The 115,343-nt window shown below is 45.7% G+C and carries 94 protein-coding genes, 1 rRNA gene and 1 pseudogene (1 of these 96 running past the window's edge); 84 read left to right on the top strand and 12 right to left on the bottom strand.

What is annotated here, in order from left to right:
* The 44 genes and pseudogenes from ACFRAM_RS14555 to argH form a co-directional block, all read left to right on the top strand.
* Window positions 1-1,365: the final stretch of a stalk domain-containing protein gene (locus ACFRAM_RS14555; protein ID WP_379466456.1), read on the top strand. The gene continues 1,365 nt to the left of window position 1, outside the view; the window shows 1,365 of its 2,730 coding nt (coding positions 1,366-2,730); its start codon lies beyond the left edge, outside the window; the stop codon is at window positions 1,363-1,365.
* Between the two features lie 58 nt (window positions 1,366-1,423).
* The gene (locus ACFRAM_RS14550; RefSeq protein WP_379466455.1) at window positions 1,424-2,584 is read left to right on the top strand and encodes a sensor histidine kinase; all 1,161 of its coding nucleotides are present in this window, start codon (window positions 1,424-1,426) and stop codon (window positions 2,582-2,584) included.
* A 4-nt stretch (window positions 2,585-2,588) separates the two neighbouring features.
* On the top strand, window positions 2,589-3,311 hold the full coding sequence (locus tag ACFRAM_RS14545) for a response regulator transcription factor (RefSeq protein ID WP_281364487.1): 723 nt from the start codon (window positions 2,589-2,591) through the stop codon (window positions 3,309-3,311).
* A 289-nt stretch (window positions 3,312-3,600) separates the two neighbouring features.
* Window positions 3,601-4,044, top strand: coding sequence for a glycosyltransferase family A protein (locus ACFRAM_RS14540; protein ID WP_379466454.1), 444 nt, complete (start codon window positions 3,601-3,603; stop codon window positions 4,042-4,044).
* Between the two features lie 345 nt (window positions 4,045-4,389).
* Complete coding sequence (locus tag ACFRAM_RS14535; RefSeq protein ID WP_379466453.1) at window positions 4,390-6,735, top strand: helicase-related protein; 2,346 nt, start codon at window positions 4,390-4,392, stop codon at window positions 6,733-6,735.
* Entirely contained in the window at window positions 6,732-7,586 is an 855-nt protein-coding gene (locus tag ACFRAM_RS14530) for a ComFC family protein (protein ID WP_379466452.1), read from the top strand. Before ACFRAM_RS14535 ends, ACFRAM_RS14530 begins: the two co-directional genes overlap by 4 nt.
* A gap of 119 nt (window positions 7,587-7,705) precedes the next feature.
* On the top strand, window positions 7,706-8,116 hold the full coding sequence (locus ACFRAM_RS14525; protein ID WP_379466697.1) for a TIGR03826 family flagellar region protein: 411 nt from the start codon (window positions 7,706-7,708) through the stop codon (window positions 8,114-8,116).
* A 101-nt stretch (window positions 8,117-8,217) separates the two neighbouring features.
* Window positions 8,218-8,505 (top strand): flagellar biosynthesis anti-sigma factor FlgM, encoded by a 288-nt coding sequence (gene flgM, locus ACFRAM_RS14520; RefSeq protein ID WP_379466451.1) that lies wholly within the window; start codon window positions 8,218-8,220, stop codon window positions 8,503-8,505.
* Between the two features lie 12 nt (window positions 8,506-8,517).
* Window positions 8,518-9,018, top strand: a complete 501-nt coding sequence (locus ACFRAM_RS14515; RefSeq protein WP_175371476.1) for a flagellar protein FlgN — start codon at window positions 8,518-8,520, stop codon at window positions 9,016-9,018.
* A gap of 17 nt (window positions 9,019-9,035) precedes the next feature.
* A complete protein-coding gene (gene flgK, locus ACFRAM_RS14510; RefSeq protein WP_175371477.1) occupies window positions 9,036-10,592 on the top strand; it encodes a flagellar hook-associated protein FlgK in 1,557 nt (518 codons plus the stop codon).
* A gap of 23 nt (window positions 10,593-10,615) precedes the next feature.
* Window positions 10,616-11,524: a flagellar hook-associated protein FlgL gene (flgL, locus tag ACFRAM_RS14505; RefSeq protein WP_379466450.1), complete on the top strand. Its 909-nt coding sequence runs from the start codon at window positions 10,616-10,618 to the stop codon at window positions 11,522-11,524.
* Between the two features lie 88 nt (window positions 11,525-11,612).
* Entirely contained in the window at window positions 11,613-12,059 is a 447-nt protein-coding gene (locus ACFRAM_RS14500) for a flagellar assembly protein FliW (RefSeq protein WP_379466449.1), read from the top strand.
* Window positions 12,059-12,292, top strand: a complete 234-nt coding sequence (csrA, locus tag ACFRAM_RS14495; protein WP_379466448.1) for a carbon storage regulator CsrA — start codon at window positions 12,059-12,061, stop codon at window positions 12,290-12,292. Before ACFRAM_RS14500 ends, csrA begins: the two co-directional genes overlap by 1 nt.
* Before the next feature lie 242 nt (window positions 12,293-12,534).
* Window positions 12,535-13,305 (top strand): flagellin N-terminal helical domain-containing protein, encoded by a 771-nt coding sequence (locus ACFRAM_RS14490; protein ID WP_379466447.1) that lies wholly within the window; start codon window positions 12,535-12,537, stop codon window positions 13,303-13,305.
* Window positions 13,306-13,463: 158 nt separating this feature from the next.
* Complete coding sequence (locus ACFRAM_RS14485) at window positions 13,464-13,820, top strand: flagellar protein FlaG (RefSeq protein WP_379466446.1); 357 nt, start codon at window positions 13,464-13,466, stop codon at window positions 13,818-13,820.
* Window positions 13,821-13,835: 15 nt separating this feature from the next.
* Window positions 13,836-15,326 (top strand): flagellar filament capping protein FliD, encoded by a 1,491-nt coding sequence (fliD, locus tag ACFRAM_RS14480; protein WP_379466445.1) that lies wholly within the window; start codon window positions 13,836-13,838, stop codon window positions 15,324-15,326.
* Between the two features lie 17 nt (window positions 15,327-15,343).
* Window positions 15,344-15,733, top strand: coding sequence for a flagellar export chaperone FliS (gene fliS, locus ACFRAM_RS14475; protein WP_379466444.1), 390 nt, complete (start codon window positions 15,344-15,346; stop codon window positions 15,731-15,733).
* Window positions 15,730-16,068 (top strand): hypothetical protein, encoded by a 339-nt coding sequence (locus tag ACFRAM_RS14470; protein WP_379466443.1) that lies wholly within the window; start codon window positions 15,730-15,732, stop codon window positions 16,066-16,068. Before fliS ends, ACFRAM_RS14470 begins: the two co-directional genes overlap by 4 nt.
* Window positions 16,056-18,053 (top strand): glycosyltransferase, encoded by a 1,998-nt coding sequence (locus tag ACFRAM_RS14465; protein WP_379466442.1) that lies wholly within the window; start codon window positions 16,056-16,058, stop codon window positions 18,051-18,053. The genes ACFRAM_RS14470 and ACFRAM_RS14465 overlap by 13 nt, the downstream gene beginning before the upstream one ends.
* A 290-nt stretch (window positions 18,054-18,343) precedes the next feature.
* Window positions 18,344-19,183: a LicD family protein gene (locus tag ACFRAM_RS14460; protein ID WP_379466441.1), complete on the top strand. Its 840-nt coding sequence runs from the start codon at window positions 18,344-18,346 to the stop codon at window positions 19,181-19,183.
* Window positions 19,184-19,204: 21 nt separating this feature from the next.
* A pseudogene (locus ACFRAM_RS14455) lies at window positions 19,205-19,594 on the top strand (FAD synthase family protein); the annotation flags it as partial.
* Window positions 19,568-20,557: a Gfo/Idh/MocA family protein gene (locus ACFRAM_RS14450; RefSeq protein WP_379466696.1), complete on the top strand. Its 990-nt coding sequence runs from the start codon at window positions 19,568-19,570 to the stop codon at window positions 20,555-20,557. The pseudogene ACFRAM_RS14455 and the gene ACFRAM_RS14450, both read left to right, overlap by 27 nt.
* A gap of 37 nt (window positions 20,558-20,594) precedes the next feature.
* On the top strand, window positions 20,595-21,599 hold the full coding sequence (locus ACFRAM_RS14445) for a polysaccharide biosynthesis protein (protein WP_379466440.1): 1,005 nt from the start codon (window positions 20,595-20,597) through the stop codon (window positions 21,597-21,599).
* Window positions 21,596-22,447: a dTDP-4-dehydrorhamnose reductase family protein gene (locus ACFRAM_RS14440; protein ID WP_379466439.1), complete on the top strand. Its 852-nt coding sequence runs from the start codon at window positions 21,596-21,598 to the stop codon at window positions 22,445-22,447. The genes ACFRAM_RS14445 and ACFRAM_RS14440 overlap by 4 nt, the downstream gene beginning before the upstream one ends.
* A 12-nt stretch (window positions 22,448-22,459) precedes the next feature.
* On the top strand, window positions 22,460-23,584 hold the full coding sequence (wecB, locus tag ACFRAM_RS14435) for a non-hydrolyzing UDP-N-acetylglucosamine 2-epimerase (RefSeq protein ID WP_379466438.1): 1,125 nt from the start codon (window positions 22,460-22,462) through the stop codon (window positions 23,582-23,584).
* Between the two features lie 29 nt (window positions 23,585-23,613).
* The gene (locus ACFRAM_RS14430; RefSeq protein ID WP_379466437.1) at window positions 23,614-25,278 is read left to right on the top strand and encodes a glycosyltransferase; all 1,665 of its coding nucleotides are present in this window, start codon (window positions 23,614-23,616) and stop codon (window positions 25,276-25,278) included.
* Between the two features lie 110 nt (window positions 25,279-25,388).
* Window positions 25,389-26,612 carry a glycosyltransferase gene (locus ACFRAM_RS14425; RefSeq protein ID WP_379466436.1) on the top strand — a complete coding sequence of 408 codons (1,224 nt, stop codon included), beginning with the start codon at window positions 25,389-25,391 and terminating at the stop codon, window positions 26,610-26,612.
* Window positions 26,613-26,674: 62 nt separating this feature from the next.
* Window positions 26,675-27,745 carry a glycosyltransferase family 2 protein gene (locus tag ACFRAM_RS14420; protein ID WP_379466435.1) on the top strand — a complete coding sequence of 357 codons (1,071 nt, stop codon included), beginning with the start codon at window positions 26,675-26,677 and terminating at the stop codon, window positions 27,743-27,745.
* A gap of 49 nt (window positions 27,746-27,794) precedes the next feature.
* Entirely contained in the window at window positions 27,795-28,895 is a 1,101-nt protein-coding gene (locus ACFRAM_RS14415) for an FkbM family methyltransferase (protein ID WP_379466434.1), read from the top strand.
* A 26-nt stretch (window positions 28,896-28,921) separates the two neighbouring features.
* On the top strand, window positions 28,922-30,385 hold the full coding sequence (locus ACFRAM_RS14410; RefSeq protein WP_379466433.1) for a hypothetical protein: 1,464 nt from the start codon (window positions 28,922-28,924) through the stop codon (window positions 30,383-30,385).
* A gap of 24 nt (window positions 30,386-30,409) precedes the next feature.
* Window positions 30,410-31,471, top strand: a complete 1,062-nt coding sequence (locus ACFRAM_RS14405) for a glycosyltransferase family 2 protein (RefSeq protein ID WP_379466432.1) — start codon at window positions 30,410-30,412, stop codon at window positions 31,469-31,471.
* A gap of 246 nt (window positions 31,472-31,717) precedes the next feature.
* The gene (locus ACFRAM_RS14400) at window positions 31,718-31,915 is read left to right on the top strand and encodes a cold shock domain-containing protein (protein ID WP_019915069.1); all 198 of its coding nucleotides are present in this window, start codon (window positions 31,718-31,720) and stop codon (window positions 31,913-31,915) included.
* A gap of 261 nt (window positions 31,916-32,176) precedes the next feature.
* Window positions 32,177-33,622 (top strand): S-layer homology domain-containing protein, encoded by a 1,446-nt coding sequence (locus tag ACFRAM_RS14395; protein WP_379466431.1) that lies wholly within the window; start codon window positions 32,177-32,179, stop codon window positions 33,620-33,622.
* 255 nt (window positions 33,623-33,877) lie between these two features.
* A complete protein-coding gene (gene hpf, locus ACFRAM_RS14390) occupies window positions 33,878-34,432 on the top strand; it encodes a ribosome hibernation-promoting factor, HPF/YfiA family (protein ID WP_379466430.1) in 555 nt (184 codons plus the stop codon).
* A 279-nt stretch (window positions 34,433-34,711) separates the two neighbouring features.
* Window positions 34,712-37,219 (top strand): preprotein translocase subunit SecA, encoded by a 2,508-nt coding sequence (gene secA, locus ACFRAM_RS14385; RefSeq protein WP_379466429.1) that lies wholly within the window; start codon window positions 34,712-34,714, stop codon window positions 37,217-37,219.
* A gap of 274 nt (window positions 37,220-37,493) precedes the next feature.
* A protein-coding gene (gene prfB, locus ACFRAM_RS14380) for a peptide chain release factor 2 (RefSeq protein WP_139085222.1) occupies window positions 37,494-38,607 on the top strand; the annotation gives its coding sequence in 2 pieces (ribosomal slippage) (window positions 37,494-37,565 and window positions 37,567-38,607; 1,113 coding nt in all).
* Between the two features lie 89 nt (window positions 38,608-38,696).
* Window positions 38,697-39,581: a YitT family protein gene (locus ACFRAM_RS14375; RefSeq protein ID WP_175371508.1), complete on the top strand. Its 885-nt coding sequence runs from the start codon at window positions 38,697-38,699 to the stop codon at window positions 39,579-39,581.
* 192 nt (window positions 39,582-39,773) lie between these two features.
* Window positions 39,774-40,823 (top strand): N-acetyl-gamma-glutamyl-phosphate reductase, encoded by a 1,050-nt coding sequence (gene argC / locus ACFRAM_RS14370; protein ID WP_379466695.1) that lies wholly within the window; start codon window positions 39,774-39,776, stop codon window positions 40,821-40,823.
* Between the two features lie 21 nt (window positions 40,824-40,844).
* A complete protein-coding gene (argJ, locus tag ACFRAM_RS14365) occupies window positions 40,845-42,077 on the top strand; it encodes a bifunctional ornithine acetyltransferase/N-acetylglutamate synthase (protein WP_379466428.1) in 1,233 nt (410 codons plus the stop codon).
* Between the two features lie 45 nt (window positions 42,078-42,122).
* On the top strand, window positions 42,123-42,944 hold the full coding sequence (argB, locus tag ACFRAM_RS14360) for an acetylglutamate kinase (RefSeq protein WP_379466427.1): 822 nt from the start codon (window positions 42,123-42,125) through the stop codon (window positions 42,942-42,944).
* 85 nt (window positions 42,945-43,029) lie between these two features.
* On the top strand, window positions 43,030-44,289 hold the full coding sequence (locus ACFRAM_RS14355; protein ID WP_379466426.1) for an acetylornithine transaminase: 1,260 nt from the start codon (window positions 43,030-43,032) through the stop codon (window positions 44,287-44,289).
* Between the two features lie 3 nt (window positions 44,290-44,292).
* Window positions 44,293-45,261, top strand: coding sequence for an ornithine carbamoyltransferase (argF, locus tag ACFRAM_RS14350; RefSeq protein ID WP_379466425.1), 969 nt, complete (start codon window positions 44,293-44,295; stop codon window positions 45,259-45,261).
* A 288-nt stretch (window positions 45,262-45,549) separates the two neighbouring features.
* A complete protein-coding gene (locus ACFRAM_RS14345) occupies window positions 45,550-46,785 on the top strand; it encodes an argininosuccinate synthase (RefSeq protein WP_066378771.1) in 1,236 nt (411 codons plus the stop codon).
* Between the two features lie 110 nt (window positions 46,786-46,895).
* Window positions 46,896-48,311 carry an argininosuccinate lyase gene (gene argH, locus ACFRAM_RS14340; RefSeq protein ID WP_066378767.1) on the top strand — a complete coding sequence of 472 codons (1,416 nt, stop codon included), beginning with the start codon at window positions 46,896-46,898 and terminating at the stop codon, window positions 48,309-48,311.
* Between the two features lie 118 nt (window positions 48,312-48,429).
* Here argH and ACFRAM_RS14335 read toward each other — a convergent pair whose 3' ends face one another.
* The gene (locus ACFRAM_RS14335; protein ID WP_066378764.1) at window positions 48,430-49,209 is read right to left on the bottom strand and encodes an alpha/beta hydrolase; all 780 of its coding nucleotides are present in this window, start codon (window positions 49,207-49,209) and stop codon (window positions 48,430-48,432) included.
* A gap of 173 nt (window positions 49,210-49,382) precedes the next feature.
* Between ACFRAM_RS14335 and ACFRAM_RS14330 the strand changes: the two genes are divergently transcribed.
* Window positions 49,383-50,006 carry a DL-endopeptidase inhibitor IseA family protein gene (locus ACFRAM_RS14330; RefSeq protein WP_379466424.1) on the top strand — a complete coding sequence of 208 codons (624 nt, stop codon included), beginning with the start codon at window positions 49,383-49,385 and terminating at the stop codon, window positions 50,004-50,006.
* 45 nt (window positions 50,007-50,051) lie between these two features.
* Here the strand turns inward: ACFRAM_RS14330 and ACFRAM_RS14325 are convergent, their stop codons facing one another.
* Together ACFRAM_RS14325 and ACFRAM_RS14320 are read right to left on the bottom strand one after the other, a co-directional pair.
* Entirely contained in the window at window positions 50,052-50,459 is a 408-nt protein-coding gene (locus ACFRAM_RS14325) for a CBS domain-containing protein (RefSeq protein WP_379466423.1), read from the bottom strand.
* Window positions 50,460-50,637: 178 nt separating this feature from the next.
* Window positions 50,638-52,068 carry a VanW family protein gene (locus ACFRAM_RS14320; protein WP_379466422.1) on the bottom strand — a complete coding sequence of 477 codons (1,431 nt, stop codon included), beginning with the start codon at window positions 52,066-52,068 and terminating at the stop codon, window positions 50,638-50,640.
* A gap of 208 nt (window positions 52,069-52,276) precedes the next feature.
* Between ACFRAM_RS14320 and ftsE the strand changes: the two genes are divergently transcribed.
* The 5 genes from ftsE (at window position 52,277) to ACFRAM_RS14295 (ending at window position 58,200) form a co-directional block, all read left to right on the top strand.
* The gene (gene ftsE, locus ACFRAM_RS14315) at window positions 52,277-52,963 is read left to right on the top strand and encodes a cell division ATP-binding protein FtsE (RefSeq protein WP_066378748.1); all 687 of its coding nucleotides are present in this window, start codon (window positions 52,277-52,279) and stop codon (window positions 52,961-52,963) included.
* Window positions 52,953-53,867: a permease-like cell division protein FtsX gene (gene ftsX, locus ACFRAM_RS14310; protein WP_066378746.1), complete on the top strand. Its 915-nt coding sequence runs from the start codon at window positions 52,953-52,955 to the stop codon at window positions 53,865-53,867. Before ftsE ends, ftsX begins: the two co-directional genes overlap by 11 nt.
* Window positions 53,868-53,938: 71 nt before the next feature.
* Complete coding sequence (locus ACFRAM_RS14305; RefSeq protein ID WP_379466421.1) at window positions 53,939-55,222, top strand: murein hydrolase activator EnvC family protein; 1,284 nt, start codon at window positions 53,939-53,941, stop codon at window positions 55,220-55,222.
* Window positions 55,223-55,340: 118 nt separating this feature from the next.
* The gene (locus ACFRAM_RS14300; RefSeq protein ID WP_379466420.1) at window positions 55,341-56,813 is read left to right on the top strand and encodes a S41 family peptidase; all 1,473 of its coding nucleotides are present in this window, start codon (window positions 55,341-55,343) and stop codon (window positions 56,811-56,813) included.
* Between the two features lie 79 nt (window positions 56,814-56,892).
* Window positions 56,893-58,200, top strand: a complete 1,308-nt coding sequence (locus ACFRAM_RS14295; RefSeq protein ID WP_379466419.1) for a PDZ domain-containing protein — start codon at window positions 56,893-56,895, stop codon at window positions 58,198-58,200.
* 626 nt (window positions 58,201-58,826) lie between these two features.
* Here the strand turns inward: ACFRAM_RS14295 and ACFRAM_RS14290 are convergent.
* Window positions 58,827-59,480 (bottom strand): response regulator, encoded by a 654-nt coding sequence (locus tag ACFRAM_RS14290; RefSeq protein ID WP_379466418.1) that lies wholly within the window; start codon window positions 59,478-59,480, stop codon window positions 58,827-58,829.
* Between the two features lie 461 nt (window positions 59,481-59,941).
* The gene (locus ACFRAM_RS14285; protein WP_379466417.1) at window positions 59,942-61,093 is read right to left on the bottom strand and encodes a sensor histidine kinase; all 1,152 of its coding nucleotides are present in this window, start codon (window positions 61,091-61,093) and stop codon (window positions 59,942-59,944) included.
* A 170-nt stretch (window positions 61,094-61,263) separates the two neighbouring features.
* Between ACFRAM_RS14285 and ACFRAM_RS14280 the strand changes: the two genes are divergently transcribed.
* The 7 genes from ACFRAM_RS14280 (at window position 61,264) to ACFRAM_RS14250 (ending at window position 68,977) form a co-directional block, all read left to right on the top strand.
* On the top strand, window positions 61,264-62,199 hold the full coding sequence (locus tag ACFRAM_RS14280; protein ID WP_379466416.1) for an ABC transporter ATP-binding protein: 936 nt from the start codon (window positions 61,264-61,266) through the stop codon (window positions 62,197-62,199).
* A gap of 18 nt (window positions 62,200-62,217) precedes the next feature.
* Window positions 62,218-63,390 carry an ABC transporter permease gene (locus ACFRAM_RS14275; RefSeq protein ID WP_379466415.1) on the top strand — a complete coding sequence of 391 codons (1,173 nt, stop codon included), beginning with the start codon at window positions 62,218-62,220 and terminating at the stop codon, window positions 63,388-63,390.
* The gene (locus ACFRAM_RS14270; RefSeq protein ID WP_379466414.1) at window positions 63,383-64,543 is read left to right on the top strand and encodes an ABC transporter permease; all 1,161 of its coding nucleotides are present in this window, start codon (window positions 63,383-63,385) and stop codon (window positions 64,541-64,543) included. Before ACFRAM_RS14275 ends, ACFRAM_RS14270 begins: the two co-directional genes overlap by 8 nt.
* A 180-nt stretch (window positions 64,544-64,723) precedes the next feature.
* Window positions 64,724-65,131 carry a BlaI/MecI/CopY family transcriptional regulator gene (locus ACFRAM_RS14265; protein WP_379466413.1) on the top strand — a complete coding sequence of 136 codons (408 nt, stop codon included), beginning with the start codon at window positions 64,724-64,726 and terminating at the stop codon, window positions 65,129-65,131.
* The gene (locus tag ACFRAM_RS14260) at window positions 65,128-67,377 is read left to right on the top strand and encodes a M56 family metallopeptidase (RefSeq protein WP_379466412.1); all 2,250 of its coding nucleotides are present in this window, start codon (window positions 65,128-65,130) and stop codon (window positions 67,375-67,377) included. Before ACFRAM_RS14265 ends, ACFRAM_RS14260 begins: the two co-directional genes overlap by 4 nt.
* 190 nt (window positions 67,378-67,567) lie before the next feature.
* Window positions 67,568-68,722 carry a cation:proton antiporter gene (locus ACFRAM_RS14255; RefSeq protein ID WP_379466411.1) on the top strand — a complete coding sequence of 385 codons (1,155 nt, stop codon included), beginning with the start codon at window positions 67,568-67,570 and terminating at the stop codon, window positions 68,720-68,722.
* Window positions 68,723-68,788: 66 nt separating this feature from the next.
* Window positions 68,789-68,977, top strand: coding sequence for a hypothetical protein (locus ACFRAM_RS14250; RefSeq protein ID WP_379466410.1), 189 nt, complete (start codon window positions 68,789-68,791; stop codon window positions 68,975-68,977).
* Window positions 68,978-69,064: 87 nt separating this feature from the next.
* Here ACFRAM_RS14250 and ACFRAM_RS14245 read toward each other — a convergent pair whose 3' ends face one another.
* The 3 genes from ACFRAM_RS14245 to ACFRAM_RS14235 form a co-directional block, all read right to left on the bottom strand.
* Entirely contained in the window at window positions 69,065-70,750 is a 1,686-nt protein-coding gene (locus tag ACFRAM_RS14245; protein ID WP_379466409.1) for a methyl-accepting chemotaxis protein, read from the bottom strand.
* A gap of 269 nt (window positions 70,751-71,019) precedes the next feature.
* Window positions 71,020-71,880 carry a flagellar motor protein MotB gene (locus ACFRAM_RS14240; protein ID WP_379466408.1) on the bottom strand — a complete coding sequence of 287 codons (861 nt, stop codon included), beginning with the start codon at window positions 71,878-71,880 and terminating at the stop codon, window positions 71,020-71,022.
* The gene (locus tag ACFRAM_RS14235) at window positions 71,877-72,665 is read right to left on the bottom strand and encodes a flagellar motor protein (protein WP_379466407.1); all 789 of its coding nucleotides are present in this window, start codon (window positions 72,663-72,665) and stop codon (window positions 71,877-71,879) included. Before ACFRAM_RS14235 ends, ACFRAM_RS14240 begins: the two co-directional genes overlap by 4 nt.
* 177 nt (window positions 72,666-72,842) lie before the next feature.
* Between ACFRAM_RS14235 and uvrB the strand changes: the two genes are divergently transcribed.
* The 5 genes from uvrB (at window position 72,843) to galU (ending at window position 82,338) form a co-directional block, all read left to right on the top strand.
* Entirely contained in the window at window positions 72,843-74,834 is a 1,992-nt protein-coding gene (gene uvrB, locus ACFRAM_RS14230; protein WP_379466406.1) for an excinuclease ABC subunit UvrB, read from the top strand.
* 225 nt (window positions 74,835-75,059) lie between these two features.
* Window positions 75,060-77,933 carry an excinuclease ABC subunit UvrA gene (gene uvrA / locus ACFRAM_RS14225; protein ID WP_379466405.1) on the top strand — a complete coding sequence of 958 codons (2,874 nt, stop codon included), beginning with the start codon at window positions 75,060-75,062 and terminating at the stop codon, window positions 77,931-77,933.
* Between the two features lie 319 nt (window positions 77,934-78,252).
* Window positions 78,253-78,462 carry a DUF2759 family protein gene (locus tag ACFRAM_RS14220; protein WP_066378701.1) on the top strand — a complete coding sequence of 70 codons (210 nt, stop codon included), beginning with the start codon at window positions 78,253-78,255 and terminating at the stop codon, window positions 78,460-78,462.
* A gap of 221 nt (window positions 78,463-78,683) precedes the next feature.
* Window positions 78,684-81,236 carry a U32 family peptidase gene (locus tag ACFRAM_RS14215; RefSeq protein ID WP_379466404.1) on the top strand — a complete coding sequence of 851 codons (2,553 nt, stop codon included), beginning with the start codon at window positions 78,684-78,686 and terminating at the stop codon, window positions 81,234-81,236.
* 214 nt (window positions 81,237-81,450) lie between these two features.
* Window positions 81,451-82,338: a UTP--glucose-1-phosphate uridylyltransferase GalU gene (gene galU / locus ACFRAM_RS14210; protein ID WP_175371538.1), complete on the top strand. Its 888-nt coding sequence runs from the start codon at window positions 81,451-81,453 to the stop codon at window positions 82,336-82,338.
* Between the two features lie 89 nt (window positions 82,339-82,427).
* On the opposite strand, the gene ACFRAM_RS14205 is transcribed toward galU, so the two are convergent.
* The 3 genes from ACFRAM_RS14205 to rfbA form a co-directional block, all read right to left on the bottom strand.
* Window positions 82,428-84,884, bottom strand: a complete 2,457-nt coding sequence (locus ACFRAM_RS14205) for an O-antigen ligase family protein (RefSeq protein WP_379466403.1) — start codon at window positions 84,882-84,884, stop codon at window positions 82,428-82,430.
* A 202-nt stretch (window positions 84,885-85,086) separates the two neighbouring features.
* Window positions 85,087-85,641, bottom strand: a complete 555-nt coding sequence (gene rfbC / locus ACFRAM_RS14200) for a dTDP-4-dehydrorhamnose 3,5-epimerase (protein ID WP_379466402.1) — start codon at window positions 85,639-85,641, stop codon at window positions 85,087-85,089.
* A 21-nt stretch (window positions 85,642-85,662) separates the two neighbouring features.
* The gene (rfbA, locus tag ACFRAM_RS14195) at window positions 85,663-86,541 is read right to left on the bottom strand and encodes a glucose-1-phosphate thymidylyltransferase RfbA (RefSeq protein WP_379466694.1); all 879 of its coding nucleotides are present in this window, start codon (window positions 86,539-86,541) and stop codon (window positions 85,663-85,665) included.
* Window positions 86,542-87,339: 798 nt separating this feature from the next.
* Here rfbA and ACFRAM_RS14190 point away from each other — a divergent pair.
* The 21 genes from ACFRAM_RS14190 (at window position 87,340) to ACFRAM_RS14090 (ending at window position 113,565) form a co-directional block, all read left to right on the top strand.
* Entirely contained in the window at window positions 87,340-88,314 is a 975-nt protein-coding gene (locus ACFRAM_RS14190) for a glycosyltransferase family 2 protein (RefSeq protein WP_379466401.1), read from the top strand.
* Between the two features lie 56 nt (window positions 88,315-88,370).
* Window positions 88,371-89,144 (top strand): ABC transporter permease, encoded by a 774-nt coding sequence (locus tag ACFRAM_RS14185; protein ID WP_379466400.1) that lies wholly within the window; start codon window positions 88,371-88,373, stop codon window positions 89,142-89,144.
* A gap of 9 nt (window positions 89,145-89,153) precedes the next feature.
* On the top strand, window positions 89,154-89,921 hold the full coding sequence (locus tag ACFRAM_RS14180; RefSeq protein ID WP_379466399.1) for an ABC transporter ATP-binding protein: 768 nt from the start codon (window positions 89,154-89,156) through the stop codon (window positions 89,919-89,921).
* A gap of 14 nt (window positions 89,922-89,935) precedes the next feature.
* Window positions 89,936-91,696, top strand: a complete 1,761-nt coding sequence (locus ACFRAM_RS14175; RefSeq protein ID WP_379466398.1) for a glycosyltransferase family 2 protein — start codon at window positions 89,936-89,938, stop codon at window positions 91,694-91,696.
* 12 nt (window positions 91,697-91,708) lie between these two features.
* On the top strand, window positions 91,709-92,764 hold the full coding sequence (locus tag ACFRAM_RS14170; RefSeq protein WP_379466397.1) for an NAD-dependent epimerase/dehydratase family protein: 1,056 nt from the start codon (window positions 91,709-91,711) through the stop codon (window positions 92,762-92,764).
* 22 nt (window positions 92,765-92,786) lie between these two features.
* A complete protein-coding gene (locus ACFRAM_RS14165) occupies window positions 92,787-93,698 on the top strand; it encodes a glycosyltransferase family 2 protein (protein WP_379466396.1) in 912 nt (303 codons plus the stop codon).
* Window positions 93,695-95,530: a methyltransferase domain-containing protein gene (locus ACFRAM_RS14160; protein ID WP_379466395.1), complete on the top strand. Its 1,836-nt coding sequence runs from the start codon at window positions 93,695-93,697 to the stop codon at window positions 95,528-95,530. The genes ACFRAM_RS14165 and ACFRAM_RS14160 overlap by 4 nt, the downstream gene beginning before the upstream one ends.
* An 11-nt stretch (window positions 95,531-95,541) precedes the next feature.
* Window positions 95,542-96,588 carry an acyltransferase family protein gene (locus tag ACFRAM_RS14155; protein ID WP_379466394.1) on the top strand — a complete coding sequence of 349 codons (1,047 nt, stop codon included), beginning with the start codon at window positions 95,542-95,544 and terminating at the stop codon, window positions 96,586-96,588.
* A 173-nt stretch (window positions 96,589-96,761) separates the two neighbouring features.
* Window positions 96,762-97,784 carry a dTDP-glucose 4,6-dehydratase gene (gene rfbB / locus ACFRAM_RS14150; protein WP_175371546.1) on the top strand — a complete coding sequence of 341 codons (1,023 nt, stop codon included), beginning with the start codon at window positions 96,762-96,764 and terminating at the stop codon, window positions 97,782-97,784.
* Between the two features lie 29 nt (window positions 97,785-97,813).
* Complete coding sequence (gene rfbD / locus ACFRAM_RS14145) at window positions 97,814-98,677, top strand: dTDP-4-dehydrorhamnose reductase (RefSeq protein WP_379466393.1); 864 nt, start codon at window positions 97,814-97,816, stop codon at window positions 98,675-98,677.
* 105 nt (window positions 98,678-98,782) lie between these two features.
* The gene (locus ACFRAM_RS14140) at window positions 98,783-99,760 is read left to right on the top strand and encodes a glycosyltransferase family 2 protein (RefSeq protein WP_379466392.1); all 978 of its coding nucleotides are present in this window, start codon (window positions 98,783-98,785) and stop codon (window positions 99,758-99,760) included.
* Between the two features lie 404 nt (window positions 99,761-100,164).
* Window positions 100,165-101,112: a glycosyltransferase family 2 protein gene (locus tag ACFRAM_RS14135; protein WP_379466693.1), complete on the top strand. Its 948-nt coding sequence runs from the start codon at window positions 100,165-100,167 to the stop codon at window positions 101,110-101,112.
* On the top strand, window positions 101,109-102,515 hold the full coding sequence (locus ACFRAM_RS14130) for an undecaprenyl-phosphate glucose phosphotransferase (protein WP_379466391.1): 1,407 nt from the start codon (window positions 101,109-101,111) through the stop codon (window positions 102,513-102,515). The genes ACFRAM_RS14135 and ACFRAM_RS14130 overlap by 4 nt, the downstream gene beginning before the upstream one ends.
* Window positions 102,516-102,621: 106 nt before the next feature.
* The gene (locus tag ACFRAM_RS14125) at window positions 102,622-103,500 is read left to right on the top strand and encodes a phosphatidylinositol-specific phospholipase C/glycerophosphodiester phosphodiesterase family protein (RefSeq protein WP_379466390.1); all 879 of its coding nucleotides are present in this window, start codon (window positions 102,622-102,624) and stop codon (window positions 103,498-103,500) included.
* 154 nt (window positions 103,501-103,654) lie between these two features.
* The gene (gene pcrB, locus ACFRAM_RS14120; protein WP_175371551.1) at window positions 103,655-104,374 is read left to right on the top strand and encodes a heptaprenylglyceryl phosphate synthase; all 720 of its coding nucleotides are present in this window, start codon (window positions 103,655-103,657) and stop codon (window positions 104,372-104,374) included.
* Between the two features lie 63 nt (window positions 104,375-104,437).
* Complete coding sequence (gene pcrA / locus ACFRAM_RS14115; RefSeq protein WP_175371552.1) at window positions 104,438-106,786, top strand: DNA helicase PcrA; 2,349 nt, start codon at window positions 104,438-104,440, stop codon at window positions 106,784-106,786.
* Between the two features lie 75 nt (window positions 106,787-106,861).
* Window positions 106,862-108,874, top strand: coding sequence for an NAD-dependent DNA ligase LigA (ligA, locus tag ACFRAM_RS14110; RefSeq protein ID WP_379466389.1), 2,013 nt, complete (start codon window positions 106,862-106,864; stop codon window positions 108,872-108,874).
* 142 nt (window positions 108,875-109,016) lie between these two features.
* Entirely contained in the window at window positions 109,017-109,724 is a 708-nt protein-coding gene (locus ACFRAM_RS14105) for a response regulator transcription factor (RefSeq protein WP_379466388.1), read from the top strand.
* A 19-nt stretch (window positions 109,725-109,743) separates the two neighbouring features.
* Entirely contained in the window at window positions 109,744-110,853 is a 1,110-nt protein-coding gene (locus tag ACFRAM_RS14100) for a sensor histidine kinase (RefSeq protein ID WP_379466387.1), read from the top strand.
* 124 nt (window positions 110,854-110,977) lie between these two features.
* Window positions 110,978-111,652: a hypothetical protein gene (locus ACFRAM_RS14095; RefSeq protein WP_379466386.1), complete on the top strand. Its 675-nt coding sequence runs from the start codon at window positions 110,978-110,980 to the stop codon at window positions 111,650-111,652.
* 59 nt (window positions 111,653-111,711) lie between these two features.
* Window positions 111,712-113,565, top strand: a complete 1,854-nt coding sequence (locus ACFRAM_RS14090) for a transglycosylase domain-containing protein (RefSeq protein WP_379466385.1) — start codon at window positions 111,712-111,714, stop codon at window positions 113,563-113,565.
* 59 nt (window positions 113,566-113,624) lie between these two features.
* Here the strand turns inward: ACFRAM_RS14090 and ACFRAM_RS14085 are convergent, their stop codons facing one another.
* Window positions 113,625-114,881 carry an MFS transporter gene (locus ACFRAM_RS14085; protein ID WP_379466692.1) on the bottom strand — a complete coding sequence of 419 codons (1,257 nt, stop codon included), beginning with the start codon at window positions 114,879-114,881 and terminating at the stop codon, window positions 113,625-113,627.
* Between the two features lie 401 nt (window positions 114,882-115,282).
* On the opposite strand from ACFRAM_RS14085, the gene ACFRAM_RS14080 reads away from it, so the two are divergent.
* Window positions 115,283-115,343, top strand: a 16S ribosomal RNA gene (locus tag ACFRAM_RS14080); the annotation flags it as partial.

Below are 115,343 nucleotides of genomic sequence, written 5' to 3'. Positions count from 1 at the left end.
ATCGGTCAGAAGGCGACTTACTCTTTGAAGGGTTACGATACTTATTACAACCCGATTGATGTTGCAGCTGGAAATCCTACATGGAAATCCAGTGGTGACAGTGTGACTGTTAAAGCAGGTGAAGTTACAGCTGTGAAGCCGGGAACCGTTACGTTAACAGCAGCCAGCGGTGGAGCAAGTGCAAATACCAAGGTGACAGTACTAGGCGGAAGTGATCTGAACAGCTTAACCATAGGCACCCCTACAGCGCCTCTAACAGCCGGAGCTTCGGTCTCGGTTCCAGTAACAGCTGTTACGAAGAGTGGGGCGTCCGTGGCAGTTCCAGCTTCTGCATTGAAGTGGGAATTTGTTGGTTTCAAAGGCAGTGTACAGGATGGCAAGCTGACGGTAGCCTCTGTGGATGAAGGTGTCACTACCGGTTATGCGATTGCCCGATATGATGGTTTCAGTACCGCAGTTGTACTCTCGAAGGCGGCGGCTACGCCTTGGGAGGATTTTGAGAATGTGAATTATCCAATCGCTTTCACTACTAATGCTACAGGTGTTAAGGGAACAGCAGCCGTTACGGACGGAGGACCTGATCGCGCAGGTTCGAAGGTGTTGTCCATGAGCTATGACATGACTGCCGGCAGCGGTAAAATGTATGCTTACGCCCAGTTTAATGGAACGAATGGCAAAGCAATTCCTGCAACAGCTACCTCGATGTCCGTCGATGTCATGGGTGACAAGAGCCTAAACTGGATGCGGGCAGAAATCGTGGATAATAGCGGTGCAACGGTGTATGTCGATCTGGCTAAGGTGATTGACTGGACAGGATGGAAGAGTCTGAACATCGATCTAACAGGGTCAGGCATCAAGTTCCCGGCGACACTTAAACGCCTTTATGTGGTGAATGTAGAAGAGGGACAGGATGAACGCTCCAAGACAGGAACGGTAGCTTTTGACAACATCACTTTTACGATGCCATCGCTATCGAGTGAGGCAGGTCTTCCGAAAGGAACAGCGTCAATGATTATCGGCTCCAAAACGGTTACTGTGAACGGTCAGAAAAAACCGATAGATGTGGCTCCGATTGTTAAAGACAACAGTACCTATGTGCCGATTCGTTATGTACTAGATGCCTTTGGAGGGACTGCAACATGGGATCCTGTTAGCAAGAGAATTCTCGTACTACGCGGATCGAAGGTACTCGATCTGACGCTGGGCAAGAAGGAATACGTCTTGAACGGAAAACGTCAAAGTGCTGAAGTGGCTCCCTTACTCCTACAAGGCAGGACTTTAGTACCGCTTAGATTGGTTTCTGAACAATTGGGATTAACCGTAAAATGGGAACAGAACACGAAGACCGTAACTATCGAATCGTGATATGTTAATATAAAGGCAAGCCTTTAACAACGATCCGATAGAAATGGGGCAAGCATCCGTGGAACTTCAAGCCGATGCGATAGATCGCGTCATCAAGAACACCATCGACGTGATGGAGAGCAGCAAGTATCAGATATATGAAATCCTGCAGGTAGCGCGTGACGAGCTTGTTGCCCTCACTAAAGAACTGCAGCGTGTGATGGAAGAAACGGATGAAACATTGCAAAAGGTAGACAAGCTGGAACTGCAATACCACCGCTCCCGTATCCGGCTGACGGAAGTCAGCCGTGATTTTGTCCGTTATTCGGAGAAGGATATACGTATTGCCTATGAAAAAGCTACGGAACTTCAGCTTGAGCTGATGATGACACGCGAGCGGGAGGCTTATCTGCGAACCCGCCGTGATGAATTGCAATTGCGCGTCCGCAGTGTCGAAAATTCTGTGGAACGTGCGGAATCGATTGGTTCGCAAATGAGTGTAGTCCTGGAATATTTGTCTGGAGAACTGGGACAAGTGACCCGAATTGTCGAATCGGCGAAGAATCGCCAGATCATTGGACTCAAAATTATTCTGGCCCAGGAAGAGGAACGGAAGAGAATTGCCCGGGAAATTCATGACGGTCCCGCTCAAATGCTGGCGAATCTAGTCCTTAGGACGGAAATTGTTGAAAGAATGCTGGTAAAGCAGGAATTTGGGTTGGTGCAGGACGAAGTATTAGACTTGAAAGGGCAGGTTCGTTACAGCCTGGAGGAAATGCGCAAGGTTATTTTCAACCTTCGTCCGATGGCGCTCGACGATTTAGGACTAATTCCGACATTGCGGAAATATGTGCATGATTTTGAGGAGAAGACGAAGATCCGCACCTCTTTTGAGACTAGAGGCAAGGAGTATCGCCTTTCTTCAGCTATGGAAGCGGCGGTCTATCGCCTTGTCCAGGAAGCACTGTCCAATGCTGCGAAGCATGCCTACCCTAGCTATGTATTGGTGGAGATCACCTATCAGGCACAGTTAATGAAGATTGTGGTAAGAGATAATGGATTGGGGTTCAATGTGCAAAAAATGAAGACAGAACAGGGCAGCCGGGAAAGCTTCGGCTTGCTGGGAATGCGCGAACGCGTGGAGCTTCTGGAAGGAAGAATGGAAATTGAATCAGCCGAGAACCAGGGCACAACAATCGTAATTCACATTCCGACGAATGTGGAGAAGGGAAAGGAGTAATATAATGGAGAACCAGAGCTCTGAAAAAATGGCTATAAAAGTGCTTTTGGCGGATGATCATCAGCTTTTTCGTGAAGGACTCAAAAGGATTTTGAACATGGAGGAAGATATCGAGGTCATTGGAGAATGTGGCGATGGCATTCAGGTCCTGGAATTTTGCAATGTCAACAAGCCGGACATTGTCCTGATGGATATCAATATGCCAGTTGAGAACGGCGTGGAGGCTACGCAAAAGCTCCGGGAGATGTTCCCTGATGTGAAGGTTATTATTTTATCCATTCATGATGATGAGAGCTACGTGTTTGAGACGCTGCGCAAAGGCGCCAACGGGTATTTGTTGAAGGACATGGAAGCAGAATCACTGATCAATGCTATCCGATCGGTATGCGGCGGCCATGCTTTTATCCACCCCAAGGTAACTGGTAAACTGATCAATCAACTTCGTCGTATGACTTATCTGAACGAAACGGGTGCAATGGCAGAGACAACAGTGAAGGAAGCTGGTGTCAAATTCGTTGCCGGGGACAATAATCCGCTGACTCGCCGTGAAGCCGAAGTACTGCGTCTGATGGCAGAAGGAAAGAGCAATAAAATGATCGGTGAATATCTCTTTATCAGTGAGAAAACCGTCAAAAACCATGTCAGCAGTATTCTGCAGAAGATGGAAGTGGATGATCGTACACAAGCTGTAATCAATTCGATCAAATACGGTTGGGTAACCTTGTAAACCATCTAATGTTTTAATAGAGCGTTTTGGAGGATTTACGTATCTGGGACGACGTTACATAGTATTTTAAATGTCCGGTAGTCTGGTGTCAGTATACCAAGGTGATCGGGAGAATAAGAAACTGTTACGCCTGTCTTTGCCCCCTGGTTATTGTCTGCAAAGATGAGGGTATGATGAACCAGGGGGCAGCAGCGTCCGGGAAGCAGGCTTGTAACATGAAAAGATGTGGGCTGTCACCGACCCCTACGTACCGGCATATATTGTCGGTATACAGAGGAGGTGCATCTCCATGGTAGCCCAATTAATATGGATTGCGGCGGTTTATTCATCCGCTGTAGCCCTTGTTCACGTGCTGCATAACCGGGAGAAGTCCCGTAAGGCACGGGAATCCGGAAAGTGGATTCAATATATTCTTATCACCCGAAATCACGAATCTGTGGTGGAATGGTATATTCGATCATTGACGTTTCATGCTTTTCTTACAGGAAAGCCCTTACGAGTACTTGTGATGGACGATAACTCCAGTGATACAACAATGGGGATCGTATCCAGGATGGCCAGGAGCGGCTGCTCCCTAGAATTGGCAACCGCTGTGCCTGCTCTCGGCCAGGAAGAAATGTCGAAATCGCGGGGAATTATTCTGGATTTGCGGTTGTCCGGGCAAACTGTCCGATGGCCTATGATGCAGCTGGATGGAAGTAGGGGATCAAAATCAAAGCATGGCGATATTTAAATAACTATGTAAGCAATGGGTGAAGCACACTCTCCGGTAAATAGGGGAGTGTGCTTTTTTGTATGTCTTGAGAGGTCCAAGAAGAGAAAATGAGTTGGAATGAAGGGGACTTGGAACTGAAAGAGACGAAAGCGTTCGCCTAAAAGATCCCGAAAGAAAACCCCTGTTGTTGCATAGCTAGCCGGATTTCAATTACTAGAGCAACTAACAAGAAGAAATATGGAGACAACAGCGACTGTCAGTCCAACTATTCGACTGAAGTGATGACCAAACCTTATGTTCGAATTTAAGGTTTGTTTTATTTATAGAAGACTACTTCTGAGCTTTAATGAAGGAGGAATTGTGATGAAGGCTGCAACTTATGCTGTGGAGTGTAATGGTACATGGAGGGTGTGGATTTCTCTGGCACCAATTGTGGATTTCTGTTGGTGGGAAGGTCGGGAGGAGAAATTCGGAGGGTGGAGCCATAACCAAGGGGTGGAGCGTTTGGTTCTACTTACGCTCGAAATGCCATTGGGTTGGGCCGTGCTCTTTCGTGACCGATTCCGGTCTGATAAACATATGCATACTTGGAGCAGTATGGAGTGGGGTAAATACATAGAGGATATTCTTCAGGCTGAACTAAAGGCAGAGAGTGACGGTAATGGTAATGTCATAAGGTATTCAGAGTGGCTGTTAACCGGGATTTCGATGTGGAAATGTGAGGGTGATAGATGGAGATTGACGTTCCGTGGTTGCAAAGAGGGAGTTAGTGATGATAACAGAACGGAGGAAGGCCAGACTTTCTTGAGAAGTGAGCAGCGGAAAGCTACCAATGTAACTTCATTCGGAGATGAGAGGACAGAAGTCCTTAACTGGAACAGCAATTTTAGGAATCGGAATGATAGAGAAGAGGAGATTTTCCTTGGAGAAAGGATTGAGAATCTGGCTCTGTTGGCAAGACAAGCAGAACAATTGGTACATGGGGTGTCCGGGCGATCCCTGCTTGAAGCGGAGCTGGAAGCGTTGCTGCTGGATCAAAGCCCGGAATTATGCGTTCCTTGGCGCCGCGCTGCCCAGCTGGCGCATTTGCAAGGGCGGCTGAGTATTGAAGCCGCTGTCGGTATGGGCGAGGACGCGCGTGGCGGAGCCGCGCGTCAAGGGCTGCGCCAGCTCCCGTTGGTCGCTGGCGCCCTGCGTGCGGCTGCTACCTGGCCGCCGCACCTGGGCTTCCGGCGCGGCTTCGCCCCGCGCCGCGCCCTCCCGCGCTGCCGCCGCTGCGGCAGTGCTGTCACTGCCCGCACGCCCTGTGCTGCGTGCGGGCTCTCGGGCTGCGCCTACTGCGAGGCCTGCCTCGCACTTGGGCGCAGCCGGGCTTGTACGCTGCTGCTGCGCAGCGCAGCGACCCCGGCCGTGCAATGCACGGCCAGCTCTGACCCCACCGTGGCGGCACGCCGGTGGGGGCTTAGCGCGGCCCAGGCGGGAGCCGCCGGGGCTGCGTTGGCTTTTCTGGCGGAGCGGCGGCAGCGCTCCGCGGTCCCGAGCCCAGAGCACTCTACAGTCCTGGGCTCCAAACGCCCTGCTGTCCTGGGCTCCAAGCGCCCTGTCGTCCTGGGCTCCAAGCGCCCCGCCGTCCTGGGCTCCGAGCGCCCGGCCATCCTGAGCTCCAAGCGCTCCTCTATCTCGGATTTCAAGCGCCCCACCCTCCCGAGCCCACAGCGCTTCCTGCTCTGGGCAGTGACAGGAGCGGGAAAAACGGAGATGATTTTCCCGCTCCTGGAGGCTGTGCTCGGTGCCGGAGGCCGGGCGCTTGTAGCAACACCGCGGCGCGACGTTGTACTGGAGCTGGCGCCGCGTCTAGGACGGGCTTTCCCCTCGGAGAGCCTCGCTGTGCTGTACGGCGGTAGCGCAGAGCGATGGGTGGGTGCCCGGATGACGTTGGCGACCACCCATCAGCTGCTGCGCTTCTATCACAGCTTCGATCTCGTTATCATAGATGAGCTGGATGCCTATCCCTATCATAACGATCCGATGCTGGCCTATGCGGCAGGGCAGGCATGTAAGCCGGACGGATGTTTCATCTACCTGTCTGCCACGCCGCCGACGGACATGCAGCGTCAAGTCAAATCAGGGAAGCTAGCCCATGCCAGGGTTCCGGTTCGTTTCCACGGGCATCCTTTACCTGTACCACGGCATTTGGCTGCGGACCCGGTGAGAATCTGCCTGAAACGGGGCGCTTTGCCGAAGAAGCTGATTCAAGAACTGCAAATATCGCTGAATCGCAGCGCGCAGATTTTTCTATTTGTATCCCGAATTGCCCACATCGAAGGTTTGCTGGTGCTTCTGCGCCGCCGTTTCCCAAGTGTAGTTATAGAAGGGACTTCCTCTCAGGACGCAGCAAGAGGGGAGAAAGTGATGGCGTTTCGTGACCGTAGTATCTCGCTGCTCGTCACCACAACGATTCTTGAGCGCGGGGTAACCGTGCCGCGGAGCGATGTGTTTATCTTAGATGCGGACAGTTCTCTTTTTGATGAGGCTTCACTTGTTCAAATGGCTGGTCGTGCCGGGCGCTCCAAGGATGATCCAGCGGGGAGAGTCTTCTTCATCTCTCCGCAGTGGAACCGCTCGCAGCACGGGGCCATCGCCCAGATCCGTACTATGAACCGAATTGCTTGTCAAAAAGGTTACATTCGTAAGGAGAGTCTCCAATGAGTATGCTGTCACAATGGTTGAGAAAAGCAGAATTACTGCTGGCGCCTCCTTTAACCAGGTGTCTGATCTGCGGGAAGAACAGTAAGGGATCATCGCCTTTGTCCGAAGTCTGTTCAAACTGCGCTGTCACGATACCGTGGATACAGGTTCCCCGCTGTACCACATGCGGTAGGCATGTAGGCTGCCCGGATTGTACGCGATCTAATGAACCGACTCCACTGATCTGCAACCGTAGTGCCGTGGCTTATAACGAGGTGATGCGTGAATTGATAGGACAATATAAATACAGGGGAAATGAGAGATACACTCTTCTCCTCGGCTTAATGTTAGACAGAGCCTATGGTTTGCTGAAGGCGGAGCAGGAAAGAGAAAGACAGATCCAGTTAAAAGAACAGAAAAGGAACACTCTCTTTTCCTATCTTGGCTATAAAGGAGAAGACAAGTGGCGAGCAGATCTCCTGGTTCCCGTTCCGGTCAGCGGGGCCAGACTCGTTGAGCGGGGTTTTAATCAGGCAGAACGTTTAGGCCATGTGTTGTCCACTCGCAGGGGTATACCACAGCTTGCCTTGCTCCTTCGCACCCATCATACGGGAAAGCAAAGCTTTAAGAGCCGGGCCGAGAGGTTATCAGACATGAAGCATGCCTTTGCCATTGACCCCGGGATGACGGATAGATTCGCTGGCTGGTTACAGACACGACGTAACCCGAATGCTCCTCTGCGCATTATTATAGTAGATGATATTTACACTACAGGAAGTACATTACGCGCCTGTGCTGAGCCCTTACAGCGTCTTGCAGAGGAATGTGGTGTAGCTGCGGAGATTCGCAGTTTGACTCTGGCCCGCTCCTAGGGAACTATTTCTTTGTATATCCATTGCAAGAGATGGACGAATGCTCTTCAATCATGTAATCTAGGAGCATAAGAATTGTAATGTTTGCACAAAATGTATGGGAGGAGCGGCTGCTTGTTATGAATCTCGACAATTGTCCAAGGTGCGGCCGGTTATACGTCAAGAATCTCATGGAATTATGCCAGCCCTGCATCAAGGAACTGGAGCATGAATATGAGATCTGCGTAAATTACTTGCGAGAAAATAGAGGAACCAACATTCAGGAATTGTCCGATGCTACGGGGATTTCCATTAAAGAGATTACCCGCTTTATTCGGGAAGGCCGGATCTCCATAGCTAACGCACCCAATATGATGTATCCATGTGAAGTATGCGGAACTCTGATTCGGGAGGGTCACATGTGTGACAGCTGCCGTAATCGTCTGCGGAAGGATCTATCTAATGCTGCCAAGGAGAGCGCTGCTGCCGATGCCTCCAGTCATACGCACGAGGGTGCATACCGCGCCATAGATAAACTTCGTAACCCTTAATCTGCAAAAAAACGTTTGCAGCTATAAAGAATGTTTCAACAAGCGCCGATAAACTTAGTAAAGATTATCGGCTTTTTTATATTACAAGGAAGGTGGCAGTTATGAAAATTAACGAGACCGGACGAATTAACGCGATTAACCCCTATCAGCGGAGTGCCGAATCGCAAAGGCAGGAACAAATGAAGAAAAATTCGCGCAAGGATGAGGCTACCTTTTCCGATGAAGCCTTGAAGCTCTTGCAGGCTCAGAACAGCGGCAAGACAGATGCTGAACGCGCCGTTAAGATTGAAAGCTTGAAGCAGCAGGTCTCCGCTGGTACTTATCAAGTAGACGCAGCCAAACTCGCAGAGAAACTCGCCCCCTATTTTAAGCAATCCTCCGAGAATTAGGTGAATTCATCCATGGCATTGACAACATTGATCGAACTGCTGGAGCGGCTGGACGAGGTGCATATCCAGATGCTGGATCTGGCCGCTACTAAGAAGCAGGCAATTATGGAGAACAAGATTGAAATGCTGATTCAAATTATTAATAAGGAATCTAAGCAGATGAAAACAATTGAGCAGTTAGAAGAAGAACGTGCGCAAGCGATTCATGCATTTTTGCAGGGTGCAGGCATTCGTTCGAATCTTAAACTCAATCTGTCCGAACTGTCGCGACTTGTGTTCGATCTAGATGACAAGCAAAGGCTGTTACATATTCAGAAGAAACTTGCTGGAACACTTCAGCAGTTGAAAGAAGCCAATGCGCTTAATCAACAATTGATCCAACAATCGCTCTCTTATATTGATTTTTCAATTGAAAGCATGTCCTATTATTCAGAGACCGAAGCAACTTATCATCATCCGGCAGAAAAATCAGGTGGAGTACAGCGCTCCGGACTGTTTGATACCCGTGCCTAATTATGGAGGAATAAAAGATGACCTCGACATTTCATAGTATAGAAACCGCTAAGCGAAGCCTGAACACCCATACAGCTGCACTAAATACAACTGGGCATAACATCTCTAATGCTAACACAGAGGGATATTCCAGACAAATTGTAAAAATGAATGCTTCTCTCCCTATGGAAGCTTATGGTTTTTTACGCACAACTGCAGCCGGACAAATGGGTACAGGTGTTGAATTCAACTCCATTGAGCGTGTAAGACAAAGTTTTTTGGATGATCAGTACCGCAATGAAAACTCTAACCTTGGTAATTGGAACATTCGTCACGATTCTTTACAGAAACTTGAATCTATAATGAATGAGCCTTCGGATACTGGCCTCCGCAAAGTTCTAGATAACTTTTGGAATGCTTGGTCTGACTTGAGTAAGGATCCTGAGAATATTACCAATCGTAAAATTGTAAAAGAGACTACTCAGGCGCTTACAGACGCTATGAACCAGGTTAATACACAATTGGATGCTTTAACTTCAGACCTTACTAGTAACATTACTTTAAAAGTTTCTGAAACCAATTCATTATTGCAGACGGTAGCTGATCTTAATTCTAACATCATCAAGTTGGAAGGATTAGGTCAAAACCCGAATGATTTGCGTGATCAGCGTGATCTAGCCATTGATAAGCTCTCGAAAATCGCCAATGTTCAGGTTAATCAGCTCAGCGATGGGTATCAAGTGACACTGGGTGGCCAGTTAGTCGTCACAGGTAATGAGGTAACTCCTGTGACAGCTGACGGACTGAAAGCAGCCTATGATAGCGGGACGCTATCAGGCGGTGAAGTAGCTGGAATGTTCATGTCTAGAGATAAATATGTTACAGACTATAAGAATCAAATGAACCAGCTGGCTGATTCAATCGCGAACGGGGATGTAGAAGTAGTACTTCCTGCCGGGTCAGTTCTCCCAGAAGGTACGGTTTTGAACGGAGTTACCTATTCTGGCGCCGGCAGAACGCTGGCAAGTGATACTAAGGTGACTGTTAAAGGGATTAACGGACTCCTTCAATTAGGATATACGGTTAGTGGTGCTACCCCTCAGAAGGGATTGCCTCTCTTCACATCTAAGGATGGCGGCCCAATTACTGCAGGGAACATTACATTAAATCCAGATATTCAGAAGGATCCTAATAAAATTTCCACTTCGATGCGAGTTGAGAACCCTGGTGCGCCTAATGAGAAGGTGATCATCGGTAACAACGACATGGCACTAATTATGAGTGGGTTAAAGACGGCCAAGTTTGATTTTGGGACTGCATTGTCTGCACCAGGTACTGTGGATGACTACTTCAGATCGATTGTAGGACAGTTGGGTGTTCAGACCCAGGAAGCGGAGCGTCAAAGCAAAAATGCACAGGAACTAACCGAACAGGTTGAACTGAGCAGACAGTCCGTTAGTGGCGTATCGCTTGATGAAGAAATGTCCGACCTTATAAAGTTTCAACATGCCTATAGTGCAGCATCTCGGTTCATGACTGCCTTTGATGAAATGCTTAATAAGCTAATCAATGGAACTGGTCGGGTAGGTCTCTAATCTAAGTAAAGGAGGTCAATGATATGTCTATACGGGTTACCCAAGGTATGATGAGTATGCAGACACTCAACAATCTAAACAAGAATTATAGTAACATGAGCAATATAGAAAATCAGGTCTCCACTGGTCGCAAAATCAATAAGCCTTCTGATGATCCAGTTGGGGTTACGTATGCTCTTCGCTACAGAGCTGAATTAGCGTCTAATGATCAGTTTAAAACTAATACAGATGCAGCTGTCAGCTGGCTGGATTTTACAGATACAACGATGCAGCAAGCTTCTGAAGTGATGAAACGGTTGAAGGAACTGACCGTACAGGCATCAAGTGAAACGGTGCCTCAGTCCGGGCTGGATGCGATCAAGCTGGAAGTTGAACAATTGAAAGAACAAATGGGTAATATCGGAAATAGTCAAATTCGTGGTAAATATATTTTTAATGGTCAAAATTATGACCAAGCTCCGTATCAGCTGTCCAGCACTGTAACTAACTTTGCGCAGATTGATACAGACCAAGGGGCAGTGAAATATGCTATTGGCGATCAGTCTACCTTTCAAGTAAATACATCCGGGAGCGAGTTTTTCGGTAGCTCAACGGACAGTGATAATACCTTCAAATTGATGGATGATTTGATAACTGCACTTGGAAGCGGGAATTATAGTGGTATAGCTGCCCAATCCGGCAAAATAGAATCTAGAACTGTTAAAATGCAGGCTAGCCTATCAGAAGTAGGTGCGCGAACAAACCGTGTGGAATTAGTCCAAGAGCGCTTAAATGATCAGGAGCTGAATCTGACCACGCAACAATCAAAGACCGAAGATGCGGATATTGCGAGTCTGATGATTAAGGCTACGACCGCACAAACTATATATGAGGCAGCTTTGAAATCATCTGCACAAATTTTACAGCCATCATTGATGGATTTTATGAGATAGGCTTGATTCTTTGAAACCATGATGAGAAGCTATGGACAAGTTAGCAGTCCATAGCTTCTTTTGTTAGTATTCCAAGGAGGAAGAGATTATGTCAGCAGAACAAGCATGTAAGGAAGCCGAGATAGTGACAGACCCTATATATTTATTTCCAAAGGGAATACCAGGTTTTGAAGGACTGCAGGATTTTAGACTGCAGGAACATAACGACATTTTTACTTTATTAACTGCTGTAGATCAGCCGTCAGTTGCCTTTATTACTGTGAACCCATTTGATTTCATTTCTGATTATGAATTTGTACTTCCAGAAGAAGCTATTCAGGATATAGAGGTACAAGACCGTGAGCAGATCATAATACGTTGTATCGTAACCTGGCATAGTGATAAATCAAAGATAACAGTCAATCTTCTGGCTCCTCTTATTTTTAATACCGATACACACAAAGGAAAACAGATTATACTACAGAGCACAGTGTATACAACAAAGTATCCTTTATGGACAGAGATTGCAAAGGGGAATGAAGGCGGTGATTTCTAATGCTGGTACTTACGCGTAAAAAGGGTGAGTCAATTATCATTCAGAATGATATCATTGTTACTGTATTGGCTGTAGAAGGTGATGTCATCAAGATCGGGATCACTGCACCTCGGGAAGTGGATATTTATCGCAAAGAAGTATTCGATGCCATACAACAAAATAATCAAGATGCTGTGATGGACATAGAAGCTATTATGAATGCAATGCTTGACATAGAAAACAATGATAAATAGAAACTAATTCTCGCTATCAATAAGGAAGTAGAACTTATGAACTAGTGAGGATTATTTGTTGCTTAAGGAAATGAGTAAAAAGGGTTATAAAATTAAAAGGAATTATCAGATTTACTCTAAACAAATCTACTTCAATCGTCGATATATAATTTAGAGCGGTAATTCTTCAGGGCGGCCGACCTGTGAAGACGCTAATACCACAAGGACGTGGGAATAAAACCATTTCAGGGAGGAAATATCAAATGATTATCAATCACAATATTCCAGCATTGAACACACACCGTAACATGGGTCTGAACACAACTGCTACAAGCAAAAACATGGAGAAATTGTCTTCCGGTCTGCGCATCAACCGTGCAGCTGACGATGCGGCTGGTTTGTCCATCTCCGAATCCATGCGCGGTCAAATCCGTGGTCTGGAGCAAGCTCAACGTAATGCTCAAGACGGTATCTCGTTCGTACAAACTGCTGAGGGTGCAATGAACGAAGTATCCTCCATGCTGACTCGTATGAAAGAACTGAATGTTCAAAAAGCTAGCGGAACTTACAGCACAACTGATAAAGCAAACATCGATCAAGAGCTGGAGCAACTGGGTGACCAAATCGATGAAATTATGACTAAAACTACATTCAATGGTACTAGCATTACGAAAGGTGCTAATATTACTGTTAATGACAAAGCTACAAGTACAATTAGCATTGGAGCAATCACAACTACTTCTTTCACAGGTCTGGGTAAAGCTACAACCCTTGGTAATGTTGAAAAAGCAATTCAAGCGGTTTCCTCTGAACGGGCTAAGTTGGGTGCTGTGCAAAACCGTCTGGAGTACACTTCTAACAATATCGGTACTACAGTTGAGAACTTGTCTGCTGCAGAATCCCGTATTCGTGATACTGACATGGCAAAAGAGATGGTTGCTCTTTCGAAGAACAACATCTTGCTGCAAGCTTCCCAATCGATGCTTGCTCAAGCAAACTCTGCTCCACAAGGTATCCTGTCTGTACTTCGTTAATCTTAATAATTTCTTTAAAAGAGGCCTTGAAATTCAAGGCCTCTTTTTCTTTTTTCTTCTACTGCTTGACTACATATTCTTTGCGTTTTATCCGATATATAGAATAACGAAGTTGCGTCGACTGGATGAGTGTTCAATATATGTGAGGAGGTAAAATTTTGAGTAACAAAATTATACCGAATAATACTGTCGCAGTATCCGGAAATGTATTTTCAACGAAAAATAGTAGTGAAAAAGAGAACGTAGAAGGGTCTGCTGAAGCAACTATTGAAAATGCCGGCTTGCCAGTAGACAGGGAACAGCTTATTCAGCAGCTAGAGAAAGTTATACGTGCAGTACAAGGACCTGAAAAATCATTTGAAATTTCTATTCATAAACAAACTCATGCAATAATGGTTAAAGTATTTGATAAACAATCCGGTGATTTAATACGAGAGATCCCGCCAGAGAAACTTCTTGATGTTGCTGCAAATATGATGGAGTTAAGTGGACTAATTGTAGATGAAAAGGCATAAAACTAGGAGGTTAATATGAGAATTGGTGGATTAGCTTCAGGTATGGATATTGATTCAACTGTAAAACAGTTAATGAAGGCAGTGCGAGTTCCACTCGATAAGTTGAATCAGCAAAAACAATTGCTGGAATGGAAAAGAGATGGTTATCGGAATGTGAGCACGACATTGGTTGGCTTCAATGAGAAGCTGTCGCTTTATAATAAGACTGACTCTATTGACTCTAAAAAGGCTTCAGTTACAGGAGCTTCCAATGTATTAACGGCTACTGCTACTGGGGCCGCCAATAATTCAGTCCTAAATATTAGTGTTACCAATCTGGCGACAGCTTCATCTGTCGTATCCACGAATGGGAAGGCAAATGCGACAAAAATATCCGATGTTTACTCTGGTGGCGCAGATAGCATCACAATTGGGACAGCGACTATTAGTTTCGAGGCTGATGAGACGATAGACTCACTTGTGAAAAAAATCAATAATAACAAAAATACCGGGGTAACTGCAGTCTATGACTCTGTCTCTGGCAATATGTCTTTTACCAATCGAGAGACTGGCGAGAAAGACATTTCGTTATCAGGAGCCCTATTGACGAGCTTAGGAATGACCAATGTCAAAAAAGGGGAAGACGCGACTGTTATGATTAACGGTCTGAAAACTACACAATCATCAAATAACTTCACCATAAATGGTGTGAATATCTCATTAACAGGCACATCACCTACAGGACAGACGACTCAAGTTCAGGTGACTCAGGACATTGACAAAATGGTTGATACCATAAAGTCCTTTGTAGAAACATATAATGCAACGTTAGCTACTCTTAATCAGAAAACGTCAGAAGAACGGTTTAGAAAATTCCTGCCTCTAAGTACGGAACAAAAAGCGGATATGAAAGACGACGAGATTAAGCTCTGGGAAAGCAAAGCCAAGAGTGGTATGTTGAGAAATGATTCAATTGTAGATAAAACACTAGCGGATATGAGAGCGGCATTGGTCGGCGATGTTGTGCTTCCTGGTGGTTCTGTGCTTCCTGATGGTTCTGTAGTTCCTAAAGATGCTAAAATAAATATGACACAGATCGGTATTACAACAGGTAGTTATAGCGAGAAAGGCAAATTAGTTCTGGATGAAACAAAGCTGCGTGAAGCTCTTCAAGCTAACCCTGATAAAGTAACTGCTTTATTTGCACAGACGGATACCTCAAGCAAGACAGATTATACATCGCGTGATGGACTATTCAACCGTCTGAAAAAAATAAATAACATCTCGTTAGGCACTTTGTATGATAAGGCAGGAACTTCAAAAGTAAGTAGTGATCCAACGGTCTCTTTTATTGTATCCAGTCAGATGGGGCAAGAATTAAGGAATTTTGAAACTCGGATAACGGATATGAATGCAAGGCTTACTATGAAAGAAAATCAGTACTACAAGCAATTTACAGCTATGGAAACAGCGATGAATAAATATAACAGCACTTCATCGAGTTTAATGAGTATGCTATCTAGATAGCATAAGGAGGAATTTCTTTGATTACATCACCTTATCAAAAATATCAACAGACCCAAATGCAGACAGCGCCGCCAGCCCAGCTTCTGTTGATGCTTTATGATGGTGCCATCCGTTTCGTGAAAACAGGCATTTCAGGGATCGTTGAAAAGAATTACGAAAAAGCAAACAATAATTTGTGTAAAGCGCAAGCAGTTATCAATGAACTAATCGCGGCGTTAAATCATGATTATCCTGTTGCTAAGACACTTTATCAAGTATATGAGTATATGATCTACCTGCTAATCCAATCTAACATGAAGAAAGATACACAGCCGGCGAATGAGGTGTTAGAATACTTAATTGAATTGCGAGATGCATGGGAAGTAGCTAGTAAATCCTCAAGCCTTCCTTCGGAACAGATCAAATGAGTGAACTAAATAAATATATAGGACAATTAGAGCAGATAACTTTACAATTAATAGAAAGTATTGATCAGAGTACCTCTGAGCAATTAGCGGAATTTGCAGAGCTTAGGGAGCAGCTTGTTTTTTCAATTGAGGAAAGTAATGATTCACTTACGACTGAACTAAAGCACCGTATAAGTACATTAAGTGAGTTTGATCACATCATTTTATCGAAAATGAATCAGTTCAAACAGGATGCTAGTGACTGGCTGTCTAAGCAAGGTGCAATAAAGGTTCAAAAAAATGCCTATAATTCCAGTTATGCAGTGAATAGCATGTTCATTGATTGGAAGAATTAACTCAAAGGGCTGGGAATATAATGAAACAACTTAGTGTATGTATGATTGTAAAAGATGAAGAAGCCCTATTACCACGATGTCTTAATAGTGTGAGCTACTTGGCCGATGAAATTATCATCGTTGATACTGGTTCAAAAGATCAAACCAAGCAAATTGCTGCAGATTTTAATGCTAAGATTTTTGAATATACCTGGAATAATGATTTTGCTGCTGCAAGAAATGAGTCTCTTCGTCATGCGACTGGGAAGTGGATATTGGTGTTGGACGCCGATGAGTATTTGGGGGCCGATGATCTGCAAAAATGGAGTGCCTTTTTAAGGGAAGAACAGCCGCAGAGTCACCTTGCCTATACGTTATCAGTCATTAATTTCACTGGAGACAATGATCGTTCGGATGAAATAAATACAGCACCTGTTACACGTCTTTTTCCTAATTTTAAAGGTATTCATTTCGAACGCCCTATTCATGAACAATTGACTAGAGGCAGAAGTAAAGATTTATTTCATAAAAATATATCACTGAGTATTTATCATACGGGTTATCAAACTCAGCGTGTCACTGAGAAAAACAAGCATGAACGCAACATGCAAATCTTTAACAAAATGAAGGAAAGTAATAAACTTAGTGACTACGATTGGTTTACACTAGGCAATCAGTATCGATACGGCCAAGAAGATGATGAAGCACTTCGATGCTATGAGAGAGCGTTAAAAGGAGGCAATTCTCAAGAAGCATGGTACCCGCATTGCTTACTTGGCGCAATTGGTCTTTATTATAAGAGAAACTCTCTTGCCCAATCCTGGGGCTTGACAGAAAGTAAACTGTCTAAATACCAGGACTTTTCCGAATATTATACAATTAAAGGAATTCACCTTGAGAAAATGGGTTTTCTTGAGCAAGCGACCAGTTGGTATCTCAAGGCAATTGATGTTGCTGAACAAAGAACCCAATTGAATCAAGAAGCTTGGCTTTCCGACCCTATGTATAGCTTTGAGACCCCTGCTCAACAATTGGTAGATATTTATTTTAGACTTAACGACAATCAGCAGGCTATATACTGGTTGTCAAAATTATTAAATAAGGACACCAGAAACGTAAAGGTGTTGCTACGACTTGTAGAGTGGTTATGTCTCAATGAGGAACCATCAGCAGTCATCGGATTTTTGGATAAAATTTATGATGTTAGGGAAAAAGCTGAATCTAGCCTGTTATTCAAAATATCTCTTGTGTTGGGTCAAGCTGAACTAGTTCACTATTATGAACAACTTATAGACGGAGTATCTACACTTAATACTCTGGATGAGTTAAGATATACTACACTTACCGGTACAAAAGAGAGCTGGGAGTCCTTAACCATCCCAAACAGCAATAAGGATCAAGAAAATGAACTGCAGTTATGGGCACAAATAGTCATAGCGACAATTAAATGGGGCACATATAAAAAGTTTGAAGAAGTAACAAGACACTTCAAAAATGAGAGCATTCCTAAGTTAAATGAACTTGTATTGCAAATGTTGACCGGGAAAGCAGCATTGAACGAGCAAAGCTTGGAAATGCATGCAAACTCATTGTTTTTAGTTGCGAAACAACTCTTTTTAATAAGAGAATATGAATTATTCGACCAATTCATACAAGCTTTCAAATCTGCAGAATTAATTAATCAGTTGGCTAATTACTTCTATAGTTTGAATATGACCGAAATGGCAATGAATTATTATTCAATATTACTGTCTCAACAACAATTGAATTTCAATAGTCTGGTGAATCTTGGTTTTTATCATGCGAATCAAGGTTATGATTCTGATGCAGTGGAATTCATTAGCGAAGCATTGAAGTTACAACCGAAGGCAAGTTATCTATACTATGTCCTAATTCAACATGCACCGGAGGGGCAAAAAAACTATTTTATAGAAAAATTTATTGCAGAATGTCCCGAACTTGTTAATATTACATTTGTGCTAAATTTTTTAAACGGGTTCAAATAAAAAGCTAATAAATAAAACAGCCTGAGATCTATATTTAGAACTCAGGCTGTTTATTTTAACTGAAAGTATATCTTCGCATAGATAAAATCCCCTCTAAACACTCCCTTCTTATGCAAATCCAAACCCAATTAGATTACCAAACATTACAAACTTGTATGAAATCTTTTAACTTAATGATCTTAAGAAAACGACCGATAATAAAGATGAGAGTCTCTAATATTATCGATTTTTTTCTTTTAAATGAGGATTTTGCAATATTATGTCGAATTAAATATAGAGGCGAGGTTCCTATGACTTTAGAGTACAAAGTAATGCCTTCTGAAGACTTGCGGCAGATGCAACTGATTCAGCTTGAGATGTTATTAGAGGTGGATCGCATTTGTAAAAAATACGATATCCAATATTGTATTATAGCGGGTACAACCTTGGGAGCTGTTCGTCACAAGGGTTATATCCCTTGGGATGATGATGCAGATGTCGCAATGCTGCGTCCAGAATATGAACGATTTTGCAAAGCATGCGAGGAAGACATCGATGCTAGTCGCTTCTTTTTACAAACCCATGCAAACACTTCAGGTTATCGATGGGGTTATGGGAAAATTCGCCGTGTCGGAACAGAATTTGTTCGGAAAGGCCAAGAGCACATGCCTTATCCAACAGGGGTGTTCATTGATATTTTCCCATTAGATAACGTACCGGATAATCTGGCCGTTAGAAGGCTTCATAACTTGGCATGCACCGTTATTCGGAAATTGTTATGGTCCGAGGTTGGAGCAAAGTCTGATTCAAAGCTATTCATGCGTAGTTTATACCGATTGCTGACGCTTTTTTCGAGGGACTTTGTATTTTCGCTATATGATCAATTAATGCGAATAAGTAATAAAAAAAATACAGAACTTGTTAGAATACTAACCTTTCCAACCCCGAATAACGGATATTATGGCTACTATAGAAAATGGTACGTAGAACTTGAAGATATAGAATTTGAGGGACATTACTTCCCCGCTGCAAAGGATTACGATGGGTATCTGAGTTTTAAATTCGGCAATTACCTTGAATTACCTCCATTGGAACAGCGTCAAGGACATGCCTCCACATATTATCAGCTTCTACCAGTTAATAAGGAGTAATAAGAGATTGGAGTGTAGCTAATGAAAAAGGTGATTACCTACGGCTCGTTTGATCTGTTTCATGAGGGGCACTACAGATTACTGCAAAGAGCTAAAGAGTTAGGAGATTATCTTATCGTTGGAGTAACAACCCAGCAGTATGATGAGTACAGAGGGAAAATGAATGTTATTAATTCTCTAATGGAGAGAATTGAGAATATTAAACAGACCGGACTTGCCGATGAGATTCTTATTGAGGATCATGAGGGGCAAAAGGTTGAAGATATTCAGAAGTATGGTGTCGATATTTTTACTGTTGGTTCAGACTGGTATGGAAAATTCGACTTCTTGCAGCAATATTGTGAGGTTGTCTATCTGGAACGAACTAAAGGTATATCCAGCACGATGATACGACAGCAGAAATATAACATTGTTAGACTAGGTGTCATTGGTAGCGGGAGAATTGCAATGCGTTTTGCACCTGAAGTTAAATACGTAAGTGGAACTAATCTTGAAGGTGTGTTCAACCCCCGAATAGATAGTGCTAGGAAGTATGCAGAACAGTTTGAATTAAAGTTTTTTACAGACGATCTTAATTCATTTTTTGAAAAAGTGGATGCTGTTTATATTGCTTCTCCTCACAATACACATTATGAATACATCCGTAAGTCCTTAGAGCAAGGTAAGCACGTATTATGTGAAAAACCACTGGTTCTAAGGGCAAGCCAGGCGGAAGAGCTTTATCAACTGGCAAAGGATAGAGGGCTGGTCTTACTTGAGGCAATCAAAACGGCATATGCTCCAGGCTTCTTGAAACTGTTAGCTATAGCAAAGAGCGGGCGCATCGGGAAGATCCGGGATGTTGAAGCCAGCTTCACAAAGCTTGTATCTGGACAATATAGAGAATTAGCTCCTGAAGAAAATGGTGGCAGTGTTACAGAGCTTGCAAGTTATCCGCTCTTAGCCATCGTTAAGTTGTTAGGAACAGAATATAAAGATATTAGATTCGAGACCTTTGTGGACAGTAATAACATAGACCTGTACACAAAGATTTATTTGAACTACGAAAATGCAGTATCCACTGCAAAAGTCGGCTTAGGGGTTAAATCAGAAGGGCAATTACTGATCTCCGGGACACAGGGTTACATCTATGTTGAAGCTCCATGGTGGAAAACACAGTATTTCGAAGTTAGACATGAAAATTCCGAGCATAATGAAAAGTTCTTCTCGAAGTTTGCAGGTGATGGGTTGCGTTATGAATTGAGTGACTTTATCTCGATGATTTATGGTCATGAGAATAAGGGCTTTAAATTGACTCCAAAGGAATCTATCGTAATCTCTAAAATCATTGAATTTTTTCTGCAGAGAGAAGAGACAATGACTATGAAATATTAAAGAAAGAATAATTTTGTTGAAAAGGGGTGTTTCTCTTTTGTTCAAAGATAAGACACTGTTAATTACGGGTGGGACCGGTTCTTTTGGTAATGCAGTATTAAAGCGATTCTTAAATACAGAAATAAAAGAAATTAGAATTTTCTCCAGGGATGAGAAAAAGCAAGATGACATGAGACGTCACTATAAAAGTAATAAGCTAAAGTTCTATCTTGGTGATGTTAGAGATGTGCACAGTATTCAAGGTGCAATGCATGGGGTGGACTATGTTTTTAATGCTGCGGCTTTGAAGCAGGTGCCTTCGTGTGAATTTTTCCCACTTGAAGCTGTGAAAACCAATATTATCGGAGCCGAGAATGTCTTGACAGCTGCTATAACAGAAGGTGTAAAAAAAGTGGTTTGTTTGTCTACAGATAAAGCTGCGTACCCTATTAATGCAATGGGGATTAGCAAAGCCATGATGGAACGGGTATTTGTTGCCAAGTCTCGTACGACAGATAAGACAATTATTAGCGGAACTCGTTATGGTAACGTAATGGCTTCAAGAGGTTCAGTAATTCCGCTTTTTATTGAACAAATTAAGCAAGGTAAAGCACTTACGATCACTGATCCTAATATGACAAGATTCATCATGAGCTTGGAAGAAGCAGTAGAGTTAGTCCTATTTGCTTTCGAGAATGCAATGCCCGGTGACATTATGGTCCAAAAAGCTCCTGCCGCTACAATCGGTGTTTTGGCTCAAGCGCTAAAAGAAATATTTAATTCTAATGCAGAGGTTCAATATATAGGTATCCGACATGGTGAAAAGACTTATGAAACCTTGCTTACTGAAGAGGAATGTTTGCATGCAAGGGATTTGGGCAATTATTATCAGGTTCCGGCAGATAACCGGGATTTGAACTATGAGCAGTATTTTGAGGTGGGCAAGACTCCAAAGCCGCAGCTTGCAGCGTTTACTTCTAATAACACAAATATTCTCACTCTAGAGCAGGTTAAGGAAAAATTACTACAACTTGAGTACGTGCAAAGTGAGTTGATGGGATGAGAACTCTAGTTCTTGGTGCTGGCGGGATGGCAGGGCATTTGGTTACTCTATTTCTCAGTGAAAAGGGACATAGTGTTACAGGATTTGCAAGAAACGATCTTCCTTTTTGCGATACTTTTATTGGAGATGCTTTAAATAAGGATCACTTGAAGGCCGCAATGAACTGTGATTCGTTTGACGCAGTGATTAATTGTGTTGGCGTTTTGAATAAAGATGTGGACGCACATCTAACAAGTGGTATTTTCCTGAACAGTTATCTTCCACATTTTTTAGCAGAATACTTAGAAGGAACAGACACAAAATTAATTCATTTAAGTACAGATTGCGTGTTTTCTGGAAGGACTGGAGGTTACACTGAAAGCAGCTTCAAAGATGCAGATTCATTTTATGGTAGAACCAAGTCCTTAGGTGAGGTAGATGATTCCAGTAATCTAACGATCAGAACCTCAATTATCGGACCTGATATAAAAGAGCAGGGGACTGGATTACTCAACTGGTTTCTTAGTCAAAGGGGTTCTGTGCAAGGTTTTACTTCGGCCATATGGACAGGTGTGTCTACAGTTACGCTGGCTCATGCCATTGAATATGCGCTTGAGAAAGAACTGAATGGCGTATATCATCTGGTAAACAATGAGACTATCAGTAAATTTAAGCTATTATGCCTGTTCAACCGATATTTAAAGAACGGAGAGATTGAGGTCATTATGAATGACACACTCTATGTTGATAAATCTTTAATTAATACAAGGGAAGATTTTGATTTCAAAGTACCTTCATACGAACAAATGATCATAGATACCAAAGAGTGGATGGTAGCTCATCAAGAGCTTTATCCACATTATTTTTAGGTGGGTGGAATATTGAAGAAGCTTAAATTGATGACAATTGTAGGAACTCGTCCGGAAATGATCAGATTATCGGAGATAATTAAGAAAGCGGATCGGTACTTTGATCATTTGTTTGTGCATACAGGTCAAAATTATGACTATCATTTAAATGAAATATTCTATGAAGATTTGAAGCTGCGCAGACCTGACTACTATTTAAATGTGGCTGGGGAGCATCTTGGCCAAACTATTGGAAGTATTATCTCAAAATCGTATGAACTGATGAGAGATCATAAACCAGATGCCCTACTAATACTAGGAGATACTAACTCTGCAATTTCAGCAATCTCCGCGAAGAGACTCAAAATTCCTATTTTCCATATGGAAGCTGGGAATCGTTGCTTTGATGAAAATCTGCCCGAGGAGACTAATCGTCGGATCGTTGATCACATTGCTGATGTTAATCTGCCTTATACTGAACATGCCCGTCGTTACTTGCTGGCAGAAGGTGTGAGAAAAGAACATATTTATGTTACAGGATCACCGCTAGCAGAAGTGATTTTTGCACACAAGTCAGGAATAGAGAATAGTAGGGTATTGGAAGAACTGTCGCTTAAGAATGGAGACTATATTTTGCTCTCCGCTCACAGAGAAGAGAATATTGATATTGAAGAGAACTTTCTCAGTCTAATGAATGCAGTAAATGTCTTGGCAGAAAAATATCAAATGAAGGTAATCTATTCTATGCACCCTCGGAGTGCTCGTTTGATTGAAGAACGTGGGTTTGTTTTTCATCCGCTTGTTCAAAAACTGTCACCGTTCTCTTTTACCGATTATAATGCTCTACAAAAAAATGCGTTTTGTGTTGTTTCTGACAGTGGGACTTTACCGGAAGAAAGTGCGATTTGCGGATTTCCTGCGGTTAGCATTAGAACCTCTACAGAGCGTCCAGAAGCATTGGATAAAGGATGTTTTGTTATTGGAGGAATTACAGAGGAACAGCTGCTTCAGTCGGTTGAAATAGCTGTTGGCATGGCAGCCGAAGGAGACTATGGTTCTGTAGTAACAGATTATTCAGAGAGAAATGTTTCTTCGACTGTGATCCGTATTATACAGAGTTATACCGGAATTGTGGATAGGAAGGTTTGGAAGAAGTAATTTAATTAGAGAAGGGAGCCTTACGGATATTGGGATTTTCATTTGATGAAGAACCTCTAGTTTCAATAGTCGTTCCTGTATATAATTCCGAAAAACACTTAAGAAACTGTATGGAGTCTTTAATTCATCAAACATTAAGCAATATTGAAATAGTGGCTGTTGATGATGGCTCTACAGATAATTCTCTAGTCATTCTTAAGGAGTATGAAAAAAGATATCCTGAGAAGGTTATAGTTAGATCCATAGATCACGTACATGGGGCGGGTGCACCTAGAAATGTTGCCATAGAAATCGCAAGATCAAAATATATAGGGTTTTGTGATTCGGACGATGTAATGGATAAGAAGGCAATGGAGTTGCTTTATAATAAAGCAATAGAACAGGACTACGATATCGTTTGTGCTCCTTTATGGATCAAATCGCAAGATAGTAAAGTTCTTTATGGTGAAATGAGGGAGCCTCTTACAACAGAACAAATGATATTAGGTGGGCAGGTTTACTTACCAAATAAGCTTATACACAGACGATTGCTTCTTAAAGCTGGTAAAATGCCTGAGGGGATTAGTACGGAGGATTTGGGATATTCTCTTGTTTTACATTCATACGCTGAAAGAATAGGGTATGTCAATTCTCCTGTTTATTCCTACATAAAGAGATATGGTTCAGATAGTAACTCTGTTTTTGAACTCAGAAATCTAGACACCATAGAAGCTCGAAAATATGCGTTGAAACAATGCAATCAACTGTTTAGAGAGTATGTTGCTACTTATATCGCTCGTCATTTAAACAGTGATTTTCGGAAAAGATGGATATTTATTGATCGTTATATACAACAATTAAAAGAATTATGGCCAGAATTAAAAGATAATGAGATTTTGAAGAGAGATAACTATCTGTATACAAGACTGAGTAAGTTTTCTGATTTACCTAATGAAACGATCCCTCGTAATGTCTTCATTGGAGGCTTTGGAGCTTCATATTCTGATGAGCTAATAAAAAAATATCAAGAGACTGTTTATTATGATAATAGTAATATTATTATTTTGAACGAATTGAATTGTGATGTAAATGAAAAAGAAATTGTAAAGTTAGCATATAATTTGGGTGATTATGAATTTGTAAATGGATATTTTGCTATAAAGTCTATCGAGATGCATGGCGGTATTTATTTGGATAGGCGTATTCTAATTGAAGCTCCATTTAATTATGTTTTGCACTGTAAAGTGTTTTTTAACCTGCTAGATCAGGAATCTTATTCTGATTGGGTCTTCGGCGGGTTAGCCCAAAATGAAATAATGAAAAAGATATTGGCGACATATGATGAATCATGTTTAGGAAAAACTTCCTATACTTTGAGTGAGAGAATTAAAAATGTAATGGATGAGGAGGAAAATGTAACAGTACTTAATGATTTTATTGAATCAAAAGTAACTGTATTTACTCCCGAAGTTATGGTTTGTAATATAACTGATCCCAAGTCCTTGAAACCAGAACCGCATATCTGTTCCCATGATTTAACCAGTAGGGTTTTTGATGAAGAATATATTACTATTAAAAAGTCCACACTTAGAACAATTCTCCATAGCTCAGGTGCGAACGATGAATTAAATGAAATAAAAAAGGAAAATGCATTATTGAGAAATACAATTAGAGAAATAGAGCTTAGAGAAGAAGTACGAACAGGACTGGTGTAATATCAGAAGTTTCGCAGATCGTTTGAAAATCTATTAGTCGCCTATTCGAATTTTAGTGTAGTTGCTATTCCGAGGATTATAGACATAATGATGGAATAAGGAGTGAAGAAATGAACAGCCCATTGGTCTCTATTATTATTCCTGTGTATAATGGTGGGAATTATCTTCATGAAGCAATCGATAGCGCTCTTGCACAAACCTATTCTAATATAGAGGTTATTGTAGTTAATGATGGATCCAATGATAACGGACTTACTGAAAGTATTGCATTATCATATCAAGATAAAATTCGCTATGTTCCCAAGGAGAATGGTGGAGTTGCAACTGCGCTGAACTTAGGTGTGAAGCTAATGAAAGGAGAGTATTTTTCATGGCTTTCTCATGATGACTTATATCAGCCTAACAAAATTGAAAAGCAGATTAAAGAACTACAAAACCACGGAGAGAGCACAGCAATTATATATAGTGATTATCACTTGAAAGATGAAAAAACAGGATTATGTATGCCAATACAACATCATATATCTTATCCGGTAGATAGACTAGGAGAATCAGTCTTTCCTGTATTACAGGGATTAGTTCATGGCTGTAGCTTACTTATTCACAAGAGTCATTTTAAGCGAGTGGGAATTTTTAATGAAGATTTAATAACTACACAAGACTATGACTTGTGGTTTAGGATGTTCCGTCATCAAAAGCTAATTTATTTAGAAGAATCACTGATGATCTCTAGGCTTCATGACTTACAGGGGAGTAAAACTCTAAACTGTCATGATTCAGAGCGGGAGCAACTGTATCTAAACTTCTTAAAAGAGCTAACTGTAACTGAGATCATTTCTATGTACGGAAGTCCTTATAATTTTTATCATAGAATGTGTGTCTTCTTAAAGGGCGGAAAAATGAGCAAAGCTTACAAATATGCTGAACAAGAAGCATTAAAATGTCCTATTCCAGAGGATTTTTCAGGGAAAATTTCGGAGTTGCAACATTATATTCAAGGAATTTCGCAAGGAAAGGCAGAGAATATCTGTATTTTTGGAGTAGGAGAATACGGAGCTCGCCTATTTGAAGAACTGCAAAGTAAATCTGTTGTTATCAATTTCTTTTCTGACAATAATCCAGATAAATGGGGAGAAGTTTGGGGAATAAAATGCATATCCCCTGAAAAACTTGAAAAAGTGAAAAATCATACTTTGGTAATTGTAGCTAATCGATTACCAGGGGATATTTTAAAGCAATTAGATTCTTTAGGGTTTAATTATGTAACGACAAAGCAGGAAATAGATAAAGTGCTTTTTGGAATTCCGCCTATCAAAATAAACGTAATGAGTTAAGCAAAAAGACTTATATAAAAAGTATCTAATAATAAGTATTCATGTATGAGGAGCATACGGCCATGAACCCAGTTGAAAATGAAAAAGTTTCTATTATTATTCCTGTATATAACACAAAAAACTATGTTAGACGTGCAATTGAGAGTATTCTCAATCAGTCATATAAGAATATCGAGTTAATAATAGTAGATGATGGATCGACTGATGGTTCAAGCGCTATATGTGACGAATACAAACAAAAAGATTCCCGAATTAATGTTATACATCAAAAAAATAGTGGAGTTTCTGCAGCAAGAAATAATGGAATCATAAATGCCACCGGGCAATATATTCAATTTGTTGACTCGGATGATGAAATAAAATCAGATATGATAAAAACTATGGTTGATGCTATTGAAAAAAATAAAAGTGACCTAGTTATTTGTGGATACTCAGTAATTGGAAAACAAGTGTTTAATAGTGCAACTCGTTTATACGATGCAACTGAGTTCCTAGTAGAATCATACTTAAATCCAGATATATCTTCTCTAGTCTTAAGCTCATGGAATATGATCTTTAAAAGCTCTATTTTGAAAGACAATAATTTGAGATTTGATCCATCTTATGTTATGGGAGAGGATGGACTTTTTACATTGGATTATTTAAATAAATGTGAAAAAGTCCTTACTATAAATAAAGTGTTTTACAATTATTATGTTTTCACCCCAGAGGAGAGGATAAGTGCTATATCCTATTTTTCTCCTGACTTATATGAACTTCGAATGGAATATTTTAAAAGATTGTTTTTAAATGCAAAAGAGAAGTTTAACACTGACCAGAAAGAGATGTTGCTTCAAACTTATTATGACAAACTAGTTGGCGGTTTAATAAGGTTGGGGGCTTATTCTAAGTACTTTTCAAATGATGAAATTATTCAAAGACTGAGCGTAGTGGTTAGCGATGAACTTGTTGTAGAAGCAGGTAAATCTTACAAAAGGAAAGGAAAGGAAGATAGTGTTCTTGTTCCTTTGTTCATGAAAAATAAAAATTTGGAATCTTTGAAGGAAGAAATTGAAAGAAAAGGTATTTATTATATCGATAAGTATGGTGAAAGAGAATCTGTAAGATCTATTTTCGCTAAAAAGTCAATATAGCTTTGAATTCACCGTATTTAATATCCTAATTAAATGGGAGATAGAGAATATGATTAGTGAGATAATGGTAAAGAGAATCTTCTCAGATACAAGAAATGTTTATAATAATTTGATGGACGAACAGTCTCAAGAACTTTTCAAATTGCGCATGTTGTTTAATTTAACATCTGATTGGAAATATATTAAAGAACTAACCGCGAGGGTTCCTGATTTTTCTTCTATAGGCACTCATCAATACATAGATTTTTCTATTAAATGTCAAGAATATATTTCCAATGGTAAAAACCTTATAATTTATGGAGCCGGAGCTTGGGGAGAACATCTTTACAGTTATTTATCTTACGGGATTAAATGGACTTGTTTTTGTGATAAAGATGAGAATAAACAAAAAGATACATTTTGTGGACTTCCAGTTATTTCTCCAGAAGAACTAAGAAAACAACATCTTAACGATATTGTCGTAATTGCTTCGTTAAAGTATAAGGAGGAAATTTATAATGAACTTATATCATTAGGGCTCAGTTCTGAAAACATACTTACTTTTAATAGTGATCCTTGGTCAATTACTACATTTCTAAACGATAAACAGTATTTCGAGGATTCAATAATTAAACCATCCGATAATGAGGTCTTTATAGACGCCGGATGTTTCGATTTCGGTAACTCATTAGTATTTCAAAAATGGTCTAACAATAACTATGAAAAGATCTATGCGTTTGAACCTGATCCATTAAACCATGAGAATTGTAAAGAGGCTATCCTTAAAAATGAAGTTAAAAATGTAGAACTGATTAATGCTGGTTTGTGGAGTGAAAGCACGACTCTTCATTTTAACGCTGATGGAAGTGGTGGCTCATCTATAGAAGCAAACGGAGAAACTAATGTAAATGTAGTTAGTTTAGATAGTTTCTTAAATGGTCAGAGAGCCTCATTCATCAAAATGGACATTGAAGGTGCTGAACTTGAAGCTTTAAAGGGAGCAAAAGAAACGATTTTAAAATATCGCCCGAGACTAGCCATTTGTATTTATCATAAGCCTGAGGATATTTTAGAAATTCCTCTGTACTTACAAAGTTTAATTTCTGATTATAAATTTTATATCAGACATTATAGCAACTATACAGTTGAGACAGTTCTATATGCTATATAACCAGTCGAACGTTTGGAGGGATCGAATTGTTCTTAAATAAAAAAACACGGATTATAAATTTACTGGATTCGATTTCTCAGATGCAGGGATTGTTAACTAACCTAAGTGATCCTTTCAATGCAATCTCTGATTGTCTTGCTGCAATTGAAGCAATATTATTTCAATTATCTCAGGAAGATCCTGTACCTCAAAAAACTATAGACCGACTTCAGAACATTCATCATTCTTTTGAAACGATTCTTAAAAGGAAGTCAGATTTAAATGAGAGTATTGTCATTCATATTGGTGAACAGATAGTTGCATTAAGAGAGGATTTTGATCGGGAAATTCAAGTTAAGCTTAATGTAGTATTCTTGCCCTATAAAGCGTCTATGTGGGATAGTCTGGCTACTGTATACGAAGCTGCTGTCAAAGATGAAAACTGCGTTGCTACGGTCGTACCTATTCCCTATTATAAGTTATCTCAAGAAGAAGTCATTCCTACGTATGAGGGAGAACTTTTTCCAAATGATATTCCAATAACGCATTTTAATGACTATATCTTAGAAGAACAACAGCCAGATATTATTTTTGTGCATAATATCTACGATGAATATAATACGATTACGCGAGTTCATGAACACTTTTTTACATCAAATTTAAAACAATATACAGATATGCTTGTTTATGTTCCGTATCACATTTCTTCCTTTATCGCTCCAAATGAAGAAACGCATAGTTTAGCCTATGATCTTCCGACGGTGGAAAATGTAGATAAAATTATATTGGTAGGAGAATATTTGAAAGAGGCAGCTATTCGTAATGGGGTTCCGCCCGAGAAGCTTCTTGTACTTGGTTCACCTAAATTGGATGCTATAGTTAACGCTATGAAAAAAGAGACTCCAACACCTATAGAGTGGGGCAAAAATCTCGAAAACAAAACAGTATATCTTATTAATACTGGTTGCATGTTCTTTTCAGGAGTACCTTTCGAGGCATTAGAAAGATTGGTAGACTTTTTAAGTATTCCTAAGATTGATGAGCGTAGTGTTGTAATTTGGCGTCCACACCCACTTACTAAAATTTCTATAATGAAATATGCGCCCTATCTGTTAGATTATTATGTGAACTTGACGGAAAAGTTTATTAAAGCAAAAGATCCGCTCTATAGTCGAGTTATTTTTGATGAAACAGAGGATTATATACCTTCTTTAAAGGCAGCAGACGTTTTGATATCTTCAGATGGCTCATTGCTCCGTTCCTATGTACTCACAGGCAAGAAAGTATTGTTTTGGGATGAAAAGGAGCCTGCAGGCTCTCTTCTTCCTCCTGACATTTTTTATTATGCATTTGATCGTTCTGAACCATGGTATCAACTGGTCAAAAAGTTCCCCGCCGGATATGACCCATTGGCCAAGAACCGTATAAATGTTGCGGCAAATGTATATGAAAATATCGACGGGACGTCAGGTGCTAAAATTTATGCTGCTATAAAAGAATGTCTGTTTTAAGGGAATACTCTTAAGAGGTGGCAAATGAATTTATCCTTGGTTATGATCGTTAAAAACGAAGAACAAAATCTAAGACGTTGTTTAAACAACGTCTTTACTCTGGTAGATGAAATTATAATAGTAGATACGGGTTCTACAGATGCCACGAAAGAAATAGCATTCGAATTTAACGCTAAGATTTATGATTATGAATGGAATAACGACTTTGCTGCTGCTCGTAACTTTGCATTATCCCTGGCCTCCTCTGAATGGTGTTTGGTGCTTGATGCAGATGAGTACATTGAAGGAGATTATGCTCATGTGATACAGAATTTTATAACTGGTCCTCCAGTTATAGGTCAGGTTAAAAGAATTGATAAGTTCATGGGCAAAGACGGAATCAGCTATGAGCAAAGTTACATTTCTCGTCTGTTCCCATCTGACTGCCGGTACTACGGTAGGATTCATGAGCAGATTCAATCTGGTCTGCCTAGAATTAGAGTAGATGTTGAGATTCAGCATGATGGTTACTTTGAGCAGAATAAGTCAGACAGAAATATTCCTATTCTTTTAAAAGAAATAGAGGACCAGCCTGATGATCCCTACTATTATTATCAAATTGCAAAAGAATTTCGTGGTTTGGAGATACATGAACAGACCTATAACTTTTTAAAACAGGCTTATAGTAAGATCACCCGCAAAGAGGGGTATGCTCCGAGTCTAATTGTTAATTTTCTGTATGCAATTATTGCTTCTGGACATTTAGATGAGGGTCTACATATTGTTGAAACCGAACAAGATTTCCTCAGTAATTCTTCTGACTTTTATTTTGTTGCTGCACTTTATCTGCTCGAACTGATTCTTAGTGACCCTGGAAAGTATAGCGATTTAATTCCTTACATTGAGCGTTTCTATCTGAGGGCGCTTGAGATAGGGGAGACGGGACAAGAGGGCAGTGTTATCGGAACGGGCAGCTTTGCCGCCCATCATAATTTAGGCGTGTATTACGAAGTCATAGGTGATGAAGTTAAAGCAAAACAGCAATATTTATATGCAAAAGACTTCGATTACACTCCCTCAATTGAGAGATTAAAATTATTTGTTTAAAACTATAAGGGATTATTTTGTTTCATATTCGGTTCAACTGGTTAAACATTTATTAACGATACCATATTAATTGTTCTGATCTTGTCTTTTGTAGAAAAATGTAGAAAATGATTACTGAATATTGTAGTGGTAATTTATTGAATGTAATCATTTTCTTTTCCAATTGACAATTGAGAAGCAGCGATGGTATAGTCGAGTTGTGAGCAAGACTCACGTTCATCTGATGACGAAGGGAATGTTTAATCAATGGAAGGTAAAGTAAAATGGTTTAATGCAGAAAAAGGTTATGGTTTTATCGAAACTGCAGACGGTGGGGACGTATTTGTACACTTTTCCGCGATTCAAACAGACGGTTTCAAGACATTGGATGAGGGTCAATCCGTAGAATTTGATATCGTTGAAGGTGCACGTGGACCACAAGCAGCTAACGTAATCAAATTATAATCATCCGGCGAAGCCGACCTACATATATATGGTAGATGGTTAGCAATTGATACAACGCTAGCGAGAACCTTGGGAATATTCCCAAGGTTCTTTTTATTGTATACGCAATCATTGGGCGGATGAGCACACATAGATGATTTTTTATAACTATAATTTTCCATAAAAAGGTTTAGTCCTCCAACTACTCGGGTAATGGGTTACGTTGAGCTTTTTAGCTTACCAGGCGCACACTATACTTTCTGTAGGAGGATGAACTGCAAAATGAAAAAGATGTGGCGCGGTCTTATGACCGGAATGCTGGGAGTGAGCATGTTGCTCGGCTCTCTGGGCAGTGTATCTGCAGCCCCTGTTCCCAAAGATATTCAGGGACACTGGGCTCAGGCGCAATTGCAGCAATGGCTTGATAAGGGCTATCTTGGTGGGTACCCTGACGGTACCGTTAAGCCCAATAATGCGATTACACGTGCAGAATATGTTGCCTTCGTAAACCGACTGTTCGGATTCACAGAGACAGGAACTGTTAACTTCACGGATCTGAAGAGCTCGAATTGGTCCTACATTGAAGTAGCTAAGGCTGTCAAAGCGGGATACATCGGAGGGTATGAAAATAATACGTTCCGTCCTAATAATCCCCTAACCAGACAGGAGGCAGCTGTGATCACTGCCAAGCTGTTGAGGCTGAGCACGAATGCGACGACTACTAAATTTAAAGATAGCAACCAGTTTGCTGCATGGAGCCGTGGTGCGATTGCAGCAGCTGCAGATAAGAAAATCATCAACGGCTATCCAGACGGAACATTCGGCCCTAAAAAAGCGCTGACCCGTGCCGAGGCAGTAGGTATTATAAGCAACTCGGTAGTGTATAAACCAGCAACACCAGGCGTTGTGAATCCTACGCCAGTACCTACACCAACGCCGTCGGCTACACCTGTACCTACAGCCAGTCCTACCCCAGTTCCTACATCTGTTCCAGGTGGGGGCAGCGGAAGCGGTGGTGGAGGCGGTGGCGGGACCATCACTACTCCAACGGTTACTGGTGCCACCTATGGACATGTCGGATCGGTTACTGCAGATGTGTACCTCACACCTTCAGTAACAGGTGAAGTGTATTATGTTGTGGTTCCATATACGAGCACGCTGATAACACCAAGTGTGGCGGAAGTAAAAGGTGGACAGGGTGGTGCTGGTGTAACGGTTGTAAACCATGGAACTAAGGCAACTGCCGCTAACACAACCGTCTCCTTCTCGGTTTATGGCCTGCAAGGCAACACAGAATATGCTACATTCGCTGTGGTTACGGACACCTCCGGCAATTGGTCCTCCGTAGCAAAAGTGCAGTTGAAGACAGCCCCAGCCAATGCAGATGCCATTACGCTGGCACAGCCGGGACAGATTGGAACCGTAACCGCTGACGTGTACTTCAAGTATGGACAGGCTGGCGGAACGGCCCAGCAGGTTAAGTACGTAGTGCTTCCTGAGAATGATGCTGTACCAAGCGCTGGACAGGTGGCAGCCGGTCAGAATAGTGCAGGTACCACGCTGGCAGCGCCATGGACAGGTACTGTGTCTGTACTTCCAGGGACAGGTCATACGTATACCCTAACTGGACTTAATGCTGGAACGGGTTATAAGGTTTATCTTGTTAGTGGCTCCGGCAGCAATTGGTCCTCCGTAGAGGTTGTTCGCTTGCATACAAAGCAGCCATAACAGAAGGGATTCAGGTAGCAGATTCACAAGTGAGGACTTTAGTTAACAACTGTGAATGAGCAATTATAGTCTGTAGCAGAATAGAATTGTAATCGTCCGGAAAGGGTCGTTTCTATCCTCTTTCCGGACTTCTTTTTTAAAGGCGAATATCTTGCGGGAAATTTGTTAGCTTAATGTAAAGGCTGTCATGATTTGTTTTTTACTTAGCTCTAACAATTTGGTATAATGGAGCTGTAAACAAAGGAGGAGTGCCCCATGCAATTTAGCATTCGAGGTCAACAAATTGAAGTGACCGACGCTTTGAGAGACTATGTTGATAAGAAGCTCAGCAGACTTGAGAAGTATTTCGATGCACCCCCTACCTCAGAAGGATATGTAACGCTTAGCGTTGTACGCGGCCTTCATACAGTGGAAGTAACGATTCCGCTTGCAGGTGTGACGCTTCGTGCGGAAGATCGCAGCGATGACATGTATTCATCCATTGATGCCGTAGTGGACAAGCTGGAACGCCAAATTCGTAAACACAAGACCAAATTGAACCGCAAGTTCCGTCAGGAAGGCAGCCTGAAGACATTATTCGTGGAAGGCAACGGCAGCTCTGTAGCTGTAGAAGAACAGGATACGGACGATGATTTGGAAGTTGTACGGAACAAGCGCTTTACTCTGAAGCCTATGGATGTGGAGGAAGCTATCCTGCAGATGAATATGGTAGGACATAACTTCTTTGTCTTCTCCAATATTGATACATCCGAAGTGAGTGTTGTTTACAAACGTAATGATGGAAAATACGGACTGATTGAACAGAGCTAACTACAGCTAATTCCTATAATTAGTGAGAGTTAGAAGCGTTTATTATCAGTCAGATGTAAAAAAATTAAACGAGCCCTTATTCGCGTGAAGCGAATAGGGCTCTTATGCGTATATATAGTTATGTATGAAAATGTGCCAAGTATTTGCTTGTATTGCGGCATCTCTTACAAACTGTTACAATTTATGAAGCAGCGGAATCGTTTCTGCATTTTGGCCCTTTCAATTTAAGTGGGGATGGGCTAAGGTTCCACCATCTGTGTTGCATGAAAGGGGTTAACCATGCTAGGACTTGTAAAGAAAATTTTTGGTGATACTAATGATCGTGATGTTAAACGACTTTCGAAAACAGTCGAAATTATTAATGGACTGGAGCCGGATTTTGCGGCGCTTTCCGATGAAGCACTGAAGGGCAAGACAGAAGAATTCCGCGCCCGGATCGAAAAGGGTGAGACGCTGGAAGAGCTTCTGCCCGAAGCTTTTGCTACGGTGCGTGAAACATCCAAGCGGGTGCTGGGCAAGCGTCATTATGACGTACAGCTCATTGGTGGTATGGCACTGCATGAGGGCCGTATCGCTGAGATGAAGACAGGTGAAGGAAAGACCCTTGTAGGTACACTTCCTGTTTACTTGAATGCATTGCTCGGTAAAGGCGTTCATGTCGTTACAGTCAATGACTACCTGGCTCAGCGCGACAGCGCCGAAATGGGACAAATCTATAACTTCCTGGGCATGACGGTCGGGGTTAACCTGAGCGGCATGGACCATGCTTATAAACAAGATGCATATGCCAACGATATTACGTATGGTACGAACAATGAGTTTGGTTTTGACTACTTGCGGGATAACATGGTGCTCTATAAGGAGCAAATGGTTCAGCGTCCGCTCTATTTCTGTATTATTGACGAAGTGGATTCCATCCTGGTCGATGAGGCGCGTACACCGCTGATTATTTCGGGACAAGCTGAGAAGTCGACAGAGCTGTACTATGCAGCTGACCGGTTTGTAAAGAAATTAAAGGCAGAAGAAGACTACACGATCGACATCAAGGTGAAATCTGTTGCCTTGACTGAAAAAGGTGTAGCCGTGGCTGAACGTGCTTTTGGCGTAGAGAATCTCTATGACCACAGCAATGTAACGCTGAACCATCATATTGTTCAAGCACTCAAGGCGAATGTTATCATGCGCCGTGACGTGGATTATGTGGTGAATGAAGAAGAAGTGGTTATCGTTGATGAATTCACAGGCCGGCTGATGGCGGGCCGCCGCTATAGCGACGGTCTGCATCAGGCGATTGAAGCCAAGGAAGAAATTCAGGTACAGAACGAGAGCATGACGCTGGCAACGATTACCTTCCAGAACTACTTCCGGATGTACCGTAAGCTGGCTGGTATGACTGGTACGGCGAAAACGGAAGAAGAGGAATTCAAGAAGATTTATGGTCTTGAGGTTCTTCAGGTTCCAACGAATAAGGTGAATCAGCGTCAGGATATGCCGGATGTGGTCTACAAGTCCGAGAACGGCAAATTCAACGCTGTTGTGGCTGAGATTGTGGAGCGTCACAAGAAAAATCAGCCGGTATTGGTAGGTACCGTTTCAATCGAAAATTCCGAACTTCTCTCTGAAATGCTGAAGCGCAAAGGTGTTAGACACCAGGTATTGAACGCGAAGCATCACGCGACGGAAGCGGAAATTATCACTCATGCAGGACAACCAGGTACGGTTACGATCGCTACCAATATGGCGGGTCGTGGTACAGATATCATTCTGGGTGAAGGTGTATCCGAACTCGGTGGATTGCATATCATTGGTACAGAGCGTCATGAATCACGGCGGATTGACAATCAGCTTCGCGGACGTGCAGGACGTCAGGGCGACCCTGGCTCCACACAATTCTACCTGTCCCTCGGCGATGAGCTGATGAAGCGTTTTGGTGCAGATAATGTACTGAACATGATGGACCGTCTTGGTTTTGAAGAAGATCAGCCGATCGAGAGCCGGATGATTACACGTGCTGTCGAGTCTGCCCAGAAACGGGTGGAAGGCAATAACTTCGACATTCGTAAAGTGGTCCTCCAGTATGATGATGTAATGAACCAACAGCGCGAAATCATCTACAAGCAGCGTCGTGAGATTCTGGAATCGGAGAATATCAAGGATGTTGTAATGGAAATGATCAAACCGGTCGTAGACCGGGTAGTTCGTGCCCATTGTAGCGACGATATTCCTGAGAACTGGGAACTTCAGGAAGTTGCGGACTATGTGAACAGCAAACTGCTGGATGAAGGCACATTGACTCGTGATGATCTGTGGGGCAAAGAAGTTGAGGAGATCACTGATTATATCTTCGATCGTGTACTGGAGAAATATGCAGCCCGCGAAGAACGTCTTGGCTCAGAGCTGGTTCGTGAGTTCGAGAAGGTTATTGTACTTCGTTCCGTAGACAGCAAATGGATGGATCATATTGATGCGATGGATCAACTGCGTCAAGGGATTCACCTTCGTGCATACGGCGGTACAGATCCGCTTCGCGAATACCAGTTCGAAGGCTTCGAAATGTTTAATGAAATGACCGCCAATATTCAAGAAGAAGTGGCTACTTATATTATGAAGGCACACATCGAGACGAATCAGGAGCGTCAATCCGTAGTGGAAGAGGATAAAATCTCTACCAACGGTGAGCCGGCTGAGAAGCGTCCGGTGCATGTGGAAGAAGCAATCGGCCGCAACGATCCTTGTCCTTGCGGAAGCGGCAAGAAATACAAGAACTGCCACGGCCAGAACGCGTAAGCTAACAAGGGACCGTGAATGTACCTCTATAGAGTGGTATGGGACATTAAAGAGAATGTTCTTTAAATAAATAGACATTTCTTGTTACAGAGTCTGCTATACCGTTTCTAAAGGGTATAATAACAACAAAGAGCGGCTGGGCCCGGGGATTCCCGTTTGCGGCCTGGCCGCTTTTTTAAATTCGTAGTTTTGGTGAATAGGAATGTAGAGATTCCAACTCGCTACTTCAATATGCGGGAAACGCAACAACTTATACTGAAAGGTGAAGTGACATATGATAGATCCAAATGTAAAGCAGGACCTGCGGGAAATCGGCAAGAAATTAACCAACCTTAGGGGGTCTCTTTGACTTAGACCTTAAGCAAGAGATGATTGCTAACTTCGAAGAGAAGATGGCGGCTCCCGGGTTCTGGGATGACAGCGAGCAAGCCCAAGGCATTATCGCCGAGATGAATGCTGTTAAATCTTCGGTAGATCAGTATGAGAAGCTGCAGCAGGATTATGATGATGCTGCGATGATGGCTGAGTTGGCCGATGAAGAGGGCGATGAGGAACTGGCGGCTGAGGTCGCTGGCAACATCCGCGCTCTGGCCGGTAAAGTGGATGAGTTCGAGCTGCAGTTGCTGCTGAACCAGCCATACGACAAGATGAATGCCATCCTGGAGCTGCATCCGGGTGCAGGCGGCACGGAGTCCCAGGATTGGGGACAAATGCTGCTGCGGATGTATACACGCTGGGCAGAGAAACGCGGCTTCAAGGTCGAAGTGCTGGATTATCTTCCAGGTGATGAGGCAGGAATCAAGAGTGTGACCCTGCTAATCAAAGGCTTTAACGCTTATGGTTACTTGAAGGTAGAGAAGGGCGTACACCGATTGGTACGTATCTCGCCTTTTGACTCCTCCGGCAGACGGCATACTTCCTTCGTATCCTGTGATGTGGTACCAGAAATATCGGATGATGTGGAAGTTGAAATCCGTACAGAGGATCTTAAAATCGATACTTACCGGGCAAGTGGTGCCGGTGGTCAGCATATCAATACGACAGACTCGGCGGTACGGATCACGCACTTACCAACTGGTGTGGTTGTGACTTGTCAGAATGAACGTTCTCAGATCAAGAACCGGGAACGGGCAATGACAATGCTTCGTTCCAAGCTGTATGAGCGCAAGCTGCAAGAGCAACAGCAACAGTTGGATGAAATCCGAGGAGAACAGTCGGATATTGCCTGGGGTAGCCAGATTCGCTCCTATGTGTTCCATCCCTATAGTATGGTAAAGGATCACCGCACTTCCGTGGAAACCGGAAACGTGGGTGCTGTAATGGATGGCGATCTGGACGCATTTATTGATGGATATTTGCGCAGCCAAATCAAGACTGAAGCTGAATAAGTACAAATGAATTCCTACGCTTCCTCGGAGGCCGTAGGAATTTTTGGCGTCAAGAGAAAAGATAAAGTTACTTTGAAGGAGAGCCTTTCATGCAAAAGATCAACTCACGCAATAAGCCGCCGTTCATTCCATTGAATGGACCACTGCGCCATGCAGTGGATTTAGGACTGATTCTGTTAGGGTCACTGATTACGGCGCTTGCGTTCAATTTATTTTTCCTGCCGAACCGGATTGCTTCCGGAGGGGTATCCGGCCTATCCGTACTGGCCGAAGCCTGGTTTGGGGCAGAGCCTGCTTTTACCCAGTGGGCATTGAATATTCCACTCTTCGTGATGGGGGTAGTATTGCTGGGCAAGCAGTATGGAATGCGCTCTTTGCTGGGCAGCTTCGTGCTGCCATTGTTTATTTTTTTGACTAAAGATGGGCCTGTTCCGACTACTAATCCACTCCTTGCTTCCATATATGGAGGGATTGGGGTAGGTCTTGGCCTTGGGCTGGTCTTCCGTGGACGCGGCTCGACAGGCGGTCTCTCAATCTTGGCCCAGATTATTCAGAAGTTCTCCGGTCTGAGCTTCTCCATGTCAGTTGTGCTGCTGGATGGTACGGTGATTACGCTGGCAGCGTTTGTGCTGGGGATGGAGCAGGCGATGTATGCGCTGATTGGTTTATTTGTTACCGGCCGGGTCATTAATGCGCTGGAGGTTGGCTTTAGCTATACCAAGGTTGCGTATATTATCTCGGAGCAGACAGAGGAGATCACACAGGCGATACTGAATGACTTGGACCGTGGTCTAACGAAGCTGAATGCTCAAGGTGGCTATACAGGCGATGATCGCACGGTGCTTATGGTTGTGGTCGGCCAGAACGAAATCACAAGACTTAAAGCAATCGTCCGTTCGGTTGATCCGGGCGCGTTCGTAATCATTACAGAAGCCCATGAAGTGCTGGGCGAAGGATTTAAAAGAGAAGCGTGAACTCTCCTGCGCGGGGAGTCGCGCTTCTTTTTTTTATACCGAAACTATGTACAAAGTTAACTTAACATGTTGTATTTATATTAATTGAGTCGTATAATAATACATATTTCAGAGCGGCTATACAATAGACTGAATATCAGGCAAGACCAGATAGATTAGAGTATCAACATCAAGCAGAAAGTGGGGATGACAGTGGAGAGCAAGCTGAGGGCGGCAATTGTTGGTTCAACGGGATACGGAGGCGTGGAGCTGATCAGGCTGCTGCAAAGTCATCCTAAGGTGGAGATCACATCAGTGATTTCCTCATCTAGCGCAGGGGTGCCTATTGAAGAAGGATTCCCGCATCTGACCGGGGTAGTGGAGCTTAAGCTGGACGGAGTGGATGCAGCAGAGATTGCCGGGAAGGCGGATGTTGTATTCACAGCTACCCCGTCGGGGGTAAGTGCGAAGCTGGTCCCACAGCTGCTTGAGGCAGGACTCAAGGTTGTGGATCTGTCGGGTGATTTTCGCTTGAAGGACGGCGCGGCTTATGAGCAGTGGTATAAACACCCGGCACCGGCCGAAGCTTATCTGGAGCAGGCGGTATACGGGCTGTGCGAGGTGTATGGAGAGCGGGCGGCGGGAGTTGATTTTATATCGAATCCAGGCTGTTATCCTACAGCTACGCTGCTGGGGTTGGTTCCGGCCATTGAAGCGGGCTGGATCAAGCATGATAGCATCATTATAGATGCGAAATCAGGGGTGTCTGGAGCAGGTCGTGGAACGAGCCTGATGGTGCATTTTTCAGAGATGAATGAGAATTTCAAAGCTTATAAGGTCAACAAGCATCAACATATACCGGAAATTGAACAGACGCTTTCAGACGTTGCCGGGAAAGATGTTACGGTGACATTCACCACACACCTCGTCCCTATGACACGGGGTATTATGAGCACGATGTATGCGGGAATGAACGGGCAATATACGGAACAGGATTTTGTGGACTTATATCGTAAGTATTATGCAGGCAGACCTTATGTGCGCGTGCGTGACGCGGGAGTGATTCCGGCAACGAAGGAAGTTAGCGGCTCCAATTATTGTGATATTGGCTTTGCGGCAGATGCCCGTACCGGGCGTATTACGATCGTATCCGTTATTGATAACATCGTGAAGGGTGCAGCTGGGCAGGCAATACAGAACCTCAATTTGATGATGGGATGGGAGGAAACCCTTGGCCTCGGCTATACACCTGTGTATCCGTAGAGTTCAGTGGTAAAAGAGACAATGAGCGAGAAGCAAACATATACCGTCATGGAAGGCGGCAGCATCACAACACCTAAGGGCTTCAAAGCAGGAGGCTTGCACTGTGGCTTGAAAAAAACAGACCGCAACGACCTCGGCGCTATCCTGTGTGAGGTGCCTGCTACAGCGGCAGGAGTATATACAACGAATGTATTTCAGGCTGCTCCACTGAAGGTGACCCGTGAAAGTCTGGTGAATGGAACGCTACAGGCGGTTGTCGTGAACAGCGGCAATGCCAATGCCTGCACAGGGGAACAAGGGGAAGCAGATGCATACGAGATGCGCGCCGCTACTGCCCGTCAGCTGAATGTGGCGGAAGAGAATGTGGCCGTTGCTTCAACTGGTGTGATTGGGGAACTGCTCAAGATGGATGCTGTACGGAGCGGGATTGCCGGATTGCCGGAGAAGCTGGATGGGGGAGCTGCCGGAGCAGAAGAGTTCTGCCAAGCGATTCTAACTACAGATCTGGTGAAAAAAGAGTGCTGCGTAAAAGTGTCCGTAGGCGGTGAAGAGGTCGTGATTGCTGGAGCCGCCAAGGGCTCCGGGATGATTCACCCCAACATGGCAACGATGCTCGGCTTTATGACTACAGACGCAGCCATTGACGGTGAGGACTTGCTGAATCTGTTGCGCGCTGCTACGAATGTTACTTTTAATATGATTACTGTTGATGGTGATACTAGTACGAATGATATGCTCGTGGCGATGGCCAGCGGGCTTGCTGGAAATAGTAAGCTGAACCGGCTGCACCCCGATTGGGATAACTTTGCCGCTGCGTTCACGCATGTATGCCAGAGTCTGGCGAAGTCGATTGCCCGTGACGGTGAAGGTGCAACGAAGCTGATCGAGGTTCAGGTCAGCGGGGCAGTGGACGATGAAGCTGCTGCTGCCATTGCGAAGACGGTGGTCGGTTCCAGTCTGGTGAAATCGGCGATTTTCGGCGCGGATGCGAACTGGGGACGGATTATTGCTGCTGTAGGGCGTGCTGGAGTTCCGGTTTCACCGGAACGGGTGGACATCTCGCTGGGAGCAATTGAAGTATTGCTACAGTCGAAGCCGGTTGCTTTTGATGAAGAGCAGGCTTTGGTCTACTTGCAGAAGAGTGACACGGTTCTGATTACAGTAAAGCTGCATGATGGAGAGGGAACGGCTACTGCATGGGGCTGCGATCTTACTTACGATTATGTGCGCATTAATGCTGCATACCGCACCTAACCCTGCGGGCATGGCTGCTGAAGTGCTTCAGGGAGGGCTTGGATAATGGTACAGAATGCAATAGATAGAGATGCTAAGGCGACCGACCGGTTGTTCGTGATGAAGTGCGGTGGCAGTACGCTGGCGGCGCTTCCGGATTCGTTCTTTGAGGAGCTGCGTGACCTGCAAGCGGAGGGGATTCAGCCCGTGATCGTACATGGGGGCGGACCGGCTATTTCAGAGAACCTGACTAAGCTGGGCATCGAGAGCAGCTTCGTAAACGGCCTGCGAGTGACCACAGAAGAAGTGCTGGACGTTGTGGAGATGACACTGGCGGGTAGCATTAATAAAGCGATCGTACGTCGGATTCAAGGCAGCGGGGGGCTTGCGCTTGGATTGTCCGGCGTGGATGGCAACTTGATTACCGTTCGTCCGGTAGACAATAGCGCTGAGGTAGGGCTGGTCGGAGAAGTAACCGGGGTGAAGGCAGAGATTGTGACGGGTATCCTCGCCTTGGGTTATATTCCTGTGATTGCCCCGATCGGGGTGGATGCGGGAAGCCAGCGCTACAATATTAATGCAGATACGGCAGCGGGAGCTGTGGCTTCTCATATTGATTCACCGCAAATGATCGTAGTGACGGATGTTCCCGGTATTATGCGGACCATAGACGGGGAGAAGGTGGTTCTCCCCTCGGTGACGGTACAGGAAATTGAAGCGTTGATTGCCAGCGGCGAAATCTATGGCGGTATGATCCCCAAAGTTCGTGCAGCGATCGATTGCATCCAGGGTAATGTGTCTGAAGTGGTTATCGTGGATGGTAAGGAGCCGCATGTGTTGGGACGGGTACTACAGGGAGAAGATATCGGAACGCGTATCGTCCGATAAAGAGTACATGTATCTTGGACGTATTCAAGTTCACTATAAATAGGCAGCCCATTAGCGGCGCAGATGACAGGAGAGTGACAATGGAATGAGCAAGCTTACACAAGTGGAAGAAGGTAAAGCGGCAGGTGGCGCGGCAGGACAAGAGGAGCCGGCAGACAAGTTGAGCGCAGTGTTCCCATCCTATGCCAGATTCGATATCAGCCTCGTTAAAGGTAAGGGCAGCTGGGTGTGGGACGACAAAGGGAACAAGTATCTGGATTTCACCTCCGGACTGGCAGTGACTAGTTTGGGTCATGCTCCGGAGAAAGTCGGCGCCAAGCTGAAGGAGCAGATCGATACACTATGGCATGTCTCCAATCTGTTCCATATTCCGGGACAGGACAAGGTAGCCCAGCTGCTTACCGAGAACAGTTGCGCGGACCAAGTCTTCTTCTGCAACAGCGGGGCGGAAGCTAATGAAGCGGCTATCAAGCTGGCACGTCGTTACCAGCAGAAGATCAAGGGTGTGGACCGTTACGAGGTTATCACTTTCGAGCAGTCCTTCCATGGCCGCACATTGGCAACATTGACGGCTACCGGGCAGCAAAAGGTCAAGGAAGGCTTCCTGCCGCTTCCGGCAGGCTTCAAAACCGTGCCACTACATGATTTGTCTGCGCTGAAGGCGGCAATCGGTGAGCATACAGCAGCGATCATGATTGAAATGATTTTGGCCGAGGGTGGCGTGCTTGAGGTACAACCAGAGTTTCTCGAAGCCGTGTCTGCACTTTGTAAAGAGCATGGACTGCTGTTGATTGTAGATGAAGTACAGACTGGCATGGGACGCACAGGCAAGCTGTTCGGTCATCAGCACTACAATATTGAGCCGGATATTTTCACATTGGCTAAAGGCGTGGCGAGTGGCTTCCCGGCAGGGTTGATGCTGGGCAAAGGTTATCTGCGCGAAGCGTTTTCACCTGGCAGTCATGCGACTACTTTCGGGGGAACCCCTCTGGCGGCAGCAGTTATGTCAGCGACCATTGAGACGATGCTTGAAGATAATGTACCGCAGCTTGCGGCTGAATCGGGCAGCTACCTGGTCGGACAGCTGAAAGAAAAGCTGGCGGATGTTCCTTTTATCACTGAAATTCGCGGTAAGGGTCTGCTGATCGGTATTGAATGCAAGGGTCCTGTAGGCGATATTGTGCTGGCTGGACAGAAAAAGGGGCTGCTGTTCGTAACAGCTGGACCGAATGTCATCCGGTTGCTGCCGAACTTGTATGTCAGTAAAGAGGAAATCGATCAGGCGGTGGACATCCTTTCGGAACTCATTCATACTTATGCTACAGAAGCAAACGGGGAGGCCTAGTTCATGAATCAGGTTATACCAAGTGAAACACAGGATATTGCCAAGAAGCTGAAAGGGCGCGACCTTCTGGAACTGAATGATTACAGCCCGGAGGAGATTACGTACCTGATTGAGCTGGCGATTGAACTGAAGAAGAAGCAGAAGAACGGCGAGGTTTATCAGCCGCTGAAGGGTAAGACGATCGGTCTTATTTTTGAAAAATCATCCACGCGTACCCGCGTATCGTTCGAAGTAGGCATGTTCCAGTTGGGTGGTCATGCGCTATTCCTGAGCAAAAATGACATTCAGCTCGGACGTGGCGAAACCGTTGGCGATACAGCACAAGTGATGTCCCGTTATCTGGACGGAATCATGATCCGGACCTTCGGTCATGACAAGGTAGAGGAGTTGGCAAAGTACGCTTCTGTGCCGGTTATCAATGGCTTGAGTGACTTAGCTCATCCCTGCCAGGTGCTGGCGGACTACCAGACTGTATACGAGCACAAGGGTCGCTTGAAGGGCTTGAAGCTGGCTTATATCGGCGACGGGAACAACATGGCCCATTCCCTGCTCATCGGCGGAGCCAAGCTAGGCGTGCATGTATCGGTAGCGGGCCCGCAAGGCTATGAGCCGGATGCAGCAGTAGTGGCAGAGGCACGCGAGATTGCCAAGGAGACTGGCGCAGAGATCGTGGTTACGACCAGCCCGCAGGAAGCGGTGCAGGATGCCGATGTCATTTACACGGATGTGTGGGCCAGCATGGGCTTCGAAGAAGAGCAATTGGCGCGTGAAGCGGCGTTCAAGGACTATCAGGTTAATGAGGAACTGGTGAAGGGTGCGAAGAGCGACTATCTGTTCCTGCACTGCTTGCCAGCACACCGTGAGGAAGAAGTGAGCACAGGTGTGATCGACGGCCCGAACTCGGTGATTTTTGACCAGGCGGAGAACCGCCTGCATGCGCAGAAGGCACTCATGGCTGCACTGATGGGTTAAGGAACTGAATCTTATTTAAAATATAATTATCTATATAAGATGGATTTGATAGTGGCATCTTGATGCTCGTGAGGAAGTAACGTAGTGGAAGTTTGGAACTGGAGAAGCGTCAGCGGTCGTCTTTATCATCAGATTTCATCCGCAAAATGCGGCTTAAATATAGAAATCTGATGATAACAACGATCGGAAGTCCAAACATTCCGCGCAGTTACGACCAGCCGCGAGACTTCAAAGGTGCTCGTATTCAATACATCTTATATAGCCCACACGAAAGGAAGTTGCTTGTTCATGGCTAAGGAAAAAATTGTACTCGCCTATTCCGGCGGACTTGATACATCGGTCATTCTGAAATGGCTGAAAGAGACTTATGATGCGGAGATCATCGCGTTCACAGCCGATATCGGCCAGAAGGAAGAACTCGATGGCTTGGAGGAAAAAGCGCTCGCTACCGGCGCGTCGAAGGTATACATCGACGATCTGCGCGATGAATTCGCGAGTGACTTCATCTATCCGATGTTCCAGTCGGGCGCGTTGTATGAAGGGCAATACCTGCTCGGTACAAGTATCGCTCGTCCGTTGATTGCCAAGCGGATGGTGGATATCGCCATCGCTGAAGGCGCAACAGCCATCGCGCATGGCGCGACAGGTAAAGGCAACGACCAGGTGCGTTTTGAGCTGAATGCTGCGGCACTGGCACCTGGCATCCAGGTAATTGCACCTTGGCGTCTGGAAGAATTCCGTAACCAGTTCCCGGGCCGTGCGGAAATGATTGCATACGCAGAAGCAAACGACATTCCGGTTCAGGCTTCGGCAGCGAAGCCGTATTCCATGGACCGCAACCTGCTGCACATCAGCTATGAGAGCGGCGTACTGGAAGATCCTTGGTTTGATCCAAGCGCACCGGAGAACAAAGGGATGTTCCTGCTGAGCAATGCGCCTGAGGATGCACCTGATGAGCCGGAATATCTGGAGCTTGAATTCCTGAAAGGCGACTGTGTAGCTCTCAATGGCGAGTCATTGTCTCCGCTTCAGGTAATGGAGAAGCTGAACGAACTGGGCGGCAAGCACGGCATCGGCCGTGTGGACATGGTCGAGAACCGTTTTGTCGGCATGAAGAGCCGCGGCGTATATGAGACACCGGGCGGAACCATTCTGTTCACAGCGCATCGGAAAATGGAGTCCATCACAATGGACCGTGAGGTCATGAACCTGCGCGACAGCCTGATTACCCGTTACAGCACGTTGGTATACAACGGCTTCTGGTTTGCTCCTGAGCGCAAGGCGCTGCAAGCATTGGTTACCGAGAGCCAGCAAAACGTCACAGGTACAGTGCGCGTCAAGCTCTACAAAGGCAACATTATCGGTGCCGGCGTGAAGAGCCCAGTGAGCTTGTACAATCCTGAGATCGCGACTATGGAAGCTGATCCAACTCAGGCTTACGACCAAGGGGATGCAACAGGCTTTATCCGCCTGAATGCCCTGCGTCTTAAAGTATCTTCTGGCGTGGCAGAATCGAATAAATAAGTAGAGAGTACGTTCAGATAGAGCAATCAAACAAGCGGACCGTTCAGTGGGCCGTTCCTCCCGCAAGGACAGGAGCGGCTCTCTGGCGTCCAAGGAGGAGGAGTCGACAGGTGAGCAAGCTGTGGGGCGGAAGATTTACCAAAGGAACGAACAAGCTGGTGGAGGAATATACAGCATCCATCGGGTTTGATAAGGCATTGGCGGAAGAAGATGTGCAGGGCAGTCTGGCCCATGTCACCATGCTGGGCAAATGCGGAATTCTGCCGCAGGAGGATGTTGAGACGATAAAGGCGGGTCTGAACAAAGTGCTGGATAAGGTTCGTGCGGGAGAGGTTGTTTTCTCGGTATCGGATGAAGACATCCACATGAATATTGAGAAGCATTTGATTGAAGAAATCGGTCCAGTCGGCGGCAAGCTGCATACCGGACGTAGCCGTAACGACCAAGTGGCGACGGATATGCATCTTTATCTGCGCAACCGCGTGGTGGAATTGGTGGGCCTACTCCACAACCTTCAGGAATCCCTGATTGAGCAGGCAAAAGATAATGTAGAGACGATTATCCCTGGCTACACGCATTTGCAGCGGGCACAACCGATTCTGTTCGCCCATCATTTGCTGGCCTATGTGTCCATGTTCCGCCGCGACGCGGAGCGCCTGACGGATAGCTACAAACGGATCAACGTGCTGCCGCTGGGAGCGGGTGCGCTGGCGGGAACGACGTTCCCTATCGACCGTCATTTTGTGGCGGAGCAGCTCGGCTTTGACAGTGTGTACGAGAACAGTCTGGACGCTGTCAGCGACCGCGACTTTATCGTAGAGTTTTTGGCCAATGCTTCGCTTGTGATGACACATCTGTCCCGGCTGAGCGAGGAACTGGTACTGTGGAGCAGCACTGAGTTCAGCTTCGTCGAACTGGATGATGCCTTCTGCACCGGCAGCAGTATCATGCCGCAGAAGAAAAATCCCGATGTTCCGGAACTGGTCCGGGGCAAAACAGGCCGCGTATACGGCAACCTGATCGGTCTGTTGACCGTGCTGAAGTCGCTTCCGCTGGCCTACAATAAGGACATGCAGGAAGACAAGGAAGGCATGTTCGATACGGTGACTACATTGACAGGGGCGCTGCAGTTATTCGCTCCAATGATCGCTACGATGAAGGTGAACAAGGGCCGCATGCGCGAAGCGGTGAACACCGACTTCTCCAACGCGACAGATATCGCTGATTTCCTGGTGGGCAAAGGTTTACCGTTCCGTCAGGCGCATGAAGTCATCGGCAAGACTGTATTGTACTGTATCAACGAGGGCAAGTTCCTGCTGGATCTCACGCTCGATGAGTTCAAGCAATTCTCGCCGTTGTTCGATGAGAACATCTATGCGGTACTTCAGCCGGAAGCTGTTGTGAACGCACGTAATGTATACGGCGGCACAGCTACCGTGCAGGTGAAGGCTGCCATCGAACGGGCCGAAGCTGCCCTGCATGAAGCGAATGAGTGGGTTGTAAAACACAGCAACGCTGTTTTGTAGGTTGTTATTACAGATGACCCTACGATAGGCGCGAATATTCCTGAACATGACAAAGACTGTCTATCCCTGGCTACTGAAGCAAGGGGGAGACAGTCTTTTTTTGCAAAATAAAATCTATTTATTTGAGTGGCAGCCAGGCCAGAACATCGCGGATCTTGGCATCCCAATAACCCCATTCATGCTCTCCTGGGCCTTCATCGTAGGTTAGCGATAGGGTAGTCTTGCGGCAAGCGTCCCGGAATGACAGATTGTTCTCATACAGGAAGTCCTCTGTTCCACAGCATTGATAAAAGGCCGGTTTCGGCCCTTGTGATTGATCCAGTTCCTTTAAGAGCCACAGGAGATCATCTGGTGTGCCTGCAACGTCTTTTTCGCCGAAAATCATCTGATACCCTCTTTTGGCAGCCGGGTCATCCGTATTTTTGAAATGCTGTGCGATATCCAGTGAACCTGACAGACTGGCCACGGCTGCAAAGCTTTCGGGCTTGCGCAGTCCTAACTTGAATGCTCCATAGCCGCCCATTGATAATCCCGCTACAAAGTTGTCCTCGCGTTTATGCGAGAGCGGGAAAAAGGAACGTGCCAACGCAGGTAATTCCTCGCTGATGAAGGTCCAGTATTGGCCACCCATGGCCATATCTGTATAAAAGCTGTGATGCACCTGGGGCATCACCACTGCAATCCCCATTTCGGCAACATATCGTTCGATCGAGCTCCGACGCAGCCAGATGGAGTCGTCATCCGACAAGCCGTGTAACAAGTACAGCGTAGGGTGCAGCTCACCACGCGTTACATTGCTCATACCGATCTGTGAGGTTGTTGTTTGCGGTAAAATTACAGTCATGGAGGTGCTGAGACCTAACACTTCCGAATAAAATCTACATTCAATTAAAGCCATTGTATATCCTCCTCCCAGCACAAATAATAGCATAGTCCCCAAATGGTATGAAACATCGAAAGCTCTGATTAGCGTTTTCATTGGCTCATGGATTGGGTATTTTAGCTTACGGGGTGTAATAAGCATCTTTAAGCGCACTTTTATGGCTAGTTTTGAAAAGGAGGAAATACAAGATGAATAAAAAATGGATGATTGGCACATTGGCTCTTTCCCTTGGACTACTGTCGGCCGGAGGAGGGGCGGTGGCAGCTTCGACACCTACAGCAAACCCTATAGTAAACCCTATAGTAAACCCTATAGCAAAAACGGTGGGGGCCTCGATACCGGGCAAGGAAGGTCCGGCGACGATTAACAATTTGACCGAGAAAAGTATTATTCCACTGCTAGTACATGCGAATGCTATCTTTTCCTACGCCAGCCAGGGCGGGGGAGATTACAAACGGGAGATTTTTCAGTACAAAGGCGACGAATATCGTTATCTCTCCAGCGACATCGGCACAGAGCAGAAACTGCTGAATTACATAAAAAAGGCGTTTACCCACAATGCAGCGGTTTATTATACCCGGTCACAATTTATGGATTATGAAGGACGGATGACACAAGTGAACCGGGATTATGGGACATCATTGGATTTTGGAAAGGCTACTGCCCGAATGGTCTCCAAAAATGCGTTAGCCGCAGTATTTGAATTGACAGTTCCCTATAAGAATCAAGGGGCTATCAAGGATGTAATCGTAAAGCTGAAGAAGGTGGAGGGATACTGGAGAATTGATGTGTCACCGAATGCTCTTTTTTAAGAGAGAGTGGAGAGCGGAGAATTGTCAGTACAAATAAAAAAAGCTCTACTGCAGGCAGCGGAGCAGATCGGACGGATAGGCAACGCCGGCATATTTTCCGTTACGAGTGACAATCACGCAATCATCCTTGGATTCATCCGGACGGTTGGTAGCCGCCGCCATCACGGTCTCCAGAGGGGCTTCAATGTCCAGCATTAGTGGAGCCTTGTTCATCAGCTTCAGAACTGGTTCGCCGTAGAAGGAATCTGCGCCCATCCGGCCGGTAGCACGTAGGAAGAAACGTTCACTCATTAGCAGTCCCAATGGCTCGTTAGCTGCGTTACAGACGACAATGCTTTTGGCTTCGGGATGCTGGAACATCACGCGCAGCGTTTCGCGGCAAGTACGGGAAGCATAGACAGCGGGCTCAGTGCGAATCAGTCCTGCAAGATCATTGATAATAGCTGTAGTCATTCTAAGTCATCCTTTCGAAATCGGGTGTATTCCTACTGTACTCCTGAATCGTAAACTGCGATGGTTCTCTGCGTAATTTACCCGTAAAAACAGGCAAACTGCCTGTACACGAATATGAAAATAAAACGGTCGAACCTTCGAGGGTCCGGCCGTTTTTGATAGAGGCGATAGGTGCCTGCTACTGACTGCTGCGCACACCATCCTCCATAAAAGGACGCTCTGTAGCTTCTGGAGTGGGGTTCCGGCCCGCACCGGGCTGATTGGCTGCGACCAGCCGTTTTTGCGCAGGGTAGACGTCGCGGGACAACCGGGAAGTCTCCACGGCTTTACCGTCGACATAGCGGGTGATGTAAGTCTCGACTACATATCCTGTTTTGCCCTGCTGGATTACACGGGAGCTACCAGGCGACAGAGAGGCATCGCGGACGAAAATATCTTTCGGTGGCAGGATCTCCACCGTTTTCGATTGGATTCCATAGCTGATATTCTTAGGGAACGTGCCGAACAGCTTAACAGTCAAGGCGCGTCCCTGAACCTCGGCTTGGATAATGATGTACTTGCCGGTATTATTCCGGAAGCGGAAGTTGATATATCCTTCAGCGAACGTAGCATCCTGTCCCTTTGGCAGATAATTGACGGGTACGGAATGATTGCGCCGCTCTACAATCTCAAGACCAGTACGCAGCGCCGCATTGTACAGCGTACTGGATACCTGACAGATACCGCCGCCCATGCCGGGCTGCAGCCTGCCGCCGACGATGACTGGCGCCTCCCGGAAACCATATTCCTGACGGGCTTTTTCAATGGCCTTGCCATAATCAAACACAGCACCTGGCGGGAGAATGGTTCCGTTAACAGCTTTGGCCGCGGCATCTACGTTATGTGTGCGGCCTGGTCCGCTGCTGCCGAGTGAAGTGCTGAATTGTGTGATTTTACGCTCGATACCCTGATCTTTTAATTCTTTCAAGGTGATCGCTGGCTCCAGCACGGTTAAGGGGACTTCCAGAACAAGGGGAGTATTCTGTAGATCCTCCAGCTGTTGGAAGTCTGTAGGGAGCGCTGCCTGCAAAGTAGTCTCCAGCGCGGTCCAGTTCACCTCGCGTGAATTGGTTCCCGGTGTGTAGACCACCTGATCGCCAGGGGTAATGACCCGGGTGGCATCCACCGGGACGCCGAAGGCGGATCTCTCCCATGCGGGGCTGAGAATATCTTTGAGCTGTTTGATATCCAGACGAGAGGTTAGGCTCCAGCTATGGGGAAAGCTGCGGCGGGCGTTGAAGCGATCCCACAAATTTCCCTCTTTAAGCTCCTGAAGGGCTTGCAGGAAAGCCGGAGCTTTGTAGGTCAGCCCGGCCTGCTTCAAAGTGATAGCAACATCTGCAGTACCCTCCGCCTTGAGAACAAGCGGAAGGGCTTCGAGTGCGAGAAGCCGCTGCTCGAGACCGGAGCGAATATCATCGATATTCATACCGCCAATCTCCCAGCCGGCAAGGTTGATTCCGTCAGGCAATGTGCGCTGACTCGTATAGAGATGAAGCCCGCCGGTAACAAGCGAACCTGCTAGAATAAGACTGATCAATGCAATGAGAGCAGCGTGAATTTTTTTCATAGGAATCTCCTCTTGAGGGGTTAAATTGGTTAGGAAAGCCGTGATATTTCAAGTATATGTGCGGCCAATGTAAAACTTTCGGGTACTCAAGGAGTAACAGATTTGTTACAATAGAGACGCCTGCTGTAAAGTGCAGTTTATGGAAGTCTGGGCTGGACCTTGTCGAAAGACTTCACGGCGGAATATGTCATAATCGGGAAGTGATAGAGTGATTGAAATGCAGGATGTGTGGAAGACGTACCCCAATGGCACTCATGCGCTGCAGGGCGTGTCCGTCAAGATTGACCGTAACGAATTCGTATATGTTGTCGGTCCGTCTGGTGCAGGGAAGTCGACTTTCATGAAATTAATTTATAGAGAAGAGATGCCGACCAAAGGTCAGATTTCCGTGGGCGGTTTCAATATAGGCAAGCTCAAACCGCGTAAAATTCCTTATGTGCGCCGGAATATTGGCGTAATCTTTCAGGATTTCCGGCTGCTCCCGAAGCTGACGGCCTTTGAGAACGTTGCTTTTGCAATGGAAGTTATTGAGGCTCCGAAGAAAATTATCAAGAAGCGCGTCAATGAAGTACTAGATCTGGTCGGTCTGAAGAACAAAGCCAACCGCGAGCCTTCACAGCTCTCTGGCGGTGAGCAGCAGCGGATTGCGATTGCCCGGGCGATCGTTAATAATCCGTCCGTTATTATTGCGGACGAGCCTACGGGTAACCTTGACCCGGAGACCTCCTGGGACATTATGCAACTGCTGGACGAGATCAATTTCCGTGGCACTACGATCGTCATGGCTACGCATAACCGTGACATTGTTAACAAAATGCGCAAGCGGGTTCTGGCCATCGAGAACGGCAACATTGTGAGAGACCAAGTGAGAGGGGAATACGGTTATGAGTTTTAAGACCTTCTTGCGACACGTGCGGGAAGGCTTTAAAAACGTATTCCGCAACGGCTGGATGTCCATAGCCTCCATCACCTCGATTGTCGTCTCGTTGTTCGTGCTAGGTGTCTTTATTCTGCTTGTACTTAATGTGAACGCTATCGCCGATAAGGCGGACAGTCAGGTTCAGATCAATGTGCATCTGGCGCTTAATACCGACCAGAAGCTACGTGAGACGGTGGAGAATGAGATCGGCAGCATGCCGGAGGTCAGCAAGATTACTTTTGTATCCAAGGAGCAGGGTCTCAAGGAATTCCGTGAAGATATGGGCGCGGACGCCGCTGAACTTCTTGAAGGATTCGATGAGGACAACAACCCTTTGCCGGACAAGCTGGTAATAGAGGTCATTGAGCCGACTACTGTCCCTTTTGTGGCTGAGAAGATCCAAGCGCTGAACGAGACTCATGAAGAGCAGCCTATCTATAAAGTCAATTACGGAAAAGGCTCAATCGAGACGTTGTTTAAAGTGACGCGTGCTGTGCGCAATATTGGTTTTATTTTTGTAGCAGGATTAGGCCTGATGTCCATGTTCCTGATCTCCAATACGATTCGCGTAACCATTTTGGCCCGTCGCAAAGAGATCGGCATCATGAAGCTGGTTGGGGCGACAAATTATTTTATTCGCTGGCCTTTCTTTATAGAAGGGGCACTGATCGGATTAATTGGTTCACTCGTCACCTCGGGCCTGCTTTACGCAGGTTACACCAGTCTGTTGTCTTCTGTGCAGGGTGACCCGATGCTGGGGCTGAAGCTGATCCCGTTCGGTGAGATCTGGATGCTCCTGTGCGGTCTGCTGGTTGGGCTGGGCATGCTGATTGGCATTTGGGGAAGTACCGTGTCCATTCGCAAGTTTTTGAAGGTATAACGAGATTTCGAAGGTTCAAGTCAGGCTTCTGATTTTAATTTTGATTTTGGATAAAGGATGGGGAGTGCGAGTTGAAGAAGATTGCTGCCGGGTTAGCCGTATTATTGCTGACTGTCACTATGTTCGGGCCCTCTGAAGGATATGCCAACAAAAAGAGTGTCGCCGAAATCGACAAGCAGCTCAAGAAGCTGCAGCAAGAAGTTAAGGAAGCCAAAGAGCAGCAGGTGAAGGCTGCTTCGCGCAATCAGGAAGCACAGCACTATAAGAACAAGACTAATATGAATTTGCAGTATGTGCTGGGGCAAGTAGATATGGTTAAAGGGAAGATGAAAGATATCTCTGGCAAAATCGCCGATACAGAGAAGTCACTGAATCAGACGGCTGTTCAGTTGGATGATGCGGAAGCGCGTATCGCTTCTCGGGAAAAGGTTCTGGAGTCTCGGGTACGCCTTATGTATACGGACGGAGCCGTATCCTACCTGGATGTGCTGCTCTCGTCTAATAGCTTCACAGACTTCCTGGACCGGGCGGATTCCCTGAAGCTGATCGTGGATCAGGATCAGGATCTTCTGGTGCAGCATAAGGTGGACAAGCAGCTTGTCATCGACAAGAAGCAAGAGCTGGAAGGAAAGTACGCCCAAGCCAAGCAGCTCTATACCGATTTGGAGGAGCAGCGTAGTCTGCTGAAAGAGAAAGAAAAGGATAAACAAGAACTTATCGCTTACTATGACAAGGAAATTCAGGACTCTGATGATATCAGTGAGGAACAGAATACGAAGCTTGTAGAGCTGGCCAGTCAGCGTTCTAACTTGGAGAAGGAAAAGGATAAGCTTAAAGCAGAGGAAGCGGCGAGAAAGGCAGCCGCTGCTAAGGCTGAAGCTGCCCGCAGAGAGGCTGAGGCCAAGAAGAAGGCAGCTAAGGCAGCATCTTCTTCAAGCTCCACAGCTTATGCAGGCGGAGACGGTCCGCTTTTGAGACCTGTAGGTGCAGCGCGAATCTCTTCTCCTTATGGTTACCGAACCCATCCGGTCACAGGAGAAGTAGGGAAACTGCATACCGGTACAGACTTTGCCGTTTCGCAAGGAACCAGTATCCATGCTGCAGATTCCGGCACAGTGCTGGTAGCGGAATGGTGGAACGGGTACGGCAACTGTGTGATTATTGATCATGGCGGCGGCATGTGGACACTGTATGGCCATATTCGTAACGGCGGGATCAAGGTTAAGGCCGGTGATCATGTGAGTCGTGGTCAGGTCATTGCGGAGTCCGGTTCTACCGGACGTTCTACGGGTCCCCATCTTCACTTTGAAGTCCGGATCGACGGTAAGCCTGTTAATCCGATGCCGTACCTGTAATTTTCGGACTAATAAATATTAATTGGACATAGGGCATATACTGGAAGGGATACCGTTCTATGCTGAACGGGTAAAACGCAAGGTTCGAGAGAGGGACAAGAAGGGACGGTGGGAACTGATGTTGAAGAAAAGCACAGCGGCGTTTTTGATGATCGCCGCCCTACTGTGCGGCAGCTTGCTGACCCTGAGTGTGACCGGTTATATGCAGATTTCCGGACAAGCTGCAGGGCAAGGTGCAATTTCCTCTGCGCTTAACGGAAGCAGCGGCCTGGATCAGAAGGAAGCCAAGAAGCTGGGTACGGCTCTTGGTTTGATTGAGGGGAATTACTATGAAACTGTAGATCGGAACAAGCTGATCGACGGTGCTGTCAATGGGATGATGGAAGCGCTGGGCGATCCGTATTCCAATTATATGGGTAAAGAAACGGCGGAGAAATTCGAGGAGAGCATCGAAGGCTCATTCTCCGGAATTGGAGCCGAGGTCTCCTCGGAGAATGGCAAGGTTGTCGTTGTGTCTCCGATCAAAGGATCACCTGCTGAGAAAGCGGGCATTCAGGCCAAAGACGTGATTCTTTCCGTCAACGGTGAATCCTTGGAGGGTCTGGAGTTAAATGCAGCTGTTGCTAAAATTCGCGGTCCTAAGGGCAGCAAGGCGACGCTCAAAATTCAGCGTGCCGGCTCCGCAGAGCCGTTGGAGTTTGCCATCACCCGTGATGACGTGAAACTGGAGACCGTCTACGCCAAGCTGGAAAAGGGCGATGTCGGTGTCATCGAGGTGACTCAATTCTCCATGAATACAGCAGAGCGGTTCAAGGAAGAGCTGGACAAGCTGGAGAAGCAGGGCATGAAGGGATTGGTCATCGATGTCCGTAACGATCCTGGTGGTGTACTTCCTGTAGTGATTCAGATGGCGGAGCAGTTCGTTCCGTCAGGTAAAACCATTGTGCAAGTTGAAGATAAGAACAAAAATCGTGAGCTTAGTAAATCCAAAGGATCCAGCAAAGCATATCCGGTTGTTGTTCTAATGAATAAAGGCAGCGCAAGTGCATCGGAAATTCTGGCAGGGGCCTTGCAGCAATCGGCAGGCGCCAAGCTGATCGGTGATAATTCGTTCGGTAAGGGCACGGTGCAAACCAGCTTTGATAAGCAGCTCGGAGACGGCAGTTTGCTGAAGATCACGATTGCCAAATGGCTGACGCCTGACGGCACTTGGATTCACGGCAAAGGCATCAAGCCAGATATTGCAGTGGCTCAGCCCGACTATTTCTCGGTAGCTCCGATCAATAAGAGCGCGACCTTGCAATACAATATGAACAGTGCAGATGTAAAGAGCGCACAGATTATGCTGGATGGACTAGGCTATAAGCCGGGCCGTAAAGATGGATATTTCGACGCTGCTACCAAAGAAGCGGTGAAGAAATTCCAGAGCACAGCCAAGCTAACAGTCACAGGCATTATCGATGCCAAGACTGCAGAGACCCTGGAAGCGGCATTGATCAAGGCTATCCAGAATCCGGCCAATGATAATCAACGGAATAAGGGAATTGAAGAGATTCAGAAGGAAATCAAGTCAGCATCGTCGAACAAGTAAGAAGGCTGAATTCAGCCTTCTTTTTTTCTTTGATTTTAGAGAAATGTAGTAGCCGGACGAAAAGGAGCGTGACGAACGGTTGAATGTGATGCTGGAACTGTTGGGAAGCTTGGGCAAGGCAGCGCTGAATTTGCTAATCCAGCCCTATTACTATATTGCTCTTATCTTTGTTGCCCTGTATTACCGAAGACAGGTAGCCTTGGAACGGAAGCTGATTCATGTAAAGCTGCATAGTCCGGGTCAGGAAATTTGGCGTACGGTCTGGAGTGGCCTGATTATGGGACTTCTGGTATCTGTTGCTGCTGTCTTACTGGGTGTTTCGATCTCTGGTCCAGCAGTGGCCTGTATTTGGATTGTTACCCTGCTTCTATTGCTGATTCGCGTTCGTTATCTATGTTTTGCCTATGCTATAGGCATACTAGGTGTTATACAATTCGTGTTTTCTTTCTTTCCGAATGCATTCCAGACGGGGACAGTCGGAACTCTAGTTACCGGTCTGCGGGAAATGGACATTCCAGCTTTGCTGGTGCTGGCCGCTTTGCTGCATCTGGCCGAGGCCCTGCTGGCTCGTTGGCAGGGCCCCGGATTGGCTTCGCCGCTCTTTCTGAAAGGCAAGCGTGGCAAGGTCGTTGGTGGCTTTCAGCTGCAGGCCTTCTGGCCGCTGCCGCTGTTCCTGCTGGTTCCTGCCGCTGCCGGAACCGGAGATCTGCCATGGCAGCCGCTGCTGGGCGGCGGGCTAGGCATCGTGTCCCTGCCCGTCATCATCGGCTTTAGCGAGATGACGCACAGCCTGCTGCCGGGGCGCAAAGCGGCCCGTACGGCAGGGCGGCTGCTGATCTACAGCGGCGTCCTGCTGGGCCTCAGCCTGCTGGCCTTCTGGTGGAGCCCGCTGACGCTGCTCGCGGCGCTCGCAGCGGTCCTGCTGCACGAAGGGCTGTCCTGGTACAGCGCTCTGGAAGAGCGCAGCAGCAGTCCCATCTTCGTGCATCCCCCGCACGGCCGCAAAGTGCTGGCCGTGCTGCCGGGCAGCCCCGGGCAGGAGCTGGGCATCCTGCCCGGCGAGGTCCTGCTCAAGGTCAACGGGGTCCTGTTGACCGAAGCCGCGCAGCTGCATGAGGCGCTGCGCAAGAACCCGGCGTTCTGCAAGCTGGAGGTGCAGAACCGGGCAGGCGAGAGCAAGTACCTGCAGACCGCCATCTATGATGGTGATCATCACCAGCTCGGCATCATACTTGCGCCAGAGCCGGATGAGACGACCATCGCGCTGGCGAAGCCAACGAGCATCTTCGGCATCATCAGTCTGCGGGCCAGCCTCAGCCGCAGCAACCGCTCAGCGGCTAATGATCTTAAACGGGCGAAATCCGCTGCCGAGTCCAAAGCGGATTAGGCCTTTGGCGATGCAGTTGGACAATCCATCCACGCTTGCTTGCCTAAAAAAGCTGAATCCAAGGTAGGTAGATGCAGATAATCCTTGGCCGTGTAAGGTGCTCTAGAGCTGTGGAACAGCTAAGTCTTCTGAAGTTAGAACAAGAGACTAATGAGTCCTCCTGTCTAACTTTTAACTTTATAGCAGTAGAAGGTCCGAGTTGTGCTTAACAGGAAATTATCCTGTTAAATAAAGTGAAATGAAATAAAGCGCCGGATTAACAGGATAAACTCCCGTTAATCCGGCGCTTTATTAGGTTTTCATGGCTATGGGGAGGAAATAACAGGATCTTTTCCAGTTATTCTTGCAAAACTATGATTTAACGGGCAGAATAACGGGAGTTTATCCAGTTGTTTCTGCGGGCTAAGTTATTTATCTGTTATGTAGAATGAAGTTAGGATTCTAACCTGGGGTTAGTCATGCAATGGCGGAACGTTGGGGATTTTAGTCGCTGCCACTCGTCATCATGTCTCCCAGCGCAAGTCACGATCACCACTCACGATCACCGCTCGCCATCACGCCTGCCAGCACTAGTCACGATCACCACTCGCCAGGATTTTAACCAGCCTGTCAGTCAACCTATAACCTCACTCCCGAATGTTCTTCAAATAAAAAATCGCAATCTGCGTGCGGTCGCGAAGGCTGAGCTTACTCAGGATGTCGGTGATGTAGTTCTTGACGGTGCCTTCGCTCAGGAATAAGGCACCGGCAATCTCCTTATTGGAGTGACCTTCGGCGATAGAAGCGACGATAGCTTGTTCCGCTTTGGTTAGCCCGTAAGCTTCAAGGCATTGCGCGGGTGTGTTTTCCTGTTGTGCCGCGGGCTTTAGGAAGGTAGTCAGCTTACGGGCAATATCGGGATGGATTAGCATGTTGCCTTCATGTACAGTTTTGATCCCCTGGATAATACGGTCTGGCGGGATGTTCTTGAGCAAGTATCCCTGCGCTCCGTTCCGAAGGGCCTCGATAATATATTCATCATCGTCGAAGGTGGTCAGCATCAACACCGAAATCTGTGGATAGCTTGCTTTTATCAGCCGTGTGCCTTCAACGCCTCCGCAACCGGGCATGCGAATATCCATTAGCACCACGTCTGCCGCTAAGCCCCCCGACAGCAGAGCCAGTGCCTCATTGCCGTCTCCAGCTGTCCCAACTACCTCTATATTGCCGTCCATGCCCAAAAGCACCTTCAGACTTTCACGGATAAACGAATCGTCGTCAACAATGAGAACTTTGATCATAATATTCAGCAGATCTCCTTTAATCTGATTTTTGACTAACAGCCGTACTTGCCGCCAGATGGCTTTAAAATACTGGAATTCACGCATAAAACCTAGAAACAGCGTATGCTTTCTATAATTGCTTTCTTGGGGAAAGAGCGTTTATCTATCACAAAATGAGTTCTTACTTCTTACTTCGCCAAGCAACGGACTCCAGAGACTTTATTGCCTATCGATTCAACCACTCAGGAAGATAACGGACCCCAGAGCTCCTATGGGCAGAAATCCTGTTCAAAATCCGCTGTTTAGGAGGGAATAACGTCATCTGAGTCCACTACATGTTCCAGGAGCAGCTTGATGCACAAATAAAGACGTTACGGTCCGTTAGCTCCCCTGAGTGAGCTTCAACCTGCTGAACCGGGTGTTATGAAGAAGTTGTTTTGGCAAGTTCTGATTACGATGTTGAGCCTCAACTTATATAGCTAGAGTATTTCAGACTGTTTATATACTGGAAGTCGAGTGATTAGGGTGAACTCCGGTTCCAGCCGCAGCTCCAAGGTACCGCCGACCAGGGAGGTCCGTTCCTCCATGCCTTTTAGTCCCATCCCTCCTCGATTCAGTAATCGGTTCTTATCAAGGGGAAGCAAGCCATTGTTGCTAATCTCCATGGTTACCTCGCTGGTTGAATAGCCAAGTCTGATGGAAATCGCTGTGGCCTTACCATGTCGCAGCCCATTAGTGATGGCTTCGCGCGCATTTTTATAAAGCACGACTTGCAGGCTTGGGTAGAGCTGGAACGGCATGCCTTCCACCTTGTAGGAGGTGACTATTCCGGTATCGCGGCCCGTCTCCTCCAGTAGTCTGTCCAGTGCGTAAACACCTTCGAGCTGAGGCGCGTAGTTAATACGCCTAACAGCTGCGCGCATATCATCCATGCTGGCTGCGAGCTGGTCGCGAATCTGAACCATGAGGGCCATTCCAGTGTCAGGGGAAGAAGGGAGCGTATGAATGGCTGCTTCCATCATCATTTTCACCCGAATCAGCCGATGTCCAATATCATCGTGCAATTGGCGGGCGATCCGAACTCGTTCTTCGGATTGGGCGGTATTCTCGACTTGGGCTGCGAATTGCTGAAGCCGGGTTCGGGCCTCATCCAGCTCAAAATGCCGTTTGCGCAGCTCATCATAGAGAAACAGCGTTTCGGCCTGCCCATGCTTGGCCCGGTGCAATAGTACCATGAGACAAGCAGCCAGCAGGAAGGCGAGATTGATGGAAGTGATCGCGAGCTGTGAGCTAGAATGAAAGGCGGTGTTAAGTGCGATCAAATGCACAGTAGTAAAGACCACCGGCACCAGCCGCGGCTTAAGCTGTGAGTAGAGCAGTAGGGAAGATATAGCGGGAAAGATCATCAATGGGCCATATTGAATACACAGCCAGGCTGTGAATAACATCTCAATGCCACTGAGCAATGCCCTAAAGGCTAGAGGCAGTTGTCCTTCCATCACGACCAGCAACAAAAGAATCAGCAGGTGCAAAGTGAACAACTCGTAATCGGCATATTCCTGAATATGCATCGTTATCAGCGCAGGGATCACAATAAGTCCATAACGCAGCAATGTCAGCTCTCGATTCACAGCGGTGCCTTCCTTTTATTCATTTTATATTACTTAGCATAGCACACAGACTGTGAATTTCAGGAGATGACTTTAGTCACCTTCATATAGTGACCTTCTGTACCTTAACTTCTATGCTTCCCGCGATACAATAAAGACATAACAGTTTGAATTGACAGGAGAGATGATGCATGGCACTTGCGGTACTGACCGATGTAGTGAAACGATATGACGGCAAATTGACAGTGGACCATTTGAACGTCAGCATTCAGGAGGGGGAAATCTTCGGCTTGCTAGGTCCGAACGGTGCAGGAAAAAGCACAACCATCAGCATGCTCTGCGGCCTCTTATCCATGGATGGCGGTAGCATCGAGGTAGACGGAATTTCGGTAGCGACGAATCCCCTTGAGGTGAAACGCAGAATCGGGCTAGTGCCGCAGGATCTTGCGCTCTATGAGGTTATGACGGCAGCGGAGAATGTGACGTTCTTCGGTAAACTATACGGATTGCGTGGCAAGTTGTTGAAAGAACGTGTGGAAGAGGCACTGGCTTTTACCGGGCTTAGTGATCGGGCGAAGGATAAGCCGTCTTCTTTTTCCGGGGGGATGAAGCGCAGATTGAATATTGCTTGTGCCATTATGCATCGTCCGCGCCTAATTATTATGGATGAACCAACCGTGGGGATTGATCCACAGTCACGCAATCATATTCTGGAATCGGTCAAGAAACTGAACCAACTTGGTTCTACGGTGATTTATACCAGTCATTACATGGAGGAGGTCGCTGCTATTTGTGATCGGGTAGCGATCATGGATAAAGGCCATATCATCGCCTGCGGTACGGAGAAGGAGCTGCGGGAGCGGGTGGCTCGTGAAGAAAAAATCGTGATCAAAGCAAGCAATATTAACCCTGGGCTGATTCAGGAGCTGGGTCTGCATCCTCGGATCAACCGGGTAGAGGTCAGGGAGGATGTTGTGGAGATTTATCTACCTTCTTCTCAGGGGGAGCTTCAGGATATCTTGTTTATTTTCGCCAAACACGAAGGAATTATCGCTTCTCTGCATGTCGACGAGCCTAATCTAGAGACACTGTTCCTGAGTTTGACCGGACGGTCACTGCGGGATTAATGGAGGTGGGATAAAAGAATGAATACATGGACCATTATGACCTACGAGCTTCGCCGACTGTTCCGTTCGAGAGCGCTTCTGCTGAATCAGTTCTTGCTGCCCCTTCTGCTGATCTTTCTGCTCGGTACCTCATTGTCGGGGGTAGTAGGCAGTCAAAGTAAACAGACCATCCACTCCGTTCGGGTTGGTGTAGTGAATCTACCGACCAAGAACACGGCAGAATCGGCACTTGTGGCGGATTTTCTGTCAACACCTGAGCTGCAAGATATCATCATTCCTATATCGTTGCCAAGCCGGGAGGCGGCAGAGAGCGGGCTCCGAGCGGGGAAATATGGATATGCCGTCATAGTACCCCCAGGTTTTGACCAGAAGGTACAGAACGGGGAGCAGGCTCAGCTGGAGTTTATCCTTGGCAAAGATCATACCAACAACCTGGTGGCCGGTACGGTGTTCGATAACTTCGTCGACCATATCAATGATATTCAGGCGGCTGCAACGATTTTGGGTCCAGAAAGTCTTGCAGCGTTTGCCCCTTCGAATGAGAATACTCCGTCCCCTTTGAAGTTAGGAGAGCTTGGGGAGGACGGGGGCTCGTACAGCGCCACCCAGTTCTATGCGGTATCGATGCTTTTAATGTTCCTGCTCTATTGCGGCCTGACCGTTAATATTTCGTTGTTCAATGAAAAGGAAGAACATACATTGTTTCGCTTGAATTCCATGCCCGTCAAAGGCTCCCAGCTATTCATTGGAAAAATGCTTGGTGTGGGTACGGTCTCTATCGTGCAATGTTCGGCTATTATTCTGCTATCGCATTGGCTGTATGGCGTGTATTGGGGTAACCGTCCAGTTCTGCTGATACTTTTCTGTCTGTTGATGATTATTGCGTCCATGACGCTATCTATCGTAGTGTCCATGTTTTTCAAAAGCGGAGCAAGTGCCCGCAGTGTGATTACTGTGCTCACCGTCTGCATGACATTTCTGAGCGGAGGGATGGCTCCCCTCCCCGAATCCTGGGTCAACTCAGTGGGGACGTTCACGATTAACCATTGGATGATGCAGGCGATCCTCGGAATGATGCTGCATGTAGATGTATCCAGGATCATGCCTAATCTGTTGGCCATGGCGCTGATCTGTATTGTCCTGTTTGGCGCTGCCCTTATCTCATACCGGAAGGTGGGATACCATGCGTAACATCATGACCATTGCCTGGAATATGGCAAAACGAACCATTGGTTCCCGTTCCGGTCTGCTCATCTATATTATTTTGCCTTGTATTGTGGTGTCGGTAATTATAACGACCACAGGCAGCTCAGGCGAGGAACCTGCTATTGTGCTGTATGCCAACCTGGATAGCGGAGCAGGTGGACGGCATGTCATTGCGGAGCTTGCTGCTACCGGTGATTACAAGCTCGTCCAGACTTCTGACGAAGCAGAGCTAAAGGCTAAGGTTACGGATCAAAAAGGAACGGCTGGCGTATTCATTCCACCTGTTTATACAGAGGACCTGCTTGCCGGGAAGAAGCCACAGATCAGCTTCTACGAGCTGAAAGTCTCGGAGACCTCGATTATGCTACAGCGCAAAGCTGGAGAAATTGCCGGGCGGATGGGCCATACAGCTGAGGCAGTGCGGACGGCTAGCGCAGCCGGGGGCAATGCTGAATCTAAGTTCTCAGCAGTATTGCAGCAGGCTGAACAGCATAAGGTCGGAAGTAAGCGTACCGATTATAATCTGTATCCCCGAGCGGAGCAGACTAGTGTCACCGGGTTTACATTGTTGTTCCTGATGGGACTTGTGACCAGTTCCGTCTCTATCATTGTCAAAGACCGCAGGGACAGAACCATGATGAGAATGTTTAGTGCTCCTGTTCATGCTTACGAGATCGCTATAGGCAACTTCCTGGGTAGTTTTCTTGTCGGGTTAATTCAGATTATCACATTACTTACGTTGACTCGTGGAATTCTTGGATATGATTTCGGGGTTCCGCTATATCTCTACTTCCTGGTGCTGGCCGCTTTTATGCTGGTATCCATGGGGATTGCCAGCACCATCACAGGGCTAGTCCGCAACCAGAACAACACCGGTATGCTGAACGCACTCATTCTAACGCCAACCTGTATGTTAGGCGGCTGCTTCTGGCCGATCTCCATCATGCCAGATTACATGCAGAAAATTGCCAACTTTGTTCCGCAAAAATGGGCAATGCAGGCGGTTGATGTCGCCGCAACCGGAGGTGGCTGGTCCGAACTGTGGCTGCCGTTCGCCATTTTGGGCCTCATGGCAGCTATATTGCTAGCGATTGGATCAGCGACGCTCCGCCCTAATGAGGCGGGAAGCGGAGCATAGGCTGACAACTCTAAAACGATAGTTAATATACCGTTCCTCCCGAGAGATAACTTTTGGGGGAGCGGTTTTTTATTTTGAAGAAACAGGAAATTAGGGTTTGACTTTCTAAATCTACAAATGTAATATTATCCCTGAGATTAGAATTACACTTGTAGATATAAAATGGAGGAGGCAACACCTATGACCCCTGTACCCAAAATATCCGAATCAGAGTGGGAGATTATGAAGATTATTTGGAGTGATCATCCCATCACAGCAGAACATATTGCCGCTACGCTGCCTCATGACATCCAGTGGAGTGAGCAGACCGTGCGTACGTTTATCACAAGGCTGCTAAAGAAGAAAGCCATTGGCTATAACAAAGAAGGTAGAACCTACCATTACTATCCCTTAGTTTCGGAGAAGGAATGCGTGAAGGCAGAAAGCCAATCCTTTTTACAACGGGTATTTGGCGGAGCTGCAGATCTGATGGTGACGAATTTTCTGGAAGAGGCCGTATTGTCCGAGCAGGAGATTGAAGAGCTGCAACGGATTCTTACCGAGAAAAAAGACCGTAAAGGGAACAACTCAGCCGGTGAGCAAAGATGAATGTATTCTATGCGGGATTTGCTGCTTTTCTCGAATCCACTCTCGCAGCTAGTGTTGTGATTCTTGTGGTACTGGTTCTTCGCAGGGTGTTCCGGCAAACGCTGGCCCCGCGCATTCGGCATTGGCTATGGCTGTTGGTTATTATTCGGTTGCTGATGCCGGTATTCCCGGAAAGCCCGGTTAGTATTTTCAAGGTGGTGGACTATGGCCGGTACGTCAAAGAGACGCTACTACATTCTGCAGAGCAGATTGGGCAACGCCACACTATGGGTGATGGACAGTTGTCTGTACCTTTGCCGGAAGAGGGAGTGCTAAATCAGCCGAGTGCTGCCTCAGAGGAACAACAGGGAATTTATCAAGGTGCTGGAAATGACGAGAACGCTATCACTAAACAATTTTCAACGCTGATGAAGGTTATGGCGATCGTGTGGTCCTCGGGCACCCTCATCCTCTTAATCCATCTTGCGGTGTTCGCAAGACGTATGGACCGTCGGAGACAGCAGTTGATCCAGGTGACTGAGCCCCATATTCTGAATCTTCTTGATGAAGTAAGAGAGGTGTTCAAGATCTCCCGGCCCCTACCGCTCTATACGGGTACTTCTTTGGCAAGTCCCTATATTTCTGGTCTGCTGAAGCCGTGGATCTTTGTTCCTCAGTCGTTGCTTCGGGAGATGGATTCAGCACAGTTATCCCATATTCTAGCGCATGAGTTGGCACACTATAAGCGTAAGGATATGCTGTGGAACCTGCTCGGGGGTATTGCCGCCGCGATTCATTGGCTCAATCCGCTGATCTGGCTTAGTATGAAGGCGATCAAGGCCGACAGAGAGCTGGCTTGTGACGCCTATGTACTGGAGACAATGGGCGAGGAGGAAGCTCCAGCCTACGGAATGACGATGGTTGCTTTTATGAAGCGTTACTCCGCTACAGGGCGTCCACCGACATTGCTCTATTACTCGAACTCCCGTCGCCGGCAAGAACTTGTCAGGAGGATCTCCATGATTAGCTCATTTAAAAAAGGGTCCTATAAAATCTCTATGACTGCCCTCTTATTCATCGTAATTCTTGGCGCAGTTACACTTACCAATGCTTCAGGAAGCACAGTCCCTGTGGGAATTAACGATCCGAAGATCGTTAGTAATGATATACTTCCGGCTCAAGGCAGCCGGCAGTATAACCGATTGGACAGAGCGGTGAAGAAAGCGGGATTTGCCTTTGAGGCGCCGGCTGTGCTCCCTATGGGTTATGGACTGAAGATGGCGCATCTCTCAGCAGCGGGTGCCAATAAAGGCACGGATCTTATGAATAGTGCTACCCTGACTTTTGAGGCCGGAAGTGGGAAATACAGGACAGGGCAAATTATCCTGGAGGCTTTAAAACAAGTGCCAAGCGAGGGGATATATACTCTTGAGGACATGGCAGAGAAGGTGAAGCAACGAATTAATGTTATTCGTGAAAATAAAGCTCAAATACAAGAACAGCAAATTGTAATTGGTGATTTAAATATTCTCCAGATCCATGCCACTGAGGATAATCGCTTGAAAGATATCTACTATTTGTGGGAGCGTAATGAAATCGGTTATAAGCTGAACCTTGGTGGTGCTTCGCTAACCGAAGAACAGTCGGAATCATTAATAGCTTCCATGAATCTTCCTGATGAACGGATGAAAAATACTTACGTCAATAAAGATCTGCTGATTGTTGATATCCTTGACGTGGAAGACCTGGAGCTGGCAGCTTCGTCCATAGGTTTTACACCTAAGTTTCCCTTGAAAGTATTGAACTATGAACTTGAACGTGCCAATGAGACCAGCAAAATCAACTTTAGTTATCCCGAGAATGAACAAGACGAGTTGTCACGAGTGCTCTATAACAGATATGTTGATGAAACATCAAGTGACAACGAGCATTTGGCACGTTTCACTTTTGCACAGATCAAGGATGATGGACTGTATGCAAAGATAAAGAATGATGGGCAAGCGCTGTTTGGGCGAATCGATCGTGGCCAGGTTCAGGTGCCGGTAACACCGGTCATTGTAGGGGGGCAAGAAGTATTGCAGACAGCTCCCTATAAAGTTGACGGAGAACTAAGCGCACCACACGAGCCTGATTTTATCAGCTACTTCTGGCTGGAGCAGGGAGTATGCTATCAGGCAGTATTCAGCAACGCGCAGGTACAGAATGAACAGGACATTGTGGCTGCATTGATCCGGTCCCGACCAGTGGATCTTGAAGAGCTAAGATAATAACGCACAGTCACTAAGGGAAGACAACGACAACGGCGTAAACTCATGTTATAATTAATGTACATGTATTTAATTGCATATTTTATTGCTATTAGGAGGAGCCTGTCACCAAGGGCTCCTCTTTGTCTTTTTTAGGACATCATTATCTCATAGGAGGGGCCCGGACAGAGAAAAAGGAGTGGGAGAAACCATGCAATTTATTCTTTATCTGATGTTGATTTTGTTATTTACCAAGTTGGCCGGGGATTTATCTGTAAGACTGGGGCAGCCGGCAGTACTCGGCAAGCTGATAATCGGAATTGTACTGGGACCTGCAGTGCTGGGTTGGGTGCAGGATGGGGAATTTATTCATTACATGTCGGAGATCGGCGTGCTGTTGCTGATGTTCATAGCCGGTCTGGAGACGGATCTGGAGCAGCTCCGCAAGAACTGGAAATCGGCTTTTGCTGTGGCAGTGGGTGGGATCATATTACCCTTTGCAGGTGGCTTTGCTATAGGAGAATGGTTCGGTTTTACTGACCATAATGCCTTGTTTATGGGAGTCATTTTGAGTGCCACCTCTGTGAGCATCTCTGTTCAGGTTTTGAAGGACATGAACAAGTTGAATTCGGGCGAAGGTTCGACGATACTTGGCGCTGCCGTAGTGGATGATATTCTGGTAGTGATTTTACTGGCCGTGTTGATGAGCTTTTTCGGTACAGGGGCGGAAGTGTCTATCGGACTTCTAATTGGTAAAAAGGTACTGTTTTTTGCCGTCGCAATCATCGCGGGTGCCTTCCTGGTCCCAAGGCTAATGAAATGGCTTGCTCCACTTAGAGTTACTGAGGCTACGATTACTGCAGCGCTCGTGATCTGCTTTGGTTATGCGTACTTTGCTGAATTGCTCGGGATGGCCGGGATTATCGGCGCTTTTGCTGCTGGTATTGCTATTGCCCAGACCTCATTCAAACATACGGTAGAGACCAAGATTGAGCCCATTGCATATTCAATTTTTGTACCGGTGTTTTTTGTGAGTATCGGATTGAACGTAACCTTTGCTGGTGTAGGAGGACAGATTGGTTTTGTCGTGCTGCTTACTGTTGTCGCTATTCTGACCAAAATGCTGGGCGGAGGCCTTGGGGCACGTTTGACCGGATTTAACACCCGTTCCTCGGCAATTATCGGCGCAGGTATGATTTCAAGGGGTGAAGTTGCCTTGATTATAGCGGCTACTGGACTACAAAGTGGACTGCTGCATCCAGAGTATTTCACATCCGTAATTATTGTAGTGATTGTGACAACCCTTGTCACTCCACCGCTACTGAAATACATGTTCCGTGAGCCCGAGATGGTGACAGGTGAGTAAACGTAACTGTGAATAATTGCATATAAATGTTATAATTAAGAAAACTTTGCAAAAGGAGCTGACGTTATGTCCGATAATCACAACATACCGCCGCAGTCTCCACCAATGGACCCTTATGGAGCCAAAGCGAATTTTGATGTCAACGAAAAGAAATTGCATCTTGAAGGTCCTCCAGGGTTCATAAGACAAGTGACGAACCTGCTAATTCTGGCGGGAATTATCGCGTTTATTGTTGTTTTAGTGAGAGTTTTTTGATGAAATCATTAATTTAATTTGAAGAGCGAACGGGTGTATGCCCGTTCGCTCTTTGTTGTTACAACATTTTTAATTGCGATAACGTGCCTAAACCTTGAATCTGTCGATTTGACTATGTAACCGTTCAGCCATTTGGGATAGAGATGAAGCAGAGGAGAAGATTTCTTCCATAGAGGCCAGTTGCTCCTCTGTTGAAGTGGAGATCTCTTGAATGCCTGATGCGGATTCATGAGCGATCGTAGATATAAATTCCATTAAACCGTTGACTTGTTCTGAACTTGCAGACATCTCTTCTGCAGCAGCAGCAACCTCTTGAATTTGAGACAATACTCTTTGTACCGACTGATCGATATGTTCAAATGATGTGCCTGCCATATGTACCACAAGAATGCCTTCATCCACTCCCAGTATGCTGGCTTCCATAGATTGCGTTGCGTCCTGTGTTTCCTGTTGTATAGTTGATATTAGTTCGGCAATTTGGCGTGAAGAATGGGAAGACTGTTCAGCTAGATTTCGAATTTGGCTTGCCACTACTGCAAATCCTCTGCCCTGTTCTCCTGCCCGTGCAGCTTCAATTGAAGCGTTTAATGCCAGCAAGTTTGTTTGTGCGGCGATGTCGGTAATTATTTTAACAATTTCCCCAATGCCCTGGGATCTCGTCTCCAACCCATGAATCACGTTCGATAGATTTTTGATGGTTTGGTGGATGGAGCTCATCTGATCCATAACCCGTTGAATGACCTGGCTGCCTTCAAACGATTTTTCTGCGGCTTCAGAGGCGGAGGAGGAGACATTTTGTGCATTGGCAGCAATATGTTGTGCGCCTGAGGACATTTCATTGACGGCTAACACACTTTCTCGTACGCTATGAGTCTGTTTGTTTGATCCGGTGGCCACTTCTTCTATAAAGGTAGCAATTTGTTCTGTCGCTACGTTGGTCTGTTGAGCGCTTGCCGTCAATTCTTCCGAAGCCGCCGCCAAATGCTCAGCGCTTGTAGTGGTTTGGGCAATCAGTTCCCGAAGATTGGTCACCATTTGGTTGAAGGATTTGGCTAAATCACCGACCTCATCCCGGTTCTTCGTCTCGATGGCTTTAAGAGTCAAGTTACCCGAAGCGATTTCTTTGGCAGCGTTAGCTATAGAAACGATGGGTTTGGAAATGATTCTGGAGATAAAGATTCCGACAAGAATAGCCAGAAGGAAGGCTGCGATACTAATAATCATAATTGCTCTTTTGATTGAGGCAACCATCGCTGAATTGTTTTGAGATCCCTCATCAACCAGCTTCTGCTGTCTGTCAGCGATAGTGTTTGCAAGCTCCTGCATATCCCGACCAATCTGAAGTACATCAGCAGAGGATTTTATTCCAGCTTCTTTATTTGAGTCTATTAATGCAGCAACCTTGGTAGCATCTGCGTTGAATTGTTGATTCAGTTCCTGCAATTTTTTGATGTCGTTTTTATCGATATCCCGCCGTACCATACTTAAAGTGGCGGTCGCTAGTTCTGACATTTTCCCATTCACATCATGCAGCTTATCAAGCTGCTCTTTGTCCTGGTTAAGCATATAATCGCGTAAACTGCTCATTTGCTGTATAGAGTCTGCTCGGATATCTTTGGAATTAGCTAAAATCTTCTCTCGCCTGCTAACCAGATCGGTGTACGATTCATCAATCTCCTGTAAATAGTAAAAAGATATGAAACTGATAAATCCTAAAAAAATTGCAATAATTAAAAAACCAGTTAATATTTTGTTGCTGATACTAAACTTCATAAGTCATCCCCTTTTGAAATCAACTATTCCTCACAATTCGACAATAACACGATTTTCCATTCTTGAAAAGTCGATTTATTAGGTTGTTATCGGAAATTATGAATGAGTTTAGATAGGGGTGATAATTCGCATTAGTGAAAAATTAGATCTTTATGCTCATAAAAATAGATGTGATTGCTAATTAAGTATGAGAAAAGCTCCCGGCCGTTTAATAGGCGGCGCGGGAGCTTTTCTTACTTTCGTATATATACTATACCTGCATAAGTCCGTTATTTGCCCTGAAGCTGGCGCAGCACGATAATCTCTACGCGGCGGTTCTTCTGCCGTCCGGCTTCGGTAGAATTGTCGGACGCCGGGCGCGTATCGCCATAACCCGCGTACTGGAATGTACTTGGCTTCAGCCCTTCTTTGTCCACAAAGTAACGCAGGACAGAAAGGGCCCGGGCCCCGGACAACTCCCAGTTGTCGCTATAACGGGATAGCTTAGAGAGTGGCATGTTGTCGGTGTGGCCTTCAATGCTTATAGTAGCACCGATTCCGTGGAACAGACCTGACAGCTGCTTCAACGCAGGAAGGGCAGGGGCTTTAAGCGCCGCGTTGCCAGGATCGAATAGAAAACGGTCACTGAGTGTGATCGCGATGCCTTGCGGCTTATCAGCTACAAAGATCTGGTCGCCCAGATTATTGTCCTTTACATATTTGGTGATCACGCCCATCAGTTCGGCAAGCCGGGCTTCCTGCTCGCGAAAAGCCAGCTCTCGATCTGAAGGTTTCAAGTTGTCCGACTTCGTTGGGGAAGGTCCTTCGCTGGACTCGGCTCCGCCTGCGTCCTGCCCTTTTCCCGGTGCCGGACTACCTGGTTGCGACTGCCGGCCTGGGCTGGTGCCGTTTAATCCTTTTTGCCCATCCAGAAGACCGTTGCCTCCGCCTGGTAAGGCGCTCCCGTTCTTGAAGGTTTGGGATAACGAGCCAGTGACGACATTATACTTCTCCGTGTCCAGGCTGCTCATTGCATAAAGAACAACGAAAAAAATAAGCAGTAGCGTAATAAGGTCTGCGTAAGTGATCATCCAGCGGTCACGGCTGTCCTGTTCGGTTCCTCTCTGTTTTCGGCGATTTCGCTGTCTCATGAATGGCCTCTTGAGCGGATAGACTCAGCGGGAGCTGGAGCCGAATCATTAATGAAAGAATTCATCTTCTTGCGCACCAGTTGCTGATGTTCCCCGTTACGAAGTGCGAGGATACCGACGAGCAGCATTTCCATAACATGCAGCTGCTCCTGGCTGCGGGATTTGATTTTGGACGCAATGGGTAAAAAAATAAGATTGGCGCTGGCAACCCCATACAGCGTTGCCGTAAAGGCGACCGCGATGGAGGGACCTAGGCTTGAAGGATCAGTTAGACTTCCTAGTACGTGAATCAAACCCATCACCGTACCGATGATGCCCATAGTAGGCGCATAGCCTCCGGCTGCCTCAAAAATCTTGGCATAGCTTTCATGTTTGGCTTCCAGAGCGTCCATCTCCAGCTCCAGGATTTGCCGGACCTGCTCAGGGTCGGTACCGTCGATCATGAGTTGCAGGCCTTCGCGGGTGAAGGGGTCAGGATGCTCCTCTGCCCTTTTCTCCAGAGCAAGAACCCCGTTGCGCCGCGTAATCGCTGCCATTGCAATGATTTCTTCGGCTTTTTCTTCAGTGTTTCCGGCGTTTTTGCCAAAGGCCAGCGACAGCGCTGCAGGAAGGGTGCGCAATCTGGATGCCGGAAAGCTGATCAGTATAGCTGCAAGCGTTCCTCCAAACACAATGAGGGCGGCATTCGGCTGTAGCAGGCCGGTGAGGCTTCCGCCTTCCCAGAAGAAGCCGCCGATCATGGCCGCGAGTCCGGCTACAATACCGATTATTGATGTAATATCCATGCTGCATGCTCCTTAAATTTCTATATATTATGGTTTGCAACGTTACCGTCAACACTGTATAATGAACGGGAACAAGTATTCTTATCTTCCAAATTTTATCACCATCGTATGAAGAGCTTATTTTCAGATAACAATAATATATTAATATATTTTAGTCGATAGAGGAGAGACGGGCAAATGAGTGATATTGTCCTCAGCACGAAGACTTTTGAACTGGAGTCCGAATATACACCCCAGGGCGATCAGCCTCATGCCATAGAGGAATTAGTAGAAGGCATCCGGCAGGGCAAGAGGCACCAGACGCTGCTGGGAGCGACAGGAACGGGAAAGACCTTTACCATCGCACAAATGATTTCGAAGCTTAACCGCCCCACACTGGTGATCGCACATAATAAGACATTGGCTGCACAGCTTGCGAGTGAGTTTAAGGAGTTCTTTCCTAGCAACTCGGTAGACTATTTTGTCAGCTACTACGATTACTATCAGCCTGAAGCCTATATTCCTTCCTCCGATACCTACATTGAGAAAGATTCCAGCATAAACGAAGAGATAGATAAGCTGCGTCACTCGGCGACCAGTTCTTTGTTCGAACGTCGTGATGTAATTATCGTGGCGAGTGTGTCGTGTATCTATGGCCTCGGCTCGCCGCAGGAATACGGTGGGTTGCTGCTATCGCTGCGGGTTGGCATGGAGAAGCCGCGAAACCAGATTCTGAGCCGGCTTGTGGATATTCAGTATCAGCGTAATGATATGAATTTTGTACGCGGCACCTTCCGTGTGCGGGGCGATGTCATCGAGATCTTCCCGGCGTCGCAAGGGGAGCATGCCATCCGTGTCGAATTGTTCGGCGATGAGATCGAGCGTATCACAGAGATTGATGTACTGACAGGTGAACTGATCGGTGAGCGCGATCATGTCGCTATTTTTCCGGCATCTCACTTTGTAACGAAGGAAGAGACTATGAGGGTGGCGCTCGTCAATATTGAGCGTGAACTGGAAGAGCGGCTGACTGCGCTGCGCGATGCAGGTAAGCTCTTGGAAGCACAGCGGTTAGAGCAGCGTACACGCTATGATATCGAGATGATGAAGGAAGTGGGCTTCTGCTCCGGGATCGAGAACTATTCTGGTCCGCTTACCTTCCGGGAACGGGGGGCGACCCCCTATACTCTATTGGATTATTTTCCGGATGACATGCTTATTGTCATAGATGAATCGCATGTGACGCTGCCACAAATCCGGGCGATGTACAATGGTGACCAAGCGCGCAAGAACGTTCTCGTAGACCACGGGTTCCGATTGCCGTCTGCGCTTGATAACCGGCCGCTCAAATTTGAGGAGTTCGAGGGCAAGGCAAGCCAGCTTGTATATGTGTCGGCTACACCGGGACCGTATGAAATGGAGCATTGCCCAACAATGGTGCAGCAGATTATCCGGCCTACTGGCCTGCTGGACCCTATTATTGAGGTTCGTCCAACCGAGGGTCAGATCGACGATCTGATCAGCGAGATTCACGATCGTATCGCCAAGGATGAACGGGTGCTCGTCACTACTCTCACTAAGAAAATGTCGGAGGATCTGACCGATTATCTTAAAGAAATCGGAATCAAGGTCCGCTATATGCACTCTGATATCAAAACCTTGGAGCGTATGGCCATTCTACGCGATCTCCGTCTGGGGACGTTCCATGTGCTCGTGGGGATTAACTTGCTGAGAGAAGGTCTGGACTTACCAGAAGTATCATTGGTTGCCATTCTTGATGCCGACAAGGAAGGGTTCCTTCGTTCGGAGCGCTCGCTCATTCAGACCATTGGGCGCGCCGCGCGGAACTCCGAAGGACGGGTACTGATGTACGGTGACCGAATCACGGACTCTATGGATAAGGCAATTAGTGAGACCCAGCGCCGTCGTTCCATTCAGATCGCCTATAATGAGAAGCATGGTATTACACCAACAACGATCCATAAGCGGGTACGTGATGTCATCGAAGCAACGAAGGTTGCAGAATCGAAGGCTGACTATCTGACCGGAGCGGGTAGCAAGATGAACAAGAAAGAGCGTCAGTCTCTAATGCAGCGTCTCGAAGCCGAGATGAAGGATGCGGCCAAGAACCTACAGTTCGAACGTGCCGCAGAGCTTCGTGATGCCTTGTTGGAGTTGCGTGCCGAGTAGTGGTGTAAAGTCGCTCTTTTTTACGATAAAAGAATATTATTTGAACGGTGCTATCCCAGGCCGTTCTTTTTAGATCATTCCTTTGTACGGCTTTCAGTTCAGTCGATCCATTCCGCACAATCCCACCCATCACTACAGTTTCTTGAGCGATATCCTGAGAGTTTTAGCTCTTCGGGTCTAGCCGGAAGGTTAAGTGGGGTGGGTGAACTCTAGGAGGTTATAGTGTTGGCGAACGAAAATATTGTAATTAAAGGCGCTAGGGCGCACAATCTTAAAAATATAGACGTGACGATCCCCCGTGACCGCTTCGTCGTGCTGACGGGACTTAGTGGTTCCGGCAAATCGTCGCTGGCGTTCGACACGATTTATGCTGAAGGGCAGCGACGTTACGTTGAATCGCTGTCGGCCTACGCACGCCAGTTTCTGGGACAAATGGAGAAGCCGGATGTAGACTCCATCGATGGATTGTCGCCAGCAATCTCCATCGACCAGAAGACCACTAGCCGCAACCCTCGTTCCACGGTAGGGACGGTCACAGAAATCTATGATTACCTGCGGCTTTTGTTCGCACGTATCGGTCATCCGCATTGCCCGGACCATGGTATTGAAATCACTTCGCAGACAGTTGAACAGATGGTGGATCGTATTATGCAGTATCCAGAACGGACACGTCTGCAGATACTGGCTCCTGTGATTTCAGGACGTAAGGGCGAGCATAAAGGTCTTTTCACGGATATTTCCAAGCAAGGCTTTGTTCGCGTGCGCGTGGATGGTGAATTGCGTGATGTAAGCGAGGATATCGAGCTGGAGAAGAACAAGAAGCATACCATCGAAGTAGTTGTGGACCGGATTGTCATCAAGGAAGATATCGAGACCCGGCTGACAGATTCCATTGAGACTGCGCTGAAGTTGTCGGGCGGCAAAATCCTCGTTGATATTATTGACCAGGAAGAGTTGCTGTTCAGCTCCAACTTCGCATGCCCAGTCTGTGGATTTAGTATCGAAGAATTGGCGCCGCGGATGTTCTCCTTCAACAGCCCGTTCGGAGCTTGCGGTGAGTGCGATGGTCTTGGTGTGAAAATGGTGGTCGATCCTGATCTGTTGATTCCAGATACGGGGAAATCTATTGAAGACGGGGCCTTCCTTGCCTGGACCGGAAGCACCTCCAATTACTACCCGCAATTTTTGAAGTCTGTCTGTGAGCATTTTAATATTCCACAAGACATACAGGTAAGCGAACTGACACCGGATCATATGGATAAGCTGTTGAACGGCACAGGTAGTGAGAAGATACGTTTCCGTTACGAAAATGATTTTGGGCAAAAGAAAGATGCTTTGGTTGCCTTTGAAGGTATCATTCCCAATCTGGAGCGTCGCTACCGCGAGACGGCTTCGGACGGGATCCGTGAGTTCATCGAAGGGTTTATGAGCGCGAAGCCTTGTCATGTCTGCAAAGGTAAACGCCTCAAGAAAGAGATTCTGGCAGTGACGATCAATGATCGCAATATTGCTGATGTTACGGATCTTTCTATTGGTGATTGCGAGCATTTCTTTGAACATGTTGTTCTTTCTGAGAAAGAGCAAGCCATTGCCAACTTGATTCTCAAAGAAATCAGCAGCCGTCTCGGCTTTTTGGTAAACGTAGGCCTGGATTACCTGACACTCAGCCGGGCAGCAGGCTCCTTGTCCGGGGGGGAAGCACAGCGTATCCGGCTGGCGACTCAGATCGGCTCCAGCCTCATGGGCGTACTGTATATTCTGGATGAGCCGAGTATTGGGTTGCACCAGCGTGATAATGATCGCTTGATTTCTACCCTTGCGCATATGCGTGACCTTGGCAACACCTTGATTGTGGTAGAGCATGATGAGGACACGATGATGGCTGCCGATTATATCATTGATATCGGCCCAGGTGCAGGGATTCATGGAGGACAAGTCATTGCTCAGGGTACACCGGAAGAGATTATGAAGGACCCTAATTCCTTGACAGGAGAATATTTAAGCGGTCGGAAATTTATCCCTGTCACCTCCAAGCGCCGTCCGACGGATGATCGTTGGCTGGAGATCCGTGGTGCTAAAGAGAATAATCTGAAGAACGTCAATGTTAAAATCCCACTCGGTGTCTTTACGGCTGTAACAGGCGTATCGGGGTCCGGTAAGTCTTCGTTGGTCAATGAGATTTTGTATAAGAGTCTCGCTCGCCATCTGAACAAAGCAGTGAAGGTTCGTCCGGGACTGCACAAGGAGATCAGAGGGCTTGAGAATCTGGACAAGGTGATTGAAATTGACCAGTCGCCAATCGGACGGACTCCGCGTTCTAATCCGGCCACCTATACCGGCGTGTTCGATGACATTCGTGATCTGTTCGCCAAGACTAATGAAGCTAAGGTGCGCGGTTTCCAGAAGGGACGCTTCAGCTTCAACGTCAAGGGTGGGCGTTGCGAGGCCTGCCGTGGGGACGGAATCATCAAGATCGAGATGCACTTCCTGCCTGACGTCTATGTGCCTTGTGAGGTCTGCAAAGGCAAGCGATATAATCGTGAGACTCTGGAAGTAAAATATAAAGGCAAAAATATTTCCGATGTGCTTGAAATGACTGTGGAGGATGCGACGGAATTCTTCGTTAACATTCCGCGTATTCACCGTAAAATGCAGACGCTGCTTGATGTTGGCCTCGGGTACATCAAGATTGGCCAGCCGGGAACGACACTGTCCGGTGGGGAAGCACAGCGTGTGAAGCTGGCTTCTGAATTGTACCGCCGCAGCACAGGCAAGACCCTGTATATCCTGGACGAGCCTACTACCGGGTTGCATGTGGATGACATCGGCCGCCTGCTGGAAGTGCTACATCGCCTTGTAGACTCCGGAGAATCTGTGCTGGTCATTGAGCATAATCTGGATGTCATCAAGACCGCCGATTATCTGATCGATATGGGACCAGAAGGCGGCAGCGGTGGAGGAACCGTGCTGGCTACAGGCACACCAGAAAAGCTGATTACTGTTGAGGCGTCTTACACGGGCAGATACTTGAAGCCTATCCTGCTCCGTGACACGGAGCGGACCGAAGCTCTGCGGTTGGAGACATCGGATATTAGCTAGAGGATGTAATCTTAGGTAGAGGGCCACGCGATAGCGTGGCTCTTTTTACATAGCCAAAAGAAAGGTAAGCTTATACAAGCTGAACAAAAAAGTAAAAGCAAGCGAGATGGCACAGAGGGGAGAGTTTGGGATCATCCCTTTTTGTAAATGATGAAAATCATCTCTTTTAAGTGAAAAATGGATGAAAATTATATTTTTTATGACATTTACCTCATTTTTTGCACAATACCTCTTGCGCAGCCCAAATGGTAGCGATAACATAGAAGGGAATATGGGAATAAAGGTGCTTGCTTGACAAAACTTTTGAGGAGGTATCGCCATGCTGCTTGCAGAAGCTGCCGCGCAAGAACCGTCTAAATTTCATACCTTTGATGTATTCATGATTTTGTTCACGATCCTCATCTTGGTTGGGGTAGTACGGCTGCTGAAGGCTCCGCAGAAGAACAAATTCGCCATTGCTTTTGGTGCAGTGAGCTTGCTTGTCTTCGTCGTTTCCGATTATGCCATGGTGATGAACTGGTTGAGCTAAAATAAGGGCAATCCAGGATAACTGAAAAGTGAAGTCCGAAAGACTCCTTTACCGCCGTGGCGAAATAAAGGTGTCTTTTTATTTGCGATAGAAGCGGATTATGTACAATCGGGGTTATATTAAATATTGGCAAACACATGGCGAATAGGTGTGATTTTTGATACAATAAATAAGTTAAACGTATAGAAATGACCCGTCTTGGACGGTTTGGGAGGATATAAATGAAAGAGCAGGACATACGCAGAGAAGACGTGGAGTTGCTGGCTCCGGCTGGTGACTGGGACTGTATGCGGGCGGCTGTGGCGAACGGAGCGGACGCTGTCTTTTTTGGCGTAGAGAAATTTAATGCACGGGCTAGAGCGAACAACTTCCGCATGGACGAGCTGCCGGAGATTATGGCTTTTCTACACAGCTATGGTGTAAAAGGCTTTCTGACCTTTAATATACTTGTGTTTGAGAATGAACTACCTGAAGCTAAGGAACTGATTGATGCCTGCGTGGATGCAGGTGTAGATGCGGTGATTGTACAGGATTTGGGACTGGTTAAGCTGATCCGCGAGATTTCCCCGGACTTCCCGATTCATGGTTCCACACAGATGACCATTACTTCGCCGGAGGCGGTTGAATTTACAAAGCCGTTCGGGATGGAACGTGTGGTACTGGGCCGCGAAAATAACTTGAAGCAGATTCGCACGATCGGTGATCAGGCACGTCTGCCGATGGAAGTATTCGTTCATGGTGCGCTTTGCGTCTCCTATTCCGGTCAATGTCTAACCTCGGAAATGTGGGGCGGACGCTCCGCCAACCGTGGGGAATGTGCGCAGGCCTGCCGTTTGCCATATGACCTGATGGTCGATGGTGAGATCAAACCGATGGGTGATGTGACGTACCTGCTTTCACCGAAGGACTTGGCGGCCATTGAACTGATGCCGGAATTGATTGAAGCGGGTGTAACCTCTTTTAAAATCGAAGGACGTCTTAAAACGCCTGAGTACGTAGCTAACGTGGTTAGCAAATACCGTAAGGCCATCGACCGTTACTTTGACGGGGAGTGGTCTGCGCCATCTAAGGAAGAAATGCGCGAGCTGCAGCAGAGCTTCTCGCGGGGCTTCACGCATGGCTTCCTAGATGGAACGAACAATAAGAAACTGGTTGACGGAACTTTCCCGAAAAGCCGTGGTGTTTACCTTGGCACGGTTGAACAAATTCTGCGCGACGGTGTAGTCTGCCGCATTCACGCACCGCTCAAACGTGGTGACGGGATTGTATTCGACGCAGGTGATCCTACGAAGAAGGAAGAAGGCGGACGCGTCTACGACTTGCGTCGTAAAGGCGTAAAGCTGGAAGGTGAAGCCGGTGAAGGCTGGGTTGTTGATATTATTGCTGGACGTAATGATGTGGATCTGCGCCGTTTGCATGTCGGTGACCGGATCTGGAAAACCAATGACCCAGCGCTGGACAAAGCGTTGCGTCAGTCTTACGAGACCGAGAAGCCATACCGGGTATTCCCGGTTCAGGTGAAGGTCAGTGGCCGCGCCGGTGAGAAGCTGGAGACTTGGTGGACGGACACGCAGAAGGGCGTGACCGTCCAGGTGGATTCGGAGCTTGCGCTGGAGACTGCGCAAAAGCGTCCGATGGACGCCGCCCTGCTGGAAGAACAATTCGGCCGCTTGGGCGGCACGGTGTTCCAGCTAGAGGCGCTGGAGTCGCATCTGGAAGGCGACGTCATCGTGCCTATGCGCGAGCTGAACAGCATCCGCCGCCGCGCGGTGGAGCTGCTTGCGGGCGAGCGCCCGAAACCGCCCGTCTACGTGAAACGGGCGGTAGAGGTCTACGGCGACGCGACCCGCAGGGGCGTCGCTGAAGCAGCCATTCCGGCTGTGCGGGATGGCTGGGGTGTGCAGGGCGCGTCAGGACTTACCGCGCTGTGCCGCAGCCTCCCGCAGGTTGAGGCTGCACTCAAGGCCGGCGTGAAGAACATTTACGCCGACTTTGAGTTCATCAAGCAGTTCCCGGCAGCCGTGGAGGCTGTGCGGGCTGCGGGCGCAAGCATTGCGCTGGCAACGCCGCGTATCCACATGCCGAACGAGAACGGCTACCATGCTAACATCCTGCGTCTTCAGCCGGATGCGGTGCTGGTGCGCAATACAGGCGCATTGTATTACTATCTGCGCCGCCGGATGGAACAGCCGGATGCTGTTCATCCACGATTGATTGGCGACTTCTCGCTGAATATCGCCAATCACAAGGCCGTTGACCTGTTCTTGGAAGCCGGATGCGATATGGTGACACCATCCTACGATCTGAACATTCAACAAATGGTGGATCTGCTAGGCCGCAGTGATACCTCGCGGATGGAGATCGTAATCCATCAGCATCTACCGATGTTCCACACTGAGCACTGCGTGTATTGTACCTTCATGAGCGAAGGAACAGACTACACGAACTGCGGACGGCCGTGCGAAGAGCATCGGGCGTCTCTCCAGGACCGGATCGGTATGTCCCACCCTGTACGTGTGGATGAGGGCTGCCGTAACACAGTGTATAACGCCGTAGAACAATCCGGTGCAGAGTATTTGAACAACTTCCGTGAGCTGGGAGTCTCCTCATACCGGGTAGAGTTCCTGGAAGAGACACCTGAACAGGTGGCTGAGGTAATCAGCTTGTACAGCCGTGCACTGCGTGGTGAAATCTCCGGCACCCAAGTATGGAAGAGCCTCAAGGCTACCAACCAGCTTGGTGTTACCCGCGGACAACTTGTGAATGCAAAATAATTAAAGATATACACAACAGGTGGACAAACACGGGAAATCTCCCGGATTGTCCGCCTGTTTTATTATAAGGGATTTGGGTGGATAGAGTATTCAGCAATTTTTAAGGAGCACTGAACTGCCATAAATGGGATATTACTGTTATAATTAAAAAATATATATGCTAATTCGTCATCTGCGAGATATCGAATTGATTATAATAGAAGGAGCCTATGTCATGAAGATTCGTAAGGCCATTATCCCGGCTGCCGGTCTCGGCACACGCTTTTTGCCTGCGACCAAGGCCATGCCCAAAGAAATGCTACCCATTGTAGATAAGCCAACTATCCAGTACATTGTAGAGGAAGCTGTAGCTTCCGGCATTGAGGACATTATTATCGTAACGGGGAAAGGCAAACGTGCGATTGAGGACCATTTTGACAATTCGTTCGAACTGGAGTTCAATTTGGCCGAGAAACAGAAGTGGGAACTGCTGGAATCTGTCCGCAAGTCATCCGAAATGGCTGACATCCACTATATTCGGCAAAAGGAACCGAGAGGTCTCGGTCATGCCATCTGGTGCGCACGCAAGTTCATCGGGGACGAGCCGTTCGCCGTTCTGCTCGGTGACGACATTGTCGAATCAAATAAGCCCTGTCTGAAACAAATGATTGAGGTCTATGACCAATATAAATCCTCTATTGTCGGTGTTCAACCTGTGCCTTGGGAAGAGGTGTCCCGATATGGCGTCGTGGATGCAGTTCCTATCGCTGATCGGGTCTACAAAGCCAACCGCCTTGTGGAGAAGCCTAAACGCGAGGATGCGCCCTCTAACCTGGCCATACTAGGCCGATATATCCTGACTCCACGGATATTCGATATGCTGGGTGAGCAACAGGTGGGTGTAGGCGGAGAAATCCAGCTTACCGATGCCATAGCACGCCTAAGTGAAGTGGAGCGGATTATTGCCTATGATTTTGAAGGCCACCGTCATGATGTTGGTGAGAAAATGGGCTTTATTCAAACCACAATACATTATGCACTCCAGCATGAAGATTTAAAAGACGATTTGCTTCTTTATCTCAAAGAGATCATAGAGAGTGAAGCAGCTAAAGCGACGAAATAGTCGACTTTCATCTACTAAATGCAAAACACGGGTAACTATCCTCTCAAGGAAGGTACCCGTGTTTTTGTGTAATGCATGTATTCAGGTATTTAGAATTGCGTGGCTACAATTTCATCGATTTGTGCTGCTTCTGTAGGCTCAGCAGCGATTAACTGATCGTATACTGCTTGATCCTGACCACCATTTTTCTTCAGTGCCGCCAAGTACCAGCGAGCAATTTCACGGTTGTTCAGATCGGTGTAATCTTGACCGAGACCAAGCTTTAGCGTTTCAGCTGCTGCCTCAATCTGTCCGGACATATATTGCATTTTACCGGCATTTAGCGCGATAACCGGAGTGACCGAGAACGGCCGTCCTTGCAGTTGTTCCGGAGGGAGTGTCTTAAGATGTTCTACACCAGCTACAACATGGTCATAGGCTGCCAGTCCTGTTTTGAAATATTCCTGTTCTTTTGCTGAATCCTTCTGGTTGTACGCTTCCTGACCGAGCGCGAAAGAATTGCTGATCAGCGCGCTGTACCATTCGATGTCCCAATTGAACTTGTCGGCATTATCCCGGTACACGGCTAGAGCCAGATCTTTTTGACCCTTGAGGTTGTAATAGGCCACCAGTTGGTTCAACAGATTCTTATTATACGGTTCATCCTTAAGCGCGCGGGTTACCAGGCTATAGGATTCGTTCAGGTACTGCTCATCCTGGGTTTGGTTATAGACTTGCTGATCCATTAAAGAGAGGTAAACTACCGATTCAGGATGAGTCGGACGGTTCTTCAAAGCTTTGGTAAGAGAGGCTTTGATCTCTTCATAGGATTGGCTGACACCCATAAGTCTCTTGGCACTGACTGCAGCATTGCTGGAGCTGATGTAGGTCACTGAGAGGAACAGTAGGAACAAGGAACCTAACGTAATTACCGCCAGATATCCTAGGCGAAGCCCAGCTTTGTTCCAATTCCGGCGTAGTGGTTTGCTGTCCATGACAGCAGCCATTCCGGCCAGGCCAAGAAACACAAGAATGCCCATAAACGCATAACTCATGTTGAAGTCCAGCAAGCTGTGAATAAGAATGGAAAGCGTAATAATGAGAAAGAAAAATCCGTTATTGAACTCATCTTTGTCCCGTCTCACATACCCACGAATATATTTATAGAAGATATAGAGAATGAAGCCCATGAATACAATGAAACCTAAAATACCAACCTCGATCAGGAACTGTAAAAAGAAGTTATGTACCTGACGGCTTGTATAAGGGTTGTTCTGGTAATGTTCATAAAGCGCAGACCATCCGCCACCGCCAGCACCAAGGATCGGATAATCCTTCACTACTTTGACAGCATCTTTGTAGAAGGTAAAGCGTTCAAGTACACTGTGCTGCTTAAAGTTGATATTTTCAAGACGTGTCTCGATATTGCCAGGCAAGATGCTCTTGGCGCTTGTACCAATAAGTAAGAACGCTATAAGACCAACCAGCACAACGGAACCCAGTGGAAGCCATAAGCCTGTCCATTTACGGGAAGCCCAGCTTCCGAGCTTTTCTTGCAGCCATGGAGCGGCAAAACGTTGGATGACCCAACCAAGACCCGCTACAACTACCGAAGCTCCAAGAAGGTAACCCCAGCCCTTGAGCGCTGCTGAAGAGGAGAAGGCAGTGTTTAATTCTATACCAAGATTCGTAACCTGGTTGGTAATGACGAGGGATACCAGCCCAGCAATGCCCAGATGGATAATCCACAGAATTTGTTGCGCAGGCTTTAAGAACAATAGAAGCAATATAAACACCACAGGAAGCAGTACAAGACCGCCGCGTGAGAGGGTTAGCAGCAGGGACACAATGATAGGGACTAACATAAAGCCGTGTGTCAACGTCCCATACCATTTGCGCGAGCGTACCAGCGCGAATACCGCAACGAATAGAAATGCCATCAGAAAAGCTGCATAGGTATTAGCATATTGAAAAATGGAAGTTAGTCGAAGACCGTTGGAATCTGTCATCACAGCATCTAAATATTTACCATTGCGCACAGTATTGGAGAACCAGCCCACTAGACTGCCGGCCAGTTTCCCGCTTCCAAGCCAATTCAGGAGACCAAAGCCTACAATGAGATAAGCAATCGTAAGCACTGCGTTCTCAATGACAACATTTACTTGCTTTTGCTTGAAGAGATATAACGCTATAATGAATACAGCAGCGTACATGCCCTGAATAAAGAACATATTCATCGCCATATAATGCGAAACAGCGACAAACAGCGACAATGCGTAGGTAATGGGGAGAAACACGGCAAACACGGTTACTAGGTCCCGCTGCTCGTCCAACTTGAACTTCTTGAAGTCTAGGCCCACCCAAACAAGTAGCATAAGTGCTCCAAGCAATGCAGATACATAGATTGGTTTCTCAAAGTCTACTAACTGCCCATTGAACAATCCCACCTGAAACGGGGTCCAGAATAAAAATAAAATAAAACCAACAACTAATGCCCACACCGGGCCCGATATCTTTGCAACATTTCTCGACTGCACAGCGTTTTTACCGTATACTGGTTTCGACACGTTATAATCTCCTTTTCCTGTAGGTACGACAATATTTTAGCACGAATTTATTGGTTTAACCTTAAAATAAATGGAAATTAATCACAAACTAAGTCGAAGATTAATGAATGAAAATATACTTGGCCTATGCTCTTAAAGCTCCACTTGGAAACTTTGAAAGTATAGGCCAATTTTATTGTGTATTCATTATTTTGTGAAACTTTCAATAGACGAAATTGAGATGACTATCTTTTAGAAGAGGCGCATGCTCATCTTTGGCTGACAAAACGGGAACAACATCAATAGGCCACTTGATTCCTATAAAAGGATCGTTCCACAATATCCCTCCGTCACAATCTGGCGCGTACAGTTCATCCACTTTATATTGAACTTCCACATTCTCAACTAGAGTCATGAAGCCGTGGGCAAAGCCCTTGGGTATTAATAGTTGCTTTTTATTTTCAGCGGACAGCTCAATTCCGAACCATTTTCCGTAATTGGGACTTCCTTTACGGAGGTCGACAGCGACATCAAAAATGGACCCCTGTGTACAACGCACTAGCTTACTTTGTGCTTTTGGGTTTAACTGGAAGTGAAGACCCCGCAGGGTTCCTTTAGCTTCGGAAAAAGATTGATTGTCTTGAAGAAAGTTTAAATTAATACCATGTTCCTTGAATATCCTCTCACTATAAGTTTCCATGAACCACCCACGGTGGTCTCCAAATATGGCTGGTTCAATAACCCATACACCACTCAACGTAGACTCAGTAAATTTCATTTTACTCACACTTTCTGTTATTTAATATTGAATTTTTCCTGTTGCAACCTTTATTAAATACTGACCATATCCGGTCTTACTCAATTTTTCTCCACATTTTAACAATTGTTCTTGAGTAATCCATCCATTAATATATGCAATTTCTTCAAGAGCTGCAATCTTAATTCCTTGATGGTCTTCAATTGTTCTTACAAAATTAGTCGCATCCACCAAGCTTTGATGAGTACCTGTATCAAGCCATGTATAGCCACGACCAAGTAGTTCAACATCCAATTCTCCAAGTTTTAGATATTCTTCATTAATTGAAGTTATTTCCAATTCTCCTCGAGGGGAAGGTTCAACATTTTTTGCGATTTCCACAACGCGGTTATCATAGAAGTATAGACCCGTTATGGCATAGTTTGATTTCGGAGATTGGGGTTTTTCTTCAACACTAAGGACTTTACCATCAATATTAAATTCAACCACACCGAAACGCTCCGGATCTTGCACATGATAACCAAAAACAGTGGCACCTTTTTCCTTGCTAGCTGCACGTTTCAACATTTTGCGAATACCGTTTCCATAATAGATATTGTCGCCAAGAATCATAGCTACGGAATCATTTGCTATAAATGATTCACCTAAAATAAAGGCTTGTGCTAATCCATCTGGATTTGGTTGAACGATATACTCTAGCGAAATCCCAAACTGTGAGCCATCGCCCAAAAGATTAGTGAATCGAGGTGTGTCTTCTGGTGTAGAGATAACTAAAATATCCTTTATACCAGCCAACATTAAAGTGGATAAGGGGTAATATATCATAGGTTTATCATAAATTGGTAGCAACTGTTTACTCGTGACCATCGTCAAAGGATATAAGCGTGTACCGCTACCGCCGGCTAAAATAATTCCTCTCATTTTCAATGCAACTCTCCCACTAAATTAGTAAAATTTCTGGTGAAACCACTAGCTGGAATTTGAGTTATGAAGATTCTCCTAGTTCATAGAAGCTGACCGTTTTCGCATTCGCTTACGATTCTACAGCGTAAAGCATAGAGAGTCTATTCCTTAAACTATACTTTGATTTTTTTTCGTATCTTAATCATCTATACTTATAAGTTAATTCTCTATTGTCTTGCTTAAGGGTGTTCGAACCGTGTTCTTCATACTATCCTTTAAAACACCTTAACCATCCTTTGTTTTTTGAACTGTTCCCATTTTCAAGGGGGGAGCCTTGGAGATATCAATCTATTTTATTATAATAGTAGTTACTTAGCTACTAAATTTTAAAAAGTTTCCCAGATGTGATGGGGCTTGCTTTTTGAGAAAATTGGCACCAGCATGAAGCCATACGCCAGTGTACTAAACATTTTGCGTATGGATTAGGCAGAGAACAGGACTAAAAAAAATCGAAACCGCGGTGTATGTATTGACATGTTGGAAGAGGAAGGTTAACTCCATATTCTCGTAGTTAACGTTACAAGGATATCCACTGTCAATGCAGCGGTTTGTATGGTACCATTAATTTGTTTATTTCTAAGGAGGCAGATGATGACAATGAAAATAGCTACTTATATCGAATGAATCAGGGGCATATTTGCTTCTATATAATTCGTAGCTGCAACAAACAGAGATAAAAGTAAGTCAGTGTAGAAATCAAGAGAAAAAACCGTAGAGGTACTTTTAATAAATCTAAACGAAATGGACTAATCCATTATGGTGAATTGTTCAATTGTTATACCTAATTATAATGGGCGCAAATTTCTAGAAGTATGCTTACGCTCTTTATATGAACAAAAAGAAACCTCAGAGATTTCTTTTGAAGTAATCTTGGTCGATAACGCATCAACGGACCTAAGTGTTGACTTTGTTCGAGCCGAATTCCCTGAAATTATTGTCATCGAATTGGATCGGAATTATGGGTTTAGTAGAGCGGTGAATGAAGGGATGTATGTTTCAAAAGGCGAATTCATCATACTTCTCAATAATGATACTGAGGTGGATGGAAATTGGTTAGTATCGTTATACCGACATATTAATCAAAGCAAGTCAGCATTTTCGGTGTCGAGTAATATGATCCGATTTGATGAAAGGGATATTATCGATGACGCCGGAGATGAGTTGACACTTTTCGGCTGGGCTTTTAAGCGGGGCGATGGGAAGAAAGTTTCTGAATTTCAAGGAAGTGGACATATTTTCAGTTCTTGTGCAGGAGCTGCAATATATCGGAAATCTATACTAAATGAAATTGGGCTATTTGATGAGGATTTTTTTGCCTACCTTGAGGATGTTGATATCGGTTATAGAGCTAAGTTGTACGGTTATCATAATTATTATTGTCAAGATGCCATCGTATATCACATTGGCAGTGGTACGTCCGGATCTCAGTATAACGATTTTAAAATAAAACTGTCTGCTAGGAATAATGTTTTTTTATTCTACAAAAACATGCCTCTTTTTCAACTTTTAATAAATCTCCCCATGTTGCTTATCGGATTCTTAATAAAATATGTTTTTTTTGTTACCAAGGGTTGGGGGAAAGTTTATCTAAGTGGACTTTACGAAGCGTTAATTCATCTGAAGTATGTTCAGCGGCAAAAATTTAGTGTTCGGCATGCGCTGTATTATGTAAAGATTCAAGGAGAATTATTTGCATCTACCATAAGGTATATAAAGAACAAAGCTAGGTGACATAAGGTAGAATAAAGTTAATTTACATTATTAATTAGGAAAGTGTGAAGACGGGTATGAAGATATTCAGTGAAATATACAGGTATAGAGAGTTATTATTCGAATTAGTGAAAAGAGACCTTAAAAAAAAATATAGACGCTCTTCGTTAGGGATCATATGGAGCGTACTTAACCCACTACTATTTATGGCAATCACTACAATTATTTTCTCTACTATGTTTAAAAATCAGATTAAAGATTTTCCAATTTATTTTCTTATTGGTCAAGTTGTGTATGCTTTTTTTGCAGAAGCGACTGGACTAGCTCAAACAGGTTTGATTGAAAATGGTTCTCTCATAAAAAAAGTGTATACTCCCAAGTATATCTTCCCACTTTCGAAAATATTTTTCTCGCTAGTGAATATGTCATTTTCATTAATAGCTATTCTTATTATTACTATTTTTATGGGATATAACTTGCCGTTAACATCAGTTCTGTTTTTCATTCCCATTTTGTTTGTGTTTTTGTTTTCTATAGGTATTGGACTGATACTCTCCTCATTGACCGTTTTTTATAGAGATATTTTGCATATATACGGAATTTTCTTGAGTTTGTTATCCTTTTTCTCAGCAACATTTTATCCGATTGAAATTATACCGGAAACTTACAGGTTTTTTGTGGAGCTAAATCCTATATATGTATTCATATACTACTTTAGAACGTTGGTTCTAGATGGGCAATTGCCAGATCTTAAATTAAACGTACTTGCCATAACTTACTGCCTTGTATCGCTTCTTTTAGGTTATAAGATTTTTAAGAAAAACGAAAACAAAATTGTTCTTTTTGTATGAGGTGAATAAATGGAAACCTTAGCAATTAACTTGAAAGATGTGTCTGTTGTCTTCGATTTGCATAAAGAAAATATAAGTGGCTTCAAAGAGTTTATAATTAAAAAAATTAAAAGACAGCTTGTTTCTGAGAAATTCCATGCTTTGAATCATATCTCGTTGTCTATTTTCAAAGGTGAGGTAGTTGGAATACTGGGATTTAACGGTGCTGGTAAAAGCACTTTATTGAAGACCATAGCAGGAGTGTTGAACCCAACAGACGGGCAAGTGGAGACGAATGGTAAGATTGCTCCATTAATTGAACTTGGTGCTGGGTTTGACATGGAACTTACTGCAAGAGAAAACATCTACCTAAATGGTGCTATTTTAGGATACTCCCGAAAATTTATTGAAAGTAAATTCGATGATATAGTTGATTTTGCAGAAATTCATTCCTTTCTTGACGTTCCTTTAAAAAACTATTCTTCTGGGATGGTTGCCCGGATTGGATTTAGTATAGCTACTGTAGTAAAACCGGATATTTTGATTGTTGATGAAATACTATCTGTAGGGGATTATAAATTCCAGCAAAAATGTGAAGAGAGAATCAAATCTATGATTACAGACGACACTACAGTCATAATGGTTTCGCATTCTATCGAACAGATCAGAGGAATGTGTCAAAGAGCTTTTTTACTTAATGGAGGCAAACTAATCGGCTATGGTCACGTTGAAGAAATATGTAATCAATACATGAGCCTTCAAACTCAAACTAACGAGGACCTGAAGGAGCATGGGTGAAGGGAAGTCTTTAAATGGATTTAGATATTATCATCGTCACATACAATTCGGAGAAATGGGTCGAGAAGTGTATTGGCAGCATATCTCGTTGTCATTATCCTAAAGAGAAATTAAACCTCTTTATTATTGATAACGCATCTTCAGATTCAACTATCTCAAAAATTGAATTAGAGATTCTTAAATATAAATCTTGTTTTGGAAGCATTAAGCTGATTCAAAGCAGTACAAATGTAGGCTTTGGGGTAGCGAATAATATGGCTGCGGCACAAGGGAAATCAGAATATATATTTTTCTTAAATATTGATACGGAAGTTCTGGAGGATTCTATTCTTAATGCGTCCATGATTATCAAACGCAGTATAGATGATGTTGCAGCATGGGAGTTCAGACAATTTCCCTATGAACATCCCAAGTACTATGACCCTATAAGCCTTTCCACAAGTTGGATTTCTGGTGCTGCTTTTATTGTCCGAAGGGATGTGTTTACTGAAGTTAAAGGCTTTGATAAAGCCATATTTATGTATGCGGAAGATGTTGATTTAAGCTGGAGAATTCGTTCCAAAGGCTATCGTCTAATTTATATGCCCCATTGTATTATCAATCATTATTCGTATAAAGAAGTTAATGAAATCAAACCGAACCAATTTATCAATAGCTTAATAAATAACCTGAATTTAAAAGTTAGATATGGTTCAATCCGTCATATTATTTTATGGCATATTAAGTTTTTATATATGCTTATTAGAAATAAACCGATTAATGGTATTAGAAAGAGATTGATATTGGCATATATTCGGAACATTTGGAGAATTCCTTCTTTTTATAGGTTAACCTTGAAAAAACTTAAACCCACATTCGTTGGTTGGGATTACGAGGTGACAAGAACTGGAGGGTTTTATTATAATTTCATACAACAGGAATACAAACCGCTTGTTTCTATTCTAGTTAGAACGATAGGTAGAACGGAACTACTAAAAGAGGCTTTGACGAGCATTAGAAACCAAACGTATACTAATATAGAAGTAATTGTTGTAGAGGATGGGAGCAGGCTTTCAGAGAAACTAATAAATGAAGATTTCCATGATCTTAATATTGCATTTTTTAGTACGGATGAAAAAGTTGGACGTTCCAAAGCTGCTAATATTGCTTTAGATAAGGCAAATGGAGAATTCCTTAACTTTTTAGATGATGATGATTTACTGTTTTCTGATCACGTAGAAGTGCTTGTTAACGAATTGTCTAATCATTCTATTTCTGTTGCATATTCTGTTGCCTTTGAGGTTCCTACGGAGTACTTCTCTGATCGCACAAAAAGAAATCATGAGTACAAAGTAGTTTTTAAGAATAAATTTAATAGAGTGAAATTATTCTACCAAAATTATTTACCAATACAATGTGTTATGTTTAGCAAGGAGCTCGTGCGAGATAAAATATATTTTGATGAGAAAATGGATGCTTTGGAAGATTGGGATTTTTGGATGAGATTGGCGTTGGAGAATGATTTCTATTTTGTGGACAAGACCACATCCTTATATCGTGTTCCTTTTCATTCAGCGCAAATTCAAACTCGTCAGCAAATTTTGGACAATGCATTAGATTATGTTAGAGAAAAGCAAAAAGAATATTTTTGTCAAATGAATGGATACGAGGTTTCAGTAAATGTAATGGATTTAATTGAGCAAAACCAAACAAATTCCTTAAAGAATAAATATAGACTTCTTTATGCTGTTTATAGATTTTTACTAAGGAATTTGAATAAATTAAAAAATATCTAAGGAGAGTTTATTGTGAAAACTTGTCTTATTACGGGTGGAGCAGGGTTTATCGGATGTGAAGTGTCGACATTAATCGAGGATGCTTTTGATAACATTATTGTTATCGATAATTTACATCCCCAAATACATAAATTAAGACAAAGGCCAGCGCAGTTGTCCCCAAAAGTCAATTTATTCGTGGCTGATGTTACTGATCCTGTTACTTGGGACGAAGTTCTTTCGAAATGGAAGCCTGATTTAATCTTGCATTTGGCAGCTGAGACTGGAACGGGACAATCGTTAACGGAGAGCAGTCGTCATGCCAATGTAAATGTAGTGGGAACGACACAAATGCTAGATGCATTAGTTAGAAACAATGCAATCCCTTCTAAAATTGTGCTTTCCAGTAGTAGAGCAGTCTACGGTGAGGGGAAATGGATAAGTAATGAAAAGAACTCCTTTTACCCGGGACAAAGAACTAATAAACAACTTGCACATGGTGAGTGGGACTTTAAAGACTCCGCCTTCCTTCCGATGAATAAAAATCATACAATTCCTATGCCGACTAGTATTTATGGTGCAACTAAGCTTGCTCAGGAACATTTGGTTACTTGTTGGTGCAACGCATATGGTGTTAATTTCACGATACTTCGTTTGCAAAATGTTTATGGTCCCGGACAGTCTTTAATTAATTCTTATACAGGCATTGTTTCTCTTTTCGTGAGACTAGCTAAACAAAAACAAAGTATTCCTTTGTATGAAGACGGTATGATGTTGAGGGATTTTGTTTTCATAACGGATGTTGCCCATGCTATTTATGAGGTTATGATAAATGAAAATGCTAATGGAAAAGTCTTTGATATTGGGAGTGGATACGGTGCAACAATTAAAGAAGTCGCTGAATTGGTAGCTAATCGCTATGAAGCACCATTTCCGGAAGTATGCGGGAAATATCGTAATGGCGATGTTCGTCATGCCCAAGCGGATATTTCAGATACCTTGGAAAACTTGAATTGGAGTCCAAAAGTCTCTTTGGGTGAAGGTATGAATTTGTTATGCGACTGGATCGATAATCAATTAGGAGAATAAGTCACACTACAAAGGGAGAGTAATGATGCTTCGTAAAAAGAGTCTGCAAATTCAAACAGTATTATATAACAATGAGCAAGAACGCATTATTCGGTCCATTAAAAGTATCGTTAGAGCAGTGGACTTTGCGATACATGATCAAGTTTTTGAGGAAATTTCAATATATTACGGGGATGGTTCTCAGCAGCCCGTGTTCACAGAGCAAGAGATTGAAAATCTTAATGCAGAGTATGGAGAATACATTAAGATCAAATACGATTGTTTCGAATCGAATTTGGGCTCTGCACGGGGGCATAATCGATTAGCCAATCATTCTCAATCCGATTTTATTATGATTATTAATCCTGACATCCTACTGGCACCAGACACAATTCTTCAGTTAGCTCTACCCTATGATAATGTGAAACAAAAAGTGGGCATTGTTGAGGCCAAGCAATTGCCAGTGGAACACCCGAAATTATACAATCCTAAAACTGGTGAGACAAGTTGGGCTTCTACAGCTTGTGTTCTTATTCCAAGGACTGTTTTTGAAGAAGTAAATGGGTTTGATGCGGATACTTTTTTTCTGTACTGTGATGATGTTGATTTCTCATGGATGGTTAGACTAAAAGGTTATCGGGTTATTTTTCAGCCGTCAGCCGTGGCTTTCCATGATAAGACTCTTTCTGAAAGTGCGGCATGGCAGACAAGTGATGCTGAGGACTATTATTCCGCAGAAGCAGGCTTATTAATGGCTTATAAATGGTCAAGACCGGATATTTTGAAAAATATCTTAACTTATTTCGAAAATTCTGGTATCAATTATTATGTAAAGGCTGCTAAAGAATTTAAAAGCAGAGAACGGGAAAATAAACTCCCCGTTCAAGTTGATTCCAATCATAAAATAGGGGAATTCATCGATAATAATTACGGCAAAATGAGGTTTTTATTATGAAAAATAAAAGTATGAATGACTATCCTTATAAATTTCAATATGCAGAAGATAATGTATATGGGCACGTAGTGAACTTATTAGGCCAATTTGAATTCCCGCAGCAAGGAGTCCATCTTGACATTGGCTGCGGTTGGGGAGCAATTAGCGATGAATTGATTGGAGATCATAAACTGCATTACATTGGTATTGATGCAGATCAAGACGCTGTTAATCATCTTCACTCAGAGGGTAAAGAGGCATATTGTTATCAACTTTCGAGCTATACCGCTAATCTTGAGTTTATTGAAAAAATCCTTAATGGTCGAGCCGTTTCATCGATATCAATTATTGATACATTCGAGCATGTGTTATACATTGAGGATTTACTACAGACAGTCAGCACTCTTTCTAAGAAACATCATGCGCCTGTAGTTATTAGTGTGCCGAATTTTGCTCACGACGATGTGGTCTTTAAATTGTTATGTCATAAATTCGACGAGACAAACACAGGGTTGTTGGATGAAACTCATATTAATATTTTCACTGAGGAAAAATTAGTGAATATATGTAAGAAACACGGTATGCATCAAATCAATAAAAAGGATGTTATATTGGAGAGAAGTGATCAACACTTTCCAAAGGAATTATTAACGCTTGCTGAAACATCTTCCTTACGTCAATTGCTTTTAAATTTGAGGGGGAATATGAAATCAGATGGTAAGGTAAATCAACTGGTTCGGATGTTCATTGCCAGCCATCCCTCACAGGCACCTGTTAAACAGCAAGATAGACCGTTTTTATCTATTGTAACGAGAACGGTTGGGGATAGACCAGAGGAATTAAAAGAAGTGTTACTTTGCTTAACAGGACAGGAATGTACTGATTTCGAAGTGCTTGTTGTTGGACATAATTTGACTGTGGAGAATCAGTTATTGGTAGAGAGTATTATTAATGCTAATCCTGAATGGATCCGCTCTAAAATTCGATTAATAAGAGTCAATGGTGGTAATCGTTCTACGCCATTAAATTTCGGATTCGAAAATGCTAGAGGACAATATATCACGATTCTTGATGATGATGACATTGTGTTCAGTAATTGGGTAGAAGAGTTCAAAAACCTTGCTAAAGATAATTATGGTAAAATATTGAAGTCTGTTTCGGTAAGACAAGAATATGAGCCAACAACTACAACTTTTAGCAAGAAAAGTTCTAGGGCTGTTTCTGGTTTTTTAAGAGATTATCCGGCTGAATTTGATTTTATCACTATGCTACATCATAATCAGTGTCCTGGACTGTGTTTAGCATTTCCACGATCCATTTACCATGATTTTGGATTGAGATTTGATGAAACTATCAATACTATTGAAGACTGGGATTTTATAGTTCGATCAGCTTTTATTTGTGGTGTAGCATCTAGCCATGCGGTTACTAATATTTACAGATGGTGGCTTAAAGGGACTAGTTCGCAATCACTTCATAACAATCAAGAATGGGAAGATAATTATCGCTACGTCCAGAATAAATTTAATTCGCAATATTTGATTATGCCACCAGGTAATGCAAAGCGCATTGCTTCTTTGGTGGGGATGCTTTCAGAACGTCAAAACCTGAATTCTGGATTATCTATGCCCCTCGATGATCAGCTTATACAAAAAAGGGAAATAGCTCATCTTATTTTAGTGTCGAACTCTTGGAATCTTACAAAGCCGCTACGGTTGGTAAAACATCTGTTTGGTAAAAAGACTTGTGTTCCAGAAGTCTTTAGTGCTGCTGAATCAGAATTGGATGAATTCATTAGCAATGCTCAAAATTCAAAAAGTTGGAAATTGACACGTGTATTCAGATCCAACTAAAAGGAAAAAATATGAAAAAAAGCAATAGAAAAAGTATTGATGATTGTTTCAACAGTCGAGAAAATAATTTCGACTTACTGAGGCTTATTGCAGCAATTTTGGTTATACTCTCACACTCATATCCTTTGACATTAGGTTCAAATGCTAATGAACCATTTATTAGGTTAACAAAAGGTCAAGAGACTTTCGGTGGACTTGGTGTAAGTATTTTCTTTATTATTAGTGGCTTTTTGATTACTTATAGTTTTGAGCGATGCAATAATGTGTTTGAATATTTTAGAAACCGGATTTTACGAATTTATCCAGCACTCATCGTACTTATCTGCCTGACGGTTTTTGTTTTAGGACCAATTTTAACAACTATAGATGTGAAAGCTTATTTTTTAAATACAGGAACGTTAAGGTATTTAGAATCGTTCATGCTTGTTAATATGCAATACGGGTTACCTGGGGTTTTTGAGAACAATCCATATCCCAATGCAGTTAATGGTTCCCTTTGGACGCTATGGTATGAATTTTTCTTCTATATTATCGTAGCGGTACTTGGATCACTAAAGCTACTTAAAAAATATATTATGGTGCCTTTATTCTTCATGGTTTTATTTGTGAATTTAAAACTCGATCCCTCTGTTGCGGTTTTTCAGTATGTTCAGTTGTTTATGTATTTTAGTTTGGGAATGATCGTTTATTTATTTAGAAAAGATATTAAATTAAATCCTTATTTGGCTTCTTTAAGTGCAATTCTCTTAGTTTTATTTTCGTGGGGAGGGCATTACAAACTTGCTTATATACTTTTTGGAACATATTTGATTTTTTATTTAGGACTTGGGATACCTAAGTTATTCAAAAAAATCCAAGAAAAAGGAGATTTTTCCTACGGATTGTATATATATGCATTCCCTGTCCAGCAAATAGTCAGCCTTTTATTGATTGACCAAATAACTCCTTTTTATAATTTTATTATTTCCACACCTATAACTCTTGCAATCTCAATTGTGTCCTGGTTCAAAATTGAAAAGAAGTCTTTGCAATTAAAAAAGAAGAAAATATCGCTGTAATTAAGAGCGCCTTTTGCTCGAGCTGTTATGTTTTTGCGTTATAATCGCACATTACATAGCACCAACTCTACATTAAATGTATAGACTAAATAATGGTGCAAGTGCTGAGTTTTGTAGTTATTGAGTAAGTTGGAGCATGTTGTAACTTTCGAAAAATAGAGGTGGGTTAACAGATGAAACTACTCGTTACTGGCGGTGCCGGCTTTATCGGCAGCAATTTTGTAATATACATGCTTAAGCAACATCCGGAGTATAAGATCGTCAATGTGGATTCACTAACATATGCTGGAAACCTGGAGAACCTGAAATCTGTTGAAGGTAATCCGAACTATTCGTTCGTAAAAGCCGATATTACGGATGTCCAAGCAATGGATGCCCTGTTTAGCCAAGGCGTTGATGTAGTTGTTAACTTCGCGGCAGAGTCACATGTAGACAGAAGTATCTTGGAGCCGGATGTGTTTGTGAAAACGAACGTGCTTGGTACACAGGTTCTACTAGATGCAGCGAAAAAATACAGTGTCACTAAGTTTGTTCAAGTGTCTACGGATGAGGTATACGGTACGCTGGGAGCCACTGGCTTGTTCACTGAGGAGACTCCGCTAACTCCTAATAGTCCATATTCCGCGAGTAAGGCAGGCGGGGATCTGCTGGTGCGTGCATACCATGAAACGTTTGGATTGCCGGTGAACATCACCCGTTGTTCAAACAACTATGGCCCTTACCAGTTCCCGGAGAAACTAATCCCGCTCATGATCTCCCGTGCGCTAGCTGATCAGGCTCTACCTGTGTATGGTGATGGCTTGAACATTCGCGACTGGCTGTATGTAGAAGATCATTGCAGTGCAATTGATCTTGTCATTCACGAAGGCGTGAATGGTGAAGTGTACAATATTGGTGGCAACAATGAACGGACGAATGTGCACATCGTGAACACTGTACTCCAGGAGCTTGGAAAACCGGACTCCTTGATTACTTATGTGCAGGATCGTCCAGGTCATGACCGTCGTTATGGCATCGATCCAACCAAGATTACCAATGAACTGGGTTGGAAGCCTAAGCATACCTTTGAAACAGGGATTAAAGAGACGATCCAATGGTACTTGAATAATCGCGAGTGGTGGACCCGTATTCAGTCTGGTGAATACCAAAAGTATGCCGAGCTGCAATATGGAAGTCGCTTAGGCGATTCATTGTAGGATCGATAAGTAACTTACGGAGGTTTACAATGAAAGTATTAGTTACAGGTGCTGCAGGACAACTAGGGCAGGACGTTGTTCTATTGCTGCAAAAAGAAGGTCATGAGGTATTTGGTTGTGACCGCAAAGAAATGGACATCACCGATCTGGAACAAACGGTAAAGGTGATCGGTGACTTTAACCCTGATGCGGTTATTCATTGCGCCGCTTATACGGCGGTAGATGCTGCAGAGAGCGATGTGGATGGTGCTTATTTAATTAATGCCACTGGTAGCCGCAATGTAGCTCTTGCATCCGAAAAAGTCGGTGCCAAGTTGGTGTACATCAGCACGGATTATGTTTTTGAAGGGCTGGGTTCAGAGCCATACCATGAATATGATAATACAGCCCCGCGGAGCATCTATGGAAAATCCAAACGGGCCGGAGAAAATTTAGCACAAAGCTTATCCAGCAAGTATTTTATTGTACGTACGGCTTGGGTATACGGCAAGTATGGTAAGAATTTTGTGAAGACAATGCTGAAATTTGGTCAGGAAAAGCCATTACTTAAGGTTGTAGATGATCAGAAGGGTTCCCCAACATACACGGTGGATTTGGCCAGCTTTGTACTGGAATTGATCCAGACTGAAAAGTATGGAGTATATCATGCCACCAACAGTGGGTCTTGTACTTGGTATGAATTTACTGGGGCCATTTTTGAAGACGCTCATGATATTCTGGGGTTGGATTTCACAGCCAAGCTTGAGCCTTGTACTACAGAGGAGTTCCCATTGCCTGCCCCTCGACCGCATAACTCTGTATTAGAGCATCTATCTATCCGCACCAATGGATTTGAAGATATTCGGCATTGGCGTGAAGGATTAAGGGATTTCTTGCTTGAGTTAAAAGAATAACAAATTATACTTCCGAACCGACACACGGTACGGGAGTTTTTTTTATTTTTTAGCTATAATTGAACAATAGTCTGTGAAGTGAAAAATAAAGATTCGAGGATCCTTATGAATAACAAAAAAGTTAGCGTACATATTGTTACTTATAATAGTGGAGAGGATATCCTAGAATGTCTGGATGCAGTTTTGGCGCAGGATTATCCTCTTGAACAAATTGTGGTGATTGATAACGCATCCGGAGATGGAACAGCGGAAAGGGTTAAGAACTATAGCATACAAAGTGGACATAGCGACCCAGTTAAGCTCCTTGAACGGATACAGCTTATTCAAAATTCGGTTAACACTGGCTTTGCCCCTGCGCATAATCAGGCCATTTCTCTAACCAATACGGATTATGTCCTTGTGCTTAACCCGGATCTTGTCCTGGCACCTGATTATGTCAGTAGACTGATTGAAGATATGGAAGCCAACCCACAGATCGGGAGTGCAACGGGAAAGCTTTTATTAAAAGCAGATCCTAATCTGGTCGACAGTACAGGGCTCAGAATGAACAGAGCACGTCGTGCCTTTGACCGGGGGCAAGGAGAAGCGGCTGTAGGCTGGCAGAATTCTGGTCTAGTATTTGGCGTATCGGGTGCCGCTGCGATGTATTCCAGAAGAATGATCGATGATATAAGCGTAGGCGGTGAGTTTTTTGATGCGGACTTTTTCGCATATAAGGAAGATGTTGATGTAGCCTGGAGGGCGCAATTGCTGGGATGGCAAGGTTACTATGATACAGAAGCTCTTGGATATCATGAGCGTGGCTGGAAGACTTCCGGGAGAAGCGGGAAATCGATGTTCATTAGGCGGATATCCTATATCAACAGATATAAGATGATGTATAAAAATGAACATAGCCGTACTTTGCTGGCGACCTTGCTCGTTTCAATGCCCTATGAAATTGCCGCGCATGGATATATGCTTCTAAAAGAGCCCGGGTTATTTAAAGCGTGGAAGTCCTTTTTCTCGCAGCTGCCTGCCCTTAAGGAGAAGCGTAAGGCCGTACAGAGTAAGGTGAAGGATAGGGAGAGAAGTAGATATTAAGCGGAAAGTGGATGATCTTAAGGAACGAAGGGGAAGGTTTGGAACTGTAGGAGCGAAAGCGCTCGCCTAAAAGCTTTCCGAAGGAAAGCTCGCGTCGGAAGCTAAGCTGTATCCAGATTTTCAACCGCTAAAATCGGCTTATAAAATAGAAATCTGGATACAACATCGACCAGAAGTCCAAACATTCACCGTAGTGACGACCGAGCTTTAAGCGGAAATCTTAAGTTCGTCTTATATAGAAGTAGCGTAATCAATATAAATCTAAAATCAGATTCCAGTTTAACAATAATATAGGATATATTATACAAAACCTCCCTGCCAAGGCCACGCCTTTCTTGGAGGTTTTGTGTTATACTATTTGTCGAGAGATTACTATATTTGTCAGGAGAGTAATAGCATTGAGTGTGGATGTAAGTATATTGATAGTCAATTACAACACCTGTCGCCTGACGATGGATTGTCTAAGGTCGGTATATGATTCGGAGACGAAGTTTTCCTATGAGATTATTCTTATAGACAATAATTCCCACGATGGATCCGTAGAGGCCATCAGTAGAGAGTTTCCGAATGTCACTTTGATAGCCAATGAGGAGAATACAGGGTTTGCTCGGGCCAATAATCAGGGCATGGAGATTGCTTCCGGACGTTTTGTACTGTTGCTGAATTCCGATACGGTCGTACGTAAAGATACGCTGGAGACGATGATTACCTTTATGGATAGCCGCCCGGACGTTGGGGCTTCTGGCTGCAAAATTATTTTGCCCGACGGATCACTGGACAAGGCCTGCAAACGTGGTTTCCCTACACCTTCGGCCTCTTTTTATTATGCCTTTGGTTTTAGCAAGCTGTTTCCAAATAATCCCCGCTTCAACGGCTACCAGTTGGGCTATCTGGACCCGGATAAGAATTACCCTGTCGATTGTCTGGTTGGCGCGTTCATGCTGCTCCGGCGGGAGACGATTGAACATGTCGGTGGTCTGGATGAAGAGTTCTTTATGTACGGGGAGGACTTGGACTGGTGTTACCGCATCAAGGAAGCGGGATGGAAAATTTACTACTATTCGAAGACTTCTATTATCCATCTTAAGGGCGGTAGCGCACGTCGCAGACCGTTCAAGATTGTGTATGAATTTCATCGGGCAATGATTTTATTTCATCGTAAGCATTATCGCCAGCAGTACAACAGTATGATTAATGGAATGGTTTATGCTGGAGTGGGTCTCAAATTTGTATTATCGCTGGTGCGGAACGCTATGATATCACCGAGAAAAGTACCTCTTCCAGCTCAGAGTCTGTCGGCTTCCGGCGATGCCGGTACACGCACCGAATCGAAAGCTGAGGTGAGATTATGATTCGCCGTAATCAACAATTTTTAACGCAAATGTATATGGTCGTGGATTTTCTGGTTATTCAGATATCTTTTCTAGCCGCATGGTGGCTTAAGTTTGAAAGTGAATGGATGGATTACGAAAAGTCGCTATCCTTACAGTCATATGCTTATTGGAGCATGATTTATGGCGGGATTGCCGTACTGATTGGGATTATGATGTCTCTCTATCTGCCGAAGCGCAAGAAGCGCTTTGTCGATGAATTCATGAAGATTTTTCAGGTGCATGCGATAGCTATTTTTATCCTGCTTGGCCTCATGTTCTTCGTAAAAGAAATCAATATCTCACGTACGTATCTGGCGATCTATATGGGTTTCAATATATTTGCCATTATGCTGTACCGTTATTTGCTCAAATCCATGCTTAAATCCATTCGCCAAAAAGGTCTCAACCGTCAATTTGTACTTATTCTAGGAGCCGGGACTCTCGGCAAAAGATTCTATAATAACCTAGAGCAATACCCCGAACTGGGCTATGAAGCCATTGGCTTCCTGGATGATTACCATACCTGGGACGGAATCGAGGAACAGCGCTACAAACCTATCCTGGGAACGATAGACCAGTTATCCGGGATGCTGGAGATGTTGCCTGTGGATGAGGTAATTCTGGCGCTGCCGCTGGATGCCCACTCGAAGTATCCTTCGATCATTGCCGCTTGTGAAAAAGCGGGTGTGCGCACGCTCATCATCCCCGACTTCTTCGATTATTTGCCGGCTAGGCCATACTTCGATAATTTTGCGGGCATGCCGATGATCAATGTACGGGATATTCCGTTGGATATGGCAGGCAACAAGCTGGCCAAGCGGATGTTTGACATCGTGTTCTCGCTGTTTGCGATTGTGATGATGCTCCCGGTAATGCTGCTGGTTGCGCTGGGTGTGCGTCTTACCTCACCAGGTCCGGTTATTTTTAAGCAGGAGCGGGTGGGATTGAACCGTCGCAACTTCATGATGTACAAGTTTCGCTCCATGAAGATGCAGGTGGATACCGGAGAAGATACGGGCTGGAGTACACGCGAAGATCCGCGCAGAACCAGATTCGGTACCTTTATCCGCAAGACCAGTCTGGATGAGCTGCCACAGTTCTTCAATGTGCTGCTGGGTCATATGAGCGTCGTGGGTCCGCGTCCAGAGCGGCCATATTATGTCCAGCAGTTCCGCGACGAGATTCCGAAGTATATGGTGAAGCACCATGTGCGTCCGGGAATTACAGGCTGGGCTCAGAGCAATGGATTGCGTGGCGACACCTCGATCGAGGAGCGCATCAAGCATGATATTTTCTATATTGAGAACTGGTCACTGCTGTTCGATATTCGGATTATATTTAAGACGATTCGTAACGGATTTATGAATAAGAATGCCTACTAAACCAAACCGCCTGGTGAACGTATGAGAGATACCCCGTTTTGCCTCCGGCAAAGCGGGGTATTGTGTTTAAATACCTCCAATCTTACTACTAAAAGGAAACTTTTATATGAACAAAAAAAAGAAGATTGTGGCTTCTGTAATCATGATTTTGGCGCTAGGACTCTTAGTTATATTCACAGTTGGACAGAAACAGGAACAGCCTGGCTCGGGCTTTGCCGCTCACCGGGTCGTTGCCCATGCGATGGGCGGCATTGGGGGGCATACGTATACCAATGCCTTTGAAGCATTTATAGCGAATTATGAACAGGGCACCCGAGTCTTTGAGACGGATCTGTTGTTAAGCACGGATAATCAGCTAATTGCCAGACATGAGTGGACGGCAAATATGAGCAAGCTGCTGGGTCAGACCGAAATTCTTTCATCCGCCAAGGTAGGGGCACCGTTGAGCCACGATGAGTTTATGAATAGCCCGATAATGAATATCTATTCGCCATTGGATTTAGAGAAGATTCTGGATTTAATGCAGCACTATACAGATGCGTACATAGTTACAGATACCAAGGAGTTTGACTCCGGGTTAATCATGCAGCAGTTCGAGATGCTGACCGAAGCGGCCCGAACAAGAGATCCTACGTTATTGGAGCGGATCGTTCCCCAGATTTACAGCCGTGATATGCTGGACGAACTTAACAAGATACACATTTTTCCAAATATAATTTATACCCTTTACACCTCCAAGGATACTAATGATGAGGTCATTGAATTTGTGCAGAACAATAAGGTGGATATAACAATGCCGGCCAGCAGGGCTAACAGAGATTTTGTGCAGAAGCTCAAAAAGGCCGGGGCGCGGGTATACGTTCACACCGTGAACGAGGAAGAGCAGATTGTGAAGCTGTACCGGATGGGCGTAGACGGATTTTATACTGATTTTGTTGCTGAGAATGATCTGAACCGGATCAAGGGACTGCGCAGCAGTCTGTAGTCTTTCATATGGTAAAAAAGCGAAAAAATGTTCGTATTTTTTACCGTCTTTAAATTGACACCCCCCTTCCCGCTGGCATAGACTAGAGTTATATCTTTAGCGGAGGCAGGGGGGATTTTGTCCTGCCTAAATGACTGATGAGGGATGGAAGAACATGAGAGCAGTGCAGCAGATGATCAAGCCGTGGCGGCATGTATTCAAGCTGGATCCGGATCGTGAGCTGGGTGACGGAGAGCTGGAGGCATTATGTTTGTCTGGAACGGATGCCATAATGGTAGGCGGCTCCTCAGGGGTCACTTATGAGAATACTGTGGACCTAATGTCCAGAATCAGACGCTACGCGCTGCCAGTGGCCCTGGAGGTGTCGGATCTGGAAGCGGCTGTCCCGGGATTTGATCTGTACATGATCCCTATGGTGCTTAATACGCCGGACCCGACCTGGATTGTCGGCCATCACCGCCGGGCGATTGAACGCTACGGCTATTTGATTCCTTGGGACATGCTGCTGACTGAGGGGTACATTGTGCTGAACGACAATTCTACTGTAGCTAGACTTACGGGAGCTGATACGGATCTTCAAGCTGAAGAGGCTGCAGCCTACGCGCAGGTTGCGGACAAGCTGATGTCTCTGCCTGTGGTATATCTGGAGTATAGCGGCAGATTCGGAGAGGTGGAAACTGTGCGGACCGTACGGGAGGCTGTGGAGCATAGTCAACTTTTTTATGGCGGGGGAATTACTTCCGAAGCGGAGGCTGTGCAGATGGCAGCGCTATGTGATACGGTTGTGGTCGGCAATATCATCTATCAGGATTTAGAGCAGGCACTGCTGACGGTTCAGGCGGTGAAAAATACGCAGCAAATGCACTTTGAGTAGTCTTTATAGGAGAACTACTTCAATGTTGTAATTCATATGAATGAAGAAAGGAGCATGTTATACATGCAACCTGTTAACATACAAGAGGCCGTTAGTCGGCTCAATCCTCCGCAGCGGCAGGCTGTGGAGACTACTGAAGGACCACTGCTGATTATGGCCGGTGCGGGCAGCGGCAAGACGCGGGTGCTGACGCACCGAATTGCGTGGCTTATTGCTAATCGCAAGGCGCCGCCTTGGGCGATTTTGGCCATCACATTTACAAATAAAGCAGCGCGTGAGATGCAGGAGCGTGTATCCAAGCTTGTTGGGCCGGAGGGCCGCGACATTTGGGTATCGACCTTCCACTCCATGTGCGTACGGATTTTACGGAAGGATATCGAACGGATCGGCTTTACTTCCAATTTCTCGATTCTGGATTCGACGGACCAGCTGTCCGTAATCCGTAACTGTATGAAGGAGCTGAACATCGACACGAAGAAGTTCGAGCCGAAGGCTGTTCAGTCTGTGATCAGTACGGCGAAGAATGAGCTGGTAACCCCGGCCCAATATGAGCAGAAGGTCGGCGATTATTTTGAAGGATTGATTGCCAAGGTCTATACGATGTACCAGAAGCGTCTGAAGAGCAATAACTCCTTGGATTTTGATGATCTGATCATGGCTACGATTCAACTGTTCAAGGAAGTACCAGAGGTTCTGGATTTTTATCAGAAGAAATTCAAGTACATTCATGTGGACGAGTATCAGGATACGAACCGTGCGCAGTACATGCTGTGCCGGATGCTGGCTGACAGCCACCACCGGATTTGTGTAGTCGGTGACAGTGACCAGTCGATTTATCGCTGGCGCGGAGCGGATATCACCAACATTCTTAATTTTGAAGAAGATTATCCTGAAGCCAAAACTATCCTGCTGGAGCAGAACTATCGTTCCACCTCCAATATTTTGAATGCAGCCAATGGTGTCATTGCGCTCAATACCGGACGCAAGCCCAAGAAGCTGTGGACGGACTCGGATGAAGGTGCGAAGATTAAGGTTTACCGCGGGGATTCTGAGCATGATGAGGGATATTTTGTTACCGGAGAAATCAGTAAGAATGTGAAAACAGGTCAAGCCTACCAAAATCACGCCATTCTGTACCGGACGAACGCCCAATCCCGGGTTATCGAGGAAATTCTGATCAAGTCGGATATTCCTTATCAGATCGTAGGCGGCATCAAGTTCTACGACCGTAAAGAAATCAAGGATATTCTGGCGTATCTGCGCCTGTTGTCCAACCCGGATGATGATATCAGTTTGACGCGGATTATCAACGTGCCAAAGCGCGGGCTAGGCGATACGACTGTTGGTAAGCTTGCCGTTGCTGCAGCCGAACGAGGCGTATCGATCTTCCGTGTGCTGGAGACGGTGGATGATTTAGGCTTTGCCGGACGTACCCGGAATGCGCTAGTGGAATTCTACGACATGATCGAAGCACTGCACCGGATGGTGGAATTCCTGTCGGTGACTGAACTGACCGAGAAAGTGCTGGAATTGTCGCAATACCGCTTGGAGCTGCAAAATGAGAACACACTGGAATCCCGCTCCAGACTGGAGAATATCGACGAATTCTTGTCGGTAACGATGGAGTTTGAGAAAAACAATGAGGATAAGTCGCTCGTCTCCTTCCTGACAGACCTTGCGCTGATCGCTGACATTGACAGCATGAATGACGAAGAGGAAGATCGCAGCGATGCGGTGGTATTGATGACGATGCACAGCGCCAAGGGTCTGGAGTTCCCGACAGTGTTCATTGTCGGGATGGAGGAAGGTGTCTTCCCGCACAGCCGGGCCTTCCAGGACAATGATGAACTGGAAGAGGAGCGACGGCTGGCCTATGTCGGCATTACCCGCGCCGAGAAACAACTGTTTCTCTCCTGCGCGCGGGTGCGCACGCTCTTCGGACGGACGACGGCCAACCCGCCGTCCCGCTTCCTGGAGGAGATTCCGGAGGAGCTGAAGGAAGATACCGCCCCTGCCCACGACCGATTCCGCCGCGGCGGGTCGGATGTGGGCGGAGCCTATGGCGGCCGCGGCTTCGCCAGCGGCGGCCGGGGCAATTTCGGCGGCCGGGGCGGGGCCGCCGGATCTACGCCGAATGCCGCAGGCTTCGGCGGAAGCACGGCCACGGCCGCAGCTGGCCAGGGCCGCGTGTCCGTGACCTCCGGCGGGGCGAAGCCCGCAGCCGGAGCAGGATCTTCAGCGTCCGCCGATTTCAAGGCGGGCGACAAGGTATCCCACGGCAAATGGGGCACAGGCACCATTGTGTCCGTCAAAGGCACCGGCAACGATACGGAGCTGCAGATTGCTTTTCCGGCGCCGGTGGGCGTGAAACGGCTGCTCGCAGGCTTTGCGCCGATCGCCAAGGTGGAATAGATCGACTACGATTAACGATTGTCTTTTTGGACGACGCTAATTGTAGGACACTTATTGACGGAGGGATATACCTGTATGGATGTTATGCATACAATGGAAGAGCTCGTAGCAGAGCTTCAGAAATATAACTATCATTATTACACGCTCGACACACCGCTCGTTAGCGACAAAGAGTACGATGTTCTATATGACAAGCTAGTAGCGCTGGAGGCGGAGAGCGGCATTGTGCTTCCGCATTCACCAACACAGCGGGTGGGTGGAGAATTGCTCAAGGGCTTTACGCCCCATCGCCATCTGGCTCCTCTGTGGAGTTTGGATAAGGCGCAGAATATTGAACAGCTGCGGAGCTGGAATGCCCGCGTACTGAAGCTGGTCAATGATTATAACACCAAGAACCCGGATACCCCATTGCCAGAGCCATGTTATGCCGTTGAGCTCAAATTTGACGGGCTGACGCTGAACCTGACGTACCGTAATGGCGTGCTGGAGCAAGCTGCCACGCGCGGAAACGGGGTAACAGGCGAGGGTATTCTGGCCCAAGTGAAGACGATTAAGTCCGTTCCGTTGACCATTCCGTTCAAGGAAGGTCTGATTGAGGTGCAGGGCGAGGGGATTATGAATCTCTCGGTACTGGCGGATTATAATACCCGGGCAGCCGAGCCGCTGAAGAACGCACGCAACGGCGCGGCCGGTGCTCTGCGGAATCTAAACCCTAAGACGACGGCCGAGCGGCGGCTAAACGCCTTTTTCTACAATATAGGCTACTCAGAGGGTGTGCAGTTTAGCGATCATCAGGAGATGATGAATTTCCTGCGGAATAATCAGTTCAAGGTGAACCCTTACCTGACTTACTACGATAAATTTGACGATGTGACTGAGCAACTGGCGGAGATTGAAGAGAAACGTGCCTCCCTGGATTACCTCATAGACGGAGCCGTGATCAAGGTCACGGATTTCCGGATTAGGGAAGCTCTAGGCTATACGGACAAATTCCCGCGTTGGGCAGTCGCCTACAAGTTCGAGGCAGAAGAGACGACGACGATTCTCGAATCCGTCAGCTGGAATGTGGGACGGACCGGAAAAGTCACGCCGTTGGCGCGAGTTGAGGCGGTTGAACTGGCTGGAGTTACTGTGCAGAATTGTACACTGAACAATGTGGGCGATATCGAACGGAAGAACCTGAAGCATGCGCTGGGCACAAGAGTCTTCATCCGTCGTTCCAATGATGTGATTCCGGAAATTCTGGGTAAAGTGACTGAGGAGAGTGACGGCGAGGAGATTATTTTCCCGGACAAATGCCCTGCTTGTGGATTCCCACTGGAAATGCGCGGTGCGCATCTCTTCTGTAACAATAAGCTGGACTGCAAGCCACAGATCGTCAGCCGGATTACGCATTTTGCTTCACGGGACGCCATGGACATTGAGACCTTTAGCGAGAAGACGGCAGGACAGCTCTATGAAGAGCTAAGTGTCCGTGAGCCGGCCGATCTCTATGAGCTAACTTTTGAGCAGCTAGTGGAGTTGGAGCGCTTCGGTGAGAAGAAAGCGCGCAATCTCCTTCAGGCACTGGAAGACAGCAAGGGACGGGATTTAGCCTCCTTCCTGTACGCGCTAGGTATCCCTAACACAGGAAAGGCTACGACTCGCACTTTGGCTGAGCATTTCCGTGATCTGGGAGCAGTGATGAAGGCGACAGCCGAAGAACTCGCTGAACTGCCGGATATTGGCGGTATTGTGGCTGAGAGCATCGTAGGATTTTTTGCTGATCCGTTCGTGGTGACAGGGATTGACCGCATGCTGGCGCTAGGCGTCGAGGCTAAGGCCCCTGAAGCCCCGCGCCTGGTAAGTACAGATTCCTTCTTCAGCGGCAAAACCGTTGTTCTTACGGGTACGTTGCATAAGCTGACACGTGAGGAAGCGGCGGAACGTCTGGAAGTACTGGGAGCGAAGGTAACCGGTAGTGTGTCCAAGAAGACGGATCTGGTCATTGCCGGCGAGAAGGCAGGCAGCAAATTGGCCAAAGCACAGCAGCTCGGTATTCAGGTCATTGAGGATGAGGAAGAACTGATTCGGTTGTTGGAGAGCTAAAAGCATAGTGGAATAAGCGCTGCGGCCCAGGCCCAGCATAATATTATAGATCCCGGTTAATTTGCATAGGCGAATTGGCCGGGATCTTTTGTTAGAATAAGGAAGGAACGTTAACATAAGAACTGGAAAGGATGTTCTTTCTGTGAGACCTGAAACGATACTGCTGGTAGACGATGAGAAAGAGATCGTGGACCTGCTGGATATTTATTTTAACAACGAGGGCTATCGGCTGCTCAAGGCTTATGATGGACTGGAGGCCCTGGAGTGCCTGAACAATGAAGAGGTGGATCTCATTATTCTGGATGTAATGATGCCAAAGCTGGATGGCGTCGCTGCCTGTATGAAAATACGTGAGGAACGGAACATGCCGATCATTATGCTGTCCGCGAAAAATACTGATATGGACAAAATCGCCGGACTCAGCATCGGGGCGGATGACTATATGGGCAAGCCCTTTAACCCGCTGGAGCTGGTGGCCCGGGCCAAATCGCAGCTGCGTCGTTACCATAAACTGAACACAGGTGGTCCCGCACGTCGGAATGAGAATGAGCTAGTGTTTGAGGATTTGATCATCGATACCGCCAAGCATGAAGTCAGCGTAGATAGCCGTAAGGTTAAGCTTACACCTCGGGAGTTTGCCATTCTGGAGCTGTTAGCCAGGCATCAGGGTCAGGTGCTCAGCATGGAACAGATTTACCGTAACCTCTGGAATGAGCCTTTTCTTGATGGAGGTAATACAGTAATGGTGCATATTCGCAATATCCGTGAAAAAATCGAGCTGGACCCCAAGCAGCCCCGTTATGTACAGACCGTATGGGGCATCGGGTACAAACTGGACGGGCCGTCCTAAACGCCGGAGGTGATTAGTTTTGAACTCCAAATACATCAGTACCATCCGCTGGAAGTTTATATGGGCTTTCCTGCTAAGCGTATTCTCGGGCGGTATCCTGCTCGCTGCATGCTATCAACTGGTGAACTCTATGGTGTATCTAAATCCGGCCCCGCCTTCTGCACCTTACTCCTTGATCCTGAGATGGATTATTAATCATATCGGCTCAGCTCCGCTTATGGCTGCGGCTGGAATCGTCAGCTTTTTGCTATTCTTTTTCATCTATACCCGTAAAATCATTTCCTACCTCGAAGAGATCACCAAAGGAATTCAACAAATCACTAAGCTTGGGGAGTCACACCGAATTGAAGTCCGGTCAGGGGATGAACTGGGTGTGCTAGCCGAGAACATCAACATTATGTCTGATCGTCTCCAACATTCCTTATTGGAAGAGCGGAAAGCAGTAACCGCAAAAAACGAGTTGATTACTGGTGTATCACACGATCTCCGTACTCCGTTAACCTCTGTGTTAGGCTATCTGGAATACATTGAGCAGGACCGCTGCCGGGATGAGACAGAAATGCGTTATTACGTAGGCATTGCTTACCAGAAATCACTGGTGCTAAGAAAGCTGATTGATGACTTATTTGAATATACACGGGTGAATAGTGGTGGTATACCGTTTGTACTGGCGCCTTTGGATCTCAAAGCATTTATGCGGCAGTTGGCAGAGGAAGCTGTTCCCGCAATGTCTGCGGCTGGTATGACGTATGAGATTGAAGACGATACCGAATCGCTATGGATACAGGGGGCTCCGTATGAGCTAGTCCGTGCTTTTGATAATCTGATCATCAATGCGATCCGGTATGGTCGTGACGGCAAGAAGCTGCAGATCGGCCTGAGCCGGGAGGGAGGCGAAGCCGTGGTGCGAGTCAGCAATTTCGGAGAGATGATAGCGGAAGGCGATCTTCCGTATATCTTTGAACGCTTTTATCGGGCGGAGCGTTCTCGTTCACAGCACACCGGAGGTTCTGGATTGGGGCTGGCGATTGCCAAGGGGATCATTGAACTGCACGGCGGTGTTATCTTGGCCGTAAGCGGCAGACAACGTACGGACTTTATCGTCCGTCTTCCGCTTTCACAAACGTAGCTTTTGTCTGCTCTCCTTATTGTTTCTTCAGAAAATCTTAAGAAGTTATGGAGTCATTCTTAAGATTTCCTCCTTATCCTTGTGTCAGAGGGGGATTATCCCCTTCTGAAAGGAGGGGTTGGCATTGAGGAAGCGGCGGCCCGTAAGACTGGGGTATCTATATATTTTTGGCGGAAGCACACTCTTGAGTGCTGCTGTTCTTTTCGTGTTATACCGACTGTTCGTATGGACGTATTCCCGTCACAGCCAGGATTCGGGCGCTTTAGTTGTGACGCTTGCCCACTGGATTATCAATCATATTGGCAAAGCCCCCTTTGCCGCCATGTTATTTGTACTGGTGTTCTCGGGGTTCTTTTTGCTGCGCTCACAGAAGCCGGCACAGGATATGCAATCACTGCTGCAGGCAGCGGAAAAGCTCGCCAATCACGGTTCTTTCACGGGACTGAAGGTGCTATCCGCCGGGGAATTGCAAGCATTAGCTGTACATCTGGAGCGGATTAACAGCAATAGGAGAGGTGTAGGTACGCAACATAAAGCGTATAAGGGAGAAGATCCGAGGGAGCTCTCAGCAGCAGTTGCAGGGGATTTGGACTTTAGCCCAACTTCTGGTTCGTCCCCGGTGCTGGATAACGAAGATGCCATGGCCTTAATCCTCAGGGTTAAAGCTACACTTCGTTGTCTTCATGAGGCGGAAGCTGCGGGGGAAGATAGCAATACTATGCTTCGCCTTCTCGTAAATGCCAGGCAGGAAGCAACTGGAATGGAGCAGGCGTTGGAGCGTCTGATTACTGGGTCATGAGCAGTCCACTGGAGAGGCGACCCCATGAGAACTTCTATAGAAGGATTCATTGGGCTAACATGCGTGACAGGGTCTTGCGCATCCTGTATACGTTGTTTGATCTTGGAGTAATCGTAGTCCTGCTAATGTTAGCTGGTCTTGTGTACATTCATGAATATGGAAGTACCGTAGTCAGCCGTTATTCTGACAAGTTAATTTTACCGGAGTCTAGTATAATGCTGGCTTCAGATGGATCTTTATTACGCAAAGTCCCCATTCCAGGATCCGGCTACAGGACCTCCCTACCGCTTACGGAGATGCCTAAGCTATTAACAGCTACTTTTCTGGCAGTGGAAGACCGCCGCTTTTATACCCATGACGGGCTGGATTACAAAGGCATACTGCGGGCGCTTGTAACAAATGCAGTGAATATGGAAATAGCCGAGGGAGGAAGCAGTATCACCCAACAGCTGGCCCGGAATCTGTATCTGAACAGAGATAAGAACCTCTTACGCAAGGTGAACGAGGCGTCTATTGCCTTGGAGCTGGAGCGGCGTTTGTCCAAAAGTGAGATTCTGGAGATGTATCTCAACCAGTTGTATATGGGGCGAGGTCAGTATGGAATCAAGGCCGCAGCTGAGCGGTATTTTGGCATTAGCGATCCCAATAAGCTGGAGATCTGGCAAATTGCTACGCTTGCAGCGATTCCTAAAGGGCCCTCGATCTACAACCCCGTGGATGATCCCGAGCGGTCTGCCGAAAGACGTAAGCTTGTTCTACATATTATGGAGCAACGGGGTTTGATATCTCATGCACAGCTGAATGCTGCACTGCTTCAGGAATATCAGGCTCCACCGGTGGAACCGCAGCTTTCGGCTGCTGGAATATCTTATGGCGATGCCGCGCTTCAGGAAGCGTCCAGGCTGACTGGCAAATCCAGAGAAGAATTGCAGAGTGGCGGCTATACGATTGTTACAGCGATGAATGTGCGTGCCCAGAGTGTGCTCGAGAAGACCTTTTTACAACCCGATTCTTTCCCACCGGATGGGAAGGACCGGCAAGTGGAAGCGTCTATGGTGATTATGGATCATCGTAACGGAGAGGTTGTAGCGCTTATGGGAGGGCGGGAGCCGAAGGCAGGGGGGCTGAACAGGGCTATTATGGATGCCAGACAGCCGGGGTCTTCTTTTAAACCAATCATCGATTACGGACCTGCGCTGGAAAGTGGGAAATTCACTCCTGATAGTCTGTTGTCTGATCGGCGGGCGGTCTATGGGAATTATCAACCAGAGAATCTGAACGGGGATTATCGTGGACAGGTAACTATGCAGACAGCGATCAAGCAGTCTATCAATGCGCCGGCGGTGTGGCTGCTGCAGCAGGTAGGCATAGGTCAGGCGCGTAAGTTTGCGGCCAAGCTGGGGATTGAATTAACAGAGGAGGACAATAATCTCGCAATCGCATTAGGCGGCCTGCACAAAGGCATTTCTCCGCTAAAAATGGCCCAGGCCTACAGCGTGTTCGCAAACGGAGGCAAATTCAATGAGGGGCATCTGGTACGGATGGTGAAGAATGCCCGCGGAGAGGTCATCTATAAGCACACGTCATCTTCAGCTCAGGTGATCTCTCCAGTTACAGCAGACAGGATGAACACAATGCTTCGGAGTGTAGTTAATGAAGGTACCGGAAAAAAGGCTCAGATGAACCGCCCAGTAGCGGGGAAAACCGGGACGACCCAATTGGATCTGCCCGGAGTGAGCCGTAAGGGGAATCGGGATCTCTGGTTTGTCGGGTATACTCCGGAATGGACCGGAGCGGTATGGATCGGTTTTGACCGGACGGATGAGCAGAATTATATGACGGCTGGAAGCGGGATGGCGGCAGCACTATTTTCTAAGGTAATGACCCAAGCTCTGGCGCAGGCTGGAAAATAAAAAAAGCTCATCTGTCCTCTAAGTAGAGAACGGATGAGCTACCTATCAGGATTGGGGCCTTACTCGGCCGCCCATTCCTCCAGTTTGTTGTCTCCTGGGAGCAATAGTGCCAATAATCCGAGCAGAGGCAGGAATCCGCAGGCCACAAATACTTTTGTAATGCCAATAACGTCAATAAGATTGCCAATCACGAGTGAGCCGATACCACCAAGCCCAAATGCAAGCCCGGTGATCAGCCCTGACACGGTTCCGATATTGCCGGGATACAGCATTTGTGCATAAATTACGGTAACCGAGAAGCTGGACAGAAGTACGAAGCCGCCAATCAGCAGCAGCACCGCGGCCCAGAAGTGACTGACGAAAGGCAGCGCCAATGCAAAGGGAACCGTACCTACCATAGAAAAGAGAATCAAGTTACGCCGCCCGAAACGGTCTGCGAGCGGTCCGCCGAAGAACGTACCTACGGCACCGGCTGCCAGGTACATAAAGATATACACCTGTGCACTATCCAGGGACATCCGGTATTTATCCATTAAGTAGAATGCATAATAACTGCCGATGGAAGCCCCGTACCAGGATCTCACGAACACCAGGAAGACAAGAATGATAGTTGCATTCCGAATGCTTTTGCGCCTTGCAGGGTCCATTAGCTTGGCCGCGGCCTTTTTACGGAAGGTATAGCCGGAATCAAGCATTTCGCGATACCAGCGAGCTACATAGGTCTGCACGGCGATTCCTGCAGCAGCAACGATGGTGAAGCCGAGTGCGCCAATTTGCCCGAAAGGAATGAAAATCCACTTCGTCAGCATGGGTCCGAGCGATTGCCCGGCATTCCCTCCTACCTGAAAAATGGACTGGGACAGTCCTTTGCGAAGTCCTGCGGCCATATGGGCAACACGCATGCCCTCCGGGTGAAAGGCAGCCGATCCGAATCCCACAAGCACAACTGAAAATAGCACGAGTATATAATTGTTGGCATACGCCAGCAAAAAGACCCCGGCAAAGGTACAGCACATCCCCAGCGGGAGCAGAATCGGACGTGGCTTGCGATCGGCGGCATAGCCGATAACAGGCTGAATGACCGAAGAAGTTACATTCAAGGCAAACGAAATCCAGCCGATCTGAGCAAAGGAAAGCAGCAGGTTGTCTTTGAGAATCGGGAAAATCGCCGGAATGACTGCTTGAATAGAATCATTAAACAAATGAACAAAACTGACAGCGAGTAGGATGCGGTAAATCGTGGCCTGTTGCGTATTGCGCTGCTCTGCAGCCGGAAGACCTGGCTTAGGGGCGGCGGTTGTTGAGTTGTTCTTCATCATGGCTCCTCTCCATATGTGTGCTAATATTCTTTTTAATGTTTACGATAGATCCTATTTTAGCCATATGCAATGGATTATGGGAAACAATTTGTGCTGTAGGGGTGGGAAATATACGTGCGATAGATTATTTTCAAAAAAGTGTTGCAATCATGAGATCCGCATGGTATATTATCTCTTGTGCTTATGAGACATCGCCTAACGGAAACGAGGGCGTTGAAAAAATAAGTTGACAAGAAATAAAGAAACATGATATGATATAATTCCTGTGCAAGACATACATAATGAATTGCAAAGGAAACAAGTTCTTTGAAAACTGAACAAATGGAACACGTTGATTTAACAAGATTCATTTAATGAATCGTCAGTTTCAAAATGAGCAATCGCTCTTTCTAAATACCAATTTGGAGAGTTTGATCCTGGCTCAGGACGAACGCTGGCGGCGTGCCTAATACATGCAAG

It is taken from the genome of Paenibacillus sp. NPDC056722 (genome assembly GCF_042790635.1).
Classification (GTDB): domain Bacteria; phylum Bacillota; class Bacilli; order Paenibacillales; family Paenibacillaceae; genus Paenibacillus_AQ; species Paenibacillus_AQ agri.
The sequence above is the reverse complement of the archived record's forward strand: the minus strand, read 5'-3'. Positions and strand labels throughout refer to the sequence as shown.

Coding starts and splice junctions, on each gene's coding strand:
- ACFRAM_RS14545 (WP_281364487.1), top strand. CDS start 2,589: ATGGAGAACCAGAGCTCTGAAAAAATGGCTATAAAAGTGCTTTTGGCG.
- ACFRAM_RS14540 (WP_379466454.1), top strand. CDS start 3,601: ATGGTAGCCCAATTAATATGGATTGCGGCGGTTTATTCATCCGCTGTA.
- ACFRAM_RS14535 (WP_379466453.1), top strand. CDS start 4,390: ATGAAGGCTGCAACTTATGCTGTGGAGTGTAATGGTACATGGAGGGTG.
- ACFRAM_RS14530 (WP_379466452.1), top strand. CDS start 6,732: ATGAGTATGCTGTCACAATGGTTGAGAAAAGCAGAATTACTGCTGGCG.
- ACFRAM_RS14525 (WP_379466697.1), top strand. CDS start 7,706: ATGAATCTCGACAATTGTCCAAGGTGCGGCCGGTTATACGTCAAGAAT.
- flgM (WP_379466451.1), top strand. CDS start 8,218: ATGAAAATTAACGAGACCGGACGAATTAACGCGATTAACCCCTATCAG.
- ACFRAM_RS14515 (WP_175371476.1), top strand. CDS start 8,518: ATGGCATTGACAACATTGATCGAACTGCTGGAGCGGCTGGACGAGGTG.
- flgK (WP_175371477.1), top strand. CDS start 9,036: ATGACCTCGACATTTCATAGTATAGAAACCGCTAAGCGAAGCCTGAAC.
- flgL (WP_379466450.1), top strand. CDS start 10,616: ATGTCTATACGGGTTACCCAAGGTATGATGAGTATGCAGACACTCAAC.
- ACFRAM_RS14500 (WP_379466449.1), top strand. CDS start 11,613: ATGTCAGCAGAACAAGCATGTAAGGAAGCCGAGATAGTGACAGACCCT.
- csrA (WP_379466448.1), top strand. CDS start 12,059: ATGCTGGTACTTACGCGTAAAAAGGGTGAGTCAATTATCATTCAGAAT.
- ACFRAM_RS14490 (WP_379466447.1), top strand. CDS start 12,535: ATGATTATCAATCACAATATTCCAGCATTGAACACACACCGTAACATG.
- fliD (WP_379466445.1), top strand. CDS start 13,836: ATGAGAATTGGTGGATTAGCTTCAGGTATGGATATTGATTCAACTGTA.
- ACFRAM_RS14470 (WP_379466443.1), top strand. CDS start 15,730: ATGAGTGAACTAAATAAATATATAGGACAATTAGAGCAGATAACTTTA.
- ACFRAM_RS14460 (WP_379466441.1), top strand. CDS start 18,344: ATGACTTTAGAGTACAAAGTAATGCCTTCTGAAGACTTGCGGCAGATG.
- ACFRAM_RS14450 (WP_379466696.1), top strand. CDS start 19,568: ATGATACGACAGCAGAAATATAACATTGTTAGACTAGGTGTCATTGGT.
- ACFRAM_RS14440 (WP_379466439.1), top strand. CDS start 21,596: ATGAGAACTCTAGTTCTTGGTGCTGGCGGGATGGCAGGGCATTTGGTT.
- ACFRAM_RS14425 (WP_379466436.1), top strand. CDS start 25,389: ATGAACAGCCCATTGGTCTCTATTATTATTCCTGTGTATAATGGTGGG.
- ACFRAM_RS14420 (WP_379466435.1), top strand. CDS start 26,675: ATGAACCCAGTTGAAAATGAAAAAGTTTCTATTATTATTCCTGTATAT.
- ACFRAM_RS14415 (WP_379466434.1), top strand. CDS start 27,795: ATGATTAGTGAGATAATGGTAAAGAGAATCTTCTCAGATACAAGAAAT.
- ACFRAM_RS14405 (WP_379466432.1), top strand. CDS start 30,410: ATGAATTTATCCTTGGTTATGATCGTTAAAAACGAAGAACAAAATCTA.
- ACFRAM_RS14400 (WP_019915069.1), top strand. CDS start 31,718: ATGGAAGGTAAAGTAAAATGGTTTAATGCAGAAAAAGGTTATGGTTTT.
- ACFRAM_RS14395 (WP_379466431.1), top strand. CDS start 32,177: ATGAAAAAGATGTGGCGCGGTCTTATGACCGGAATGCTGGGAGTGAGC.
- hpf (WP_379466430.1), top strand. CDS start 33,878: ATGCAATTTAGCATTCGAGGTCAACAAATTGAAGTGACCGACGCTTTG.
- secA (WP_379466429.1), top strand. CDS start 34,712: ATGCTAGGACTTGTAAAGAAAATTTTTGGTGATACTAATGATCGTGAT.
- ACFRAM_RS14375 (WP_175371508.1), top strand. CDS start 38,697: ATGCAAAAGATCAACTCACGCAATAAGCCGCCGTTCATTCCATTGAAT.
- argJ (WP_379466428.1), top strand. CDS start 40,845: ATGAGCGAGAAGCAAACATATACCGTCATGGAAGGCGGCAGCATCACA.
- argB (WP_379466427.1), top strand. CDS start 42,123: ATGGTACAGAATGCAATAGATAGAGATGCTAAGGCGACCGACCGGTTG.
- ACFRAM_RS14355 (WP_379466426.1), top strand. CDS start 43,030: ATGAGCAAGCTTACACAAGTGGAAGAAGGTAAAGCGGCAGGTGGCGCG.
- argF (WP_379466425.1), top strand. CDS start 44,293: ATGAATCAGGTTATACCAAGTGAAACACAGGATATTGCCAAGAAGCTG.
- ACFRAM_RS14345 (WP_066378771.1), top strand. CDS start 45,550: ATGGCTAAGGAAAAAATTGTACTCGCCTATTCCGGCGGACTTGATACA.
- ACFRAM_RS14335 (WP_066378764.1), bottom strand. CDS start 49,209: ATGGCTTTAATTGAATGTAGATTTTATTCGGAAGTGTTAGGTCTCAGC.
- ACFRAM_RS14330 (WP_379466424.1), top strand. CDS start 49,383: ATGAATAAAAAATGGATGATTGGCACATTGGCTCTTTCCCTTGGACTA.
- ACFRAM_RS14325 (WP_379466423.1), bottom strand. CDS start 50,459: ATGACTACAGCTATTATCAATGATCTTGCAGGACTGATTCGCACTGAG.
- ACFRAM_RS14320 (WP_379466422.1), bottom strand. CDS start 52,068: ATGAAAAAAATTCACGCTGCTCTCATTGCATTGATCAGTCTTATTCTA.
- ftsX (WP_066378746.1), top strand. CDS start 52,953: ATGAGTTTTAAGACCTTCTTGCGACACGTGCGGGAAGGCTTTAAAAAC.
- ACFRAM_RS14300 (WP_379466420.1), top strand. CDS start 55,341: ATGTTGAAGAAAAGCACAGCGGCGTTTTTGATGATCGCCGCCCTACTG.
- ACFRAM_RS14290 (WP_379466418.1), bottom strand. CDS start 59,480: ATGATCAAAGTTCTCATTGTTGACGACGATTCGTTTATCCGTGAAAGT.
- ACFRAM_RS14280 (WP_379466416.1), top strand. CDS start 61,264: ATGGCACTTGCGGTACTGACCGATGTAGTGAAACGATATGACGGCAAA.
- ACFRAM_RS14275 (WP_379466415.1), top strand. CDS start 62,218: ATGAATACATGGACCATTATGACCTACGAGCTTCGCCGACTGTTCCGT.
- ACFRAM_RS14270 (WP_379466414.1), top strand. CDS start 63,383: ATGCGTAACATCATGACCATTGCCTGGAATATGGCAAAACGAACCATT.
- ACFRAM_RS14265 (WP_379466413.1), top strand. CDS start 64,724: ATGACCCCTGTACCCAAAATATCCGAATCAGAGTGGGAGATTATGAAG.
- ACFRAM_RS14260 (WP_379466412.1), top strand. CDS start 65,128: ATGAATGTATTCTATGCGGGATTTGCTGCTTTTCTCGAATCCACTCTC.
- ACFRAM_RS14255 (WP_379466411.1), top strand. CDS start 67,568: ATGCAATTTATTCTTTATCTGATGTTGATTTTGTTATTTACCAAGTTG.
- ACFRAM_RS14250 (WP_379466410.1), top strand. CDS start 68,789: ATGTCCGATAATCACAACATACCGCCGCAGTCTCCACCAATGGACCCT.
- ACFRAM_RS14245 (WP_379466409.1), bottom strand. CDS start 70,750: ATGAAGTTTAGTATCAGCAACAAAATATTAACTGGTTTTTTAATTATT.
- ACFRAM_RS14240 (WP_379466408.1), bottom strand. CDS start 71,880: ATGAGACAGCGAAATCGCCGAAAACAGAGAGGAACCGAACAGGACAGC.
- ACFRAM_RS14235 (WP_379466407.1), bottom strand. CDS start 72,665: ATGGATATTACATCAATAATCGGTATTGTAGCCGGACTCGCGGCCATG.
- uvrB (WP_379466406.1), top strand. CDS start 72,843: ATGAGTGATATTGTCCTCAGCACGAAGACTTTTGAACTGGAGTCCGAA.
- ACFRAM_RS14220 (WP_066378701.1), top strand. CDS start 78,253: ATGCTGCTTGCAGAAGCTGCCGCGCAAGAACCGTCTAAATTTCATACC.
- ACFRAM_RS14215 (WP_379466404.1), top strand. CDS start 78,684: ATGAAAGAGCAGGACATACGCAGAGAAGACGTGGAGTTGCTGGCTCCG.
- galU (WP_175371538.1), top strand. CDS start 81,451: ATGAAGATTCGTAAGGCCATTATCCCGGCTGCCGGTCTCGGCACACGC.
- rfbC (WP_379466402.1), bottom strand. CDS start 85,641: ATGAAATTTACTGAGTCTACGTTGAGTGGTGTATGGGTTATTGAACCA.
- rfbA (WP_379466694.1), bottom strand. CDS start 86,541: ATGAGAGGAATTATTTTAGCCGGCGGTAGCGGTACACGCTTATATCCT.
- ACFRAM_RS14190 (WP_379466401.1), top strand. CDS start 87,340: ATGGTGAATTGTTCAATTGTTATACCTAATTATAATGGGCGCAAATTT.
- ACFRAM_RS14185 (WP_379466400.1), top strand. CDS start 88,371: ATGAAGATATTCAGTGAAATATACAGGTATAGAGAGTTATTATTCGAA.
- ACFRAM_RS14180 (WP_379466399.1), top strand. CDS start 89,154: ATGGAAACCTTAGCAATTAACTTGAAAGATGTGTCTGTTGTCTTCGAT.
- ACFRAM_RS14175 (WP_379466398.1), top strand. CDS start 89,936: ATGGATTTAGATATTATCATCGTCACATACAATTCGGAGAAATGGGTC.
- ACFRAM_RS14165 (WP_379466396.1), top strand. CDS start 92,787: ATGATGCTTCGTAAAAAGAGTCTGCAAATTCAAACAGTATTATATAAC.
- ACFRAM_RS14160 (WP_379466395.1), top strand. CDS start 93,695: ATGAAAAATAAAAGTATGAATGACTATCCTTATAAATTTCAATATGCA.
- ACFRAM_RS14155 (WP_379466394.1), top strand. CDS start 95,542: ATGAAAAAAAGCAATAGAAAAAGTATTGATGATTGTTTCAACAGTCGA.
- rfbB (WP_175371546.1), top strand. CDS start 96,762: ATGAAACTACTCGTTACTGGCGGTGCCGGCTTTATCGGCAGCAATTTT.
- rfbD (WP_379466393.1), top strand. CDS start 97,814: ATGAAAGTATTAGTTACAGGTGCTGCAGGACAACTAGGGCAGGACGTT.
- ACFRAM_RS14140 (WP_379466392.1), top strand. CDS start 98,783: ATGAATAACAAAAAAGTTAGCGTACATATTGTTACTTATAATAGTGGA.
- ACFRAM_RS14130 (WP_379466391.1), top strand. CDS start 101,109: ATGATTCGCCGTAATCAACAATTTTTAACGCAAATGTATATGGTCGTG.
- ACFRAM_RS14125 (WP_379466390.1), top strand. CDS start 102,622: ATGAACAAAAAAAAGAAGATTGTGGCTTCTGTAATCATGATTTTGGCG.
- pcrB (WP_175371551.1), top strand. CDS start 103,655: ATGAGAGCAGTGCAGCAGATGATCAAGCCGTGGCGGCATGTATTCAAG.
- pcrA (WP_175371552.1), top strand. CDS start 104,438: ATGCAACCTGTTAACATACAAGAGGCCGTTAGTCGGCTCAATCCTCCG.
- ligA (WP_379466389.1), top strand. CDS start 106,862: ATGGATGTTATGCATACAATGGAAGAGCTCGTAGCAGAGCTTCAGAAA.
- ACFRAM_RS14090 (WP_379466385.1), top strand. CDS start 111,712: ATGCGTGACAGGGTCTTGCGCATCCTGTATACGTTGTTTGATCTTGGA.
- ACFRAM_RS14085 (WP_379466692.1), bottom strand. CDS start 114,881: ATGAAGAACAACTCAACAACCGCCGCCCCTAAGCCAGGTCTTCCGGCT.